Genomic DNA, 112,825 nt, shown 5'->3' with positions numbered 1-112,825 from the left:
CAGGCGTTGCTGGATGCCGACCAATAACGACATCGGGCGAACAGAATGAAGCTGCTTGGATTTATCACGTGTCAGTGGTTGGGTCTGCGCGACACCTTGAAGCCAATCAACACCTTTGCGCATCTGCATTGATCACACGGCTTGGCTGCGCTTGACGTGCGCGTTCAGGGCGATCGTGTCTGCGTCCGCTCGGCGGTGGGGGCGGTGTCGGCGACCGGCGAAGCGGGATGTGCGGGTACTTCAGCCGGGGCGGCCAGTGCCGACGGATGCGTCGGTGTGGCCAGCATGCGCGCTTTGCGCCAGCCGCCCCAGCGGTAATACGCCAGCGATAACAGCATCGAGCAGGTGGAGCTGATCGGAAAGCTCCACCACACCGCATCAGCCCCAAGATGCGGCACTAAGAAGTTGGCCAACGGCACGCGTACGCCCCATAGCGAAAACGCCAGGATCAACAGCGGCGGGATCACCGCGCCGGTGGAGCGCACCACGCCCGACACCACAAAGCTGACCCCGAACAACAGGAACGACCAGATCGCGATGTGGTTGAGGTGCCGTGCGATGTCCAACGTGGCGCTGCCTTCGGGCAGAAACAGGGCAAGGGTCCAGCGGTCGAACCCGATCAACAGCGCAATCAGCAGGCCGGTCATCAGGAAGTTGGCGGCGATGCCGGTGCGTGCCACGGCATCCACGCGCGACCACAGGCCGGCCCCCACGTTCTGGGCGGCCATCGACGAACAGGCGGCGCCGACGGCCATTGCCGGCATCTGCACGTAATTCCATAGCTGCAGCCCGGCACCGAACGCGGCCGCGGTGTCGGTGCCGAAGCCGTTGACCAGCGACAGCATTGCGATCATCGCCAGCGAGATCATCACCATCTGCAGGCCCATCGGCACGCCCTTGACGATGAGGGCGCGCAGGATGGCAGGGTCGATGCGGAACAGATACAGATCGCGCCGTCCGAGCCATAGCACGTGGCGTTTCTTGCGCAGATAGATCAGCAGGCCGGCCAGTGCGACCACCTGCGCGATCAGCGTGGCCCAGGCCGCACCGGCAATGCCCAGCGCAGGGAACGGGCCGATGCCAAATAGCAGCAACGGGTTGAATGCGATATCCAGCAGCACCGACAACAATAGAAAGCGAAACGGCGTGCGCGCATCGCCGGTGCCGCGCAATGCCGCCGACAGAAAGGCGAACAGATACAGCGTTGGCATCGCCAGGAAGATTACCCGCAGATACTCTTCGGCCAACGTCTGCGAGGCGGCGGGCGTGCCCATGGCGGTGAGCAGGTGCGGCGCCAGATACCAGCCGAACACGGCAATCACCGCCGACAGCCCGCCGAAGAAACTCGCGCTGGTGCCCATCACCTTGCGTGCCTGCGCGATGTCGCGCGCACCCATGGCCTGGCCGATCAGGATGGTGGAGGCCATGCCGATGCCGAACACCGAACCGATCAGGAAGAACATGATGCTGTTGGCGTTGGCCGCGGCAGTCAGCGCTTCTTCGCCAAGATAGCGGCCGATCCAGATCGCGTTGACCGAGCCGTTGAGCGACTGGGCGATATTGCCGGCCATGATCGGCAGGGCGAACAACAGCAGGTTCTTGCCGATCGGGCCTTCGGTCAGGACAGCGGATTTGGGCATAGCAGGTAGATCGTCGCGCAGAAGCTGCGCACACTAGCATTGCTGGGTGAGATCCGATGCAGTGCCATTTGGTTTGCGCTGCAGATTTCGGGTTGGGACACGCTCCACGTTCGATACCAGCGGTGACCGCCTTTGCAAGATGCTGCGCTCGCTGTTCGGGATACGCTGCAGAGCAGGGGCGTGTCCCTCATCCGGCGCTGCGCGCCACCTTCTCCCGCAGGCGGGAGAAGGGCCGGGGTTTGCGAGCGTTTGATGGATCGGCGTTGCACACGGACAACAGGTCCCTTCCCCCGCCTGCGGGGGGAGGTGCCCGCAGGGCGGATGGGGGGCGCGCCGACCATCGACCTGGCAATCGATCACCATCGCAGGGTTGATGGTCCAGCTTGAGTTCCCGAATGGCTGCCCAAACATTGCTTACCTGAGAGAACGAGACAGCAAGACGCATGAATCTGGAGCTGGAACAGGGCAAGACGGTCCGGCTGGATGTGTGGCTGTGGGCCGCGCGCTTTTTCAAGACGCGCAGCCTGGCCAAGACGGCGGTGGAGACCGGCAAGGTAGATGTGGCCGGTCAGCGGCCCAAGCCGTCGCGCACGCTGCGCAGCGGCGAGCAATTGCGCATCGACCGCGGGGGCGAAATCTTTGAGGTCACGGTGGCCGCACTCAGCGACGTGCGCGGCCCCGCGCCGGTTGCACAGGCGCTGTATGTGGAAGGCGACGCCTCACGCGAGGCGCGTGCGCAATGGCGGCTGCAGCGCGCTGCCGAGCGCACCGGTTACCGCGCACCGGAAGGAAAACCGGACAAGCGTGCCCGCCGGTTGATCAACGCGTTGGGCGATATCGATGCGTTGTAAAAAATCAGTGGGTGCGGAACGCATGGCGCTGCGTCTGCACTGCCGCAAAAAAACGCCCCGGATATCCGGGGCGTTTGCGTTACTGCTGCGGCTTGGAGCGGCTGACAACCGTAGCGAGCACTCGTCAGGTGGCTGTGGACAGCGCACTCGGAACCAGTATGGATTCGTCCGCGCCGGTTCCGAGCACCGACTGGGCTTGCCTCGCGGCGAGCACAGTCGGTGTGTTAGCTGCGCTCAGGCCAGATCGAACCGATCCAGCTGCATCACCTTGGTCCAGGCAGCGACGAAGTCGTGCACGAACTTCTCCTGTGCATCGGCGCTGGCGTAGACCTCGGCCACCGCACGCAGGATGGAGTTGGAGCCGAATACCAGATCCACGCGTGTGCCGGTCCATTTGTGTTCGCCGCTGCTGCGGTCGCGGCCTTCGTACAGCTCCTTCGCGTCCGAGGTCGCTTTCCATTCGGTACGCATGTCGAGCAGGTTGGCGAAGAAGTCGTTGCTCAGTACGCCGGGGCGGGCGGTGAACACACCATGCTTCGAGTCGCCTGCGTTGGCACCGAGCACGCGCAGGCCGCCGACCAGCACGGTCAACTCCGGTGCGGTCAGGGTCAACAACTGTGCCTTGTCGATCAGCATCGCTTCGGCAGGCACTGCGTAGCGGCGCTTGGCGAAGTTGCGGAAGCCATCGGCCACCGGCTCGAGGACGGCGAACGATTCGACATCGGTCTGTTCCTGCGATGCATCGGTGCGACCCGGCGCGAACGGCACGGTGACGCTATGGCCCGCGGCATGCGCTGCATGTTCCACCGCGGCGTTACCGGCAAGCACGATCAGGTCGGCCAGCGAAATCTTCTTGCCACCCGATTGCGCGGCATTGAAGTCGGCCTGGATGCGCTCCAGCGTGCCGAGCACCTTGGCCAGCTGTTCGGGTTGATTGGCCTGCCAGTCCTTTTGCGGTGCCAGGCGGATGCGTGCGCCGTTGGCGCCGCCGCGCTTGTCCGAGCCGCGGAAGGTGGATGCCGAGGCCCAGGCGGTGGTGACCAGCTGCGCCACGCTCAGGCCGGAAGCGAGGATGGTCTGCTTCAGCGCAGCAGCGTCCTGTGCATCGACCAGGGCGTGGTCGACCGCCGGCACCGGGTCCTGCCAGATCAGTTCTTCGGCCGGCACGTCCGGACCCAGGTAGCGGGCACGCGGACCCATGTCGCGGTGGGTGAGCTTGAACCAGGCGCGTGCAAACGCATCGGCGAACTGGTCCGGGTGTGCGTGGAAGCGGCGCGAGATGGCTTCGTACGCCGGATCGAAGCGCAGCGCCAGATCGGTGGTCAGCATGGTCGGGCGATGCTTCTTCGCCGCGTCGTGCGCATCGGGAATGATGGCGTCGGCGTTCTTGGCCACCCACTGGTGCGCGCCGGCCGGGCTCTTGCTCAGTTCCCACTCGAACTTGAACAGATGGTCGAAGTAGTCGTTGCTCCACTGCGCGGGCGTGGTGGTCCAGGTGACTTCCAGGCCGCTGGTGATGGTGTCGGCGCCCTTGCCGCTGCCGTAGCGGTTGTGCCAGCCCAGGCCCTGGCTTTCCAGCTCGCCGGCTTCGGGCTCTGCGCCCACGTTATCGGCCGGGCCGGCGCCATGGGTCTTGCCGAAGGTGTGCCCGCCGGCGATCAGCGCCACGGTCTCTTCGTCGTTCATCGCCATGCGCGCGAAGGTGTCGCGGATGTCCTTGGCGGCCAGCAACGGATCGGGATTGCCGTCCGGGCCTTCCGGGTTGACGTAGATCAGGCCCATCTGCACGGCGGCCAGCGGGTTTTCCAGATCGCGGGTGTGCTTGACCTGGCTGTCGTCGTCCTTGACCAGCACGCCGTGCGCTTCGTCTACGCCCGGCGAGCCGTGCGCATAGCGTTCGTCGCCCCCCAGCCACTTGGTTTCGCGGCCCCAGTACAGGTCCTGATCCGGCTCCCAGGTGTCTTCGCGGCCAGCGGCAAAGCCGAAGGTCTTGAAGCCCATCGATTCGAGCGCGACGTTGCCGGTGAGAATCATCAGGTCGGCCCAGGAGATGGCCTGGCCGTACTTCTGCTTGATCGGCCACAGCAGGCGGCGCGCCTTGTCCAGGCTGACGTTGTCCGGCCAGCTGTTGAGCGGTGCGAAGCGCTGTTGGCCGCGACCGCCGCCGCCCCGGCCGTCGCCGATGCGGTAGGTGCCGGCGCTATGCCAGGCCATGCGAATGAACAGCGGGCCGTAATGACCGAAGTCGGCCGGCCACCAGTCCTGCGAGTCGGTCATCAGCGCACGCAGCTCCTGCTTGAGCGCGGACAGGTCGATGCGCTTGAACGCTTCTGCGTAATTGAACGTCTCGCCCAACGGGTTGGACTTGCTCGAATGCTGGCTGAGCAGGTCAACGCGCAATTGCTGCGGCCACCAATCGCGATTGGTGGTTCCGGCGCCGACGACGGCGTGGTTGATCGGGCACTTTGCTTCGGTGGTCATGGCGTTTACCTATGTGCGTGAGCACTTGGGGAGCTGCATGCCGGTGCGCGGCACGTGCTGGTGGATTCGAAGTGGAGCAGTGCTTGGAGTGTGATCATCGATGACGAATCAGGACGGCTGCTGCTCCACGCATGCTGCCGGGTCTGCCGATGCTAGCGTCTGCCGGGCGTTGCAAATGCGCGCGAGCTGACGATAGACACACGAGACAGGAAGGTGTTTCAGGCGGACTCATCATGGCGGCGTTGGCACACGATAAAGAGCATCGATCATTTGGTGAATTCGAATTATTCAACCATATCGATAGCGTCACACTATGGATAGCACGGTGGTGCCCCATCAGCGCATCGCCTCGTGGTCAGCGTTTGCCGAACAGGCTGCCGCCCAACGTCATGACATCGCCCAGGCCCAACTGGCCATCGCCGTCCTGATCCAGCACGCTGGTCAGCAGGCCGCCAGCGCCGCTGTTGCTGCGGACCTGTTGATGTTCCTGCGCCAGGGCGGGGCCGAGCTGGGTGCTGGTGGCAGCATCGCCACCAAGAAACCGTTTGGCCAAGTAGGCCATCACGATGGGCGCGAGCAGCTGCAGCAGTTGGCCGGCCTTGCTGGGTTCGAGCCCGGTGGCCTGGCCCAGGCCGGCCGCCGCCTGCGGTGCCTTGTCGCCGAACAGATGGCTCACGATGCCGGCGCCGTTGGCTTGCGCTCCGCTGGCCGAGCCGCCCAGCAGCGCGCCGAACAGGCTGCCGATGTCCGGACTGGCGGCATGATCGCGCTGCAGGGCGCCCAGCAAGGCATCGGTGCCACCGGCTTGCTGGCTGTTGCGTCCCAGCGCGCCCATCAACAGCGGCAGCGCGGTCTGCACCGCCGATTGCGCCTGCTCTGGCGCGATGCCCAGGCGGCTGGCGAGTTGTTGCAACTGCGGGCCTTGCAACTGCGCGGCCAGCTGATCGGTCAACGAGGCAGAGGTGGTCATGCGACGGGTTCCCCGGTGGTCAAAGCGTTGCGGCAGGGTGCGCCTGTCGCGGCGTCAGGGCAATCCACCAGCGGACCGGCGCGCGCGAAGCGTGATGCAAGGCAGCTGCGTAGCGCTCACGCCACAGGCGGCGAGGCGAACGCATCCGATCATGCGGCGGAATTGTGGTGTTTGCATACCGTGGGTCGAAAGATAAAACCACCCAACTGCGCTCTAACCAATCCCAAATCCCAACTCCCCAATCCACGCCCTCACAGCAACGCTTTCAACCGATACAGCGCTTCCAGCGCCTGTTTGGGCGTGAGTTCGTCCGGGTCCAGCGCCTGCAGCGCTTCCTGCGCGGCGGAAGAGGGCGCGGTGAACAGCCCGAACTGTTGCGGGGCGTCCAGCGCGGCGGGCGCCATGTGTGCGCTGTGACTTTCGCCGCCGCGTTGTTCCAGCTCGGCCAGGCGACGCCGCGCCTGCGTCACCGCCGCCTTGGGCAAACCGGCCAGTGCGGCCACCTGCAGGCCGAAGCTGCGATTGGCCGGGCCGTCCTTGACGGCATGCATGAACACCAGACGCTCGCCGTGTTCCACCGCATCCAGATGCACATTCGCAATGCCGCTGGCGCCGCCGGCATGCGATTCGTCGGCCAGCGCGGTGAGCTCGAAGTAATGCGTGGCAAACAGGGTGTAGCAGCGATTGGTGTGCGCCAGATGGCGCGCCACCGCGTCGGCCAAGGCAAGGCCGTCGTAGGTGGACGTGCCCCGGCCGATCTCGTCCATCAACACCAGCGAGTGCGGCGTGGCGTGATGCAGGATGTAGCTGGTTTCGGCCATTTCCACCATGAAGGTGGATTGCCCGCGCGCCAGGTCGTCGCCAGCGCCGATACGGGTGAGGATGCGATCGATCGGCCCGATCACCGCGCGGCTGGCCGGCACGAAGCTGCCGATATGCGCCAGCAACACGATCAACGCGTTCTGTCGCATATAGGTCGATTTACCGCCCATGTTCGGGCCGGTGATGACCAGCATGCGGCGGTCGGTGTGCAGGTCCAGATCGTTGGGTTCGAACGGCTGGTCGCGCACCGCTTCCACTACCGGGTGGCGGCCGCGTTCGATGCGCAGGCACGGCGCGCTGTCCAGTTCGGGCTGCGCCCAGTCCAGCGCCTGCGCGCGCTCGGCGAAGGCGGCCAGCACATCCAGCTCGCTCAGTGCGTTGGCACAGCGCTTGAGGCCTTCCAGCTCACTGCCCAGTGCATCGAGCAGGCCTTCGTACAGCAGCTTTTCGCGCGACAGCGAGCGCTCGCGTGCCGACAGCACCTTGTCTTCGAAGTTCTTGAGTTCTTCGGTGATGTAGCGCTCGGCATTGGTCAGGGTCTGACGGCGGCTGTAGTGCAGCGGCGCCTTGTCGGCCTGTCCCTTACTGATCTCGATGTAATAGCCATGCACGCGGTTGTAGCCGACCTTGAGCGTGGCGATGCCGCTGCTGGCGCGTTCGCGTTGTTCCAGGTCGATCAAAAATTGATCGGCATTGGTAGATAGCCGTCGCAGCTCATCCAGATCGGCGTCGTAGCCGGTTGCGATGACGCCGCCATCGCTGAGCTTGAGCGGCGGTTGTTCGGCTACCGCGCCGATCAGCAGATGCGCGGTGGCGTCGTGCTCGCCCAGTTCGGCGAATAAGGTCTGCAGGCGCGGCGAATCCAGCGGCGCCAGGATGGTGCGTACCTTCGGCAGCAGGGCCAAGCCATCGCGCAGGGTGGAAAAATCGCGCGGGCGTGCCGAGCGCAATGCCACGCGCGTGAGGATGCGTTCCAGATCGCCAAGCGCGCGGAAGGCCTCGCGCACGTCGGCATCGGCGCCGGAATCGATCAGGCTGCCGACCGCGTGGTGACGTTGCATCAGCACATCGCGCAAGCGCAATGGGCGATGCAGCCAACGCCGCAGCAACCGCCCGCCCATCGGCGTGACCGTGCTATCGAGTACACCGAGCAAGGTATTGCGGGTATCGCCATCGACGCGCGTGTCCAGCTCCAGATGCCGGCGCGTGGCGGCGTTCATCGAGATCGCTTCGCTGGCCACTTCCATGGCGATAGAGGTCAGATGCGGCAGGCGCTGCTTCTGGGTTTCTTCCACATAGCCGAGCAGCGCGCCGGCGGCAGCGGTGGCGCACGGCTTGTCGTCGATGCCGAAGCCGGACAGGTCGTGCAGCTTGAAGAACGCCAGCAATTGACGACGCCCGCTGTCTGCATCGAACAACCACGGCGGCCGGCGACGTACGCCGATGCGCCCGCGCAAAAATTCCGGCCAGTTGTCTTCGTCGGGCACCAGCAGTTCGGCCGGCTCCAGCCGCGCGATCTCCGCTTCCAGCGCGTCGACGCTGTCTACTTCATTGACCAAAAAACGTCCGCCGGCCAGATCGGCCCAGGCCAGGCCATAGCCTTGCTTGCTGCGAGAGATCGCCATCAACAAGGTGTCGCGTCGCTCATCCAGCAGCGCCTCGTCGGTGACCGTGCCCGGCGTGACGATGCGCACCACCTTGCGCTCGACCAGACCCTTGGCCAGCGCGGGGTCGCCGATCTGCTCGCAGATCGCCACCGACTCGCCCAAGGCCACCAGCCGCGCCAGATAGCCTTCGTAGGCATGCACCGGCACGCCGGCCATCGGAATTGGCGCACCACCGGAGCTGCCGCGTTGGGTCAGGGTGATATCGAGCAGCCGCGCCGCCTTGCGCGCATCGTCGTAGAACAGTTCGTAGAAGTCGCCCATGCGGAAGAACAGCAGCAGGTCGGGGTAGTCCGACTTGGCGGCGAAGAATTGCTTCATCAGCGGGGTGTGCTCGGGAGCCCCGCTGCTGGGCTTGGATTTGTCTTTGGTGTCAGTGCTTTGCAAGAAACGTCTTCCGAAATCTGGGCCCGGTGGGGCAAGCGGTGGCGTGCAGGGCGTGCGGCGTGGGCCTGCCGGGTACTGCGTAAGGCCGCTGCGGTGGTCGGGGCGACCGGTGGAAGCCAAGTTTAAGCCGAGCGGGCTGGAACCGCGATCCAGGGTGCAGCGCTGGACGCTTGGGCAGACGTACAAGGGGAGCGCTGCCGATGGGGTCAGAACGGCTGGTTCGGTGCCCGGGTTCGGTGTGAGACATCTGCTGCCAATCGGGCCAGTGCAGCTTGCGATGATCGTGCAGAGTGTCGCGCCCGAGCGTAGCCGATTTTTTGTGCGGAGGTTGTCGTGTGAGCTGGCCATGTATCCGCGTCCAGGGTGTCGTCTCGGTGACAGCCCACGACTCTTTATCCCTAAGGCGGAAGCTGGGATGGATAATGGTTCCGCTTAAGTAACCATGTGTTGATTATGCTGGAATGAGATCTGCCTCGAGAAATTGATGTAAATCTCGAAGTTTCTGCAGGTGACCTCCGATGGTCTTTGGAAGATCTGCAGAGCATCACTTTGTGATTCATGTCTCGACGGATCGGCGTGCTCACCTGCAACTCTCGTGAAGAGTTGAGTTTTTCCATCGGTAGCGATCTACGGCGCCAGCGGAAAAACTCGCGATCGATTGCAAATGTCTTTGAAAAATCGTCGAGGTATTAATAAAAATCTCCTGCTATAAGTGCTAAGTTCCATCTCGTTGTGGATGAGAACGCTCGAGGTCCGTCGGCTCTTTGCCAGCATCGCTGGTTTAGGATGCCGCAAGGGTTAGCTGCGTCCGATAGCTGCAGTCGCTAAATAAGCTGTGCGCAAGCATGGTGCGCGTTGTCGCTGGCTAGAAAATATGCGTTGAAGACCTTTCATTTAATTGAAGGTTGAATTTCTATGGGCGGAATATGGGGGTGCGGTATGTTGAGTAAACTTCATCATGTAGGTTATCGCTGCCGGGATGCGGCAGAGACAGTGGGTTTCTATGTCGATACCCTGGGTTTGAAGTTTGCGGCGGCACTGATCGATCACGTTCCTTCCAGTGGTCTGAAGGCAACGAACAATAATGTCTTCTTTGAAATGGAAGACGGCAGCTATATCTGTTTCTTCGAGGTGCTTGGCAGTACGCTGCCGCTGGTGCCGGTCGAGGAAGACTGGGCGCAGCATCTGGCCCTTGAAGTACGCGACAGCGAGCGGGCCGACGTACTCTGCGCTCGCTTGCGTGCCAGCGGGGTCGAGGTGGAAGGGCCGGTGATCCATGACGTGGCCGGGGATGGACGGCATGCCGAACTGGCCAGGTCGTGGTATTTCCGCGACCCGAATGGGCATCGCCTGGAGCTGATCGTCAAGCCGGAGGTGGCGCAAACCGCCATCTGGGACGATCTGGAGAAGATGGCCTACGCCAATCTCGCCGCGTGGACGCAACTGAAAAGGGAGCATCTGCTTGGATGATGCTGGCCGGTTGAATGCAGAGCCCGCCCTGGCTTCGCAGCGCCGGAAAGGCACGCGGACGGTACCGGCGAACTACTGGGACTACATCAAGGTCGAGCAGCTGCTGGCCTTGCAGGGAGGACTTGACGATGACGAGGCAGCGGTCAGCAACGACGAGGCCTTGTTCATCAGCGTGCACCAGGTCCACGAGCTGTGGTTCAAGCTGGTGCTGCGCGAGTTGACCTTTACGCGTGACCTGCTCAATGCACCGGAAGTGGCGGGGCATCAGGTCGTTGCCGGGGTGCGTTCGCTCCGTCGTGCAATTACGGTATTCGAGCAGGCGAATCAGCATTTTCGATTAATGGAAACGATGACCGCGCGCGACTTTCTGGAGTTTCGCGAGCGGTTGACGCCCGCCAGCGGGTTTCAATCGGCGCAACTGCGCGAGATCGAGATCCTGCTAGGCCTTGAAGATGCACAACGCATTTCCATCGGCGCGGGTTCCTATCGCGATGCGCTCAAATTGCCGGATGGCAGTCCTTCGACTGCCGCGCAGCGCGTCGACGCGCGCGCCAAGGCCGGCCCGTCCCTCAAGCAGTGTCTGTATGCATGGTTGGCTCGGCTACCGATCGATGGCGGCACCAGGCCGGCAGCGAAGGAGCGCTTCGCGCGTCGCTACATCCAGGCGATGCGCGCCGACAGCGAGCGTCGCTGGCGTCTGGCCGCCGAGCGTGGCGGCAGTACAGAAGAGCTGCAACGGCTGCGTGCGCGGCACGCGGCGGAAGACGATAGCGCCCAGGCGTTCCTGCTGGCCGACGAGCATGCGCTGCTGGACGCGCCCGCCCACGACGCACACCGTGCGGTACGTGCGGCCTTGGTGTTTGTCGAAAGTCATCGTGAGTTGCCGCAGCTTGCGTGGCCGCGCGAACTGCTGGAAAGCGTGGTCGAGCTGGAACAGGCGATGTTGATCTGGCGGCAGCGGCATGCGCGCATGGTGGAGCGCTTCATTGGCCGTCGCGTTGGCACAGGCGGTTCCGCGGGTGTGGACTACCTGGATCAGACCGCGCTGCGCTACCGAATTTTTGCCGAACTGTGGACGGCGCGCTCGTTGTTGCTGCGCACCTCTAGCGTGCCTGTGCTCGACAACCCGGACGGGTATGGATTCGCGATGGAGGGCGGCCGATGAGGCCGGGGTTTGTCGTCGCCACCCGTTTGCCGTTTGCGTACGACCTGTCGCCCTGCCTGATCGATGCGGACGCAGGATGTGCGCCATGACCGATGCGTCGCAGGTGCTTGTGGTCGGCGGCAGCATCGCTGGCTTGATGAGCGCACTGGCGTTTGCCAGGCACGGCTACCAGGTGACCGTGCTTGAACGCGACGGGGTCGTCGGCGGGTCATCGCTCGCGCGCGATGCGCATTTGCCCACGCAGCGGTGGTGGCGCAAAGGCGTGCCGCACGCGCGTCACACGCATGCGCTGGCCGCGCTGGGGCGGCAGGTGTTGCGCGAACGCGCGCCGGATATCTGGCAGGCGTTGCTAGATGCCGGTGCGATCGAGATGCCGTTCGGCGCAACGCTTGCGCCAGGTGTCGCTGTGCCTCGCAACGACGATCCGGAGTTGTTCGGTCTGTCGACGCGCCGCTCGTTGATCGAGGACGTCGTTCGTGCGGTGGTGCTGGCAGAGCCGAACATCACGGTTCACGACGCAACCAGCGTTCACGGCCTGCTGGTTCGCACCGACGACAGTCCACTGGTGGAAGGGGTGTGCAGCTCGCGCGGTGAGCTGCGCGCGGCGCTGACCATCGATGCGCTGGGGCGCGGCTCGGCGTTCGGCAAATGGTTGCGACAGGCCGGTGTGCAGACGCCCGATACCTTGGTGGACAACTGCGGGCTCGCATATTTCACGCGGTGGTATCGCTGCCGGCAGCGGCCGAACGTGCAACTCACTGCGGGTTTTTCGGTGGGTGGCTATGCTGCGTCCAGTGGCTGCATCGTGTGTCCCGCCGATAACGGCTATGTCTCCATCACGCTGATGGCACCGCATGGCGATAGCGCATGGCATGCCATGGTTGAGCCAGCGGTGTTCACTGCAGCCGCATGCGCACACGCCGGCATCGCGCCCTGGCTCGACGCTGGCGTCTGCGAGCCGGTGTCGGATGTGCTGCGCTGGCCAGTGTGCGAAAACCGCTATCGGTCTGCGGTGGCGAGCGGCATGCCGACCGTTGCTGGGACCATCGCGGTCGGCGATGCGTTGTGCACCACCAATCCAACCTATACGCGCGGTATGTCCTTGGCGATGCGCTACGCATATGCCGTCGCTGATCTTGCCTATCGCGAAGGGCTGAATGACCCGCTGCAGTTTGCCATCGATGCCGACGCGCTCGCACAGTGCCTTGTGCGGCCCTGGCACGCCGATAGCGTGGCGCAAGACCGCACACGTAGCGCGCTGTGGGCCGGTGAACCGCCTGCATTGCAGCACCCGGATACGATCGGCTTGCAGCATATCGCTGCGGCCGCGCGCCATGATGCAGTGGTCTGGCACGCATTGGCGCGGCGCACGGGAATGCTTGAAGACCCATCTGCAATTTTCAATCGGCACGACGTCGTCACGCGGGTGCGCAGTCTTGCCGCGACACCTGCCGTGCCATCGTCGGCCGCACCTTCGCGAGAGACGCTGCTGCAGCTGATCGCTCAGCACCGCGTCACGGCCGAACCCACCCTTGTTTCCTGATCTGCCGTTGCCGAGAGGACGTGTCTGATGCAATCACCGTGGGAATCCGACGCACCGGCTGTGCGGATGAAGCAGCGTTTTGCGCTCGATCCAGGCGTCGCCTGTCTCAATCACGGCATGCTGGGGGCATGCCCCAACGCTGTACTGGAACGCCAGGCGGCGTTTCGTGCGCAGATCGAGCGGCTGCCGTCTGTGTTCATCCTGCGCGATTTACCGCGCTTACTGGATGCCTCGCGCGAGGCGCTGGCTGGGGTCATCGGCGCCGATCCAGTCGACCTGGTGTTGCTGCCCAACGTGACCACCGCATTGAGCGCGGTGCTGCGCTCGCGTTCTTTTGGGCCCGACGACGAGATTCTGACTACCAACCATGCGTATTTGTCTGCACGCAATCTGCTCGACTTTGTCTCCGGCAACACCGGGGCCACCGTCGTGGTTGCGCAGGTCGGCGTGCCGGTGTCGGACCCGCAGCATGTCGTGCAGGCCGTGCTGGAACGGGTCACGCCGCGCACGCGGCTTGCCGTGTTGGATCACGTCACCAGCCCGACCGGGATCGTATTTCCGATCGAAGCCTTGGTCGCTGCGCTGGCCGAACGTGGCATCGATACAGTGGTCGATGGTGCGCATGCACCAGGCATGTTGCCGTTGGACGTGCAGGCGATGGGAGCGGCGTATTACGCGGGCGATTGCCATAAATGGCTGTGCAGCCCGCGTGGTGCGGGATTTTTGCATGTGCGTCGCGATCGTCAGGCGGGCGTGCATCCGCCGGTGATCAGTCGCGGCTACGGCGACAGCAGCAGCGCTCGCCCGCGCCTGCATCTGGAATTCGATTGGCTGGGTACCTCCGACCCGACGCCGCTGCTGTGCATTCCCGAAGCGATCGTTTTCCTGCAGAACGTGCTGCCTGGCGGCCTGCCTGCAGTGTTCGCACATCACCATGCATCGGCGCTGCGTTGTGCGCAGTACCTGACGGCGCGATTGCCGCTGAAACGTCTGGCCACCGACGACCACCTGGGGAGCATGGTGGCGGTCGCGCTGCCGCCTCGCCTCTGTGCGGCATATCCCGATGCGGCTGCGCTGCAGGACTGGCTGTACGACACCCATGCCATCGATGTAGCAGTGAGTGCATGGCCAGACAGCGCGAGTTACGTGCTGCGCGTTTCCATGCAGGTCTATGCTGCGATGGAGGATGTGGTTCGACTGGGCGATGCGTTGCAAGGCGCCTTTGCTGCACTGGACGAACGAGATGCGTTGATGCAGGCCGTCACTGCGGGAGTTGCGCGATGAATGCACTCGGGATCGATCGTCAACATGTGCTGATTACCGGCGGTGCAGGAGGCATCGGCGTCGAACTGGTGCACGTTTTTGCGCAGGCCGGTTACAGGGTGAGCTTTACCTACCGCCCGGGGGAGGAGAGCCGGCAACGGGCGCAGGCGCTGCTCGATGAGGTAGGCGAGAACTACGTGCACGCATTAGCGCTGGATGTAGGCGACCGACAAAGCCACGCGCAGCTGATGGAAACGCTGTCTCTGCCGCTGGACATCGTGATCCACAACGCTGGCGTCGGCACCAAGACCGTCGAACGTGCGGCGGCCAGCTACAAGGAACAGGACGAGGTATTTTTCCGGGTCAATACGCTGGGGCCGCTGTGGCTCAGCGAGGACGTGATCCCGAGCATGCTGGCGCGCGGACACGGCAAGATCCTGTTCATGAGCTCGGTGGATGGCGGGATCACGCACTTTCCGCGCTTTCGCGCCGCCGATGGCATGAGCAAGGCGGCAGTGGCGTTTCTGGGGCGGCAACTTGCGGCCACCTACGCCTGCACAGGCATCGATGTCTTCACTGTCTGTCCTGGCGCCACCGACACGCCGATGTTTCAGGCCAGTACCTTGAATGCATTGTCGGACGAACAACGCCAGGCGCTTGAAGCATCGCTGCCCGGAGGGCGCTTGATCGCGCCGCGGGAGATTGCCGACCTGTGCTTTTACCTGTGCCGCGATGAGGCCCGCATTCTACGCGGCGCGGTGATCGATGCTTCGCTTGGGCTGGGCGTGTGCCCGGCCGTCATGGGATAAGGGAGCCTGACACATGCCTGTGCCGTCGAACAGTTTTTGGGAGCAATGGCTCACCGCGCATCGTGCCAAGCCCGATGCCTGCGTCACCTATTCGTTGTCGCCTTCGCCGCCATTGCAGCGCTATCTGGCGCACCTGGATCCTGCGCAGTCGCTGGACTGGACCGGCGAGGACTATCAAGGCTTGCCACTGCTGCGCGAACGGGTGCTGGCGCAGTATGGGTATGCCAGCACATGCGGGTTGCAGGATGTGCTGATCACCGCCGGCGCGCAGGAGGCGAACTACTTGGTGCTGACGCAATTGCTCGCTGCCGGCGATGAGTTCGTCATCGATGCACCGGGGTGGCAGCAACCGCTGGTGCTGGCACAGCAAATCGGTGCGGTGCCCAAGTTGGTGACGCGTTCGGAGGCCTCCGGCTGGGCACTGGATATCGACCAGCTCGAAGCGCTGGTCACGCCCAAGACCAAGCTCATCTTCCTGTGCAATCCCAACAATCCGACCGGACGCGTGGAGAACCTGGCTACGTTGCAGCGCATTGTGGCTGCGGCAGAGCGCGTGGGTGCCTACATCCTTTCCGACGAGGTCTATCGCGGCCTGGAGTGGGACAGGCAGGAGACGCCACGCATCGCGACCCTTTACGACCGCGGAGTGAGCACCGGCAGCGTGTCGAAGCTACTCGGCCTGCAGGGGCTGCGTACCGGCTGGCTGGTGACGCGCGACCAAGCCTTGCTCAATGCGGCGATGGTCCTGCGCGAAAACACCAGCGAGATCATGAACGTACTGGGGGAGCGCATTGCCGAGGTTGCGCTACGTCCGGAGCATTTCGACGCTGCGGTCGCGCATTCGCGTGCGATGGGGCGTATGCGGATCGATCTGCTGGACCGCTTTGTGGCCGAGCAGCCGGCACTGACATGGCAGCGGCCGCAGGCGGGGCTGCTTGGTCTGGCGCATCTCAACCTGCCGATCGATGCCGATACGTTCAGCAGCCGCCTGCTGGCGCCGCCGTACAAGACGTTTGTGATGTCCGGCGGTGCGTACGCCTGCCCGCAGCACCTGCGGTTGGGCGCCGGCGGTGTGTCGCCTGAGGAGCTGGAGCTGGGTCTTGCGCGGATGGCGCAGTTGCTGGCCGAGTGGAGCTGATCGCTGTCTCGTCGTCATTGATTGGAGGGCAATCGGGTGCAATGCAGAAGGCCGGTTGCTCACGCAGCCGGCCTTCGTATTGCGCCATCTCTTGCTAAAAACGCCGGCTTAGAACTCTTGCCAATCCGCGCCATTGTTCGACGCGCTGGCGACTACCGCTTGCCTGACCGGGCGCTTGATCGATGTCGCGGCAACGCGTGGCTTCGTTGCGGCAACACCGGCCGGCTTCTTGGGATGCAACACGGTCGGTGCAGCTGCGCGCACAACTGACGGGCGTTCGGCTTCGATCTTGAAGATCGACACCGCCTGCCTGAGCTGCACAGCCTGTTCTTCCATCGAGCGTGCGGCGGCCGTTGCCTCTTCCACCAGTGCGGCATTTTGCTGCGTGGTTTCGTCCATCTGGGTGACGGTGAGGTTGACCTGTTCGATACCGGCCGACTGCTCCTGCGAGGCGGCGGAAATTTCGCCCATGATGTCGGTGACGCGCTGCACGCTGGCCACGATCTCGGCCATCGTGGTGCCGGCGCTGTGCACCAGTGCCGAGCCTTCGGCCACGCGCTCGACCGAATCGTCGATCAGGCTCTTGATCTCCTTGGCCGCCGCGGTGGAGCGTTGGGCGAGGGTGCGCACTTCGCTGGCGACCACCGCAAAACCGCGACCTTGTTCGCCGGCGCGTGCGGCTTCGACCGCTGCGTTCAGCGCCAGGATGTTGGTCTGGAAGGAGATGCCGTCGATGACGCTGATGATGTCGGCAATCTTCTTGGACGAGGCTTCGATGCCGGTCATGGTGCCCACGACCTTGCTGACGATGTCGCCGCCCTGCGAGGCGACGCTAGCGGCACCGATGGCCAGCTGATTGGCCTGGCGTGCATGTTCGGCATTTTGCTTGACGGTGGAGGTGAGTTCTTCCATCGATGCGGCGGTTTCTTCCAGGTTGGCCGCCTGCTGCTCGGTGCGCTGCGACAGGTCCTGATTGCCGGCGGCAATTTCGCTGGCGGCCGAATTGATCGACACCGCCGAGTGCTGGATGCGCCCGACAATCTCGGCCAGCTGTGCGGCGGTGGCATTGGCGTCGTCGCGCATCTGTGCGAACACGCCCTTGAAGTCGCCGCTCATGCGGGCAGTGAGATCGCCCGCCGCGATGGACTGCAGCAGCGACGACAGCGACTGCAGATTGCCATCGGCAGTGGCCATCAGCTGGTTAAGGCTGTCGACCATGATGTGGAAGTCGTACTGGAAGCGGTCGGCATCGCCGCGTGCGCTGAAATCGCCGTTTGCCGCCGACTGCGCCAGCTGCTTGATTTCGACATTCATCGCCGACAGATTGGCCTTGACCTCGTTCATGGTCTGGGTGAGTACGGCTTTTTCGCCTGGCAGCGCGTCCATGCTCTCGCTCAGGTCGCCAATCGCATAGCGGCCCATGATGCGCGCAAGCGTGGTCTGCACCGCAAGATGCGAGGCGACCAGGGTATTGGTGTCCTGCGCCATGCGGCCGTAATCGCCGGGAAATGCGTTGGCATCGATGCGGAAGCTGATCTGCCCATCGTTGTGGCGCTTGGCCATGTCGCCCTGTGCGCTGAGCAAGGCTTGCAGCTGTACCTGCATGCCGCTCATGGCACGCAACAGGCGGCCGGTTTCGTCTTTTGCATCGGTCTGGACGTTGTTGTCCAGCTGACCGTTGGCGATGGCTTCGGCGGCCTTGGTGGCGCGTGCCAGCGGCTGGGTCAGGCTGCGGGTGATCAGCCAGGCGAGCAGGCTGCTGATCGCCACGACGGCGACTCCGCCGATCAGCAACAGCAGCTTGGCGCGGTTCATCGACTGCACCGCTTCTGCGTAGGCCTCTTGGCTTTGGACTTCCTGACGCGTCACCAGTTCACGAATCTTGTCTTGCCACGCCGTCGTGGCAGGACGTGCTTTCTCACTGAGCACTGCTTGCGCCTGGGTGTTGTCGTTCTTGGCAGCCAGCGCCATGACCTCATCGTTGAATTTGCCCGCTACAGCACGGCGCTCGTCCATCTCCGCGCGGATCTTGCGTCCGGCCTCCGAGCTGGAAAGCGTATCGAGCTTGGCACGCAGGTCGGTATACCGCTGCCGCTGACTCTTGATGGTTGCGACCGCTTCCTTGTTGAGTTCGTCGCTGGTCGTCATGGCGTAGGTGCCCAGCGCAATCAAGATCGACGAATTGGCATCGAGCATGCTGTTGCCGATCTCGATCTTGGCCATGCGGTCCAGCACGATGAAATCGAATTGTTTTCTGGCATTGGCCATGGAACTCAAGCCGATTGCCACAAGCAGACTCGACAGCAGGATCAGGATTCCAAACGCGGCGCCGAGACGGCGGCCGACGTTATGGCGTTGCAAATAAGCGGTCATGTGGATGGTCCTGATGTCCATGGGGAAGGCACCGATCGACCTGTGCGTGAAACGCATGTGATGAATCGGCAACTGGATAGCGACCAACCGGCACAGAACTGAAATCCTGCGGTCGAGCTCGTATTTAGCCGGTATTGCCGGGTTGTCGGGGAAAAACCGACTGACAATGCAACGGCTTTCTGTGCTGCGTTGTGCAGACCATTGCGCAGCGGGTGGCCGGCCAAGGGCAGTGCACATTGCCATCGGCGTGCACGCGATACGCTCGGGCTCTATCAACGCTCGCGGTACGCTTGGCATGGACACTCGTAACGAGGAATGGATGCGCGCAGTCACCGATGCGCTCAGCGATCTGCTGGCTGCACGTGTTGCGCAAGCCACGCTATTGGAAGCGATGCTGGTCTCGCATCCGGATCCGGTCACGCTTCGCAAAGCGTGGGACGAACTATCGTCGCAACGCATCGCCTACGTGGCGCAGCAAAAAGCGGTAGCCGACGATCCACGTCCGATGGACGGTTACACGCTTGCGCAGTTCCAGGCCTGGGATGAAAAGCTCAATCGGTATTTTCCACGCGATCCGGATGCCGGAAGCACTCAGGCTTGAGTACCTGGATGCAAGCGCAGCGCAATGACATGATGCTGTCGCTCGACCTGCTGGACATGACATGGCGGCACGGTGTCTGGTGCCGTTTGCTGCTTGCCATCACCGAGCAGCCAGTCTCGCCCCGTAGCCACGGGGCGAGTTGCTTCAGGCCACTGCTGCGCGTGGCGTGGCCGCTTTTGCAGTGATACGCAGGGTGGCCGACATCAGGCCAGGGGCGGTGGCCTGCAGCACAATGTCTCCCGTCTTTTGCGTTGTCTGCAGCAGCGCTGCGCACAAACCATTGAAGGCATTGCGTTGCGGCGCCTTGTCGTCTTCGTGGCTGCCGGGGTCGCCGTTGCCCACGCCGATCAGCTGCGCGGGGCCGCGCAGTGCGAAGTGCACTTGGTTGTCGGCATCGGGGACCAGGCGGCCTTGCGCATCGACGATCTCCACTTTCACCACCGCCACATCTTCGGCATCGGCGTGCAGCGCGTTGCGGTCGCAACTCAGGCGGATGGCGGCGGGCTTGCCAACGGTTTCACGGCGTTCGGTGAGCACCAGTTTGCCGCCGCGATAGCCGCGCGCTTCGATGACGCCGGGGGCGTATTTCACCCGCCATTCGACATGGCCGTAGGCCGGCACTTGCTTCAGGCCCTGGCTGACGCCGTTGACCAGCAGCTCCACCGCGTCGAGATTGCTATGGCACCAGACGGCGAGGTGGCCGTTGTCATCGGGCTGCAGCAGGCCGTCCCAGTTCCAGTGCGGGAACAGATGCAGCACTGGTTCGCGCGTCCACTGTGCGCGGTAGTACCAGTAGTTGTCCTTGGGGAACCCACAGCTGTCGAGCACGCCGAACTGCGAGGCGACATTCGGCCAGCGGTTGTAGGGCGTTGGTTCGCCGCGGTAGTCGAAGCCTGTCCAGATAAAACCGCCAGCGATGCACGGGCGTTGCGCGACGTAGCTCCACCACGCTTCTGCGGTGCTCGCCCACCAGGGGTGGTCCAGGTCGTAGGCGCGGGTATAGCCACGTGCGTCGTCGCGCTGATAGTTGCCGCGCACCGACACGGTGCTGCCGGTTTCGCTGCCGTAGATGGGGATATTGGGGTATTGCGCGTGGAAGCCGTCCATCTGGCTGGTGCGGTAATTGAAGCCGACCACGTCCACCACCTGTCCCACGCCGTCGCCGAAGCCTTTGTCCATGGCAAAGGTGGTGGGGCGGGTGGGGTCGAGCTGGCGCACGCGCTGCTGCATGCGTGCGACGATGCGCGCGCCGCGCTCGGTCACCTGCTGCGGTTCTTCATTGCCGAGCGACCACAGGATTACGCTGGGATGATTGCGTCCACGGCGGACCATGGTTTCCAGTTCGCCCATCGCTTCGGGGTCGGTGGACATGCGGCGGGTTTCTTCGATCACGAACATGCCCAGGCGGTCGCACAGGGCAAGCAGTTCGGGGGTGGCTGGATTGTGCGAGCTGCGATACGCGTTGCAGCCCATCGACTTGAGCTGGCGCAGGCGCCATTCGTGCAGGGCGTCGGGGATGGCGGTGCCGACGCCGGCATGGTCCTGATGGTTGTTGGTGCCGTGCAGCTTGAGGGGCGCGCCGTTCAACAGAAAACCGCGCTGCGCGTCGAACGCGATGCTGCGCACGCCGAAGGTGGTGGCCACCGCATCGGTGGCCTTGCCATCGCTGTGCACGCTGGTGGTGAGGGTGTAGAGCTGCGGGGTGTCGATCGACCACAACGCCGCCTGGCCCAACGGGAGGGTCTGTTCGAGCTGTTGCACCTGGCCCGGCGCCACCGTGATGGATGCACTCACCGCTTGCGCCACCACGCGTCCATCGGGTGCGGTGATGCGGGCCTGTACGCTGCATTGGCGCGAGGCGGTGCCGTCGTTGCGCACTTCGGCTGACACCTGCGCAGTGGCGCTGTCGCCCTGCACGGTGCTGCGCACGAACACGCCATCTTGCGGCAGATGCAGGGGGTCGGTCTTCTGCAGCCACAGATGCCGATAGATGCCGGCGCCTTCGTAAAACCAGCCTTCGCCCAACGTGGCATCCACGCGCACGGCGATGAGGTTGGGCTTGCCGTAGTCCAACACTTCGCTCAGGTCGACCTCGAAGCCGCAATAGCCGCTGGCATTGCGCCCAACGATGTGGCCATTGCAGAACACCACGCAATCGCGGAACACGCCGTCGAACACCAGGCAGATGCGCTTGCCCAGATCGCTTGCGGGAATCTGCAGCGTGCGCCGATACCAGCCCACGCTGTTTTCGGGAAAGCTCGTTCCCAACGCCTTGTAGCCGTGTGCCGCCGCCGGGTCTTCCTCGGTCATCGAAGCGGAGATCGGCTCCGGGCGAAAGGGCAGGGTCACGGCCCAGTCGTGCGGCAGATCCATCTGCTGCCAGCTGCTGTCGTCGAAGCTCAGTTGCGCAGCGGTGGCGGTGTCCTTTCCGGCCTTGGCGAAGGTGCGCTGGAAGGTGCCGAATTCGAAATCGCGCGACGGGTCGCTGGCATGGCCCAGATGAAAGCGCCAACCCAAGTCGAACAGCAGCCGCTCGCGTGGCGCCAGCGTTGCGTCACCTAATGGGCCAGCCGGTGGTGTGTTTTTGGCAGTCGCCGATGCGGCGCCGGCACTACCTGGCACCAGCGCGGCAGCCGCGCCGACCGGAAGTGCGGCGCTCACACCGCTTGCAAGCATGCCGCGCAGCAACTCGCGACGATTGATGCCGGTCATGGCTGTGTCCTCGTGCTGGCGCCTGCTGGGTGTGCCGATGCAGGTGTGTGCGCTGCGGGCGTGTACGAGGGCGGCGCGCCGGTGTATGGATGGTGCATGAAATCGATCGCCGGCAGCACGTCATTGCCATGCTTGAAATCGAAGAAGCTGGCGTTTTCCCACGACGAACCGGTACCCCAGCGCGTCTTGCAGCTGCTGCTGGTCCATGCCGGTTCCCAGTACACGACGCCGGCGCCGCCGGTGTCGATCACCAGCTGGGTGAGATCGATCATGTACTTGGACTGGCCTTGCGGCGTTGCCGGGTAGCCGGCAATCAGCGCGTCTTCGCCGAGCAGGTTATGCGAGGTGTCGCCGGACTCCAGCGTCCACGGGTAGGCGGTTTCCACCACCACCACGTCGGCATCAAAGCGTCCACGCAAGCGCTGGATGGTCTTGCCCAGCTGCGCCATCGACTGGGTGGACCACTTGCGGTAGTAGCTGATGCCGATCAGGTCGAAGTCGGTGACGCCGGCCTTGGTGGCGGCGGCGAACCACGGCTCCACATTTTCCGGCTGGGCGATATGCAGCATCACCCGCGGTTTGATCGTCGAACGCGCGCTCATGTCGCGCACTGCCTTGATGCCGGCGTTGAACAGCTTGGCGTTGCGCTGCCAGTCGATGGGGCGCTTCTTGTCCCAGGGCTGGCTGTCCATCAGGTCGGAATTGCTTTCGTTGCCCACCTGCACCAGCTCCGGCATCAGCCCGGCGCGATCGAGCGCGCTGAGCGTGTCGTAGGTGAAGCCGTAGAGCGTGCGGGCCAGTTCGTCGGTATCGGTGATGCTGGCCCAGGCCTTGGGAATCAGCTGTTTTTCGCCGTCGGCCCAATCGTCGGAATAGTGCAGGTCCAGCAGCACCTGCATGCCTTGTGCACGTGCGCGCGCAATGGTCTTTTTGACGTCGGTCAGGTCGCTGTACTTGGTCCAGCGCGCATCGTTCCACAGCCGCACGCGCACCAGGTTGGCACCATGTGCATGGAACAGTTCGAATGGATCGGTGACCACACCGTTCTCGCGGTATTGCACACCGCATTCCTCCATCTCGTTGACGTAGGACAGGTCCGCGCCGAGATACAACGTGGCGGGAGGCTGGGCGGCGTGTGCGGAAACGGACAATGCCAACGCCAGCAGCGTCGACGTCCAGAAGCGGCGTGTAGAGCGCATGTCATTCCTCGACAAATCAACCATGGAGCGGCCAACAGCATGCTGCATGTGGCCATCGTGCAGCGCAGGCGGTGTGCGGAATCTCAACCAGAGTCGCAGTGCGTTCCCGCGGATCGACGTCACTGGCCTGCTGCCCGGCGCAGCAGGCGCCAGATGCGTCTGTGGGGGCGATCGAACACGACGGTGCAGGCGGCAGGTACATGGTGGCCTGCACAGAACCGGCAGGTACAACGCGTACCTGTCGGTTCCTGCGTGCCGTGCATGCATTGCCGGCGACTGCGCGTCATGCGTCCGCGATGCTTAGAAGCGGTACGTCGCTTCCAGCTGGTAGCGACGGCCGAACAGCTGGTAGCCGCCATCGTCCTGATTGGCCAGACGGTTGGGCTTGTTATCGGTGTAGGCGCGCAGCGGCTCGTTGGTGAGATTGCCGGCCTGGAAGCGGAAGCCGAGCTGCTTGCTGTACTGCCAGTTCAAGCTCAGATCCACGGTGCCTTCGCTCTGCAGGCGTGCCAGACGCGCGGCATTCCAGCCGTACACCACCGTGTAGGGGCTGTGGTACTTGTAGCCCACGCGCGCTTCGAAGGTGCCATTGCTGTACCACAGGTCGAAGGTGCCGGTCTTGCGGGCCAGGCCGCTCAGCGGCAGCGGGTTGTTTTCCGGCGAGAATTCCTTGAGGTTGGAATCGACCAACGAATAGTTGGAATAGACGCCGAAGTTTTCCATATGCGGGATAAAGAAGAACGGCGTCTGGAAGGTGAGTTCCACACCATTGATGTAGCCGCCGCCGCCATTGAACGGCGCGCTGACCAGGTAATCCAGGCCGTTGATCACTTCGCGGTCGGTGCGGTAGCCGATGCTGGAATCCACTTCCTTGCGATACACCGCCAACGCCGCCAGCGCTTCCTTGTGGAAGTACCACTCGTACGACACGTCGACCTGGGTGGCCTTGAACGGGTCCAGCTGCGGATTGCCGCCGCTGCCGGTGAGCTGGCCGACGGTCACGGTGGGGTCGTCCAGGCGACGGCCGGTGCGCAGCTCGTCCAGCGGCGGGCGTGCGATGACCTTGGCCACTGCAAAGCGCAGGATGCGTTGATCGTCGATCAGGAAGTTCAGCGTCGCGCTGGGCAGCACGTCGGTGTACTCCTTGCTGTCGCTGCTGGCCTGCACGGTGCCGCCGACCGAATCGAAGCCGTCGCTGCTGGTCTTGGTATTGACCAGGCGCACGCCGACATTGCCGGTGACATCGGTACCGAACAGCTGGGAGCTGAAGACCGCCTTGGCGAAGGCTTCGCGCACGTCTTCCTTGACGTTCCAGTGGTCGAGCATCTGCTCATTGAGCGTGCTCGGATCGAAGCCGCCAAACCCGACGCGCGCGATCTCGCCCAGGTTGCCGCCGGTGAGCGTGGGCACATTCAAGTCCGGCATCGTGACCGGGTAGATCAAACCCTGATACGCCGAGATCGGCTGGTCGTAGCCGGACTGGTTGCTGATGAAATGCCGGTTCTGCTTTTCGCGGCGTGCGGCGCGCGCGCCGAATTCCAGCGAGGTGAACGGGCCCGCATCCACCGCACGGCTGGCATTGAGCGCCAACGCGGCGATCTTGTCGCGCAGTGCCTGCGGTTCGGTCTGCCCGGCGATGCCGTATTCGGGCGTGTCCGAGCTGGTGCTGATGGTGGGCGTGACGCTGCGGCGGAAGTCGAACGACACCGTGTCCGGATTGCTGCCGAAGCGCACCGCTTGCCAGGTGTTGTCGCGCTTGGCCTGCGAGAACGACAGGTCGCTGCCCAAGGTCCACACATCGCCGTTCCACTTGGCATTCAAACCACCGGCGGTGAGCGTCTTGACCTCGTTGTAGTGGCTGACCACATGGTCGACCTGCAGGTTGGAATTGGCCAACGTGCCGGCCACCACATCGCCATCGACGATGGTGTAGGACGAGCCCGGCGTGGTGTAAGGGTTGGTCGCGCCGGAGAAGGTGCTGAAGGCCAGGCCGTTGAACCAGTTCTGCAACTGGTCTTCGTCGATCTCGATGCGCGAATACAGGCCGTCGAACTTCAACTCGAAATTGCCCGAGCGCCACTGCACGGTGCCCATCGCGCCGGTGCGGGTCTGGTCGATCAGCTTGAGCTGGTCGGCCGCGCCGAACGGGGTGGGGTCCACGGTGCCATCGCCATCGACGTCGCGCGAGGTGGTGGCATCGGTATAGCCCCAGCTGCCGATCGACGAGCTGGCGTTCTTCTGTTTCTGATAGGTGGCGCCGAAGGCCACGGCCAGATTGTCGTTGAACTTGTGCACCCAGCTGGCGCCGAAGCGGCTGCCCCACGGGGTGTAGCCGTCCACGTCTTTGGCGTGGTCGTAGAACACCGGCCCGGCGGTGCCGACAAAGCCGGGGCCGGTGTAGTCCAGCGGGCTGATGGTGGAGATGTCCACGGTCGCCGCCAGGCCGCCGGCGACCAGGTCGGCCGACTGGGTCTTGTAGACCTTGACGGTGGAGACGATCTCGGTGGGGAATACTTCCCAGCGCACCGCGCGATTGGGCTCGGACGAGGCGATCTCGCGCCCGTTGACGGTGCCCATGGTCATGCGCGGGCCCAGGCCGCGCACGGTGGCCAGGCTCTCGTTGCCGCGGTCGCGGGTGCCGTTGACGCCGGGCAGGCGCACCAGCGCTTCGGCCACGGTGACGTTGGGCATCTGGCCCATGTTGTCTGCGGAAATCACTTCCATGACGTGATCGGACATCTGCTTGGCCTGCACGGCCTGATTCAGGCTGGCGCGCTGGCCGATCACGGTGATGTTGTCCAGCGTCACCGGGGCCTGCGCGTTGCTGGCGGTGCTGCTGGTGGCGTTGGCCGGCGGCGCGGCGGGCGCGCTGTCCTGTGCCTGCGCACTGAACGCGGTGGCCAGCACGCACGCGATGGTGGTGCAGAGGACGTCGCGGACCGGCGTGCGGCGCAGGCGCCGGCTTGCCGAATGACCGGTGTGGTGAACAGGCATCGGTTGATCCCTCCCAGGACTAAGTGACCGAATAAGGTGATGGCGGCTGCTGCGGCCCGCCGGCGCCGACCTGGGGCTGGCGCGATCGAGCGGACGTGGCGTGGTGCGGTGGTGCGGTGACGGTGAGTGCGTTGCTGTGGCGCTGTCGCGATCGGCGAGCGCGCGGGCGTCCCCCTGTCCTGCATGTGTCCGCTTCAGGGTAGAAGCGCGAGTCATTCCATTCCAATGAAGCATTTTGCGTGAGCTATCTCGGCTTGGAATGCTGCAGTGCAGCGCTAGCATTTGCTCCGTCACAGTCCGGCGTGAGTGCGTGGCGGGCGATCAAACGTTGCCCGGATGGCAATTGCGTGGTGTGGTCTCGCTAGCGCGTGCTGACCGGCAACCGGGGCAGTGCGGGGAATGCGCGCTGCACGCAGTCGCTGCGCTCGCAGGTCAGGCAGCCCGGCCCGATCGGCACCGCATCGTCCACCGCGCCCAGGTCCCAGCCGCGCGCATAGACCAGTTGGTCGGCATGACGCAGGTCGCAGCCCATCGCCAGCGCAAAGGTCTTGCGCGGGCGCCCGTAACCGGGGGCGCCGCTGCTGACCTGGCGGGCCAGCCAGAAATAGCGGCGGCCATCGGGCATGCGCGCGATCTGGGTCAGGATGCGGTCGGGCTGGTTGAACGCCTCGTACACGATCCACAGCGGGCAGGCGCCGCCCACGTGCGAAAAGTGGAAGTCGGTGGACGAATGGCGTTTGGACACATTGCCGGCGCGATCCACCCGCATGAAGAAGATCGGTAACCCGGCTGCGCCGCGTCGCTGCAAGGTGCTCAAACGATGGCAGACCGCCTCGAAGCCCACCCCGAAGCGGTCCGCCAGCCATTCGATGTCGTAGCGCGAGCGCTGCGCGCTGTGCAGGAAATCGCTGTACGGCATCACCAGCGCGCCGGCGAAATAGTTGGACAGCCCGATCCGCGACAGCGCGATGCGCTCGGCATCTTCGAACCCGGCATCGGCGATGCGCGCGTCCAGCAACGGTGCGCATTCCAGCAGGGCCAGGTGCGCGGCCATCTGGAACGCCTGCTGGCCGGGCCGCAGATGGGCGGGCAGCCACAGCACGCGCGCCTGCGCATCCACGCTGCGTTTGTCGCTATGCAGATCGGGCGCCTCCTGCACCAGCAGGCCGTGGCGATCGGCCAGGCGCTGGCGCAGCCGCAGCGGCAGGTTTTCCGGGGTCAGGCCGAGTTCGGCATACAACGCCTCGGCGCGCTCATCCAGTTCGGGCAGGTAGTTGTGGGCGCGGTTGAAGTAATCGCGCACCTGCTCGCCCGGCGACAGCGACGGCATCGCCGCATGCTCAATGCCGATCTGCATTTGCAGCGCGGCGTTGCGCTCCAGCAGATGCTGATGGGCGCGGTGCAGATCCAGCAATGCCTGCGCTACCTGCGGCAGGTTGCCGGTGAGCGCTCGCAACTCGGCCGGCGACAGCGTGTGGCCCAGGCTGCGCAGCGATTCGTCCAGCGGGTCGGCCAGGGCGGCCGGGTCGTCCAGATCCAGCAGGCCGTCCAGATCGCCCAAGGTGGCCATGAGCCGCTGCTGGATCGCCAGCGTGAGCGGGCGCTGGTTGCGCTCGATCTGGTTGAGATAGCTCGGCGATAACGCCAGCCGGCGCGCCAGCTCGGCCTGGGTCAGGCCGTGGCGCTGCCGCAGCCGCTGCAGGCGCAGGCCGAGCTGATGGCGGAGGACAGGCGGCGAGGACTGGGGCATTCGCAAGATTCGCAGAATTATGCGGCCAGCTTAGCGCGATTAAGCAAATGTGGGCTGGGAATGGCAGGTTGGGCTGCGAACAATGCGAAGCACTGGGCCAGCCGGCCCGATGTCTTCTGTGAGCGAGCCCTGTGATGAGCGAATCCGTCCCCCGCGTGTCCCTGTTGATCGATGGACAAATGCTGGTCTCCGCCAGCGATCAGTGGCAGGACGTGGTCAACCCGGCCGACCAATCGGTACTGGCCCAGGTGCCGTTCGCCACCACGGCCGAAGTCGACGCCGCAGTGGCTGCGGCCAGCCGCGCCTTCGTCAGCTGGCGCAAGACGCCCATCGGCACCCGCGCACGCGTCTTCCTCAAGTATCAGCAGCTGATCCGCGAGCACATGCCCGAGCTGGCCGCGCTGCTCAGCGCCGAGCAGGGCAAGACTCTGGCCGATGCCGAAGGCGATGTGTTCCGCGGGCTGGAAGTGGTGGAGCACGCCGCGGCGATCGGCAATCTGCAGTTGGGCGAGCTGGCCAACAACGTCGCCACCGGCGTGGACACCTACAGCCTGCTGCAACCGCTGGGCGTGTGCGCCGGCATCACCCCGTTCAACTTCCCGGCAATGATCCCGCTGTGGATGTTTCCGATGGCCATTGCCACCGGCAACACCTTCGTGCTCAAGCCGTCCGAACAGGACCCGATGGTCACCATGCGCCTTGTGGAACTTGCGCTGGAAGCGGGCATTCCCAAGGGCGTGCTCAACGTGGTGCACGGCGGCGAAGATGTGGTCAACGCACTGTGCGATCACCCGGACATCAAGGCGCTGTCGTTCGTCGGCTCCACCAAGGTGGGCACGCACGTCTATCGCCGCGCATCGCTGGCCGGCAAGCGTGTGCAATGCATGATGGGCGCCAAGAATCACGCCGTGGTGCTGCCGGACGCCAATCAGGAGCAGACCCTCAATGCGATGGTCGGTGCCGCATTCGGTGCGGCCGGCCAGCGCTGCATGGCGGCCTCCACGCTGGTGCTGGTGGGCGACGCGCAGCAGTGGATTCCCGCCCTGGTCGCCAAGGCCAAGACCTTGAAGCTGGGTGCGGGCAATGCGCAAGCTACCGACGTAGGTCCGCTTATTTCCTGTGCGGCGCGCGAGCGCGTGGAGAGCCTGATCGCCTCCGGCGTGGAGCAGGGCGCCACGCTGGAACTGGATGGTCGCAACCCCACCGTGCCGGGGTTCGAACAGGGCAACTTCGTCGGCCCGACGATCTTCTCCGGCGTCACGCCGGGCATGCGCATCTACGACGAAGAAATCTTCGGGCCGGTGCTGGTGATCCTGGGCGCAGACACGCTGGACGATGCGATCGCGCTGGTCAACGCCAATCCCAACGGTAACGGCACCGCGTTGTTCACCCAGTCCGGTGCTGCTGCGCGGCGTTTTCAGGAAGACATCGACGTGGGCCAGGTCGGCATCAACGTGCCGATTCCGGTGCCGGTGCCGCTGTTTTCGTTCACCGGCTCGCGCGCCTCCAAGCTCGGCGACCTGGGCCCGTACGGCAAGCAGGTGGTGATGTTCTACACCCAGACCAAGACCGTCACCGCGCGCTGGTTCGACGACCAGACGCTGGGCCATGGCGTCAACACCACCATCTCTCTCAAGTGACCCCAACGCCATGAATGCAGCTATCCAGCTACACCCCAACGCGGCCGATCTGAACGACGAGCAGGAAGCGTTCCGCGCCGCCGCGCGCGACTTCGCCGACAAGGAACTCGCGCCGTATGCCGCGCAATGGGATGCGGAGAGCCACTTTCCACGCGAGGCGATTGCCAAGGCCGCTGAACTGGGTTTCTGCGGCCTGTACACCGATGAAGGCGTCGGTGGCCTGGGCATGCGTCGGCTCGATGCGGCGGTGGTGTTCGAGGAACTGGCGACCGTCGATCCATCTACCTCGGCCTTCATCAGCATCCACAACATGGCGACATGGTTGATTGCCAGCTATGGCAACGACGGCGTGCGTGCGCAATGGGGCGAGGCGATGACCAGCGGCGCCAAGCTGGGCTCGTACTGCCTGACCGAGCCGGGTGCCGGCTCGGATGCGGCATCGTTGAAAACCCGCGCCCAGCGCGATGGCGACAGCTACGTGCTCAACGGCAGCAAGGCCTTTATTTCAGGCGCTGGCGCCACCGATGTGCTGGTGGTGATGGCACGCACCGGCGACGATGGCGCGCGCGGCATCAGCGCTTTTGCGGTGCCGGCCGACGCGCCCGGCATCAGCTACGGCCGCAAGGAAGAAAAGATGGGCTGGAACAGTCAGCCCACGCGCGGGGTGACATTCACCGATGTGCGCATCCCGGCCGGCAATCTGCTCGGCAAGGAAGGCGAAGGCTTCAAGATGGCGATGAAGGCGCTGGATGGCGGCCGCATCAATATCGCCGCCTGCTCGCTGGGTGCCGCGCAGGGTGCACTGGATGCCGCACGTCGCTACATGGGCGAGCGCCGCCAGTTCGGCAAAAAACTGGCAGATTTCCAGGCGTTGCAATTCAAGCTGGCCGACATGGCCACACAATTGGTGGCCGCGCGGCAGATGGTGCACACCGCCGCCCGCAAGCTCGATGCCGGCAGCCACGATGCCACCGTGTGGTGCGCCATGGCCAAGCGCTTCGCCACCGATGCGGGTTTTGCCATCTGCGACGACGCACTGCAGATCCACGGCGGTTATGGCTATATCCGCGAGTACCCGATCGAACGCCTGCTGCGCGATAGCCGCGTGCATCGCATCCTGGAAGGCACCAACGAAGTGATGCGCATGATCATTGCGCGGCATCTGCTCAACGGCGAGGAGGAACTGCGATGAGCGCATGGGAAGGGCGTGTGCATCCCGGCTTGCAGGTCGAGCGCGATGGGCATGTCGCCATCGTCACCTTGAGCAACCCGCCGGCCAACACCTGGACCGTGCAGAGCCTGGCCGCCTTGCGCGACCTGGTGCATGCATTGGATGCCGACCGCAGCGTGTATGCGCTGGTGATCACCGGCGAAGGCGAAAAGTTCTTCAGCGCCGGCGCCGATCTCAAGCAGTTTGCCGACGGTGACAAGGGCACTGCACGCGAGGCCGCGCGCCGCTTCGGCGAAGCGTTCGAGGCGTTGAGCGCCTTTCGTGGCGTGTCGATCGCCGCGATCAACGGCTATGCCATGGGCGGCGGTCTGGAATGCGCGCTGGCCTGCGACCTGCGCATTGCCGAGCAGCAGGCGCATCTGGCGCTCCCGGAAGCCAGCGTCGGGTTGTTGCCGTGCGCGGGCGGCACGCAGAACCTGCCGCGCCTGGTCGGCGAAGGCTGGGCCAAACGCATGATCCTGCTGGGCGAGCGTATCGATGCCGCCACCGCACACCGTATCGGTCTGGTCGAAGAGGTGGTCGGCAAGGGCGAGTCGCGCGCGCTGGCAATTGCGTGGGCGCAGCGTGCCGGCAAGCAGAGTCCGGTGAGCGTGGCCGCCTGCAAGCGGCTGGTGCAATCCACCCGCCATGGCACGCACGCCGCAGCCTTGGTTGCCGAGCGCGAAGCCTTCGTCGACCTGTTCGAGCAGGCCGACCAGGCCGAAGGGGTTGCCGCATTTTTGGAAAAGCGCGCGCCGCAGTGGAGCAACCACTGATGACGGACGTCAGCGCCACCGACGAGGCGCCGGTGCTGTTCGAGCAGCGCGATTGTGCCGACGGGCATCGCATCGGCATTGCAACCTTGAATGCGCCCAAGACGCTCAATGGCCTGTCGCTGCAGATGACCCGGCTGCTGGATGCGCAGTTAAGTGCATGGGCCGACGATGCGCAGATTGCCTGCGTGGTGCTGCGTGGTGCCGGCGATAAAGCCTTGTGCGCTGGCGGCGATCTGCATGGTCTGTACCAGAGCATGCGCGCGCATCGCGATGCGGTACCAGATGCGGCCCAGCGCCGTGCAAGGCCGCAAGACAATCCGCATGCCGCCGCATTTTTCGAAGAAGAATATCGGCTGGATTACTGCATCCATACCTATGCCAAGCCGCTGCTGTGCTGGGGCCATGGCATCGTGATGGGGGGCGGAATCGGCTTGATGTCCGGCGCCAGCCATCGCGTGGTCACCGAGCGTTCGCGCCTGGCGATGCCCGAGATCAGCGTCGGCTTGTTTCCCGATGTAGGCGGCAGCTGGCTGTTGCGGCGCGTGCCGCACGGCGCTGGTGTGTTTCTCGCCTTGACCGGGGCACCGCTCAATGCCAGCGATGCCATCTACGCCGGTCTGGCCGATGTGCGGTTGGAGCACGCGCAATACAGCGCCGTGCTGGATGCCTTGAGCGCGCACGCGTGGACCGGCGATGCCGGCAACGATCGTGAGCAACTCGGTGCGTTTTTGCATGGAATCGCGCAGCCGCTGGAACCGGGCCCGCTGCAGTTGCATGCGGCATTGATCGAGCAACTGGTGTCCGGCGACACGCTGGAGCAGGTGGTCGAGGCGATCGGGGCGCTGCAAAGCGAGGATGGGTGGCTACAGGCTGCGCGCACGACCCTGGCCGCCGGCGCGCCCGGCTCGGCACGGCTGGCATGGGAGCTGCAACGTCATCCCGGCAATGAGACGCTGGCCGATACCTTCCGCACCGAATATGTGGTGGCGCTGCACGCCGCCGCCCACGGCGATTTTGCCGAAGGCATCCGGGCATTGCTGATCGACAAGGACCGCCAGCCGCGGTGGCAGCCGGCATTGCTGAGCGAAGCGGATACGCAATGGGCGGCTGAATTTTTCAACGCACCATGGTCGGCAGCGCAGCATCCGCTGGCAGATCTTGGCGCGCACCAGGCATGACAGCCGCGTGCCCCGCAGGTCTGGCGCAACCATGCAACCACCGCGCAGATTTCGTGCGTAATGCTGCGTGCGTAACGCTGTTTGCGACGCTGCGCGGCATTGCGCGCTGAGCGCCTCTCGACCCTTTTGATACCTGCTCCACTCTGGAGATCGACACGATGAGCAAGATCGCTTTTATCGGCCTGGGCAACATGGGCGGCCCGATGGCCGCCAACCTGATCAAGGCCGGGCACCAGCTACGCGTTTTCGATCTGGTGCAGGGCGCACTGGATGCGGCATCGGCCGCTGGCGCCCACGCAGCAACCTCGGCGCACGACACCCTGGTTGATGCCGAGATCGTCATCTCGATGCTGCCGGCCAGCCGGCATGTCGAAGGGCTGTATCTGGGCGATGGCGGCATCCTGACGCAGATTCCCGACGGCGCGCTGGTGATCGACTGCAGCACCATCGCGCCGGTGTCCGCGCGCAAGGTGGCCGATGCCGCGCGCGCGCGCGGGCTGTCGATGCTGGACGCGCCGGTGTCCGGCGGCACCGCGGGTGCTGCTGCCGGCACGCTGACCTTTATCGTCGGTGGTGCTGCCGACGTGCTGGAGCGCGCCCGTCCGGTGCTGGAAGCCATAGGCAAGAACATTTTCCATGTCGGCGACAACGGCGCCGGCCAGGTCGCCAAACTGTGCAACAACATGGCGCTGGGCGTGATCATGGCCGCCACCGGCGAAGCGTTGGCGCTTGGCGTCGCGCAGGGGTTGGACCCGGCGGTGCTGTCGCAGATGATGGCGGTCAGCACCGGACGTAGCTGGGCCACCGAAGTCTGCAATCCCTGGCCCGGCGTACTGCCCAACGCACCGGCCTCGCGCGGCTACAGCGGCGGCTTCGGCAACGACCTGATGCTCAAGGACCTGGGCCTGGTGGCCGAATCTGCAGTGCAGGCCGGCGTGTCGATCCCGCTGGGCGAGCTGGCCCGCAACCTGTACGCGATGAACAGCACGGCCGGCAACGGCGCGCTGGATTTCTCCAGCGTGATCAAGCTGGTGGCCAAGGTTTGAGAGCCGCTAACAAAGCGTGTACGCCCACCTTCAAGGAGGCGTAGCCGGAGTGGCAGTTAGCATCCGTCTGGAGAGCTGATCGAACGAGGGGCATCGGCTGTAGAGCGGATGATCTGCGGCTTGGCTGCGAGGCCCTTGCCCGCCCACCATCACGGGACACGCCGCAAGTACGTCCGTGTAGGCGCTTACGCGGCATCCATGCCGCGTAAGGTCCCGCGACGCTGGGCGGGCAAGGGCCGGTCGGGAGGGTCGGTACGCATGATTGCAAGCAGGGCAAGCAGTGAACCCAGCGCGGCCGTCTGAAGAGGTGCGGTCTGGTCGGCTTCTTTCCATCTGAGCAACGTCACTACCAAGACGACATCACTCCACCCGCCAACGAAGGCAGTGGGGTCGGTACATTGCCGCCATTGCTGCGACGTTCGAGAGCGTTTGTTAGCCGCTCCGAGTCGCTACTCGGCCTGGACAATCAGGCGCCGCGCTCACGTGATGTGATCTCATCACGCCCAGGTGTAATAGTCTCCGCCATCGCACGCGCCTAAGGTGCGCGCATCGCACAAGGCCACTGCACCCCATGGGACACGATCACAACCACGCACCCAGCGAAATCCGCCATGAAACACCGTTGTGGTGGGCGCTTGGCCTCACTGCCACCTTTCTGGTGGCCGAAGTCATCGGCGCGTTCGTCTCCAACAGTTTGGCGCTGTTGTCGGATGCGGCGCACATGGCCACCGACACGCTCGGTCTGATGATCGCGCTGCTCGCGGTGCGTTTGAGCCGTCGCCCGGCGGACGCGCGCCGCACCTACGGCTATGTCCGTCTCGAAGCGTTGGGGGCATTGGTCAATGGCGCGCTGCTGTTCGGTGTGGGCGCCTACATCCTCTGGGAAGCCGCGCAACGCTTCCGCGCGCCGCAGGATATTTCCTCCAACGGCATGCTGCTGATCGCCGGTTTCGGTCTGGTGATCAACCTGATCGCGATGAAGCTGCTGCATGCCGGCAGCGGCGAAAGTCTCAACGTCAAGGGCGCCTATCTGGAAGTCTGGAGCGACATGCTCGGCTCGGTGGCGGTGATCATCGGCGCCTTGCTGATCCGTTGGACCGGCTGGCAATGGATCGACCCTGTACTGGCGGTGCTCATCGGCCTGTGGGTGCTGCCACGCACCTGGGTGCTGCTGCGCGAAGCGATCAACGTCCTGCTCGAAGGCGTCCCCAAAAGCATCGACCTGGCGCAGGTCCGTCAAGCCTTGACTAGCTACCCCGGCGTCGACGACGTCCACGACCTGCACGTCTGGGCCCTGGCTTCCAGCACGCCCGCACTCACCGCGCATGTCGTGGTCGGCGACACCACCGACCGCGATCGCCTGCGCGACGCCCTCGGCAACCTGCTGCACGACCGCTTCGACATCGCCCACGTCACCTTGCAGGTGGAAAGCGGCGATTGCGGTACCGAACCCTGCGGTACGCCGTCCATGCAGGTTGCTGCCGACGATGTACATGATCATGCACACGGGCATTGCGCGCACAAGCACTCGCACTAGAACCACTGACGAAGCGATCGCGCAGCTGCTAGGCAAAGAAAAACGCCACCTTGCGGTGGCGTTTTCGTTGTCGTTGTACCGCAGCGCTGCTTAGGCCACCGGCTCCCGCAACACCGGCGAATCCCAACCCGGGCGAGGGGCGAAGCGTTCGCCATAACGGGCGTGCAGTGCCTGCAGACGTTCGAGCAAGGCATCCGCACCGACGCTGCGGATATGCTGTATTGGGCCGCCGCGGAACGGGGCGAAGCCGGTACCGAAGATGACGCCGGCATCGAGCAGGTCCGCATCGGCCACCACGCCGTCGTGCAGGCAGGCCACCGCTTCGTTGAGCAGCGGCAGGATCAGGCGGTCTTCCAGGTCGGGCGGCACGGCATAGCCGCTGGCCACTTCGGGTTTGACCGCGCGGCCGTTCTCCCATGTGTACAGGCCCTGGCCGTCCTTCTTGCCGCGCTTGCCGGCGTCCACCGTGGCAAGCGCGGCAGGAATCGGCAGATGCAGGAACGGCGCCAACTCGGCACCGACACCGGCAGCGACGTCCAGCCCCACCGTGTCGATCAACTCGATCGGCCCCATCGGCATGCCGAACTTCACCGCAGTCTTGTCCAGCACCGGTCCCGGAATGCCCTCGGCATACGCGGTGGCCGCTTCGAGCAGATACGGAAACAGCACGCGGTTGACCAGGAATCCGGGCGTGCCGGCCACCGGCACTGGGAACTTGTCCAGCGCCTTGCAGAACGCCGCAAGGCGCGCCACGTTGGCCGGATCCAGGCCATCGTGCTGCACGATTTCCACCAGCGGCATCATCGCCACCGGGTTGAAATAGTGCAGGCCGGCAAATTGCGCGGGGCGCTGAATGTGACCACGCAGCTCGGTCAGCGGAATCGACGAGGTATTGGTGGTCAGCACTGCATCGGGCTTGAGTTGCGGCTCGATGGATTGATACAGGTCGCGCTTGGCCTTTGGATTTTCGATGATCGCCTCGATCACCAGATCCGCCTGCGCCACGCCCGCACCGGCCAGATCGCCACGCAGGCGCGCTGCCACCGCCGGCCGCTTGGCGTCGTCCTTCACCCGCTTGGTAAACAGCTCGCCGCCGCGCGTCAGCGCCGTATCGATAAAGCGCTGCTCACGGTCCTGCAGGGTGACCTCGAAGCCCTTGTAGGCGGCCCACGCGGCGATATCGCCGCCCATCACGCCGGCACCGATCACATGCACATGGCGAATCGGCGGCAACGCCGCCGCGCCTGCCTCCTTGCCGCCCAGCGCCTTCAAACGCTCGGTGAGGAAGAAGATGCGGATCAGGTTGCGCGCGGTTGGGGTGCTGGCGAGCTTGACCACCGCCTTGCGCTCGGCCGCAAGCCGCGCCTGGATGCCGCTGCCGCCCGCGCGCTCCCACACGTTGATCAAGGCATACGGCGCCGGGTAATGCTCCTTGCGCGCCTTGCGTGCGACCTGCTTGCGCATCTGCGGCGCGAGCAGCTTGCGTGCCGGCAACGTGTTGGTAGCCCACGCGGTCGCGCGTTGCTTGAACGGGCGCGTGGTGCCGTTCAAGGCCAGGGCGGCGGCAACATCGACCAGCACCGCAGGCGCGGCCACCTTGTCGATCAGCCCCATCGCCCGCGCGGCCTTGGCCGACACCGTGCGACCGGTCAGCATCAGATCCATCGCCGCCGGTGCGCCGATCAGGCGCGGCAAGCGGGCGCTGCCGCCCCAGCCGGGGAAGATGCCGAGCTTGGTTTCCGGCAGGCCGATGCGCGTACTGGCGTCGTCCGATGCCACCCGGTACCGGCACGCCAGCGCGATTTCGGTGCCGCCGCCCATGCAGAAGCCATGGATCGCCGCTACCGTGGGGCAGGGCAGTTCGGCCAGTTTCTGGAACACCTGCTGGCCGCGATGGATCGCATCGTTGACCGTGCCCTTGCGGTCGAAGTCCTGGAATTCCTTCAGGTCTGCGCCGGCAATGAAGCCGTTGGACTTGGCCGAGCGCAGTACCACGCCCTTGGGCGGGTCCAGCGCCAGCCGCTCGACCAGCGCGCCGAGTTCGAGCAGCACCTCCTGCGAAAACGCGTTGACCGGTGCGCCCTGGCGATCAAGGCTGAGGACGACCACGCCGTCCTCGTGCAGGTCGGCCTGCCAATGGCTGAATCGGAGCCCGTCGAAACCTGGAAGCATGCGTCTGGCCGTCCGGCGATATAAGGAAAGGCCGTTATCATCCAGAGGTTGTTTCCATCACGTCAAATACCCATACCAGTCGACAGGACGGCATGCGCTTCGCGGGAGGCGTCGCCAGCGGCGCATCCGGGCCGCTACCCTGATACGTGACGATCGTACCGATCGGTATGAACTTTCCTCTTCAACGGCGGTCTCATTGCCCGACTTCGGTGGGCTGACAGGAGTGCGGCCCAACATGGCCGAAGTCGATACACCTCAGGAGCTGGACCTGGAACTGGTCCGGCGTGTGCAGCGCGGCGAGAGCGCGGCGTTCGATGTGCTGGTGCGCAAATACCAGCATCGGATCGTCGCGTTGATCGGGCGCTACATCGCCGACTGGAGCGAATGTCAGGACGTGGCCCAGGATACGTTTGTGCGCGCGTACCGCGCGATCAACAGTTTCCGCGGCGACTCCCAGTTCTATACGTGGCTGCACCGCATTGCCGTCAACACTGCCAAGAACCATCTGGTTGCGCACAACCGCCGCCCGCCCACCGACGACATCGAGATCAGCGATGCCGAACAGTTCGACGGAGCGACCCGGTTGCGCGACAACGACACCCCGGAGCGCGAATTGATGCGACAGGAGCTGGAACAAACGGTGATGCGCGCGGTCCAAGCCCTGCCGGAAGAACTTCGGTCGGCCATCACCCTGCGCGAGGTGGAGGGGCTGAGTTATGAGGACATCGCGCGAAAGATGGATTGCCCGATCGGAACGGTGCGCTCGCGCATCTTCCGGGCGCGCGAGGCCATCGACATCGAGCTGCGGCCTCTGCTGGAGACCGAAAGCGCTACCCGTGAGCGACACCGTGTATGAGCGATAACCCTGCCATGTCCACCACCGACAAATTCGAACGTCACTACCGGCAGCAGTTGTCTGCGCTGGTCGACGGAGAGTTGAACGCCGACGAGTCGCGCTTCTTGCTGCGCCGTCTGGCGCACGATGAGGAGCTGGCCGGCTGCCACGAACGCTGGCAGCTGTGCGGCGACGTACTGCGCGGTGCGGCCAGTGCGCCGGCGCCGCTGGATTTTGCCGCGCGTGTGCGCAACGCCATTGCCGATGAGCCAGCGCCGCAAGCGCAGCCGGCGCCGCGCTCGGCCGCACGCTGGCGTTGGGGTGGAGGTGCGGCGATTGCTGCGTCGGTTGCCGCAATCGCCTTGTTCATGGCACGCGAGCGCTTGCCCGAGACGGCGCCGCCAGCCTCCGTTGTGCCGGTGTATGCCACCACGGCGCAAGTGCCTGCCATCGCACGGCCGCCAGTCGCGCCGAAGGCGCCAGCCATGCCGGATCCGGCCAACCCTGGCGACGGTGGCGCGCTTGTGGCGGCGGTGCCGGCTGCGGCGCTGGCGTCCACGCGTCGCGGTGCCGCTACCCGTAACCAACAGGTGGCGCGCAATGTCGCGACGCGTCAGCAACAGACCCCGGCCCGGATGGTGGCTTCCGCGACCCCGGCTGCTGCGGTGAGCCCGGCGGCAACCTCCAATCCATTTACCCATCCGGACACGACACTGCAGGCGCGCCCGTGGCCACGCGCCGCGTTGTCCGGCGCCGGCGATAGCCCGCTCAACGCCAGTTTCAGCCAGAGCCGCCAGGGTCCGGCGTTCTATCCGTTCGAGCCTGCGCCCCAGGCGACCGGCAACCCTGCGCAGAGCCGGCCGCTGCCGGTGCAGGTCCCGCAGAACTGATCCGGCCGCCGATCTTCATCCAGTCGGCGCGCTTCCTCCCGTTAACTTGCCGGGCCCGTGTCATCTCGCGGGTTCCGGCCCCTGTCGCCCTGCCATCGGAGGCAACTCGATGAATCACCGCATGCGTACCCAGATGTTTGGCCTGATCGCCATGACGTTGCCGCTGGCAGCCTGTGCTCAGCAAACCGCGCCAGCGCCGGCCGCCAAGGCCAGTGCGCCGATTGCCGCCAACCGCAGCACCACCCCGGCGCCGCAGTTGGTCGCCGGCCTGCCGGACTTCACCAATCTGGTCGAACAGGTCGGCCCAGGCGTGGTCAATATCGAAACCACCATCACCCGCAAGGATGCGATGGCGCGTTCGGCGCGTGGCGGGCGCGGTGGCCAGGGTGGCATGCCCGGTCAGGGCGGCATGCCGGACGACGAGCAGATGCCGGAGTTCTTCAAGCGCTTCTTCGGCCCGGATTTTCAGATGCCGGGCGGCCCGCGGCAGGGGCCGGGCCAGGGCGGTGGCGATGACGATGGCGGCATCGCCGGCAAGTCGATGGGCTCGGGCTTCATCATTTCCGCCGACGGCTATGTGCTGACCAATCACCACGTGGTCGATGGCGCCAGCGAAGTCACCGTCAAGCTCACCGACCGCCGCGAGTTCAAGGCCAAGGTGGTGGGCAGCGACGAACAGTTCGACGTGGCGCTGCTGAAGATCGAGGCCAAGGGGCTTCCGACCGTGCGCCTGGGCGACTCCAATACGCTCAAGCCAGGTCAGTGGGTGGTGGCGATCGGCTCGCCGTTCGGGCTGGATCACTCGGTTACCGCCGGCATCGTCAGCGCCACCGGCCGCAGCAATCCGTACGCGGATCAGCGCTACGTGCCCTTCATCCAGACCGACGTGGCGATCAACCAGGGCAACTCCGGTGGCCCGCTGCTCAACACCCGCGGCGAAGTGGTCGGCATCAATTCGCAGATCTTCTCCGCGTCTGGCGGCTACATGGGGATTAGTTTTGCGATCCCGATCGACCTGGCGTTTAGTGCGGCCGAACAGATCAAAGCCACCGGCCGGGTCAGTCGCGGCATGCTGGGCGTGCAGGTTGGCGCGATCGACTCGCTCAAGGCGCAAGGGCTGGGCCTGCCGGATAGCCGCGGCGCCCTGGTCAACGACATCCCCGCCGGCAGCCCGGCCGCAAAGGCCGGTGTCGAGGTGGGCGATGTCATCCGTGCGGTCAATGGCAAGCCGATCGAGGTGGCCAGCGATCTGCCGCCGATGATCGGCCTGATGCCGCCGGGCGCCAAGGTCAACCTGGACATCCTGCGCGACGGCAAGCCGCGTCAGGTGTCAGTCGTGCTGGCGCCATTGCAGGATGGCAGTGAGGACGCCGCGCCACGCACCGCAGCGGCCGACGTCAAGCCGGAGGCTCCGGCCAGTGTGGCCTTGCTCGGCCTGCAGGTGGCCGACCTGACCGCCGCCGAGCGCAGTCGGTTGGGCCTGGAAGCGGGTGAGGGCGTGCGGATTGCCGCGGTCACTGGAGCTGCTGCGCGCAGCACCCAGCCGCCGCTGTCGCCGGGGCTGATCATCGCCCGCGTCGGCCGTACCAAGGTGGGCAGCGTCGCCGAACTCAACCGCGCGCTGTCCAGCTACAAGAAGGGCGACGTGGTCATGCTGCTGGTCACCGACGGCAAGGCCACCAGCTATGTGGCGCTGAAGGCCGGCGGGTGATCGAGGCCGGGAATCGGGAATCGTAAGAGCGTGGCCTGCCTTGGCTTTCACGATTCCCTACTCCCGATTCCCAATTCCCCCGGCCCCAATGGGGCCGGCCGTGCGATAATGCTGCGTGACCCTGACGACGGCACCGCCGGCGCCCACCTCAATGTCCTCTGATTCAATGCGGTACATCCGCAACTTCTCCATCATTGCCCACGTCGACCACGGGAAATCCACCCTGGCCGACCGGATCATCCAGCTATGCGGCGGTCTTCAGGCGCGCGAGATGGAGGCCCAGGTTCTCGACTCCAACCCGATCGAACGCGAACGCGGCATCACGATCAAGGCACAGTCGGTGTCCTTGCCGTATACGGCCAAGGACGGGCAGGTCTACCAGCTGAACTTCATCGACACCCCCGGGCATGTCGACTTCTCCTATGAAGTCAGCCGCTCGCTGGCCGCCTGCGAAGGCGCGCTGCTGGTGGTCGATGCGGCGCAGGGCGTGGAAGCGCAATCGGTCGCCAACTGTTACACCGCGGTGGAGCAGGGGCTGGAAGTGGTGCCGGTGCTCAACAAGATCGACCTGCCCACCGCCGACATCGCCCGTGCCAAGGCCGAGATCGAAGCGGTGATCGGCATCGATGCCGAAGACGCGGTGGCGGTCAGCGCCAAGACCGGTCTCAACATCGACCTGGTGCTGGAGGCGATCGTGCATCGCATTCCGCCGCCCAAGCCGCGCGATACCGACAAGCTGCAGGCGCTGATCATCGATTCCTGGTTCGACAATTACCTGGGCGTGGTGTCGCTGGTGCGCGTGATGCAGGGCCAGATCAAGCCGGGCAGCAAGATTCTGGTGATGTCCACCGGGCGCACGCACCTGGTCGACAAGGTCGGCGTGTTCACCCCCAAGCGCAAGGAGCTGCCTTCGCTAGGCGCTGGCGAAGTGGGCTGGATCAATGCTTCGATCAAGGATGTGCATGGCGCGCCGGTCGGCGACACCTTGACCCTGGCTGCCGACCCCGCGCCGTATGCGTTGCCGGGATTTCAGGAAATGCAGCCGCGCGTGTTCGCCGGCCTGTTCCCGGTCGATGCCGAGGATTATCCGGATCTGCGCGAAGCCCTGGACAAGTTGCGTCTGAACGATGCCGCGCTGCGTTTCGAGCCGGAAAGCTCCGAGGCGATGGGCTTCGGCTTCCGTTGCGGATTTCTGGGCATGCTGCACATGGAAATCGTGCAGGAGCGCCTGGAGCGCGAATACAACCTGGACCTGATCAGCACCGCGCCGACGGTGGTGTACGAAGTCCTCAAGACCGACGGCTCCATCATCAACATGGACAACCCGGCCAAGCTGCCGCAGTTGAACCTGGTGGAGGAGATCCGCGAGCCGATCATTCGCGCCAACGTGCTGACGCCCGAGGAGTACATCGGCAACATCATCAAGTTGTGCGAAGAAAAGCGCGGCACCCAGATCAGCATCAATTATCTGGGCAGCCAGGTGCAGATCAGCTACGAACTGCCGATGGCAGAAGTGGTGCTGGACTTCTTCGACAAGCTCAAGTCGGTGAGCCGTGGCTACGCCTCGCTGGATTATCACTTCGTGCGTTTCGATGCCGGCCCGTTCGTGCGGGTGGACGTGCTGATCAACGGCGACAAGGTCGATGCGTTGTCGCTGATCGTGCACCGCAGCCATGCTGACCGGCGCGGCCGCGAGCTATGCGAAAAGATGAAGGAACTGATCCCGCGGCAGATGTTCGACGTGGCGATTCAAGCCGCCGTCGGCTCGCAGATCATCTCGCGTTCCACGGTCAAGGCGATGCGCAAGAACGTGTTGGCCAAGTGCTATGGTGGCGACGTTTCGCGCAAGAAAAAGCTGCTGGAAAAGCAGAAAGAAGGCAAGAAGCGCATGAAGCAGGTCGGCCGCGTGGAGATTCCGCAGGAGGCTTTCCTGGCCGTGCTGCAGATGGATAAGTAGCAGGGAATAGTGCATCGGGAATGGGGAATCGCAGAGGCTTGCGCGCTCTTGCCGTTCCGATTCCCCATTCTCGACTCCCGATTCCCTTTCCGAAGGAACATCAATGAAATGGTTTGAAATCATCCTGGTTATGCTGACGCTGGGCACCGGCTTCATCTGGCTGCTGGACAAGCTGTTGTTGGCCAAGCGCCGTGCCGCACGTGCCGGGCTGCTGGACAGCGAGCCGGCGATCATCGATTACTCGCGCGCGTTCTTCCCGGTGCTGGCGGTGGTGCTGATCCTGCGCAGCTTCGTTGCAGAGCCGTACAAGATTCCGTCCAGTTCGATGATGCCCAACCTGCTGATCGGCGATTTCATCCTGGTCAACAAGTTCGCCTACGGTTTCCGTCTGCCGATCACCAATACCAAGTTCATCCCGACCGGCGAGCCCAAGCGCGGCGACGTGGTGGTGTTCAAACCCCCGCATGCGCCGGATCAGAACTGGATCAAGCGCGTGGTCGGACTGCCGGGCGACAAGATCGGCTTCCACGGCGACACGCTGTATATCAACGACAAGCCGATGCGCTATACGGTCAAGGGCGAGTACATCGGCAAGGGTAAGGGCGCCGAGATGACCGGCACCACGCTGCTGGTCGAGGACCTGCCGGGCCGCACGCATACCGTGCTGGAGTGGGTGGACCGCAACATGCCGGCCGGCCAGGGCGACTGGACGGTGCCGGCAGACAGCTATTTCGTGATGGGGGACAATCGCGACAATAGTGAAGACAGCCGGTTCTGGACCCAGACGCACTTCTTGCCGGAAGCCAATCTGCGCGGCAAGGCGTTTTTGATCTGGCTCAATTGCGAAGGGTGGTTCTGCAAGGGGAGTTTCGATCCGTCGCGGATCGGGACTGGAATCCAGTAAATGCACGCACGGCGTGCCGGGGAAAGCACAATGAAGCGCAAGCAAAGCGGTATGACGTTGACGTCGTTCGTGGTGGTGCTGGCGGTGGTCGGATTCGGCCTGTATATCGGGATGAAGCTGTTTCCGATGTATCAGGAGTATTACTCCGTCCGTACTGCGATGAAGGGCCTGGCCAATGAGCCGGGCAGTGCCACCATGGACCCGTCCAAGTTGCAGGACCTGTTCTTTCGTCGTCTGTACATCAATTACTCGGAGAACGTCAAAAAAGAAGACGTCAAGTTCGAGCGTGTTGAAGGCGGCTGGCGGATGAAGGTCAACTACGAGGTCCGTCGTGAGCTGGTTGGCAATCTGGATGTTGTCGGCAAGTTCGACACGGAACAGGATTTGACGAAGCGCGGTGTCGAATAGAACCTTCCAACGTGGCGATCCGATCGGGCATGCATTCGCCGATCCGGCTCTGCTTGCCCAGGCGCTACGGCATCGCAGTGCCGGGACGCCGCATAACGAGCGACTGGAATTTCTCGGCGACGGCATCGTCAACCTGCTGATCGCCGAGGCGCTGTATCAGCGCTGGCCCAAGGCCGACGAAGGCGCATTGACGCGCGCGCGCGCCGAGCTGGTACGCGAAGGCGCACTCGCGGTGATCGGGCGCACGCTCAATCTTGGCGAGCGGCTGACGCTGGGCCCGGGCGAACTCAAGTCCGGCGGCCATCGGCGCGATTCGATCCTGGCCGATGCGGTCGAGGCGATCGTTGCGGCGATCTATCTGGACTGCGGATTCGAACGCTGCCGTGCGGTGGTGCTGCCGTGGTTCGAACCATCGCTTGCAGCATTGCCGGTGGGCAAGGCCGAAAAAGATCCCAAGACCCGGCTGCAGGAATGGCTGCAGGCACGGCAGCTGCCGCTGCCCAATTACGCTCTGATCAGCGAGAGCGGCGACGAGCATGCCAAGCAGTTCCACGTCGCCTGCATCCTGGAGCAGCCCATCGCCCGCGCCGAGGGCCAGGGCACGTCGCGCCGCCTTGCCGAGCAACAGGCGGCGGCTACCGTCATCGCACAACTGGATGTAAACACGTGAGCGAAACCACTCCCCACCGTAGCGGCAGCGTTGCCGTGATCGGCCGGCCCAATGTCGGCAAATCCACTCTGACCAATGCCCTGGTGGGCGCCAAGGTCAGCATCGTGTCCAATCGGCCGCAGACCACGCGGCATCGGTTGCTGGGCATTGCCACCTTCCCGGAAGGGCAGTTGGCGCTGGTCGACACGCCCGGACTACATCGCGAGCAGAAGCGCGCGATGAACCGGGTGATGAATCGCGCCGCGCGTGGGTCGCTCGAAGGTGTGGACGCCGCGGTGCTGGTGATCGAGGCCGGCCGTTGGGACGAAGAAGACACCCTGGCGTTCCGCGTGCTCAGCGACGCTGAGGTGCCGGTGGTGCTGGTGGTCAACAAGGTCGACCGGCTCAAGGACAAAACCGCATTGTTCCCGTTTTTGGCGCAGGTCAGCGAAGGGCGGACGTTTGCCGCCGTGCATCCGGTGTCCGCGCTCAAGCGCAAGGGGCTGGAAGCGCTGGTGAGCGATCTGCTCAAGCTGGTGCCCGAAGCCGAGGCGATGTATGGCGAGGACGAAATCACCGACCGTAGCCAGCGTTTTCTGGCCGGCGAGCTGGTGCGCGAGCAGCTGATGCGTCAATTGGGTGAAGAACTGCCGTATGCCACCACCGTGGAAATCGAGCGCTTTGCCGAAGACGGCGCGCTGCTGCGGATCGGTGCGGTGATCTGGGTCGAGCGCGAGGGCCAGAAGGCGATCGTGATCGGCAAGGGCGGCACCCGTCTGAAGGAAATCGGCGGCAAGGCGCGGCTGCAGATGGAGCGGCTGTTCGGTGCAAAAGTGTTCCTGGAAACCTGGGTGCGCGTGCGCGAAGGCTGGTCGGATGACGAAGCGGCGTTGAAGGCCTTCGGATACGAATGAAACCGGGGCCGGGGACCCGGGACCCGGGACCCGGAAAGCGCACGCTATGCGTAAGTGCGTCGCCAATGCTGAGGACATGTCGCCGGGCGATATCTCGGCATGCTCCGCCTCGTGTTGAGCGAGCGGCGCTCGCTCAACACGAGGCGGAGCTTTCAGCTCTGCGGAACAATGCCGGGATAAGCGTTGTGCAAATGGTGCGCGTGTCTGTGGACCGCGCATGCAGCTCGGGCAGCGCTGCTGCGCACCGTCGCCATTCCGGAGGCGCTGCCCTTGCTGTCTACGTGTCCCGGGTCCCGGGTCCCCAGTCCCGGCAACTGCTTCCATGCTGATCGAGCACGAACACGGCTTCGTCCTGCATGTGCGCGCCTGGCGCGAGACCAGCTTGCTGGTGGAAGTGCTGAGCGAGCAGCACGGGCGGGTCGGGCTGCTGGCGCGTGGGGTGCAGGGCCCGCGCAAGCAGGCCCTGCGGGCGGCGCTGCAGCCGCTGCAGTTGATCCAGTTCACGGCCGTGCAGCGTGGCGAACTTGCGCAACTGCGTCAGGCCGAAGCGCTGGACACCGCGCCGCGGTTGGTGGGCGAACGCATGCTGGCCGGTTTCTATATCAGCGAGCTGTTGCTGCGTCTGGCCCCACGCAATGATGCGGTCCCGGAGCTTTATGCGTGCTACGCGCAGGCACGTGCGCATCTGGCCTCGGAGTTGTCGCTGGCATGGGGGCTGCGCCGGTTCGAGCGTGATGTGCTGGACGGGCTGGGGTTTGCCTTCGATCTGCAACACGATAGCGACGGGCAACCGATCGACCCGGCGGCGCGCTATCGACTCGATCCGCAGGAGGGCGCCATGCGAGTACTGAGCGAACGTCTGGCCCAGGATCGGCGCGAAACCGTGACTGGTGCTGCGCTGTTGGCCCTGGGGGAAGACGCCATGCCGGCCACCGATGACATGCCCGGCCTGCGCCGCAGCATGCGCAGCGTACTGTTGCATCATCTGAACGGACGCGGCCTGAAATCCTGGGAAATGCTCGAAGATCTGGCGAGGCGGCGTTGATCGATACGCCGCCGCCCGAGCGCACTGCCGCGCGTCATTCAACCGGGAGACGTACTCCTCTCAACGCCTGACGCTCCTGACGCTGCCGACCGATCACGACACCCTCGACTCAGTGCAATAAGGCCGCCACCGCCGCATGAAACTGGGTCTGCGCCGTGTGCGATTGCGGGTCGCCACGCAGCAGGCGGACCGCGCCGGCCAGCCGCGCGGCGCCGACGAAACCGCAACTGGCCTGCAGCCGATGCAGATGGTTGCGCAGCGCCTGCTCATCGCTGATGTTCAGTGCCGAGGTGACTGCGTCGCGTGTGCCCGGCAGCTCTGCCAGGAACAGTTCGCGCAGTGCGTTGAGGTGATGCTGCTGGCCGTTGAGCGCGCTCAGCGCTGCCGCCTCGTCCCAATCGCTGGCGGCGATGTCGACCACGCCGACCGGCGCCACGCTGTAGCGGCCCCGCGCCAGGCCGCGACGTACCGCCTGCAGCAAGCGTTCGGTGGTCAGCGGCTTGACCAGCATTTCCAGAAAGCCATCGGACTGCAGGCCGCGCTGCACCGCCATGTCGCCATCGGCGGTATGCGCCAGCGCAGGCACGTCCGGATGCAGTAGGCGCAACGCGCGCAGCAGGCCGCTGCCGGTGCCATCGGGGAGATTGACGTCGATCAGCCACAGGTCGTGGCGACGTTCGCGCGCGCGGTCCAGCGCCGACGACAACGAATCTGCGCAATCCACCTGGGCCGGAAGGCTTTCCAGGGCAGCCTGCAGAAAGCCGCGGCTGATCGGGTCGTCTTCCACCAGCAAGAGTCGTGGATGGGGTTCCTGACGTGTCGCCATATTCATTGCTGCCTCCTTGTCAGCGGTTACGCATCCTGAACTTCGGCGCGCACGCGGAGTTTGCCTGTGTTTGCAGGGCACGACAATTGCTACGCCGCCCAGGGCGGCCTCGGTCGATCGCATCTGCGACAATACGCACCCTTTTTGCCCGCAGCTTGTCGTCACGTGGCCAGAACCAGAAACCGTTTCGACCGTACCCCCTTCCAGACCGCCATCACCGACCTGAGCCATGACGGCCGCGGAGTAGCGCGCCGCGACGGCGAGGGCGGCAAGGTCACCTTCATCAGCGGCGCCTTGCCCGGTGAACTGGTGCGTGCCGAGCCCACCGCGCGCAGCCGCCATTTCGATGAAGCCAAAACGGTCGACGTGCTGGAGGCCTCGCCGCAGCGGGTGACTCCGCGCTGCCCGCATTTTGGCGTATGCGCCGGGTGCGTGTTGCAGCATCTGGAGGAGTCGCAGCAGATCGTAGCCAAGCAACGCGTGCTGACGGACAACCTGGAGCGCATTGGCCATGTGAGCCCGCAGACGGTGCTGCCCGCGTTGGTGGGCGACTCCTGGGGCTATCGGCGCAAAGGCCGTTTCTCGGTGCGGCGGGTGGAGAAGAAGGACAAGACCCTGGTGGGGTTTCGCGAACTCGACCCGCGCTTTGTGGCCGACCTGTCGGTCTGCTACACGGTGATCCCGCAGATCGGCGAGAAGATTCCGCTGCTGGCCGCCCTGGTCGAAAGCCTGGACGGCAAGCGCGACATCCCGCAGATCGAGTTCATCGGCGGCGACGATGCGGTGGCGTTGACCATCCGCCACATGCAGCCGCTCAGCGAGCGCGATCGGCAGGCCTGGGTGGAGTTTGCGCAGGCGCATGGGTTTGCGATCTTCCTGCAGCCCGGCGGCGTGGACAGCGTGCATCCGTTGTGGCCGCAGGACGTTCCGCTGTCGTTCCGTCTGCCCCAGTGGGATGTGGAGCTGGCATTTCGGCCGCTGGACTTCATTCAGGTCAATGCCTCGCTCAACCAGAAGATGATTGCGCACGCGCTGGCGCTGCTCGATGCCAAACCCGATGACCGCGTGCTGGATCTGTTCTGCGGGTTGGGCAATTTCACTCTGCCGCTGGCAAGAACGGTGCGCGAGGTGGTCGGCGTGGAAGGCGATGCCGGGTTGGTGGCGCGCGCGAAGGAAAATGCGCAACGCAATGGCCTGGACAATGCGCAGTTTTATGCGGCCGATCTGACCCAGGATCAGCGCAATACGCCCTGGATGCGTCAGGGCTTCGACAAGCTGCTACTGGACCCGCCGCGTTCGGGCGCATTGGACGTGCTGCAGCAACTGCCGCTGAAGAAATTCGAGCGCATCGTGTATGTCAGTTGCCACCCGGGCTCGCTGGCGCGCGACGCCGGCTACCTGGTCAACGAACAGGGTTTTACGCTGGTGTCGGCCGGTGCGATGGATATGTTTCCGCACACCGCGCACGTGGAAAGCATTGCGGTGTTTGAACGGCGGTGAATAGTCATTAGGGAATCGGGAATGGTGAAGGCGGTTCGCCGTATGCTGTTGCGATTCCCGATTCCCGATTCCCGATTCCCGATTCCCGATTCCCATGCCAACAGAAATCGAACGCAAGTTTCTTGTCACCGGCGATGGCTGGCGTAGCGCTGCGCATGCCGTGATCCCGATGGCGCAGGGATACATCAACGATCAGGCGTCGTTGCGCAGCGGCGCGCAGAACGCGTCGGTGCGGGTGCGTCTTCAGGGTGAGAATGCATTTCTCAATCTGAAGTCGCGCGAGGTTGGGCATACCCGTCAGGAGTTCGAATACCCGATCCCCCTCGCCGATGCGCGCGCGTTGCTGGCGTTGTGCGTGGGCGGCTTGATCGACAAGCGTCGGCATCTGGTCGAGCACCAGGGGCATGTGTGGGAAGTGGACGAATTCCTGGGCGATAACGCAGGGTTGGTGGTGGCCGAGATCGAGCTTGGCAGTGCTGACGAGGCGTTCGCCAAGCCGGAATGGATCGGTGCGGAAGTCACCGACGACGTGCGCTATTACAACCTGGCACTGGCCTCCCATCCGTTCTCGCAATGGGTGGAGAGCCGGGAGTCGGGAGTGGGCATTCGGGATTCGTAAAAGCCAAGGGTGATGCGGCTGCATTGGGCGATGCCTTGCGCATCACCAATCACGATTCTCCAATCCCTGTCTCGGTATTGGGCTTATGCTTTGTCAATCCCGAATCCCCGCCAACGAATCCCAGCCTTATGCGCATCGACATCTGGTCCGACGTGGTCTGCCCCTGGTGCTGGATCGGCAAGCGCCGTTTTGAACAGGCGGTCGCTGCGCTTGGTGCGCAGCTGCCGGTATTGGACATCCATTACCACGCGTTCGAGCTCGACCCGGATGCCGGTGCCGAGCCGGTGCCGCTGCGCGATGCACTGGCGCGCAAGTTCGGCGGTGCCGCGCGCGTCGATCAAATGCTTGCGCAGACCCAGGACACCGCACGCGCGGAAGGCCTGCCGTTCGACTTCGGGCGCGGCCAGGTACAGGTCAGCACGTTGCGGGCGCATCGCTTGCTCTGGCTGGCTACGCACGAAGGCGATGTCGGTGCGGTGATGGAAGCCCTGTTTCATGCGCATTTTGCGCAAGGCCAGAACGTGGCTGCGACCGACACGCTGCTGCGTGCGGGTGAGGCCGGCGGGCTTGCAGCCTCGCGCGTGCAGGCGATGCTCGACTCCGACGAAGGCATTGTGGAGGTGCAGGCTCAGTTGGCACAGGCCAGCGCGCTGGGCATCCGTGCAGTGCCCAGCTTCGTGATCGACGGACGTAGTCTGATCCAGGGCGCGCAGCCGCCGGAGACGTTTGCGCAGGCGCTGCTGCAGTTGGCCGCCGAATCGGTGCCGATTGGCGGCGCCGATGCGTGCGGGCCCGATGGATGTGCGGTGTGAGAGATCGCCTGCGTCATGCCCGTGCCGGTGACTGATCCGTCGATGTCGCGCCACCCGCGCACGGTCGCGGTGCTTGGCGCCGGCTTGGCTGGGCTCTCCTGTGCCAAGGCGCTGCAGGCCGCCGGCGCGGTGGTGACGGTGTACGAGCAGGGCGATGCGGCTGGTGGACGCATGCGTGCCCGTGCAGGCAAAGGTTGGCAGTGCGATGTGGGCGCGCAGTATTTCACCGCGCGCGATCCGGACTTTGCGGCAGTGGTGAGCACATGGGTCGCCGCGGGCGTCGCGGCGCGCTGGCCAGCACGCATCGCAAGCTGGGATGGAACTGAGATGCGTGCGTCGCACACTGCGTTGGCGCGTTTTGTTGGAGTACCGGAGATGGCCGCTCCCGCTCGCGTGCTGGCGGCAGGGCTGGATGTTCGGTTGCATGCAGCGGTACGCAGCTTGCAACGCAGGGGCCAGGGCTGGGCGTTGGGCGTGCACGGCGTGCACGGCGCGCCCGCGCTGCATGTGGTCGATACGGTGTTGCTCGCACTTGCCGCACCGGATGCGGCGGCGTTGTTGGCAGGGGTCGCACCTGCGCTTGCGACCATCGCCGGCGATGCATGCATGCAGCCGGCCTGGGCGGTGGTGCTGCGGTTCGACGCGCGGATCGATCCCGGCTACGACGCGCTGTTCGTCAACGCCGGCCCCTTGCGCTGGGTAGCGCGCGACTCCAGTAAACCGGCACGGCAGGGCGCCGAGACCTGGCTGCTGCATGCCACCGCCGACTGGAGCCAGCTGCATTTCGATGCCGCGCCCGAGGACGTCATCGCCATGCTGCTGCCGGAACTGGCGGCGCTCGGCCTGCCGCTGCCGCAGGCCTGTGATGCCTATCGGTGGGAGGTGGCCAGCACCGATCCTCCGTTGCAGACCGGCTGCTTCTGGGATGCGCAGCTTGGCCTTGGCATGTGTGGCGACTGGTTGGCGGGCGGCAAGGTGGAGGGCGCGTGGCAAAGCGGAACCGCCTTGGCGCAGCGGGTGTGTGCCGACGATGTCACGCACCATACGGATGCATAAGCCGGTGGCGCATCCGTGGTGTTTGAGTATCAGTGCCGCGCAATGGCAGAGCGGGGTTTGCGTTGCAGACAACGCAGACGCACAGATGTCGTGTGCAGCGTTTCAAAATGCCTACCCGAGCGCCGCGCTGATGCAAGCGTGTCTTGCATGCATGCGCGAGCTCAGCACCAATGCATGACTCCGATACGCGCAGCAGCGCCTCGCAAACGCCCGCACATACGCTGCGCCTGATCCTGGGCGATCAGCTCAACCCGCAGCACAGCTGGTTTGCGACGCACGACCCCGGCGTGGTCTACGTGCTGATGGAAGTGCGCGAGGAAACCGATTACGTGCTGCATCACGCGCAGAAGATCCTGGCGATCTTTGCGGCAATGCGCGCGTTTGCCGCGCGCTTGCGGCAGCACGGGCACCGCGTGCGCTATGTCGCGATCGATGCCCCCAGTAATCGGCAATCCATCCCGGGCAATCTCGAGGCGTTGATGGCGCATTACCGCGCCGAGCATCTGCAGTACCAGGCGCCGGATGAGTGGCGGCTGGATGAGGCGCTGCGTCACTGGAGCGCGGGCTGCGCATTCGCTACGCACATGGTCGATAGCGAGCATTTTCTGACCGAGCGCGCTGAGGTGGCGGCGTGTTTCCGCGCCGGAAGTCAGTGGCGCATGGAGGTCTTCTATCGACGGATGCGCACGCGCCATCGCATCTTGCTCGATGCCTCCGGCCAACCGGAAGGTGGGCGTTGGAACTTCGATCACGACAATCGCGCGCCGTGGCCCGGCGATCCGCCAGCGCCGCAGGAGTGGCGCGCCGCGCACGACCATGGCGCGTTGTGGCGCAGCATCGAAGCTGCCGGCGTGCGCAGTTTCGGCGCGCCAAATGCGCAGGCGCTGCCATGGCCGCTGGACCGCGATGAAGCCTTGCAGCATCTGGATGCCTTCATCGCCACTGCGTTGCCGGATTTCGGCCGCTACGAAGATGCGATGAGCACGCGTAGCCCGCGGCTATTCCATTCGCTGCTGTCGTTCGCGCTCAACGTCAAGATGTTGCACCCGGCCGAAGTGATTGCGCGTGCCGAAACGGCGTGGCGGCAGGGACACGCACCGCTGGCCTCGGTGGAAGGCTTTATCCGGCAGATTCTGGGCTGGCGCGAATACGTGCGCGGCGTGTACTGGTCGCAGATGCCCGGCTATGCGCAGTCCAATCAGCTCGATCAGCATGCGCCGCTGCCGCAGTGGTTCTGGGACGGGCAGATCGGAATGCGGTGCCTGGCCGATGCCGTCGGCAATTCGCTGTCCAATGCGCATGCGCACCACATCCAGCGGCTGATGGTGATCGGCAATTTTGCGCTTTTGGCGGGGCTGGACCCGCAGGCGCTGCATCGCTGGTATCTGGGTGTCTACATCGATGCGTTCGAGTGGGTGGAGTTGCCCAACACGGTGGGCATGAGTCAGTTTGCCGACGGTGGCCTGCTCGGCAGCAAGCCGTATATCAGTGGTGCGGCCTATATCGATCGCATGAGCGATTACTGCAGCGGCTGCAGCTATCAGCGCAAGGCGCGTGTCGGTGCGCGGGCCTGCCCCTACAACGCGCTGTACTGGGATTTCCTCGCGCGGCAGCGCCCGCTGCTGGGCACGAACGAACGCCTGGCGATGCCGTATCGGCAGCTCGATGGCATGGCGCCTGAGGTGCTGGAGGGCATCCAGATCCAGGCCGCACATTGGCGGGCGAATCTGGACCGTCTTTGAGGCGGCGAAGACCGAAGTCGTCTGCTGGGCGGCCAGTGCGGTCGTGAACCTGCCGCATGCGTCCTGCTGCAGACCGCCGCGCGTCGTACGCCGCTGGCGAGCTGGGCAGCACAGCCGGGGTGTCTGCCCGGGGCCGCAGGCTGTTGCGTTTGCGGTGCGAATAACGGCACCGGCGCTGCCAGCGCCAGGGGCGCGAGCTCAAGGGCGATCACGTGGCTTGCGGTATCGGTGCGCGGGCGCCGCAACGCCTGGCCGCAAGGCGCTTGGGTCAGTGGACGTCACCCCCTGTCTGAATGCGCGATCTGACGCTGCAACGCGCATCTGCGACAATGCCGCGCTGCGCCCTCGTGGCGCCTGGCCCGGGAGTCCCCCAACATGCTTCTGATCGGCGTTGCCGGTACCGAACTCAGCGCACAGGAACGCGACTGGCTGCAGCACGATGCCGTTGCCGGCGTGGTGCTGTTCAAGCGCAACTTCGCCTCGCGCACCCAGGTGGCCGAGCTGTCGGCATCCATTCGTGCTGCCGCGCCGCGACCGGTGTTGCTGTGCGTGGATCAGGAAGGCGGGCGCGTGCAGCGGTTTCGTGACGGCTTCAGCGCGCTGGCGCCGTTGCAGAGCTTCGGTACGCAGTATCTGCAGGATCCGCAAGGCGCGCTCGCCGCAGCGCGCGCGCACGCGCAGCTGATGGCCACCGAAGTACGCGCCAGCGGCGTGGACCTGAGCTTTGCGCCGGTGGTGGACCTGGGGCGCGGCAACCGCGCCATCGGCGATCGCGCCTTCAGCGACGACCCGCAGATCGTGGCCACCTTCAGCCGCGCCTATGTGCAAGCGCTGCACGGTGCCGGCATGGCCGCCACGCTCAAACATTTTCCCGGCCACGGCACGGTGCTCGAAGACACCCATGTGGATCACGCCAGCGACCCGCGTTCGCTGGAGCAACTGCAGGCCGACGATCTGCTGCCATTCGTGGCCGGCATCGAGGCCGGCGCCGACGCGGTGATGATGGCGCACGTGGTCTACCCGCAGGTCGCGCCGGAACCGGCCGGTTATTCGCAGCGCTGGATCGAGCAGATCCTGCGCGGCCAGATGGGCTTCCGCGGCGTGGTGTTTTCCGACGACATCGGCATGGCGGCCTCGTTCAGCGCCGGCGGCGTGGCGGGCCGAGTGCATGCGCACCTGGATGCCGGCTGCGACGTGGTGCTGGTCTGCCATCCGGAACTGGTCGACGAATCGCTGCAGGCCGTGCAAGGCCGCAGCCTCAATACCGCAGCGCTGATCGGCCTGATCGGTCGCGGCGCGCTCGGTTGGGACGGCCTGCTTGCCGGCACCGATGCCTCGTTCAACACTCCTTCCGCTCCTTTCGGATCAATTGCCTGATGTCCACGCTCACCATTTCCCAGGCCCTGGCCCAAGCCGATCTGCTGGTCGACCGCCCAGCCATCGATGCCGCCGTCGGCACCATTGCCGATGCCATCGCGCGCGACTATGCCGGCGAAGTGCCGGTGTATCTCACCATCATGCACGGCGCGCTGCCGTTCTCCGGCCAGTTGGCGCTGGAGTTGGGCGCACGCGGGCAGGACCTGCAGTTCGATTATCTGCATGCCACCCGTTATCGCGGCGAAACCGTCGGCGGCGAGCTGGTCTGGAAGCACCGCCCGGCTACCGCGCTGTTCGGCCGCCGGGTGATCCTGGTCGACGATATCCTTGATGAGGGCTATACGCTGCAGGGCGTGCGCCAGTGGTGTCTGGAGCAGGGCGCCACCGATGTACGCGTGGCGGTGTTAACCGTCAAGCGGCACGACCGCTGCGTGCCGGGCGTTACCGCCGATTACGTGGGCGTGGAAGTGGCCGACCGCTATGTGTTCGGCTTCGGCATGGACGTCAACGAACAGCTGCGCGGTATTCCTGCCATCTATGCGATGAAGCAGTAAGACGCGCGCGGTGATCAGCAACGCGACCGCGTAGCCGCCAGGCGAACCCGGCCGCTGCGCAGGGTTGGTTTGCACGGGCGGTGGAGTGCGCTTCGCTTTGGCGCCCACCCCCGGCGACACGATCGCTCGCCATATGTTGCTGATCGCTTCTGAATCACTGGCCCGCCGCCGCGCGGGCACTCGTGCGCGTTTGCGCGCTTCCACGTCCGTTACGTTGCAGAGGTCGGTTGTGTCTTCCCATTCCATCGCATTGGCCGTCATTGGCGGCACTGGTGTCTACAAGCTCGCGCAGCTCGATGACGTGCAGACCCACGAGCTGGACACGCCCTACGGCGCGCCGTCGGGGCCGATCCGCGTCGGCATGCTGCTAGGTCATCGGGTGGCGTTCCTGGCCCGGCATGGCGAAGGTCATTCGCTGCCGCCGCACAAGGTCAATTACCGCGCAAATATCGCTGCGTTGCAGCAAATTGGCGCCTCGCGCGTGCTTGCGCTCAACACGGTCGGTGGCATCACCGAACAGTTCGGCCCGCGCGTGCTGGCATGCCCCGATCAGCTGATCGATTACACCTGGGGGCGCGTGTCCACCTTCTGCGAGGAGCCGGGCAGCGAGGTGCAGCATGTGGATTTCGGTCATCCGTATTCGCCGATGTTTCGCAGCAAGGTCATCGCTGCGGCCAAGGTGACCGGGGTCACGATGGTGGCCGGCGGGTGCTACGGCGCGACGCAAGGGCCGCGTTTGGAAACGATTGCAGAGATCGCCCGCATGCGTCGCGACGGCTGCGATCTGGTCGGCATGACCGGCATGCCCGAAGCCGGGCTTGCGCGCGAAAAAGGCCTGGAATATGCGTGTTTGGCGATCGTGGCGAACTGGGCGGCCGGTTGCGGCGACGCGCAGGAAATCACCATGGCCGAGGTGTTGGCCAACGTGGATGCCGCCTCGTCCGGGTTGCCCGAACTGATTGGCGAACTTGCACGCGGGTGATTGTCATTGGGGAATAAGCTTTGCATACTCGGCGCGTACGCACCGCCGTACACCACCCATTAATTATTGCAAAGGTCTCGCATCACCATGCCGAACGGTACCGTCAAGTGGTTCAACGACGCCAAGGGATTTGGCTTCATCTCACCGGAGGACGGCAGCGCCGATGTCTTCGCGCACTTCTCCGCGATCAACTCCAAGGGCTTCCGCAGCCTGCAGGAAGGCCAGCGCGTCAGTTATGACGTGACCCAGGGCCCCAAGGGTGCCCAGGCTTCGAACATCACGCCGGTCGAGTAATCTGACTCGATTGTGCGGTTGAAGAACCCCGCCACGGCGGGGTTTTTTTTGCACCGGTCCACGCAGGACGGTGTTCGCGAACCGGAGCAGGGACGATGCAACAAGCATTACGGATTGCGGTAGTGGGCTATGGAACGGCAGGGCAGGCGCTGGCGGTCTTGCTGGGCGCCGATGGTCATCGACTGGACGTCTTCGAGCGCGCCGCCAAGCCGGGGCCGGTCGGTGCCGGCTTCCTGCTGCAGCCCAGCGGCCTGCAGGTGTTGTGGAAGATGGGCCTGTTGTCGCAGGCCCTGATGCATGGCGCGCCGGTGCGCCGCCTGTACGGCGAAACGCCCTGCGGGCGCGCGGTGATGGACATGCAATACCGCGATCTGGATGCCCGCCTGATGGGTCTGGGCATGCAGCGCGGTGCGTTGTTCTCGCTGTTGTGCGATGCCTGGCCCGAGTACGCGCAGCTGCAGACCGATACCCAGATCACCGCCATCGATCACGAGGGTAGGCGCGTGCAGGACCAGCGCGGGCAATGGCATGGTCCGTACGATCTGATCATCGCCGCCGATGGCTCGGCTTCCACGCTCCGCGCGCAGGTGCAGGGCACCCGGCTGGATCGGGTGTATCCATGGGGCGCGCTGTGGTGTCTGTTGCCGCGCGAAGATTGGCCGTTTGTCGACGAACTGCGCCAGCGCTATATCGGTGCGCGCAAGATGATCGGGCTGCTGCCGGTAGGCACGCGGCCTGGCGACGACATCCCGCGCCTGAGTTTTTTCTGGAGCCTGCCGTGCAGCGATTTCGCCGCCTGGGAGCAGCGCGGCATCGGCGCGTGGCGCGATGAGGTGGCGCAGATGTGGCCGGACGCGCATCTGCGTCTGGACAGCGTGCAGGTGCACACCGCGCTGGCACGCGCCAGCTACCGCGATGCGGTGATGACGCGCTGGCATCGTGGCCGTTTCGTGCTGGCCGGCGACGCCGCTCATGCGATGAGCCCGCAGCTGGGCCAGGGCGTCAACATGGCATTGCTGGATGCATTGGCCATGCGCGATGCCTTGCGCGCGGGCGAAGATATCGATGACGCCTTGCAGCGCTATCAGCGCGAGCGCCAGGCGCATGTGGCGATCTATCACCGCTGGAGCCGCTGGCTCACGCCGCTGTTTCAATCCGAGCGCGATGTGTGGGCACGCGGGCGCGATCTGTTGCTGCAGCCGATGGGGCGCGTACCAGGCGGTCGTGGTCACATGCTGCGCGTACTCAGCGGCACCCAGCATGGCTGGTTCGGCAAGTTGGCGCTGGCGCCGGAGTTCGTGGACGCGTTGTCGCAACCATTACCGCAAGCGCTGCCACGGCCGCAGAGCGTCGCCAACAGCGGCTGAGCGGACGCAGGTGCTCGCCCCGCGTGGCGGGTAGTTGGAAGGGGCAGGTATCGTTGGATGCTTTGGTGTCGAGCGTATCGGCCACACCGCTCGACGATGGTTCGGGGTGGTGTATGTGGTGCCATCACGCGTCCTAGCAACGCTGACGTAGCGGGTGTACGCACGGTTGCCAGGAGCAGCTAAAAAGCCTGGCGAGCAGGCGTCGAGTGTAGACGTCGCACTCAGAACCGGAGTGCGCGAGTAGGAGTGCGCGAGGAATCCATGTTGCAGCGAACGCCGGCCGTGCCTGCCTGGCAGTGAGCGCAGTTCGTTTGTTGGCCGCTCACAGCAGCGCAGCGGCTAACGCACCGGCAAGGCCACCGCATCGCCCCCCACACAGGCCACCAGGCGCTCGCCTTCGAGCAGTGTCGGTACCACGCCAGCGGTGAAATGCGAGAACGCCGGCAGGATGGTGAGCCGTTCGCGCAACCAGAACGCCGGCCAGCGCCGCGACAAGCCCGGCAGGGCCGCCAACGGATGCAGATGCCCGCACAGCACGTGGCCGGTGGGATGCGACAACGGATCGTGGCGCAGCACGAACGGCCCGTCTTCGACCTGTTCGTCGGCCGCGTCGATCTGCAGATCCGCACCGGCCACGGCGCGGTCGTGGTTGCCGCGGATGGCAATCACGCGCAGCTCGGCATGCTGCTCGCGCCAAGCGCTCCAACGGCGATGCCAGGCCGCGCGCGGGGCAGGACCATGCAACAGGTCGCCGAGTATCCACAATGCCTCGACCTGGCGCTGCGCAAGCAGGGCATCCAGGCGCTCGAGATCGTGCGCGGTGCCGCCGGCGGGCAGGCCGATACCGGCGCGCCGGAATACATCGGCCTTGCCCAGATGCAGGTCGGCGATCAGCAAGGCGCGCTGCGCTGGTCGATACAAGGCACGTTCGCCGAGCAGTTCCACCGTTTCGCCGGCCAACTGCAGCTGCACGCTATCGCCCATGCTTGCGCTCCAGTTGCTCGGCGGCGCGCAACACACGCGCCTTCCAGTCCTCGGTACTCAATTGACCACGCATGCGTTCGGCCCACAGCGGGAACGACAACGGGGTGAGGCTGCGTGGCGTGCACAGGCGCAGGTCGCGGCGTGCGCAGTCCTCCAATGCATGCGCCAGGCGTGCCAGTTCGAGTTGGCCTTCAAAGACTTCGCGCTCGGCCTGGGCCAGCAACAGATGCTCCGGATCGAAGCGCTGCAACACGTCGTAAAGCAGTCCGCTGGAGGCCTGCAGCTGCCGCAGGCTGCGTGGTGCACGGCCGGGCAGGGACGGCGACAGCAACCCGGCCACGCGCGCGATCTCGCGAAACTGCCGGCGTGCCAACTCGCCCAGGTTGAGACTGTCGCGCAGATCGTCCAACAACCCGGCCGGCGACAGCAAGGCGCGTAGCACGTCGGCGTCGATCTCCACATCCTGCGCGGGCGAGAGCACAAAGCCGTAGTCGTTGGCGGCGAAGCTGAAGGTATTGCGCTGACGTCGGCCCCAGCGTGCGGCAAGCAGCGCGGCCAGCCCTTCGTTGACCTGCCGTCCGGCGAATGGATACACGAACACGTGCCGGCCATCGCGCGCCTTGATGCTTTCTACCAGCAGGTGATCCGGGCCGGGCAGCGCCGAGAGCGATGCCTGCAAGTGCAGCAGCGGGGCCAGCGCCTGCATTTCAGGCGCATCGCCGGGCGCGGCGAACAGCGCTTCCACTTCGCGGCCCAATGCCGACGACAACGGCATGCGCCCGCCCATCCATTTGGGCACCACACCGCTGCCGCCCTTGGCCACACGCACGTAGGCGGTCATGTCTTCCAGACGCACCAGTTCCAGCAAACGTCCGGCAAATTGAAAGCGATCGCCGCGGCGCAGGCGGCCGACGAATTGTTCTTCCACCGCACCGAGTCGGCCGCCACGCAGGAACTGCACGCGCACGCTGCCATCGCTGGTGATCGTGCCGATGGATAAACGATGCCGCAGCGCGACGCGGCGGTCGGTGACGCGATACACGCCGTTCTCGTCGCGCACCACTTTGTGGAAATCCGGGTAATGCGCCAATGCGCTGCCGCCCTGCACGATGAAGTCGAGCACTGCGTTCCAGGTGGGTATGTCCAGCGCAGCGAAGGCATCGGTGCCGCGCACTTGCTCGAACAATGCAGCGGCATCGAAGCCGCCGCCCAGGGCGAGGGTGACGCAGTGCTGGGCCAGCACATCCAGCGACAAACGCGGTGGCGGCCGCGCTTCGATATGGCCGTGGTTGATGGCGCGACGTGCCGCGGCGTATTCGACCAGTTCCAAGGCGTGCGAGGGCACGCACACCACATGCCCGGATTCGCCGGGACGGTGACGCGCGCGGCCGGCGCGTTGCAGCAGGCGCGCGATGCCCTTGGGACTGCCGACTTGCAGCACTTGATCCACCGCCGGGAAATCCACGCCCAGATCCAGACTGGAAGTGGCGACCACGCAACGCAGGCTGCCGTCGCGTAGCCCCTGTTCGGCGGCGGCGCGCAGACTGGGGTCCAGCGAGCCATGATGCAGCGCAAGCGTGGCGAGATCGTCCGGCCATACCGCACTCAACGCTTGGTGCCACAACTCGGCCTGTGCGCGCGTATTGGTGAAGACCAGGCTGGTGCGCTGCTGCATGACTTTTTGCAGCACGCGCGCCAACTGCGCCAGACCCAGATGGCCGGCCCACGGAAAGCGTTCGCCGCTGTCGGGTAACAGCGTCTCCAGCGTCATGGCGCGCGGTTTGACCCCCGACACCAGCGCCGCATCGGGGCGATGCGGCAGCAGCACATCGCGTGCCTGCGCCAGATTGCCCAGCGTGGCCGACAGGCCCCAGATGCGCAGCGCAGGCGCCCAGCCGCGCAGGCGCGCCAGACACAGCTGCAGCAGCACACCACGCTTGTTGCCGAGCAGTTCGTGCCACTCGTCGACGATCACGCAGCGCAGCGCGGACAGCTGCGCTGCGGTGTCCGGATACGACAGCAACAAGGCCAGCGATTCGGGGGTGGTGACCAAGACATCTAGCTTGCCGCTGCGTGCCAGCCGCTTGTCGCGCGCGCTGGCATCGCCGGTGCGCAAACCCACCTGCCACTCCAGTCCCAGCGCCTCCACCGGTTCGCGTAGTGCGCGTGCGGTGTCGGCGGCCAGCGCACGCAGGGGCGTGATCCACAGCACCTGCAAGCTGCGTTGCTGCTGTCGGCGTGCGGCAGCGGCAGGCTTGGCCGATGTGACCGGCAGGGTGCGGCTACGCGCGGCCAGGGCGTCCAGTAATGGGCCACCGAATGCTGCCAGCGTCTTGCCGCTCCCGGTCGGCGTATGCAGCAAGCCGGATTCGCCCGCGAGATAGCGCTTCCACACATCGCGTTGAAACGGCAACGGCGCCCAGCCGCGCTGCGCGAACCAGTCGCGCCACTGCTGCAATGGCGTGCCGCGTGCCTGCTGCGCCGCCGTCACCGCGCCAATGCCTGCAGACTGCTCAGGTGATCGGCCTCGGCAAACGGCTTGTCGTGCCGCCAGCGCAGGATGCGCGGAAACCGCACCGCAATGCCGGATTTGTGCCGCGCGCTGCGGTTGACCGCTTCAAAGCCCAGCTCGAACACATGCTGCGGGCTGACCGCGCGCACCGGACCGAAACGCTCGGTGGTGTTGGCGCGAATCCAGCGGTCCAGCTGCAGGATCTCGGCATCGTCCAGGCCCGAATACGCCTTGGCGATCGGCACCAGTTGCCCCTCGTGCCACAGCCCGAAGGTGTAGTCGGTATACAGCGTGCTGCGGCGGCCATGGCCGGCCTGCGCATACAGCAGCACTGCATCGATAGTGAGCGGGTCGATCTTCCATTTCCACCAGTCGCCACGTCGGCGGCCGGCCTGATACACCGAGTTGGCGCGCTTGAGCATCAGCCCTTCCACGCCGCGTTCGCGTGCTTGTACGCGCAGCTGTGCGGCGGCGTGCCAATCGCCGGCTTGCACCCGTGGTGAGGCGACGATGCGCGGATCGTCGAGCGCGGTGAGCACGCCCTCCAGCAGCGCACGCCGCGCGTGCAACGGGCGCTCGCGCAGATCCACGCCGTCCAGTTCGAGCAAGTCGTAGGCCACCACGCGCGCAGGCGCGGCCGCCAATGTCTTGGCGCCGGGCTTGAGCCGCTGGATGCGCGTCTGCAAGGCGGTGAACGGCATCGGTAACGGCTGCTCCGGTTGCCAGGCCAGCAGCTCGCCGTCGATGACCGTGCCGTCGGGCAACTGCATTGCGGCGTGTTCGATTTCCGGGAAACGGCCATCCAGGCGTTCTTCGCCGCGCGACCACAGCGCCGCGTCGCCGGCGCGCCGGATCAGCTGCAGGCGGATGCCGTCCCATTTCCATTCCAGCAGCCAGTCGTCAATGGCGCCCAGTGTGTCGACCTCGGCGTCGAGCGGCGAGGCGAGAAAGAACGGATAGGGCTGCTGACGATCGCCCGGCAGTTCTTCGCTGGTCAGCAAATCGGCAAGATAGGTCGGGTGCGGTCGCCAATTACCGAGCATGCGCTGGGCGATGCGTGCGATGTCCACGCCCGATAGTTCGGCCAGCGCTTGTTGCACTAGCCGCTGCGAAACGCCCACGCGCAATGCGCCGGTCAACAGTTTGTTGAACACCAGCCGCTCATCGAAGGCCAGGCTGCGCCAGGCCTGCACGATGCATGCCTTGCGCAGCGCAACGTCTTGGTTGGCGACCGGCAGCAAGCGCTGTTCGATCCATTCCGCCAGCGGCAGATCCGGTGCTTCGATGATCGGGTCGTCGAGCAACAACGCCAGCGTTTCGGCCAGATCGCCGACATGGTCGTAGCTGTCGGCGACCAACCAATCGGCAATGCCGGCGGTGTCGGTGATCCACTCGCGCAGCTCGCCGCTGCTGGCGATGCGCATGCGTGCGCCGGCGACCTTGCCGCCGGCCAGCAGATACAGCGCCCAGGCCGCGTCCAGCGCTGGCGCTTGGCGAAAATAAGCCACCAGCGCAGCGCGCTTGTCGAGCGTGCCGGTACTACGGTCGAGGGTGCGGTACAACGCGGCAAAACGCTTCACGGCCGCGCCTGTGGCGTTGTATCGGAAGTTGCAGCGCATAGCTCCAGCGCACGGCGAGTACATGCGCCTGACATGCGCACGCGGCGCTGCAGGCGGAGTGGGCCGATTGACGCGGCCGGCGCGCTGCGATGCACGCGACAGACCAATGCGTGTCGGCCAAACGCCAGTGCGCCACTCAAGCGCAGACGCGCATGCGCGCGTGCATTACTGCAGACGGCGAGCGGGTTCATTCTTCGGCTCCAAAATCGGTGCGGAAGGCTTCCGCCGCAACGCCGCGCTCGCGCAGGTGCTGGATCAACGCATCGGTATTGCCGTGGGTGGCGATCACCCGGCGCGCACCGGTGTCTTCGATGGTGCGCAGCAGATCCGGCCAGTCCGCATGATCGGACACCACAAAGCCGCGGTCGTAATTGCGCCGACGCCGATTGCCGCGAATGCGCATCCAGCCCGAGGCGAATCCCTGTTGCGCATGCCGGAAGCGGCGAATCCAGGGGCTACCCGCCGCCGACGGCGGCGCCAGCACCAGTTGGCCGGCATAGTCGGCGCCGCGCGCATGCTCGCTGACCGGTTGGGTGTCAAGCATCGCGATGCCAGCTTGGCGATACACCTCCACCCCGGCCGCAATCGCACCGTGCAACAGCGCGGGCTGCGTGTCCCAGGCGCGCAATTCGGCCAGCACCCGCTGCGCCTTGCCCAAGGCGTAGCAATACAGAATAGCGGCCTCGCCGCGCTCGGCGCATTCGCGCCGCCAGGCGACGATATCGGCCGCCACATCGGATGTCTCCGGCCAGCGATACACCGGCAGCCCAAAGGTCGCTTCGGTGATGAAGGTGTCGCACGGCACCACTTCGAACGGCGTGCAGGTGGGGTCGTGCTGGCGCTTGTAATCGCCGGATGCCACCCAGACCTCGCCATCCACTTCGATACGCACCTGCGCCGAGCCCAGCACATGTCCGGCCGGATGCAGCGACACGCGCGCGTGTCCCAACGTAAATGCTTCGCCATTGGCATGCGTGTGATAGACCTGCTCGCCGAGCCGCCATTGCAGGATCGGCAGACTGTCGCGCGTGCAGTGGTATTCGCCCATGCCGCCACGCGCGTGATCGCCGTGGCCATGCGTGATCACCGCACGCGGCACCGGTCGCCAGGGGTCGATATGAAAGTCGCCCTGCGGGCAATACAGCCCCTCGGGGCCAAGCACCACCAGATCGCCGCGTGTGTTCGTGTCGTTGCCGTTGCGCATGCCCGCAACTCTGGCCAAGCCGGTGTGCAGATCCTGAGAATGGGAATGGCGCGCATCGTTGCGACCATGCGGCTGCGGCGGGTGTTCGGAATCGACATCCATCGCGCGTACGCTCCGGTTCTGAGTGCGCCGCCTACACTCGCCTGACGATTGCTCGCTAGGTGTTGTTAGCCGCTGCAAGCTTTGGAGTGCGATGCCGATCGTCGGCCTGCGTCGGCGCGCAATGGCGAAGCGATACGCGGTTTTACCAGGGACGCTGTTGTGCTCAGCGTCACTGGCGTTGCGAAAACTGCGCTGCCGCTGCGCCAGTCTGATTCCACAGCGGCGATGCCGCACCCAGCGCGCTAATGCCGTGTTCGCCGCCCCGATCCGCGCACCGCGCTTGCTTCCACAGCCAGCGTAAATCCGCGTTCTTCGCCAGCGTGCATCGCGCCCACATCGACCACGTGGCGGCGAATCTCCTCGCCCTTGCCGTTACGCACCACCACCACCACGGTGTATTCCCACGGATCGCCGTCGGCGGGATGACGGATGGTGCCGTCGACCTTCAACGGCACGATGGGCGCCGGCTGCGCGTGTTGCGCAGCCGCCGAGTCGAAGCGCAGATGGTGCTTGCAGGCAGGGCAGATAATGGCGCTTTCCAGGATCGTCGCCTTGCAATGCGGACAGCTGCGCGTGGCTCCGGGCGTGCCCGGGCGGGGTGCACTCATGTGGCGTCGTTATCGCCGCCAACAGTCGCCTTGCTGGCGCTTGCCGGCTTGCCGGTGTCCTCGCCCCAGCCGAAGTCGGCCTGGCCGCGCATACGGGCGCCCGAGGCCACGGTGAGGCTGCCGGCCTTGACGTCTCCCACCAGCACGCCGGAGGTCTGCAGTTCCACCTGTGCCGCCGATTCGATATTGCCTTCCAGCTCGCCGGCGATGATGACCTTGTTGGCACGCACGCCGCCATTGAGCTTGGCGCCGCGTTCGATGGTCAGATCGCCCTTGACGTTGACGTCGCCCTTGAAGCGGCCGGCCAGGCGCACGTGGCCGGCACCTTCGATCTTGCCTTCGATGCTGATGTCGGCGGCGATCAGCGATTCCTTGGCCTCGCTCTGGCGCTGCGGCGGCGCGGCGGTGGGGACGACGCTGGGCGTGGCGGTGGCCGCCGGTACCGGCGGGGCAGGGCTGGCGTCGGCATTGAACAGCCGCCCATCGGCGGCAGGAGCATCCGGCGCTGCGGGAACGCCGTCTTTCTTGTTGGGACCTTGATCGCGCCACATCGACATCGGATTGCCTCGCTTCGGGGGTCAAGGCCGACTATCGCTGCGTCAATCGATCTTTTGTGTGACGAATTGCACAATCCTGGATCGACAACGTGCCTGCTCAAGCCCCGACGTCGGTCCCGAGCGGTGCGTCACCGCCATGACGCTCGACCCGGTTACGCCCGCGATGCTTGGCTGCGTACAGCGCTGCGTCGGCTTTCTGGATCAGGCTCGCGCCAAGCTCGCCATCGGCCGGAAAGCTGGCCACGCCGATCGAGGCGGTGACGCGCGGCAATGCGCGCTGGCCATCGCTGACCGCCAGCGCCGCGATATGGCCGCGGATCTCCTCGGCCACGCGCACGGCTTCCTCGCCATCGGCCTCGGGCAGGATCACGGTGAATTCTTCGCCGCCATAGCGGCAAGCCACGTCCTCGGCGCGCAACCGGGTCAACAACAGGTCGCCGACCGCCGCCAGCAGCAGGTCGCCACCGGCATGGCCCTGGCTATCGTTGAACTGCTTGAAGTGGTCCACGTCCAGCATCAGCACCGACAACGGCAGGCCGCGCCGCGCGCAACGCGCCAGCTCGTGACTCAGCGATTCTTCCAGATAGCGGCGGTTGTACAGTCCGGTCAGCGCATCGCGGATCGACTGGCGGCGTAGCGACTCGCGCAGGCGCAGATTGCTCAACGCCAACGACAATTGCTCTGCCGCTGCCTCGGCGATTTCCAGGCGCGGCATCGGACCCGGACCAGGCGAGGACAGAAACAGAAAGCCCAGCTGTGTGCCCTGCGCCGACATCGGCAGGCACGCGGTGGTGATCGGTGCCTGGGTGTCCGGCGTATCGATATGCGCGCACGGCGCATCCCGCGCGAGGTCTTCGATGATGTGCGGCTGGCCGCGGCGCAATGCCCAGCATTCTTCCGGCAACAGATGCGGTGCGCTTTGTACCAGCGGCTCGCCCCAGTGGCTGATCGCCTCGGCGCGATCCTGCGAGGCGCGCAGCAGGTACACGCTGCCGGCAATGCCCGGCAGCAGGCTGGCCAGGGTACGGCTGGTCACCACCAACGCTTCTTCGGCGCTGATGCAGCTTTGCAGCAGGCCGGTGTAGCGGCTGAGCAGAGTGAGATCGGCGGCACTGCGCTGCAATGCACCGACGCTATCGCCCAGCTCGCGATTGGCATTTGCGGCAAGGCGTTCGGCCTGTGCGCGATGCCGCAGTTCGCGCATCAGCAGCGCATAGACACCGCCGACTACCAGCAGCCCGAACGGGATGCCGGCCAGTGCCAGCGTCAGCAACAAGGTGGCGCTTTGCCGGCTACTTTCGGCGCGCAGCGCCAGCAGTTCCTGCTCGCGTTGCACCATCGTCAGCGCCTGCTCGCGGATGGCGCTGGTGGTGCGGAACGCGCTTTGCCGGATGCCGGCGCGTGCCGGTTCCAGGCCGCCCTGTGCATAGACATCCAGCGTGTGCTGGATTTGCCGCAGCCGCGTCTCCACCAGGGTTTGCAGTTGATCCAGCTGCTGCTCTTGCGCAGGATTGTCGACAATCAACCTGCGCAGATTGCTCAATAAGATCGGCAGGCGTTCCACACTGGTCTGGTAATCCAGTAAGTAGGCCTCGTTGCCGGTGAGCAGGAAGCCACGTTGCGCCGACTCGGCATCCAGCAAGCGTGCCTGGATCTCGTCGACTCGCCCAATCACTTCATGCGTATGCGAAACCAGCGCCGCATCGGCCAGCGAGCGGCGCGCGCCGACAAAGATGCCGATGCCGATGGCGATAAAGATCAGCGCAGAGAAGACCAGCGCCAACTGATTGCGGCGCCGCGATGTAAAGGAGGTGGGCATGCCGAATGCTAGCGTGCCGGGCTCGACAAAACGAGATCAATCTCCACGCAAGACGTGTGCGCCAGCACGAAATTGTCTGCGCGTGGACGCAGCACATGCATGGTTCAGAGCGGCTGACGTGCATTGCAAGCTGCAGCTGACTGGCCGGCCCTCTAGCACCCAAAGCGCATAGGGCAACGCCACTCTTGCGATGGGCTGCGCTCACCTGCCGGCGAGCGCAGCGGGTTTTTCGTCGTTCTTAGTGCTGCGGATGCTCGGCATCGTGCTTGTCGGCATTCTGCTCAGCTTTGTTGGCCATCTCGCGGGTCTTGTCGGCGGTAGCATCGGCAGCGTTGGCGGTCGCGCGACTGGCGTCGGCTGCCATCTCGCGTGCGGCTACGCGTGCATCGGCGGTGGCGGCCTTGGCCTGTACTGCGGCGCGGTCGGCGGCCTGCTCGGTGGCAGCGGCAGCGTGCTTGGCGGCGGACGCGGCATCGCGACGGGCCTGCTCGGCATCAGGGCCTTGACAGGCGGCGAGGGTGAGGGCGGCGATAGCGCTCAACGACAGCATGCGGATCGTCTTCATTAGTGGTCCTGTTCCTGTTCCGGTGTTGGAGAGCGGAGCTTATGCAGGAGCCGATGCACTCTGCGTCAAGGTGCGGCCTGCTACCTGCGTGGGGCAGGCTTGCCTGGGACAAGCCACGCGTCTGAATCGCACCGGCGCGGCGCATCCATCTTTGTGCGCAAACGGCGCGTCAAATCACAGGCAAAGAAAAAGCCGCTGGAAACCAGCGGCTTTTTCCGAACTCGCTTGGAGCTAAGAAGTGATTACTTCTTGGCTTCTTCGGCGGTGTCCTTAGCAGCTTCGGCGGTGTTTTCAGCCGTCTTGGCAGCGTCAGCAGCCTGGTCGGCAGCAGCGTCGGTCGCGGCGCCGGAAGCAGCCTGGGCAGCGTCAGCAGCGGTGTCGGCCGAAGCAGCGGCGGTGTTGGCAGCGGCCTGAGCGGCGTCAGCCGACTGCGAGCCCGAGGCAGCAGCCTGGTCAGCAGCGGTCTGAGCGTCGGTTGCAGCTTCGTTAGCCGAAGCAGCAGCGTCCTGAGCCTGTTCCGGCTTCGAGCAAGCGGTCAGGGCCAGGCCCAGAGCCATTGCGATCAGCAGCTTGTTGATGGTCATTGTTTCAATCCTCGTCGATTAGATTAGGCAACGCGCTATTGCGCGCCCCCGACATGATGACGGCCCGAAGACTAGTGTCAAGCGCATGCGCATTCAGCTTTGCAAATTCGCTGTTAATGGCAATCAAATCAATTCGATAGCGATGGCTGTCGCTTCACCGCCGCCGATGCATAGCGTCGCGATTCCGCGCTTGCCGCCGCGCGTGCGCAACGCATTCACCAATGTCACTACCAAGCGCGCACCGGATGCGCCGATCGGATGACCCAGTGCGCAGGCACCGCCATGCACGTTGACCTTCTCGTGCGCAATTCCCAGTTCCTTGATCGGTGTCATCGCCACAACAGCGAAGGCTTCGTTGATTTCGAACAGGTCCACCTCGTCCAATTGCCAGCCGATTTTGCCGACCAACGCCTGGATCGCCGACACCGGTGCGGTGGTGAACCATTCCGGTGCCTGCGAATGGGTGACGTGGCCGACGATGCGCGCCAGCGGCGTCACGCCACGGCGCTGCGCATCGTCGGCGCTCATCAGCACCGTGATTGCCGCACCGTCGGAAATACTCGACGAGCTGGCTGCGGTGACAGTGCCATCTTTCTTGAAGGCCGGCTTCAGGGTCGGGATCTTTGCGATGTCGGATTTGCCCGGCTGCTCATCGCTGTCGACAACAATCTCGCCCTTGCGCGTGGCCACGGTCACCGGAACGATTTCATCGGCAAAGGCGCCGCTGCGCTGCGCAGCCTGCGCGCGCTCGACCGAGGCGATGGCGAAGGCATCCTGATCGGCACGGCTGAAGCCGAACTTTTCTGCGGTGGCTTCGCCGAACACGCCCATCGCTTGGCCATCGTAGGGATTGGTCAAGCCATCCCACGCCATGTGGTCCACCGCTTGAAAATTGCCATAGCGATTGCCGGTGCGCGAATTGGGCAACAGGTGCGGGGCATTGCTCATCGACTCCATGCCGCCGGCCACCACGATGCTGGCCGAACCGGCCTTGATCAGGTCGTGTCCGAACATGATCGCCTTCATGCCCGAGCCGCACACCTTGTTGATGGTGGTGGCGCCGGTGGATGTCGGGATACCTGCAGCGATGGCCGCCTGGCGCGCCGGCGCCTGGCCAAGATTGGCCGGCAACACGCAACCGACGATGACCTCGGACACGTCGGCCGGTGCGATTCCCGATTGCGCCAGCGCGCCTTGGATGGCGGCGGCGGCAAGCGTCGGTGCCGGCACCCCGTTGAATTGACCGAGAAACGAGCCGATGGCAGTGCGTTTGGCAGCAACGATGACGATGTCGGACATGAGCGGATACCGTTTAAAGTGAAACGATTATCTGCCTCATGGCCGATTCGCGCCAGCAAGCTGACGTGCGGCTGCAGACCCGAAGCGATGCCGTATATGATGAGAACCAGGGCCCGGGATGGGGCCCAATCCATGGAATGGGTTCGGGGAGAACACGAATGAAGAAGAAAGACGTCGCCAGGACTGTCCTGGCCTCGGCGTTGGCTGTGGCGTTGACTGCATGTGGCGGCGGTGGTGGCGGAGGCGGTATTCGTCCGACCACGCCGACGGCACCGCCACCGACCTCGCCGCCGCCGCCGCCGCCCACCTCACCGCCGCCGCCTCCACCGCCGGTCACTGCACCGACACCGGAACCGGCAATCGACGCGCATCTGGCGTTGACCAATGCACGTGCCGCGCAGGCGCTGGGTTTCACCGGCGCGGGCTATCGCATCGGTGTCATCGATAGCGGCATCAATACCAATCATCCGGCCCTGCAGGGGCGGGTGAGCGACAGCTTCCTTTATGTCGACCCGCGCACCAACAACGTTGCCGTGGGCGATGTGCTCGGGCATGGCACGGTTGTCGCCGAGCTGGCGGCCGGGCGTGCGGTGGGGCAATGGCCGGGCGGTATTGCGCCCGGTGCGGGCCTGGTGTCTGCGCGCATCATCAGCGACCGCGCGCCGGTGGACGATGGCACTGGCCAAGGCAATGAAGTCGACGGGCCGCTTGGTCTGGGCCCAGTGCATGCCGATCTGATCGGCGCCGGTGTGCGCATCATGAATAACTCATGGGGCGGCCTGTATTGGAACGACCCGACGGTCACCAATCAGATCGCGCAGGAATATCGCGCCTTTGTCATCGGTAACGATGGCCTGGTGGTGTTCGCTTCGGGCAATGAGTCGCGGGCGCAGCCGTCCGACACGGCGGCGCTTCCCAGCCAGGTGGGTCCGAACGGCACGCTTCCGGCGGCAGACCTGGAGCGCGGCTGGCTAGTGGTCGGCGCGCTGGACACCGCCAACCCCACCCAACTGGCGTCGTATTCCAACGCGTGCGGCGTGGCGATGCGGTATTGCCTGGTGGCACCGGGCACGTCGCTATTTATCGACCCCGATGCAACCGCCAGCAACATCACCTATTTCTATGGCAGCGGCACCTCCTTCGCCGCGCCGCTGGTCTCGGGCGCGGCGGCATTGGTGTGGCAGGCATTTCCGTATTTCAACAACGATCTGGTCCGACAGACGTTGTTGGGAACGGCCACCGATCTGGGCGCGGCCGGCGTCGATCCGACATTCGGTTACGGCCTGCTCAACGTGGGCAAGGCGGTACTGGGGCCGGCGCGGTTTGACTGGGGCACGGTGGATGTCACGGTCAATACCTTACGGTCGACCTGGGCCAACGACATCAGCGGTAGCGGTGGATTGACCAAACGTGGCACAGGTACGTTGGTGTTGGGCAGCGACGCCAATACCTTCACGGGTGACACGCAGGTGCTGGGCGGTACCTTGCAGACGGCCAGTCTGCAAAGCGCGCGGGTGGGGATCGCCAACGGGGCGAGCCTGGTCGGAGCTGGCAGGGTCGGCGGCCGCGTCGACAATGCCGGCACGTTGCAGGTCGGCAGCGCGTTGCTCTCAGTCAACGGCAACTACACCCAGGCCAGCAACGGCCGTTTGTCGTTGAATGTAGGCGACCGTGTGAATGTCGCCGGCACCGCGACCATTGCAGGCGACCTGCAATTGCTTGGCCGGCGCAATTACGTCGTCGACAACACGATCTATCCGGTGCTGCAGGCGACCAATGGCTTGCAGGGAACCTTCGCCACGCTCAGTAGCGGGCCGGCGGTGACCTTCCTCAACGCCACTCTGAGCTACGACACCAACACCGCGTTCGTGTCGCTGCAGCGCATGGATGTCACGGCCGTCGCCGCATCGCTGGGCGCAATCGGCACGGCATCGATGGAGTCGGCAATTCGCGTCGAACAGGCGTTTCAGAAGGTCGATGCGCAGCAGCTGCAGGGCAACGGTGGCATCAGCGGCGACTTCATTCGTGCCGCGGCGGCGTTGCAGCAATCACCCGATGCCAAAACCGCAGCGGATTCGCTGCGCAGTCTGTCTGGACGTGCGCATGCGGCCTCTGCGGCGATGACCTTCGACACCATCGATCTGGACCGGCGCGCGTTGGCGGCGCATTTCGATGGTCTGTCGCAACAGCCGCGCCTGCTGGGCACCTGGCAGCGTGCACTGGGCGGGCCGGGCGAGGGTGGGGTGACCACCGCAGGATTCGCTACCTCCGGCTGGATGATGGGCAACGATCTGCGTTTGGCGTCTGGTGCGGTCACAGGCTTTGCTTTCGGCGAAACACGTTCCAACAGCCTTGGCGATCTGGATGGCGCACGCGGCCGCGATCGGCAGGTGCAGGCGCAGTTGTACTGGGGCACCACGCTGGGATCGGCGTATACGCTGGGCCAGCTGGGCTTCGGTAACGTCAACCGGCAGATCGAGCGCACCCTGCAATTGGGCGAAGACCGCAGCAGTGCCTTCAGCGATTACAGCGGCAGCTATCTCAGCGGCAACCTGGAAACCGGGTATCGCTGGGGCCATGCAGCTGCGTCGCTGACGCCGTACATGGGCCTGGATTACGTGCGTCTGCGTAGCGAAGGGTTCCGCGAAAGCGGTGGCGATGGTTTCGGTCTGCGTGCCGATGCAAGCACGTCCTCGCGTACGCAACTGCTGGCCGGCATGCGTTCGGCCTATCGCTGGCGCGGCCTGCAGTTGGGCGGTTATGCCGAATGGCAGCAGGCGTTGAGCAGCCAGGGGTTGATGCTGGATGCCAGCTTCATCGGTGTGGAGGCATGGGCGCCGCTGCGCGGCATGCAGCCGGCGCGCTCGGGCGGTGTGTTCGGCATTGCGGCCTCGGCGCCGTTGGGCCAGCAGAGCCAGTTGCGTTTCGGCTACGACCAACGCGTGGGCGAGCGCGGCGACGACCGCGCGGTGAGCCTGAAGTACAGCGCCGATTTCTGATCGGTGTGCATGACGCCCGGGTGCAATGCCCGGGCGTCATGCGTGCGTCGGCGATTGCGTCAACGCATGTGTCGTCATCGCACAGGTCGTCGAACACGGCCCGCGCGTTGGCGTGCTTATTCGCCGCGCAATTTATGCAAAAAACGCGGTGCGGTGCGGCCCAGCGGCAGTTTGAGTTTGCTGATGGCCTCGATGCGCGTTTCGGCAATCTGGTCGGCTGCCTGCTGCGGCGACACGTTCAACTGCGTGGACAGGTCAAAGACCTTTTCCAGATTGTGATAGATGCTGCGGATCAGGCGCATGGCGCGTTCGCGGTTGTAGCCGTCGATCTCCAGCGACACATTCATCACCCCGCCGGCATTCACCACGTAATCGGGCGCATACAGAATGCCGCGCTTGTGCAGTTCTTCGCCGATGGCGGCGCTGGCGAGCTGGTTGTTGGCGGTGCCGCAGATGATCTTGGCCTTGAGCTGCGGCAGCGTGTTCTCGTTGATCGCACCTTCCAGCGCGCACGGTGCGAACACGTCGGCCGGCACCTGATGGATTTCGTCCGGGCGCACGGCTTCGGCGCCGTACTCGGCCACCGCGCGATCCACCAGCGCCTGATTCAGATCGGCCACATAGAGCTTTGCGCCGCGTTCCTTGAGCAACTTCACCAGTTCCATGCCGATGTGGCCTAGGCCCTGGATCGCGATACTCGCCTTGCCCACTTCTTCGTGACCGAGCTTGCGATTGAGCGAGGCCATCAGCGCCTGCAAGGCACCGTAGGCGGTGAAGGGCGCCGGGTCGCCGGAGCCGCGATGCACCTGATGCACGCCGGTGACGTACTCGCTTTCCAGGTAGATCTGTTCCATGTCGTTGACGTCGGTGCCGACATCTTCGGAGGTGATGTAGCGCCCGCCCAGGGTGTCGACAAAACGGCCGAATGCGCGAAACAGCACCTCGCTCTTGTCGGTTTTGGGGTCGCCGATGATCACCGCCTTGCCGCCGCCGACATTCAGCCCGGCCAGCGCGTTCTTGTAGGTCATGGTGCGGCTGAGTCGCAGCGCATCGGCGAGCGCCGCCTCGCTGTTGGGGTAGGGGCGCATGCGCACGCCGCCCAACGCTGGCCCGAGCCGGGTGCTATGCAGGGCGATGATGGCCTTGAGGCCGGCGTCGCGGTTGTGGCAAAAGATCACCTGCTCGTGACCGGTGGTATCGAGGGTTTCGAAAAGCATCGAAGGCTCCGCGGGGCTGCGTGATGTGCCTCCCCTGGCCCCGGGCCTGGACCCGTGCAATGGGGAAACAAAAAAGCGACGTCTGCAGACCCTGTCCGATCACGTCGCGCTGCAACATTTTAAACCACGTCGGCAGGGCGCAGTGTATGAATCTGTTCACCAATCCCGATAGCGTTGCTGTCGGAACCACAGCGTCGCCAGCCACTTGGTCCCGGCGGCCACCGGCAAGCCGGCATGCAGCGAATCAGGATCGGGTCGGCCGTCGGCGTGCAGGTTGTCGAAACACACCAGCGACCCCGCGCCGGGCTGCACGCTGACGCCAGCGACCGGGAAGTCGGTTTCGCCACCTGCTTCGACCGCATTGAGATAGACGCAGACGGTGCGCTGCCGATTGCCGGCAGCGGGACGATCTGCAGCGATCCTGCTTGCCGGCAGGTAGTCGCGATGCGCGCGGTAGTGCTCCCCTGGCGCATAACACAGCACCGATAACGGCTCGGCGTGCCTCAGTGGCAGCCGTGCGCAGGCGGCCAGCCGCGCCTGCGCGGCGCGGGCGGCGAAATCTTCCAGAATCGGGTCAAGCGTGGCGCCGCGGCTGGTACGGATCGGCGTGCGCTGGCTGCTTGCATCGTCCGGATCGACCACCTGGGACGCACGCAGGTGCGGGCGTGCCAGCAGGATCAATAGCCGGCACTCGTCGGCGGACAGCACCGCGGAGTGCCTTTCGATCGTTGGACACTGGTGGAGCCGCGTCGGCGCGCTGCGTGGGGTGAAGTGGATGTGCTCGCGCGCGCTGTCATCGACCGCATCGGGGGGCGCCACCTGCACGTCGGGCAGGGCCGAGACACCCAGTGGCTGCAGTTGCTGGAGCAGTTGTTTTGCTGCGTCTGGCTGAGCGGTAACGCCTTCGCCGCGCAGCAGGCGCTCGGCGAGCAGCACCGCGGCTGGTATGTCGCCGGCCGATGCAGCCTGCTCCAGCAGGTGCACGCATTGCTGTTGCTGCTGCGGATGATCGATTCGACCGGATTGAATGGCTAGCGCACGCAGCGCCGGCGGGTAGTGTGCCGCCGCAGCCGCGTGCAACCGCGCATGCGCTTGCGTTCCCAGTTGCAGAGCGTCCTCGCCGACAGCCAGCGTCGCCAGCAGGTAAGACGCTGCAGCCACGCCGTTGCGCTCGGCGTGTTGCCAGTACGCGATGGCCTGAGCGACATCCACTGGACCGCCGATGCCGTAGGCCAGCATGCGGCCGGCTTCGATCTGGGCGGTGGCATCGCCTGCGGCGGCGCCACGGGCATACCAGGTCAGGGCCTGTTCGGTCTCACCGGCGCGAACCAGCGCCTGCGCCAACGCATTGATGGCCGCGGGCTGTCGGCCTTGTGCGGCGAGGGTGAGCTGCGCGAGCGACGAGGCGTGCATGGCTGCATCCTAATCCGTGAGCCGGCGCAACGCGATCAGCTGTCTGCTGCGAGTGCCAGCTGGGTCAGATACAGGCGCAGGTCGAATTCGAGCTGGTAATAGTCCGGGGTCATGTGGTTGCACAGGTGATAGAAGGCCTTGTTGTGATCGGCTTCTTTCAGGTGCGCCAGCTCGTGGGCGACGATCATCTGCAGGAAGGGCTCCGGCGCATCGCGAAACACCGAGGCAATCCGGATTTCGCGACTGGCTTTGAGCCGGCCGCCGTGCACGCGCGAGATGGCCGTGTGCGTGCCCAGCGCATGCTTCACCACCTGCAGGTGGTTGTCGTAAATCGCCTTGTGCAAGGTGGGCGAGGAGCGCATGTAGCGCTCCTTCATCGCCTTGACGTAATCGTACAGATGGCGATCGGTGCGAATGCTGTGCCGCTCCGGATAGCGCCCCGCCAGGACCGCGGCGAGCTTGTCCTGTGCGATCAGCTCGCGCACCTGATCCAGGACGGCGGGCGGGTAACCGGTGAGATAGCGAAGAGTGTCCATGGCGATCGACTGCTGCAAGAGCTGCATGATCGCCGATGCTGGCGAATCTGTCTTAACCGTGAGGAGCAGGCGCGCTGCAGAGCGTTCGGATGGTTCCCGACGATTGCGGTCAATGACATCAGTTTCATGCAGGGAAGCGCGATCAGCTCCCCTGCTGCGTGGTCGCTATCGACTCGATCAGTGTTGAAAACAGCATTGATCGCGAGTTGCCTGGTGACGTCGACGAAGCGTCAACGTGCAGTGTCTTTGCAGGAAACCCGTGCGCTGTTAGCGCTGAACGCCGTCTGCGTGTGGCGGTATGTGTCAGCTGTATTCACGAACGCGGCACATGCGGATGGGTAGCGTGCAGCGCATGTTTTGCGGCGATGTGTCGCAAGCACACGATCGAACAACGGCGCCATGCCGGTTTAGGAGACAACAACATGATCAAGTGGGCCATTATTTTCGCCATCATCGGATTGATTGCCGGTGCGCTCGGCTTCGGCGGGATGGCAGGCGCTGCGATGGGAATTGCCAAGTTCCTGTTCTGGGCCGGCATCATCATCGCCATCGTGCTGTTCGTGCTGGGCATGACGATCGCCAAGAAGGTGACCTGACGTCCAGCGTGCAGCCGGATAGCGTCTTGCTGCGAGCTGCACGTCTGCAAGCAAAAGAGCGGCCACTGGCCGCTCTTTTTTGATCAGCGCGTTGTACAGCGCGATAGTTGAAGGCGATCTCGACCGCAACTATCCGACAAACTTGAGTTAGACGCCGGTATCGTCAGCAGTCATATGCAGCGCGATATTGAGCTGGTCGACGGTCACGATCCAGTCGGCATCGTCGAGACGTTCTTCACGCAGCAGCTGCGCTTGTGCGGGCGTCCAGAACGGCGCTTCTTCCAGCCGAACATCGCCCGGCAATGGCGAATGGTCGGCGATGAAGTTGCGAATACTGGCCTCATCGGAGGCCAAGCCAAGCTGGGCGAACAGTTCGGAGAACGGGTGGACAGGTTGTTCCATGGCGGATCCTTCGTGGGTGCGGATGACGGGTGCGGATGACTGAATGTTAGAGCACTCAGTTTGAGGGCACCGTGCACGGCCGGCTTGGATTTGCCTGCGCCAATGACCATCTATCTAGCCTGACCGGATAAGGGTGAGGCGATCATGGCGACTGGATGGGCGGGTGATGGGGCAGTGCAGGACCAGATCGATGCCACCGTCGAAGACGCGATCAAGCGTGCGCGCAGTCAGCTGCACCAGGGGCCAAGTCTGACCCAGTGCGAAGCCTGCGATGCGCCGATTCCCGAAGCGCGACGCAAGGCCGTGCCTGGCGTGCATTTGTGTGTGAACTGTCAGCAGGCGCATGACCTGGAGCAGGGCGCGCAAAGCGGCTTCAACCGTCGCGGCAGCAAGGACAGCCAGTTGCGCTGAGTGCCTTGGCGCACTCGCATGCTGCCGACGCCTCGGCTGACCCTTACACGAGTGTGGACGAGAGCGAGTGCTCTGTCAGACGGGCAGACGTTCCAGCAATTTGCGGCTGCCGATCACAGCATCAGCACTCTGTGCGCCCGTTACCGGCTCAGTGCGCATGAAATCCGCTGCTCTCGCGCCACCGGCGCGTGGTGCGCTGGAAAAACAGGCTGTTGGGGACCTGCAGCACGCTGCCCGCATGGTCGCCGGTTTCTTCCAATGTCGTGTAGATCACGTTGATATCGATCACCCGTCCCTTCAGGCCGGGCTTGTCGCCACCTTCGAGCAGCTCGATGTGATCGTGCAGGCGGAACGGGCGTGTGGTGATGATCAGGAAGGTGCAGAAGATATTGGATAGCACGCTCCATGCGGCGAAAAACGCCACCGCGCCGACCGCGGCAAAACCGGTGAACGCCGTCCACAGCGTTTCGCCAGAGAGACCGGCAACGTGCAAGACCATCAGCAACGCGCTGGTCGAAATGATGAAACTGCCAACGCGGCGAATACCGATCATCATCTCGGCGGGCACGTTGTAGCGCGTGCATACGCGTCGCAGCAATTGCCGCAATAACAGGCGTAGCAAGCCCGCCAAGGCAAGTATCAGAACGACTTTGATCGTTGGCACTGCGACTGCCAGCCACTCCGGGTTCCAGTGAGGCAGCAGGCTGCGGATCATGGCGGGTAAGGGGTCGGACACGGACATCGGATCGTGCAGAAGCGGAGTGAATATCCATTGTAACGGCGCAACCCGGACGCGACAGGTGCAGGGGATGAACGTCTGCGCGTCGGAATGCTCGGCTGGTTGCGCGTGCTACCTCTACAACGCGCACCCGGGAGGCCTTTTCTGGCGACGGTGACGCGTGTGCACGCAGGCGCATCGACGGTGTCGTTGTGTCGCGACTCCTATCACCGGCATGGTGTAGACGACGCAGCAAGTCGCAGATCTTGCGCTATCAACGTCCCACAACATGCAGTGAGCACTCCTCAGGTCAGTGCCGATCACGCGCGTCATGCGTCACCAAGACCGCTAACCGCTTCAACGTCTGCGCAATCGCGTGGACAGGGACCCACTGATCCGGCCTGATGGCAGCGATGCAGGACCCCTGCGTCGAACGATTCTGCAATAAGCACGCATCGATCCGGCTAGGCGTCAGCCTGAGCTGCACTGCGTCCAGTCGCTGCGCTTGGGGGCAGTGAGGCGTGCACAAGGCCAGGGCCAGTCCGAGCAGCTGTGGCATGACGATCTCCAACGTAAACCAGGCGCTACACCGCGGTGGCGCCGGCGGGCGGCGCCACCGCGGCGCAGGAGTGCGCCATTGCAGACTTGGATGCGGCCGGCCGAAAGGTTTAGAGCCGCGAATATGCGTACTGCGCTTACCGGCAGGCGGCCGTGGCTGGGATTGGCAGGGACTACCCGTACGCCCGGTTCTGAGTGCGTTACCTGCGCGCCACCTGACGACTGCTCGCCACGCTTTGTCTGCCGCTCTCGCAGTGGTGATCGGCTACTGCGCTGAGTATTAGCGAACACTGCAGCGATTGCAGTGGTGGGACGGCTGTTTTCCCCGGATCCAGACGTGGGGCACCGCCAGCACACCAGCCAGGGCTCGCGCCGTTCTGCGGGTTTTAAAAAAAGTTGGCGCGGGTTTAAACCATTGCGCTGCCCGGCGCATCCAACTGGCTATGCTCGACACCTCCGTGCCCATCGATGCCCTGCCTTGTGCCACTCCTGCCGACCGCGACGACGCGGCGTTGGCGCGTGCGGCAGCGGCTGGTGAGCGTGCAGCGTATGAGGCGATCTATCGGCGCCACTCGCCGCGGCTGTATGCGCTGGTCTGGCGCTTGTGTGGCGGCAATGCCGCGCGCGCCGATGACGTATTGCAGGACACCTTCATCGCCGCGTGGAAGGCATTGCCGCAGTTTCGCTTCCAGAGCGCGTTGGGCACCTGGTTGCATCGGCTTGCCGTCAATACCGCGTTGATGGAGCTGCGCGCACGGGCGGGGTTTGGCGATCATGCCAGTGACGACACCGATGCGATGCTGGCGGCAGTTCCCGACGCAGCGGGTTGTCACTCGATCCGGATGGATCTGGAGCGTGCCCTGGAAACGCTGCCGCCGCGCGCCAGGGCGGTGCTGGTGCTGCACGACATCGAGGGCTGGAAACACCAGGAAATTGCCGAGCAGCTGCAGATGGCAGTCGGCAGTTCGAAGGCACAACTGCATCGCGCGCGCGGCCTGCTGCGCGCCCGGCTTGGAGAACACGCATGACCCCCGACCACCCCGATCGCATCGACGCCGAGTCCATGGCCGAAGACGCTGCGCTGCGCGCGCGCTTGCAGGCATTGCCGCAGCAGCGTCAGCCGCCCGCGCAGGTATGGGAGCGCATCGCACCGGCATTGCTGCCGCACGCCACGGAGGTGGCACGTCGGCCGGGTCGTCGTCGCTGGGCGATGCCGGTGCTTGGCGTCGCGTTGGCGGCGGCCGTGGCCTGGGTCGCGGTGGTGCCTGGTCTCAGGCAACACACATCGCCGCTGCCTCCTGCGCAGCCGGCGCTCGTCGCGCAGGCGCAGGCGCTGGCCGGGCAATACCAGCAAGCCATTGCCGAGGTTCCGCTGCAGCAGGTGCCGGTCGATTTGCGCCCTGAGCTGGACGAGCTGGATCAAAGCACACAGGCCATCCATGCGGCCATCGCGCAGAGTCCGCGGTCCGCTTTTTTGTTATCGCAACTGCAGCGCACCTATGCCAAGCGGCTGCAACTGACCCGTCTTGCCTCTCAGGGCCAGACCCCCTTTCTAAGTTGAGGACCATGCTCATGCGCTACGCATCTGTTTCCCTGTTGTTGTTGGCTGCGGTGTGCGCCGCACCGGCGGTGGCGCAAACTGCGGTCAACCAGAGTCATCCGTTGGCACGCGGCGGACGTGTGGAGCTGGAAAACATTGCCGGGCAGATCCGCGTGCGTGGTTGGGACCGCGACGAGGTTGCGCTGACCGGGACCTTGGGCGAGGACCAGCGGCTAAAGGTCGATGCGAGTTCGAACCGGCTGCAGTTGGAAGTGATCTATCCGCGCACCAGTCGCAGCGGCAAGGGCGCGCAGCTGGAGTTGCGCGTACCGCGGGCCGCCATGCTGCAGGTGGATGCGGTCAGCGCCTCGGTGGACGTAGATCAGGTCGATCTTGCACGGCTGCAGCTCAAATCCGTCAGTGGCGATGTGGTGGCCCGCGGCCGCGCCAAGGAGGCGCAGCTGGAGACGGTTAGTGGGACGTTGCGCAGCACGGTGAGCAGCGGGCGGGTGACGCTGGGCACGGTCAGCGGGCAGATCGATGCGCAAGCCGGTGCCAGCGGCATCGTGTCGGCCGAGTCCGTCTCCGGCGATATCCGGATCGGTGCGGGGCAGGTCTCGCAGTTGCGTTCGCAGAGCGTGTCCGGCTCGACCGCAGTGACGGTGACCGGGTTGGCCCCGGGTGGCAGTATTTCTGCAGAGAGCGTCAGCGGGACGATCACGCTGGGTGTGCCGCGCAACGTGTCGGCGGCGCTGAATGTGGAGGTCTTCAGTGGCGACATCCGCTCGATGGCCGGGCAGGTCGAACGGCCGGAATACGGCCCCGGCAAGAGCCTGCGTGCGGCGCTGGGCGGCGGCAATGGCGATATCAAACTGGAGTCGCACTCGGGTTCGGTGCGTATCGACTACAGCAACTGATGCCGAAAACAGACGTGCCACCTTGCGGTGGCACGTCGGTAACACTTCAAAGCAACCCTTGGCGGCAACTGTCGCGAGCGCGCGCTGCGATGCGGGCGCAAGTGATAGCGTGCTCGCTGCTTACGCGATCTTGTCGCCGTCGTTGCGGGCGGGGCCGAAGTTGGTGGTGAGCACTTCGATCCGGCCGCCGGTCTTGCGGAACGCGGCGATGTCGGCAGCGATGCGCTCACGACTGAGCGGCTGCGACTTGCCTTCGCTGCGAGCGATGCTGGGCTGGGATTTCTGCTTGGTCGCGGGACGTGCCATGTGGCCTCCTGTAGCGGGGAAGTGCAATGACACCGCGTGCGGCCAGGGTGGTGCGCGCGAAAGCCGAAAGCGGTGTCGAGAAGTGCGATGGCGTTCGGTGCGCAATCGCGATGGCACGACGGGCGTGCCTTGCTGACACGACGGCGGGGCGTCAGGCAGCAACCAAGCATTATAGGCGCTGAGCGCCGATTTGTGTTAACCGTCCGACGGGCGGGCGCCCTGTGCCGCCGCCCATGCCAGGCCCTGCACCACGCCGAACGAGGGGTCGCCATGCACCATGCGCGATTCCGGGAAGGCCGCCGCCACGGTGTCGCGGATATAGCCGGCGCGCGACATGCCGCCCGTCAGGAACAAGGTGGCCGGTGGCGCGGCCAGGTCGGCCCGTACCTGCGCAAGCAAACCTTCCAGTTCGCGCAGATAGCTGGAAGCGGACGCCACCAGTGCGCTGGCCTGCACATCCACGCCCAGCCCGCGCTCAATGAAGTCCAGCGATGCCTGATGCTGGTCGAGCTCGCTGAGCGCGATCTTGCAGGCTTCCACGCCGCGATACAGGCGCGCGGTATTGCCGGTGTCCTGCAATGCCTGCAGGCGCTTGTCGAACGGGGCAGGCACGTCCTGGTATTTGTGCAGGCGGAATTCGCGTTGACGGGTCATGTCCTGCACCATCGCCGCTTCCACATAGTGGTGCGCCGGCACGCGGGTGATGCCGCGGCCGAACAGCGGCATGTAGGCGGCGAGACTTAGCGCCAGATCGATATCGGTACCGCCGCGCGGAATGCCCCAGGCGCGGTGCACCTGCGGCGGGGCACTGCCGCCGACGCTGGCATGCGCGATGTCGGTGGTGCCGCCGCCGATGTCCACCACCACCGTGTCGTGCCGGGTGTCGTGGCTGACGTGATAGTGCATCGCGGCCGCTGCGGGTTCTTCGAGAAACTCAACGCTGTCGAAACCGGCGCCGATGGCGGCGGTCTGCAAAATCTCCAGCGCTTGTGCATTGCCGGCTTCGCCGATCGAACTGCGAAATTGCACCGGGCGGCCGAGTACGGCGTTGCGGATGTTGAGATCGAACTGGCGCGAGGCGGTGAGACGGATATGTTCCAGCACGTGCGTGGCGATGCCGGTGATGGTCTGGCGCGCGCGCGGGTGCAGGTTGTAGCCCAGCATCGACTTGGGGCTCTGCACCAGATTGCCTTCGCCTTCGAGGAAGTAGGCATCCAGCGCCTCGTCGCCGTACACCGCGTTTTGCAGCAGTGCTGCGGAACTGCGCGGCTCGCGCACCTGCTCTTCCATCCATTGCCGGCGCACGATGCGCAGCGCCTCGCGGCGCAGGCTGTCCTGATTGGGGGTACGGCCGGCGGCAACGGCATCGCGGCGGGCGGAGTCGATCAGGCGCTCCATCTCGTATTCCAGCGCGGGCGTGAGGCTGAAATTCTCCGGATCGCGCATGGTGTCTGGGAAATACACCGTGGTGCGGAACTGCAAGGCCTCGCCAAAACGCACCGGTTCGACCTTCCCATCGACGATCGCCGCGGCGGCGGAGTTGCTGGTACCGAAGTCGATGCCGAGTTTCATGCACAGTGCCTGAGAGCGGGCCGCGCACTGTACTACGGCTGCCGCATCCGCCGTCCAGACCGGCGCGCAGGCGTTGCGCCCAGGCCCAGGCGCCGCCTACCAAGTGGCACGCGGCGCAGGGCATCAGGCCGCGATGTCGTCGACGTGGCCCTGGTTCAGTTCGTCGGTGGTGGCTTCGCGTACCTCCACCACTTCCACCGCGAAGTGCAGGGTCTGACCGGCCAGCGGGTGATTGCCGTCCACGGTCACCTGCTCCGGGCCGACGTCGGTCACGGTCACCAGCACCGGACCCTGTTGCGTGCGGGCTTCGAACTGCACCCCGGGCACGACGTCGACATCGGTGGGGAAGGCATCGCGCGGCACATGTTGGATCAGCTGATCGTGACGTGGGCCATAGCCTTGCTCGGGCGCCACGTCGGCGGTGAGCGTGTCGCCGACGCGCCTGCCATCCAGTGCCTGCTCCAGGCCGGGAACGATGTTGCCGGCACCGTGCAGATAGCTCAGCGGGGTGTCCGGCGTGGAGCGGTCCAGTACCTGGCCGCTGTCGTCGGAAAGAGTGTAGTGAATGGTCGCAACGCGACCCTGGCTGATTTCCATTGGAAACCTCCATGACGGGTAATCGAGGGGAGCGCATCGGCTGATTCACGATGCCAAGAGATGTTGCCCGCACACCGTAGGCAATCAACGCCGGTGATGCAACCGTGGCTGCAGCTGCGGTTGGGGCGAGGATCAGCTTGGTGCAGAGCGTGGCATGGCCATGCTGCGACGCAGTGCCTTGCCCCGCGGGCACATGTGATGTGCGTGCAGTTCGGCTCGCTATCTTGTCCGCGCCGATACATTGGCGGCCCACGTGCTGGTTCGAGGTGCTGCGCCACTATCACTAAAAACGCCGCACGTTGCGCACCGATCGCGTGCGCGTCAGGCGCCTGTGCGCGTGCTCAATCGGTCTGCTCTCCACGTTCGATCTGTGCGCGGCGCGCGCGCCAGGTTTCCGGTGTCTGCGGTTTGATGAACAACGCGGTGAGCTCGGGATGCTGGCGCTTGGCTGCTGCTTCGATACGCCCGACGCAGGCTTCGATCTGCGGCGTGGTGCGGCTGTCTTCGAACTCGGCGCTGAGCGCTGCAACTACCTGGTTCGGGCCCATCTGCATGGTGAGCACACCGTTGGCGGCGCGCACATCCGGGTCGCTGGCGGCAATGCGCAGCAGCGACTCGGTGACATGCGCATGCGCGGGCTCGCCGATCAGCAAGCCCTTGGTTTCGCGCGCCAGCAGGAACGCGGTGAAAGCGAGCACACCGGCAATGCCGATCGATGCGATGCCGTCGAGCTCGGGCATGTCGAACAACTGCGCGCCGGCCAGGCCAAGCAGTGCCATGAACAGGCCGATCAACGCGGCGCTGTCTTCCAGCAAGACGGTGAAGGTGCTGGGGTCCTTGCTCTGGCGAAACGCCTCGAAATAGCCCATGCGGCCCTTTTTGGCGCGGAATTCGCGTAGTGCCACCACCCAGGAAATGCCTTCGAACACGATCGAGACACCGAGCACGCAATAGGCGACAAGATGGCTCTTGGCCGGCTCGGGATGACGCAGATGCACGATGCCTTCGTACAGCGAGACGCCCGCGCCCATCGCAAAGACCAACAAGGCGACGATGAAACTCCAGAAGTACAGTTCGCGTCCGTAGCCGAACGGGTGCGTGGGCGTGGGCGCTTGCGCAGCACGACGCAAGCCGTATAGCAGCAACACCTCGTTGACGGTGTCCACCAGCGAATGCACCCCTTCGCTGAGCATGGCCGAGCTGCCGGAAATGCCTGCCGCAATGAATTTTGCCACTGCGATGGCCAGGTTGCCCGCCAGTGCGACGTAAACCACCAGGTGCGAGCCCTTGGGTTTTGCAGGGCTGCTCGGGCCCGCATCGCTGGGGCCAGCGTCGGCGTCACCAGGGGGTGTGGCGCGCGGTGTGGGGGACTCTGGCTGGTTGGACACGTGCGACCTGCGGGGTATTCGATAAGCACGGCACTATCGCGCCGCGGCCGTGCCGGGTGCGTGATCGCAGCGCCGGGGAGCTACAATCCACGCCCGTTTCGATCAAGGACTCGCATGTCTAGCGTTCCCGCCTGCCCGCAATGCGGCCAGGACAACACCTATGCCGACGGCGCGTTGTCGGTTTGCGCGGAGTGCGGTTTCCAATGGAGTGCGGGCGACGCCGCCGCGAGCGCGACGGTCGTGCGCGACAGCAATGGCAACGTGCTGCAGGCCGGCGACACGGTGACGGTGATCAAGGATCTCAAGGTCAAGGGCGCGTCGATTCCGCTCAAGCAAGGCACGGTGATCCGCAATATCCGCCTGGTCGAAGACGATGCCGAGCATATCGAAGGCAACTCGGAAAAGATCAAGGGACTGGTGCTGAAGACCTGCTTTTTGCGCAAGGCGTGAGCGTCACCCGCTGGTAAATCGCTCGCGCAGGAATGCGCTTGTGCGCGATGCGGGCAGCTGCACTGCATCGCGCGCGCTCCCGCGGTGCAATGCAGCGCCTGTCTTGCAGGCGCGATCAATCGCGCGGATAGACCGCGGCCACCATGCAGCTCTGGCGCATCTGCGCAAACTGCCCGCCGCGCGTGGTGCTCAGGTCGCCTTGCTGGCCCGTCCCGACGCCTGCGCCGGCAAGGCCGATTTCGTCGAGGACATCGACCTTGTCGCCGGGATTGCCGCAGATCGCATTCAAGCCCATGCCGGACACGAAGCGGATGGGGGGTGCGCTGCTGAGTTCGCGGCAGCTATCCATCAACTCGACGCGATAATGGCGATGCGTGCCGGGATGGCGTGGCGACACTTCCACCACCAGGCCCTGCGCGTCTTCCGACCATGCGCGCAGCATGCTGGGATTGAAGCAGTAGCTGGACGCGCCGGCGAAGTTGCGACGACGCGCCTCGCGCACGCTGACGCCTTCCAGCGTGGGCACACCGTCGCGGTCGCGCTGCCGGGCAATACCGGCGTAGTCGCGCGCGCTGAGCGTGGTGACCTGGCTGATGGCGCACCGTTGCTGCCCGACGCTGACAAACGCCTGTGCGCCATTGCAGACCCAACCGTGCGGCGCGAGCAGATGGGCATCTGCCTGCGCGGCGAGCTGTGGGCAGTCCTGCGCCAACTGCAGGCGGAACAGGCGTCCGTCGTGTTGTGCGACCGCGAGCGTGCGCGCATCGGCCTGATGCAATTCCGTCACCTGGCGCGCATCCAGGCAGTCCGCGCTTGGCGGCGCAGGACGCGTTGTTTGTGCCGATGCATCGGCCATGGTCCATGCGACAACATTGATGCCGAACAAAACCGCAGCGAGCAGGCGCATCACCCACATCCTTGGCAATGAGGTAGCCGCATCATGTGCCAGCAGCGCTGTGCTGACAATCGTGCTGCCCGCAGCGACAGATCAGCCCGTTACCACGCGGCGTTACGCAGCACGCAGCACGCAAACAGCACTGCCGTTGCCGCCTGGGCAGGCAGCGCGCCGATAGCGCTCATGGCGTTTCAGGCGGATCCGAATTCAGTACCTGCAGCTTGGCGCCGGTGGTCTCGGGCAGGATGCGCTGGTCGGTGGCGACCAACACCACGCCAGGGGTCAGCAGCGGCAGCAGCCCGGCCAGAAATGCGGGCGGCACCTGCAGGCGCGCGATGGTGGCGGCGTCCAGCGCCTGCCCTGCGGCGGTGGTACTGCCGGGAATGCCGATCCGCATCCAGTTGGGCATGCGCTGACCGGGCAACCCGGGTAGGTCGCCCGGCAAAAAGCCCTGGCCGACGATGAACGCCTGCGTGCCCAGCGGCGCGGCGCCGGGCTGTGCATGCAAGGCAACCTGCGCGCGGCCGATTTCCACACCGTTGCGGTAGACCACCAGTTGCTGGTCGGTGCTGCTGATCAGCATGGAGATCGGGCCGGTCGGTGCCAGGTCCGGCTGCCAGGCAAATGCCTGGCCGTTGGGCAGCGGCAGCAGGGCGCGCTCGGCGCCGGTGGTGGGATCGATCGGGCTGAGCGCGCGCGGATGCACCACATCGTCTGCACTGATGCCGGCCTGCGCGACCACCACCACCATGCCCATGTTGGAATTGTCGAACAGCAATCGCGCAAATTCTGACGGCAGATGCACGCAACCGTGCGATTCCGGATAGCCGGGCAGGCCGCCGGCGTGCAGGGCGACGCCGTCCCAGGTGAGCCGCTGCTGATACGGCATGGGGGCGGCGTTGTAGATGTTGGAGCGGTGGTCCTTGTCCTTCTGCAGGATGGTGAACACACCGGTCGGCGTTTCGTGCCCGGGCTTACCGGAACTGATGGTGGACACGCCGATCAGGATGCCATTGCGATACGCATAGGCGCGTTGTTCGGTCAGGCTGACGATCACCGCCATCGGCCCCCAGCCTTTGCTGACGCCACCCCAGATCCATTCGCCTGGTTTGAGCTGCGTGGGCAAGGTATCGGCAGGGCTGGACTGGTGCGCGCCCCAGAACGGCACGGCGAGCGCTGGCCCGCCGATCAGCAGCGTGCAGCACAGAGCAAACGAGAGAAAGCGGCGCATGGGTCGTCCAGCAACAAGGGCTGCCTGGATGCTAGCGGCATGCGATGTGCGCGTCATGTGGCGATGCTGCGGTGTCGGCGCGCAATGCGAACCTTGGCTGCACACGCAGGACGTCCAGTTGGCTGGTCTGCGGTGGTCGTGCCGCACTGCATCGCGCACTGCGCGCGCGCGATGCATTCGCTGCCCGATCACCGCCGCGTCGTTGCAGCGGTGATCGGGCGAGCCGTGGTCGGACTCAATCCGCCAGTGCGGGGTAGTCCGTATAGCCCTTGGCGCCACCACCGTACAGCGTGGTCTGGTCGACTTCCGTCAGCGGCGCGTTCTCGCGCAGGCGACGCACCAGATCCGGGTTGGCGATGAACGGGCGGCCATAAGCGATCGCATCGGCGTAGCCGCTGCTGATGGCCTGTTCGGACATGCCGCGGTTGTAGCCGTTATTGGCGATCCAGGCACCATCGAACTTGGCACGCAACGCGGCGTAGTCGAAGGCGATGTTGTCGCGCGGGCCGCCGGTGGCGCCTTCGATCACATGCACGAAGGCCAGCCCACCGATCAGGTTGAGCCGCTCCACCGCACGTTCGAACAAGGGCTGCGGATCGGAGTCGTGCGCGCCGTACACCGGAGTCACCGGCGACAAGCGCACGCCGGTGCGCTCGGCGCCGATTTCGTCGGCGATGGCCTGCACCACTTCGCTCAGCAGGCGCGTACGGTTTTCGATGTCGCCGCCGTAAGCGTCGGTGCGCTTGTTGGAGCCATCGCGCAGGAACTGATCGAGCAGATAGCCGTTGGCGGCATGCACTTCCACACCATCGAACCCGGCATCGATCGCATTGCGTGCGGCGATACGGTAGTCCTCGATCAATGCGGGGATTTCATCCAGCGCAAGTTCGCGTGGTTCGGACACATCTTCGAAGCCGTTCTTGGTGTAGGTCTTGCCTTCGGCGCGAATGGCGCTGGGCGCAACCGGTACTTCGCCCGGAGGCAGCACGCTGGTATGCGAGACGCGGCCGACATGCCACAGCTGCAGCACGATCTTGCCGCCACGGCGGTGCACTTCATCGGTGACTGCGCGCCAGCCTTCGACCTGCGCCTGGGTATGGATGCCGGGGGTGTCGAGATACCCCTGGCCGAGCGGACTGATCTGCGTGCCTTCGGCCACGATCAGGCCGGCGGTGGCGCGCTGGCCGTAATACTCGGCGGCGAGCGGCGAGGGCACCTGGCCGGCGCCGGCGCGGTTGCGCGTCAGCGGCGCCATGATCACGCGGTTGGCAAGATCCAATGCGCCCAGGCGCACCGGGGAAAACAACGGAGATTCAGTGGATTTGGACATCAGCAACCAGTTCGAGTTGAAGCGCGCCAAGCGCGGCACCACGCCGATCGCGGTGCCCCACAGCGATGGTGGCGGACCCAAGCAGATTCGAGCGACGTCAATAGGACACTGCGTCCCCGCATCGCGCCAAACCGGTCGAACTGTGATGTGCTGCGGATTGGCGCTGAACCGTCATCGGCCGCCGCCTTTCGTTGGTTGCTGCATTGCACAATAATAAGCCGCCCCGTCATTCTGGAGTCGGGCATGTCCGATATCGATCCCTCAACGCCGCGCGTGCCACGGCGCGATTACGTGCTGATCCTGCTTGCGCTGGCGATGGGCGGTTTTGCGATCGGCATCAGCGAGTTTTCCACGATGGGCCTGATGACGCAGATCGCGCAGGGCCTGCAGATCAGCGAGCCGCAGGTGGGTCATGTCATCAGCGCTTATGCGCTGGGTGTGGTGGTCGGCGCGCCGTTGCTGGCGATTCTGGGCGCGCGCTGGCCGCGCCGCACCTTGTTGCTGCTGCTGATGGTGTTCTACGCGCTGGGCAACATTGCCAGTGCGTTGGCGCCGAGCTACCACACGATGTTGCTGTGTCGCTTCATCGCTGGCCTGCCGCACGGCGCGTATTTCGGCGTTGCCTCTCTGGTTGCCGCTTCGATCAGCCCGCCCAATCAACGCGCCACCGCGGTGGGGCGCGTGCTGCTGGGCTTGAGCGTTGCCTTGCTGGTGGGCAACCCGCTGGCGACCTGGCTGGGGCAGATCGTGAGCTGGCGCTGGGCGTATGCGTCGGTATCGGTGATCGCGTTGGGCACGGTCGCGGCGGTGGCCGTATTGTTGCCGCCTGCGCCGGACGAGCCGCGTCAGCAACCACTGCGCGAGCTGCGTGCGTTCAATCAGCCGCAGGTGTGGCTGGCGTTGGCGATCGGCGCGGTGGGGTTCTCCGGGATGTTCTGCGTTTTCAGCTATCTGGCACCAACGTTGACCGCGGTTACCGGCGTTGCGCCTGCGCGCATTCCGCTGGCGATGGCCGCATTCGGCGTCGGCGGCGTGCTTGGCAGCATCCTGGGCGGGTGGTTGTTCGACCGCATGCAGTTCCGCGCGGTGCCGGTGCTGTTGGTGTGGTCGATCGTGGTGATGCTGACCTTCCCGTTGGCCGCGCACTCGGGGCTGTGGGTGTTCGTGTCCATCGTGGCGGTTGGCACGATGGGCGCCCTGGCACCAGCGTTGCAGACCCGCCTGATGGATGTGGCCGCTGAAGCGCAGACCTTGGCCGCAGCGTCCAACCATGCCGCCTTCAACACCGCAAATGCCTTGGGGCCCTGGTTGGGCGGCATGGCGATCACCGCGGGCTGGGGCTGGACCTCTACCGGGTATGTGGGTGCAGCGACTGCACTGGGCGGGTTGCTGGTCTACGCGCTGGCGGTATGGCAGGAGCAACGCCAGCGCACGTTGGTGACCAACTGCTGAGTGGTTGACCCATGCAGTTGCGCTTGATGACGGGCGTGCGCTGCGCTGCTTGAGGCGCGTGCGGATGTTGCTTGTACCCCTTGCATCTTTGATGCATGCAACGCGCGCTCGTCGACCGCATGATCGGCTGATCAACGCGACGCTGCGCTTGCGTTCGCTGTGTGCATGGAGGTGGGCACAGCATGCACGCAGCGCATCCACGAGCACCTCACAGCGGTGCGTCGAGACTGCCCGCAGTGCAACCGGACCGAACAGTGCCATGACCGAATTCACTCCACCGCCGTGGAAGCGTCCCAATCCCAAGCGAAAAGCTGCCTCTACACCGTTGACCGAGGCACAGAAGGCCGCCGCGAAGCAGCGTGCAGAAGAGGCCGGGCGGCCGTATCCCAATCTGATCGACAACATGTGGGCGAGTCGGCAGCCGAAAGGGTCTTGATGCGTCGTTGCCAACGATGAATCGCAATTCATCGGCCGCACGATGGCGTGAGGACGATGCCCGTATCGCTCACATGCCGGTTATGGTCGCGCCGCCAGGATGCAATCGTACACAAGGTCACGGCGGCGCAATCAACGCATCGATTGCGCTACTCCCCGAAAGCCAGCGCATTGCATTCCTGCAGCGCCGGTGAATCCAACAAGGAGCGACACATGAGCATTCAGAGCAAGACCGAGCATAGCCTCAACGACCTCATCGCCATTTCCCGCGACGGCAAGGACTTCTACGACGAGGCCGCTGCCAAGGTTGGCGATGCAGAGCTGGCGACGTTGTTCCGCCGCATTGCCGGGGTCAAGACCGACATCGTGAGCAGCCTGAGCAGCGTGGTCGTATCGGCTGGCGGTACGCCGGAAAAGCACGGCACCATGGTGGGCAGCATGCAGCAGTTCTACGGCAAGGTGCGCGCAACGCTTGGCGACACCAAGTACGGCTACGTGGCCGAGCTGGAAGAATCCGAAGATCGCCTGCTGAAGGCCTTCGATGAAACCATCGCCGATGCCGATACGCCGGCCGCGGCACGCGACGCCGCACTGCGCCTGCTGCCGGAAGTGCGCGCATGTCACGACGTGATGCGCAACCGCAAGCATGCAATGAAGAACGCCGCATAACACGGCAGCAAGAACGAGGTGCATCGGCATTGATGCAGCTCTCGGAGTAAATCGATACAGGCGGGAAACGGGTAGCGCAAGCTGCCCGTTTCTTTTTGTGCGTGCGGCATGCCGCCAGCGATCTGCTGATCACGTCGCCAGATCGACAGTGCCGTTCCACGCTGATGACGTGTTCCACGTCGGCGCAGGATTGCGTGGCGTATTCGCACACGCATCGGGTCTGCTAGTATCCGCCGCCCTTCTTCAGCCAGGCCCGCGCAGGCGGTCGTGGAATCACTCCATGAAGCAGCAGTTTCTATACCTGTCATCGGCCGAAGCGCAGTTGTCGCTGGGCCTGGGGGAAGAGAAGACCACCGAGCGGCTGTTCTTTGCGGTGATGGCCGATGCGGCCACCGCCGCGTGCGCAGCTGGCATCGCCGCTGGGTTGCTGCAGAGCGGGCAGGTGGATGGCAAACCGCTTGGGCGCGAGCGGCTGCATGTGACCTTGCATCATCTGGGCGATTACGCCGGCGGGCTGCCGCCCTCGTTGGTGAGCCGTGCCAGCCAGGCCGCCGAGCGGGTGGCGATGGAGGCCTTTGAGGTCGAGTTCGATCGCGTCGGCACCTTCGGTGGGCGGCGCTCGCAACTGCCGTGCGTGCTGCGTGGCGAAGAACGCGTGCGCGGGCTGTATGCGTTGCAGGGGGCGCTTGGCCGTCAGCTGGCGCATGTGGGCATCGCCGGCGATGCGCAGTACACGCCGCATATGACGCTGCTGTATTGCAACCAGGCCTTGCCGCAACGCCGCTGCGACGCGCTTGCCTGGACGGTGCGCGACTTCGCGTTGGTGCGCAGCTTTCTTGGCCAGTCGCGTTATCAGATCGAAGGCCGTTGGCCGCTGCGTTGAGCCGCAACGGTGTGTGCAGACGCGCGCGCACGCGGTAGCCTGCGTGCATGGATGCCACCACACCTCTGCCGTTGCATGCCGACCATCTGGCCGCGTTGGAGCAGGCTTATGCCACGCCGCCGCGCGCCTACCATCACTTCGGCCACGTGCGCGCGCTACTGCAGCACTACGCCGAGGTGGCTGCGGGGCCGGGTTGGCGGCAGCCGGCGGAGGTCTGGCTGGCGGTGCTGTTTCACGATGCGATCTATCAGCCCGGGCGCAGCGACAACGAAGCCGAATCTGCGCAGTGGGCGATGGACTGCATCCCGCGCTGGTGGCCGCAGGCCGCGGTGGATCTGCAACGCGTGCAGGCGCTGATCCTGCTCACCGCGCGTCATGGGCAACTGCAACCGCAGGATGTGGACGAGGAAGCGGCGCTGTTCCTGGATTGCGACATGGCGATTCTGGCCGCGCCCGCCGCCGTCTTCGACGCTTACGACCGTGCGATTGCCGAGGAGTACCGGGGCCATGTGCCAGCGTTGCTGTTCCGGCTCAATCGCCGCCGCTTCCTGGCCGGGCTGCTGAAGCGCCCGCGCATTTTTCTGAGCGACTATTTCCACGCGCGCGTCGATGCGGCAGCGCGGGACAACCTGCGTCGCCGGTTGGGTCGCTGAGCCGGCGCTTCCGCGGCGCGCCGCTTCAATTAGGAGCAGCAGATGCGCACGCTACAATGGCCGCATGCACGACAGCACCGCATCCGCCGCCGATCCCCGCCCGCAACCGCCGCAGGCACCGGCGCCCAACGAATGTTGCGAAAGCGGCTGCCCGTTGTGCGTGCACGATCTGTACGCCGAAGAACTGACGCGTTATCGCCAGGCGCTGGCCGCCTGGGAAGCCCGTCAGACGGAACAGGCGCGATGAGCGAAGCGTCGCGCTTCGCGGCGAGTGCCGGAACGATTATCTTTGGACCACTTTTCCCGATGGTGCGACATGCGACGACTTGAACGATGGAGCGCGCTCTGCGGCGCGGCGGTGTTGACGCTGTCGGGAGTGGCCGCCGCGCAGGCTCCGGAACCGGTTAGCCACGGGCGTTTCGAACAGATCCCGGTGTTGATGCCCAAGGGCGAGCCGCAGCGCGTGGTGATCTGGCTGGCGGGCGCAGGCAATGCCGGCACGCGTCAGGCCCAGGCGCAAGCCCTGCGCGACGATGGCGCGATGGTGGCGGTGGTGGACACCGCGCATCTGTACGCTGTCCTGCGCAAGGTTGGCGGCACGTGCGCGTTTTCGGTGGGCGATGTGGAGAACTTCTCGCGCTATCTGCAGGCCTTCTATCACATCCCCACCTACCGGCTGCCGTTGCTGGTGGGCGATGGCGAAGGTGCGGCGCTGGCCTACGCCATCGGCGCGCAGGCCAGGCCGCATGTGCTGGCCGGGGTGCTGACCGATGGCCTGTGCCCGGCCACCGTGTCCGATCAGGCGATCTGCCAGCCGGGTGTGGCTCCGGGTAGCAATCGCCTGGTTCCGGTGACGCTGCAGATTCCGTGGGTGCTGGCCGGCAGTCAGGACAAGCGCTGTCCTGCGGCAGCCGAAGATGCCTTCCTCAAACAGATTCCGCAGGCCCGCACCTTCAAGCGGTCCGCGCAGGGCGACATCCTGCCGGGCCTGCGCGCCGCCGTCCGTTCGCTGGGCGAGCAGAAGGGCGTGGCCTTGCCGCCTCCGCCAGGCGGCCTGACCGACCTGCCCGTGGTCGAGTTGCCGGCCAAGCCGGACGGCGACAGCGACGACGACACCTTCGTGATCTTCGTGTCCGGCGATGGCGGTTGGGCCGGGCTGGACGAGGAAGTGGCCGCCGCGCTCGCCGCGCAGGGCATTCCGGTGGTCGGGCTGGACTCGCTGCGCTACTTCTGGACCGAGCGCACGCCGCAAGGCTTCGCCAACGACTTGGACCGCATTGCGCGCGTCTATGCGCAGCGCTGGCAGCGCAAGCGCGTGGTGCTGATCGGCTTCTCGCAAGGTGCCGATGTGTTGCCGGCGGCGATCAACAAATTGCCGGCGGAGACCAGGCAGAACATCCGCATGACCGCGTTGTTGTCGGTGGGCAAGCTGGCCGATTACGAATTCCATGTCAGCAACTGGTTGGGCTCGGACGACGAAGGCCTGCCGATCGCGCCGGAAGTACAGCGTCTTCCGGCCGGAACCACGGTGTGCATCTACGGCAAGGACGACGACGATGCGTTGTGCCCGAGCCTGCCTGCGCAGACCGCCAAGCGCGTGGCGCTGCCGGGCGATCACCACTTCAAGGGCGACTACGCCACCCTGGCCAAGGTGATCATGGAGCAGATGCACGGCTTGTCGAAACCCTGAAAGTGCAGGGCATCGCAACGATGCCCCTGCCACCGGTCGCTGCGGCTCACCTGCCGAACGTAAGAGCGCCCGACAAAACGACCGCGCCCATCGCAAGGCGGGCGCGGCCGGTGTTCGGTGCCGCGATGCGCTACTCGGCGCGCGGGATGTGAGTGCGCCCACCTGACGACGGCTGGCGATGTTCTGTCGGCTGCTCCAAGCCATCCAGGCACATCGTGTGATCTGCACGCCCACCTGCGCCGAAGAGGGCGCAGGTGTGTCAGCGGCGTTACTCCTGCCGGCCGGGGTCTACCGAGATCAGCCGGGTTACGTCCAGCAGCGCGGCCGGCAGATGCATGCCGCCCGGCGCGACCAGATAGCGCGGGCGCCAGGTCGGGGCGAACTTCGACTTGAACCGGCGCAGCCCGCTGAATCCGTAGAAGCGCTCGCCATGGCGTGCGACCAGGCTGGCAAAGCGGTTCCAGCGGCCCGCCAGGCGGTGTTCGGCCAGTCCCGACAACGGCGCCATGCCCAGCGAGAACCGCGTATAGCCATTGGCCTGGCCCCACAGGAACAGCTCGATGAACAGGAAATCCATCGTGCCCTTGGGTGCCTCGGCGCTATGCCGCATCAGGTCCACCGACAGCTCGCCGCCGGCCGGTGCCCGCCACACATTGGCGAAGGCCACGATCTGCCCGTCGGTCTCGGCCACCGCCACCGGGAAACGGCGCAGATAGTCCGCATCGAAGCTGCCGAGCGAAAACCCTTTTTCTTCGCCGGATTTTTCTTCCAGCCACTGCTCGGACACCTCGGCCAGGCGCGGCAAGACCGCGTCCACCTGCTCGGGTTGCAGCATGCGGAAGGTCAGGCCGCCACGCTTGCCGCGGTTCCAGGCCTGGCGCAGATCGGCGCGGTCGCGGCCTTCCAGAGTGAAGCCTTCCAGCGGCACGATCGCTTCTTCGCCCAGCTTGACCAGGGTCAGGCCCATGTCCAGATAGGTCTGCCAGTATTTTTCGCCGACCTGGTAGAACACCGGGCGCAGGCCCATGTGGTCGGCCTCCTCCCGGAAGCGCCAGATCAGCGCGCGCGCCACCTCCGGCGGCCCCACCGGGTCGCCCATCGAAATCAACGAGCCACCGTAGCGCTGCATCATCACAAAGCCGCGGCCCTGCGCATCGAACAGAAACGCCTTGTCGCCGGTCAACGCCAGGCAGGCCTGGGTGTCGGTGCTGATCTCCAGAATCGGTGCCAGCGTCTGCAGGGTTTGCGTATCGGCGGCCGGCATCGGGCGGCGCCCGCCGCGCAGCAGCCGCGCCATGCCGAACATGACCACACCCACGCACAGGATCAACGCGGCGCGCAACGCACGCGGCGCATTGGCCGAGGTGGCGAATTGCCACCATAGGTCGTTGCTGTATTCCACATGGCTGTAGACGAAGAACAGCAGCCAGAAGGTGGCCACCAGCACCAGGCCCAGATTGCTCAGCCAGCGCCATGACCAGGCTTCGTCCAGCAACGCGCCCTGGCGGTAGAACTCGCGCCGCGCGGCCCACAGCGCCACCGCTGCCAGCGCCGCCGACAACGACACCGAGATATGGCTGCCGCGCAGCAGCGACAGCGGCGGCAACAGCACGCACACGCCCAGCGCCAGCATCCAGGCCGCATGGCTGCGGCGCTGCAGGCCCTGGCCGATCAACAGCAGCAGCATGCCGCCCAGGCTGACCAGCAGATGCGAAGTTTCGATCAGTGGCAGCGGCGCCACTTCCTGGCGCGCCCGCGGCGTCGGCAGGGTGCCGTCGATCATCAGGCCCGCGCCCACCGCGAAGACCGCCAGGGCCAGGATCTGCGGCAGCCACGGGCGCAGCGTCTTCCACACCGTGCGTGCGGTGCTGGCGCTGGCGCGCACCGGCGCCCCCAGCCCGGAGGCGGCCGCCATGGCCACCGAAATCAGCAACGGCACGATGTAGTAGGTGACCCGATACGCCAGCGCCGCGGCCAGCACGGCGGCGGGCGTCACGTGCGGCAGCAGCTTGAGCAGGCTCCACTCGAACACGCCCAGCCCGGCCGGCACGGTGGAGATCAGGCCGGCCACCACCGCCACCAGCCAGATGCCGATAAAACCGAAGTAGCCGGTGCCCGGGTCCGGCGGCAGCAGTACGTAGAACGCCGCCGCGGCCAGGCCCAGCTCGACCACGCTGAGGGCGGTGACGCCGAGCACGGTGGTGCGGTCGGGCAGCCAGAAGCGGTGGCTGCGGATGCCGAACTCGCGGCCCTGTTTGCCCACCAGCACCAGCATCGCCAGATAGCCGGCCAGCAGGGCGATGCCAGCGATGCGGATGCTTTCGGCGGTGATCGGCAGGGCACGCGCGGCCGCTTCCGGTTCCAGCATCAGGGCCAGCCCGAGCAGTACCCAGGCGCCGAAGATGAAGCCCAGCGTGCTCATCAGCACCACCTGGCCGATCTCGGCCAGGGTCAGCCCGACGCTGCCGTAGCCGCGCAAGCGCACCGCGCCGCCGGTCAGCGCGGCAAAACCCAGCGTCTGGCCCACCGCATGTGCCATGAAGGCGGTGATGCCCACCCGCGCCGGATGCAGCCGCTTGCCGGTGCGCTTGAGCCCGACCCAGTCGAAGCCCACCAGGCAGGCGTAGCTGCTCAACCCGAGCAGCAAGGTCAGTGCGATCTGCCCGGCACCCAACGCCCGGAACGCCTGGCGGATCTGGCGGTACCCATGGTCGGTGAACTGCGCCGACAGCGCGTGCAGCGCCATGGCCAGGATCGCCAGGCTGATGATGACCGGCAGGGCGCGACGCCAACCGCTGGCAGACGCTTCGGAAGACACGGGGGTATCCGTCATGAGGGCAACGGGATCTGCTTGAGGGAAAGAGGGTGCATGCACGGAATGTGCCGCGCGCGCGGAGGGTCTGGATTGGCCGGTCGATTGAAGTGCGTGCAGCGTGATCGCGTCAATGCAGAAATGGAGTGAACGCTAAGGTTCGGCCATACCGCTAGTTGTCCGCTCATGGCGGCCGCGCGCATCATAGGGCAAAGCCACGCGTACGTGCCGTCGGGAAGCCAGATGGATCAGATGACAGTTGCGAGAGAGACAGGCTGTTGACGGGCAATGCAGGCGATCACCGCGATGCTGCGCAAACCCGGCCGCCATGTCCACCACGCTGGAGCGGTTACGCCGGTGCGATCTCCGCAGGGACGGGCATGGCCTTCGTCGCTCTGGTGGTGTCGCTGCAATGGCTGCGCGGCGATCTGGACTGGATCGATGCACAACTGAGTGCCTACCTGCACGGCGCTTACGGCTTGCTGCTGCGCACCGCCTATTGCCTGCTGGCCGCAGCCATGGCGTTGCTGGCGCTGGGCCTGTATGCGGCGCTGGCGCCGATAGCGTGCAGTCGCACGGTGGTGGGCTTGTTCTGCATGGCGGCAATAGGCCTGAGCGCTGTGGCGATCGGCGACAGCTGGATGCCGGTGTTCGCACCCGACGCGGCGGAGATGGTGCATCTGTTGTCGGCGGATACCGCATTTCTATGCGTCATTGCAGCGATATTGCTGCAATCCTGGTATTTCCGCGGTGATCGTTGGTGGCGACAGCACTTCGTACCGGCGTTCGGTCTGGGCTTGGCGGCATTTGCGCTGTTGTTGTTCCACGTCAGCGTGACCAGCGTGCCGCTGGGTATCAGCCAGAAGAGTGCCATCGGGGCGATCGTGTCCGTGATGGTTGGGCTGTGGTTGGCGTGCGACGTACGTGCGCAGGCTGCATGTTTGCCGCATTCGCGTGACAATGGCCGGGCCAATCAACCGTAGGAAGTCTGAAATGCAGCGATTCGATGCGGGTCCGCGGATGTCCGAGATGACCGTTCATGGTGGCGTGTGCTACCTGGCCGGCCAGATTGCCGATGACACCAGCGAAGACATCACCGGGCAGACCCGCCAGGTGCTGGCGGAGATCGACAAGCTGCTGGCGCAGGCAGCCAGCGACAAGACCAAGATCCTGCGCGCCGAAATCTACCTGGCCGACATCGCCGACTTCGACGGCATGAACGTCGCCTGGGACGAATGGGTGCCGCACTGCTTCACCCCAGCGCGCGCCACGGTCGAAGCCAAACTGGCGCGGCCGGAATGGAAGGTGGAGATCGTGATTACCGCAGCGGCGGGCTGATCGCGCGTCGCGTGCGCCGACCGAGACGGCTGCGTATCCGCCAGGGTGCGCGGCGGCGTCTTTGATCGGTTTGTCATCCCCGCGCACTGCGCGCTTGTCAGCGCAGTGCATGGATGACGAGTGATTGCATGGGCTCAGCCGCGTCGTGCCTGGCACGCTTCGCTCATCGAGGTTGAAGCATGTGCACGTTATCTCGACTGCAAAGCGCCCGGCCGACGCGCGATAGATGCGTCCGATCCATCGCGCCTGCTCTACATCGCCAGCTACCGTGATGGTCCGCGTGATGTCGCCTACGCGGATACATGGCAGGTGCGCCTGCTGGTCAGTCATCGCCGTGCAGGCGTTTGACCCAGCGTTGCGCTCAGCGTTTGACGAAGCGGTAGTGCGCCACCCCCCATTCGCGGCCATGGTCGTAGCCGAACAGCTCTGCGCAGGCCAGCCAGAACATGCGCCAACGCTGCCACCAGCGCTGCGCGTCGTCGCCGTAGGTCTGCTTCAGCAGCGGCATGATCTGCGCGCGGTGGCGGTCCTGGTTTTCCAGCCAGGCATTGGCGGTCTTTTCGTAATGCTCGCCCGACAAGACCCAGCGTTGTTCGATCACCACGTCCTGCTGGAAATGCAGCAGGGTATCGGCCGCCGGCATCAGCCCGCCGGTGAAGAAATGCCGCCCCATCCAGTTGTCTTCGCCGGCCACCTCGAACGGATAGGCCAGATCGCGGTGACAGAAGATATGCACGAACAATTTGCCGCCGGGCGCCAGCCAGCTGCCCACACGCGCAAGCAGATCGCGGTAGTTGCGCATGTGCTCGAACATTTCCACCGACACCACCCGGTCGAAATTGCCCGGCGGCAGCGCCAACGCGTTGACGTCGGCGGTGATGACCTGCACGTTGTCCAGGCCGCGGAGGCGGCACTGCTCCAGGATGTGCGCGTGTTGCGGGCGCGAATTGGACACTGCGGTGATGGTGGCGTTGGGGTAGCGCTCGGCCATCCACAAGGTCAGCGAGCCCCAGCCGCAGCCGAGCTCCAGGATGCGTTGACCATCGGCCAGCTCGGCGCGTTGCCCGTATAGCGCCAGCATGCGTTCTTCGGCCGCGTCCAGGTCCGGTGTGCTCGCGTCCCAGTAGCAGCTGCTGTACTTCAGCCGCTTGCCCAGGCACAGGGTGAAGAACTGCGGCGGCAATTCGTAATGCTGGCGATTGGCGGCATCGGTTTCGATCGCGATCGCGCTGGCGCGCAGGCTGTCGATGAAAGCGCGCTGCCGCTCGCCGTTGGCATCGGCATCGCCGCCGCGCTCATCGCGCAGACGCTGCGCGCACAGACGCCGGATGCCATGACGCAACGCGGCGTCGGGCAGCACCCCGGATTCGGCCAGACGGGTGGCGAAGGCTTCTTCGGGCAGCGAGGAGGGCGGGGCGGTGACGGTGGACATGCAACTCTCCAGGCAACTCAGGACGAAGGGGGAAGCGGGAAAAACGCACTGGTGGTGCGCTGGTACTGCGCGTAATCCTCACCACGCGAGCGCAGGGCCTGCTGCTCGGTGTAGGGAATACCGGTGAAGCGATACAGAAACACGAACATCACCACCGGCCCGAGCGCGCACAGCGCCACCGGCCAGGGCCCGGCGCCGGCCGCCAGGGCCAGATAAGCGAACCAATGCACGAACTCGAAGAAATAATTGGGATGACGCGAATACCGCCACAGCCCGGTGCGACAGGTCTTGCCGCGATTGGCCGGGTCGGCCTTGTGTGCAGACAACTGCCGGTCGGCCACGGCCTCGCCGCCGACCGCGATCAACCACACCACGACCGCCAAGGTGCTCCACACGCTCCACGCCGGGTTCGGGTTGCTGGCCGCAGCGAGGAACGGCACCGCAAACAGCACCACCACCACCGCCTGGGCCAGGAAGAAGCCGAGGAACTTGCGCTGGTCGCCGTTCCAATGCTCACGCAGCGCGCGATAACGGCCGTCTTCATGCGGGTCGCCGAACACGCGCACGCCCAGATGCCAGGCCAGACGCGCGCCCCACGCACCGCCAAGCACCGCCACCAATACGCGCGGCAGCAGCGCACCGTCGGACATCCACGCGCAATATGGCGCAGCCACCGCCAGGCAGGCGGCCCACAACACGTCGACCGGGCCGGCATTGCCGCTGCGGCGCTGCCAGAGCCAGCCCAGCACCATCACCCCACTTGCGACTACGCCCACATGCAGCAGCGGCCACACAGTCATTGCAGTTCTCCGGTCAGGTCATGCGGCAATGGTCGCGATAAACGCCGTGCATACAGCGACAACACGCCGCAGGCCACGCCCCAGCCGATGCCGACGGCGAGCACCGTATGCAGCAGCGGCGGGAACAGTTCCACCGCATGCCAGCTGCGTTGCGCCAGCCAGTACGAAAACGGCCCGAAGATGGCGCCCAGCAACACCGCCAGCCAGGTGCGTTGCATCACGCTGCGCAGCGAATGATTGAGCGTGAGCGCAAAGCCGACCCACAGCGCCAGAATCCACGCCGGTGCCAGTGCGCTGCCGGGCCACGGCGCGGCGTAACGCACCCAGCCTCCGGCCGCCAGCGTGGTGTCCAGCAGCAAGCCCAGCGCCAATGCGGCGATCAGTAACGGCACATCGCCTACCGCGCGTCGCGAAGGCCACAGTTGGTACAGCGCAAATAACGCCAGCGCCAGCAGCGTTGGCCACACGCGCCCGTGCGCGGCGGCGGCCACCGCCACCACCCAGAGCACCTGCAGGCCGAGATAGTTACCGAGCTGCTTCATGCCTCACGCAAGACCGGGTACGAACTGCGGTGGGCGCGCGCCGGGCTTGCTCAGCCACAGGTGCACGTCGCCGATCGAACGCTCCAGAAAGCCGGCTTCGCAATACGCCAGATAAAACTCCCACATGCGGATGAAGCGTTCGTCGTAGCCCAGTGCGCGCACCTGCGGTAACTGGGTCATGAAACGCTGCCGCCAGGCGCGCAGCGTCAATGCGTAGCTGGGGCCGATATCTTCCAGATGGAACAGGCGCAGATCGCTGGCCCGCGCCACCGCGCCGGTCATCGCCGCAACCGACGGAATGAAGCTGCCGGGGAAGATATGCCGCTTGATGAAATCCACCGAATGCAGCGCCTGCTTGTAACGGTGATCCTCGATGGTGATGGCCTGGATCAGCGCCTCGCCATCGTCGGCAAGCAGGCTGCCGACCTTGGCGAAGTAGGTGTCCAAATACTGGTGGCCGATCGCCTCGATCATCTCGATCGACACCACGCGATCGAAGCGGCCCTGCAGGTCGCGGTAGTCGCTCAACAACACGGTGACCCGGTCGCTCAAACCGGCATCGGCGATGCGCTGTGTCGCCAGATCGAACTGCTCGCGCGAGATGGTGGTGGTGGTGACCCGGCAGCCGTGTTCGCGCGCCGCATGCAGGGCAAAACCGCCCCAGCCGGTGCCGATTTCGACCACGTGGTGCTGCGGGCCCAGGCGCAACTTCTGACAGATGCGTTCGAGCTTGCGCGTGGCCGCACGTTCCAGCGCCGCCTCGCCCTGCGCTTCTTCGCCATCGACGAAGATCGCCGACGAGTACATCAGGTTCTGATCCAGAAACAGCTCGAACAGCGGGTTGCCCAGGTCGTAATGCGCGGCGATGTTGCGCCGGCTGCCGCTGCGGGTATTGCGCGCGAACGCATGCAGGCTACGCATCGCCCAGCCACCCAGGCGCGCGGTGCCGGTTTCCATTGCGTCCAGCCGGTCGCGATTGCGCAGCAGCAGGCGCATCAGCCCGACCAGATCGTCGCACTGCCACTGCCCATCCATGTACGACTCGCCCGCACCGACGCTGCCGTTGAGTGCGGCCTGCCGATAAAAATCCGGGTCGATGACGCGCAACTGCATCTGCAGCGCGTGCGCACCGCTGGCAGTGCCCAGCGTGGTCACCGCGTCGCCTTCGTGCAGTTGCAGCTGGCCGTCGCGCAGGTCGCCGAGCGTCGCCAGCAGGCGCTTGCGCAGCAGGCGGTCCGTCCATGAAGCCGCGCGTGGCGCAGCAGTATCGGGCAGGGACGTGGCGTTCATCGGGGGTCTCGCACAGGCGGATGGGGGTGGTCGTGGACAGGGTTGCCGCGCAGCCACAGGCGCAAGGCCTGCCAGTGGATGGCGAGCACCACCTGCACGGTCATCAAGGGATAGGCGAGCAAGGTGCGCGCCAATGCGCGCGCGGTCAGCGGCTGACGTTGCAGGACCAGCGTGGCATCGAAGCGGCGCGTGCCGCTGTTGTCGATCGCGCACTCAGCGGCGTCGTCGTTGGCATCCAGCACGTCCATATGCACGCGCAGCTGCGCATCCGGCACGCTGAAGCGCCAGTCGTAGCGGTGCTGCATGCCCATGAACGGCGACACGTGGAAGCGTTTGTCGAACCGCCATGCATGCACGTCGCGATGCGTGCGTGCCTGTGCGACCGGCAGCACGTAGGTGTGCCGTTGCTGCCAGGGCGTGTTGGTGATTTCCGCCACGATCCAGCGCAAACCGTCGTGCCGATCGAAGCAGTAATAAAAGCTCACCGGATTGAACACATGGCCGAAGTAGCGCAGATGCGTCAGCAGCCGGATGGCGCCGTCCGGGCGCTCGCCGGTCTGCGCCTGCACGCAATCGCGCACTGCCTGATCCAGTGGAACAGTGGGGTCGCCCAGGTAATCGCTGCGACGGAACTGCGCCAGATTGGCGCGACCTACCGACCACAGCCAGCGATGGGCGAACACCTGATCCAGTTCGGACAGGTCCAGGTACATCAAAAACAGGCGGTAACGGAAATCCAGCGGTTTGGGCGCGAAGCGGCGATGCCGCACCCATCCGGTGTAGATCGCGCTGCGCAAGCCGCCGGCCACGCTGCCGGTGCCGCTGTCCTCACCGGGAGGTAGCGGCACGGCGTCGGTGCTGGCTTCGCGCAGCAATTGCATCACCAGGTCACTCCCAGGCCATGGGCCACGTCCACACCGCTGCGCAGGCCGTCTTCGTGGAAGCCGAAGCCCCATGCGGCACCGGCAAACCAGGTGTGGTGGCGGCCCTGGATCTCTGCCTTGCGCTCCTGCGCCGCCAGTGCGGCGGCGTTCTGTAACGGGTGGCGATAGCGCATGCGCCGCAGCACCTTGGCCGGGTCGATGTCGTGGTCGCGGTTGAGACTGACGATGAAGGGCTGCGGCGCCTCGATCGACTGCAGCGCGTTCATCCAGTAACTCACCGTGCAGGGCGCCTGCGGGTCGGCCGGCACATGCGCATTCCACGCCGCCCAGGCGCGCTTGTCGCGCGGCAACACGCCGGCATCGTTATGCAGCACGGTGTCGTTGTCCTGGTAGGTGATTCCGCCCAGGATCTGCCGTTCGGACGCGGTGGCATCGCTGAGCAAGGCCAGTGCATCGTCGGCATGGCAAGCCAGTACCACCTCGTCGAAATATTCTTCGCCGCGCAGCGAGCGGAGCATGATGCCGTCAGGCGTGCGACGGATCGCATGCACCGGCGTGGACAGTCGCTCCAGCACCTGCCAACGCCGCCGCAACGCACGCACGTAGCTATTGGAGCCGCCACGCACCACCTGCCACTGCGGCCGGCCGCTGATCTGCAGCATGTGGTGGTTGGCCATGAAGCCGATCAGTTGGCCCATCGGAAATTCAAGGATGGTCTGCGACGGCGAGGACCACAGCGCCGACGCCATCGGCACCAGGTGCTGGTCGCGAAACGCGGCCGAATAGTGATGCCGTTGCAGATACGCGCCCAGCGTGCTGAAGCGTTCGTCGCTGTGCAGCACCGCTGGCGCCTGCCGATAAAAACGCCGCAGGTCCGCCAGCATGCGCCAGAAGCGCGGGCTGAGCAGATTGCGCCGCTGGCAAAACAATCCATCCAGGCTACCAGCGTTGTACTCCAGCCCGCTGGCTGCATCGTGCACCGAAAAACTCATCGTGGTCGGCTGCGATGCCACGTCCAGCTCGGCGAACATGCGGGTCAGCAGCGGGTAGTGCTGCGGGTTGAACACGATGAAGCCGCTGTCCACCGCATAGCGCTGGCCGTCCAGCTGGATGTCGTGCGTGTGGGTGTGGCCGCCGAGATAATCGGACGCCTCGAACAAGGTGACTTCGTAGCGACGCGACAACAGCCACGCTGCACCCAGGCCGGCGATTCCGCTGCCGACCACGGCAATCCTGCCTTCGCTCATCGCACCACCCGTTGCGCGCGGCGCGTGAGCATTGCCGGCATCGGCTTGAGGTCCCACACCAGCCCCACCCACGACATCGCCTTGAGGCCGTACCAGGTCACGTCGTACTCCCACCAGCGCATGCCTTGCCGCGCCGACCCGGGGAAGAAGTGATGGTTGTTGTGCCAGCCTTCGCCAAAGGTGATCAGCGCCAACAGCCAGTTGTTGCGGCTGTCGTCGCGCGTCTCGAATCGCCGGCTACCGAAGCGGTGCGCCAGCGAATTGATGGTGAAGGTGGCATGGAACAGCGCCACGGTGGACAGCACGAATCCCCATACCAGCAGCTGCGGGCCGTTGGTGTGCAACGCGGGCGCGGCATCGGCCAGCCAGTCGCCAAGCAGATACAGGCCAAGCGCGAGCAGTACCGGCATCACGATGTCGAAGCGGTCGATAAAACGCAGCTCGCCGAAACGGCGCAGGTCCGGGATCGCTTCCCAATCGGTGCGGAAGTTACGCGGGGTCAGGAACCAACCGGTGTGGCTCCACCAGAACCCGTGCTGGGCCGGCGAATGCGGGTCGCGGCCGGTGTCGGTGTGCCGATGGTGGTTGCGGTGATGCGCCGCCCACCACAGCGGACCGCGCTGCACGCAGGTCGCACCGATGGCGGCAAACACGAACTGCAACACGCGCGAGGTCTTGAATGCGCGATGGGAAAAATAGCGGTGATAGAAGCCGGTGAGCGCGAACATGCGCAGCGCGTACAACGCCAATGCCATGCCCACCGCAAACCACGACACGCCCACCCAGAACACCGCCAGGCAGGCCACATGCAGCGCGATGAAGGGCAAGGCACGCAGCCAGTCGATGCGATCGGCGCGTGCCTCGTCCAATGGCTCGTCGGTTTGCGAATCCACCCAGCGACGCAGGCTGCCGATGCGCGATGCAACCCAGCCGCGACGCTTGGGCGAGGGCTGAGGCGTTGCGACGTGGGGGTCGAGTCCAGTGCTCGGCACGCGTGGTTCTCCGTAGGTTATCGAAACCCTGTACGCAAGCTGCCGGCAAACAGATGCACCAGCCCGCTTGATCGTCGCACGCACGGACGGGATTGACGCGTTTGCGCAACCCGATGACGCACGCGCGCGCACCGATGTGTGCGCTCAGTATCACTGACGCAGATGAGGCGGCTTGTGAAGTTGCCTGCCTGAGCGCCGCAGGCGAGCATGCGGGAGCAGCGCCACGCAGGCGTGCTCATCCCGGACGGACGGCACGCATTGGCAGTGAGCAGTGAGCAGAGGTGGCCCTGTCAGGCCACTGCTGCGTCGCGTCTCGCAGCCGCGCAGCAGTTGCTCATGCGCCCGATCAGGGCGCCATTGCCAGCGTGCTGATGCCGCCCTTGGCAACCACCGTGCCGGTGGCCACGCCACCCGGTGCACCGCCGGGCGGTTCCAGCGTCACTGCCAGGATCGCCTCGTTGCTGAGCATGGGCATCAGCTGGTCGGGAATCTGCGCACGACGCGCACGCTGATCGTCGAAGGTACCCATCGAATGCGCCTTGCCGTCCGGCGTGATCAGCCACAGCTCGGGCACCTTGTCGGCCGTGGCGGTGCGATCCAGCGGCGTCACCGTGATGGTGTGCTTGTCTGCATCCATCAGCGCCACATAGCCCGGACGCCCGTCTTCGGTGGCCAGCGTGGAGGTCATTGCAATGCCGGTGGCCGGCGGTGTGGTGGTCGCAGGTGGGGCGACCGGGGTCTGTACGACCGGCGTATCGCCAACAGGCGGTACCGGTGCCGGCGGCGTGCGCAGGTTCAACAACGCGAGCACGCACACTGCAGCGGTCGCCAGGCCGCCGGCGCTGGCCCACCGCCATACGCGCACGTTGTTCCACAAGGGCGCGGCCGGTCTGCTGGTGGTGGCTGCCGGCGCGGCCGACGTCACTGCACGCAGCGGCATGTCAAAGCCCAGCGCCTGCCGCACCTGCGCCCACACCTGGTCAGGCGGGGTCACGGCAGCGATCTCTTCCAGCAGCGGGGCCAGAAGATCCTGCCACTGCAGCACCGCCTGGGCGAACTGGGCGTCGGTGGCGATGCGTTGTTCTGCTGCCAGGCGTTCTTCTGCGCTCAGCAGGCCGAGCACGTACTCGCCGGCCAACACGTCGCGCGGCGGTTCCTGGTCGATGGGAAAGGGCGTGCTCATCGTTCCAGACATGCCTTGAGTTTGGCCAGGCCGCGGCGGATCCAGCTTTTGACCGTGCCGATCGGGGTGTCGGTGCGCGCGGCGAGCTCTTCGTAGGTGATGCCTTCGAAGAACGCGGTGCGAATCAGTTCGCTGCGCGGCGGTTCGAGTTCGGCCAGGCAGTGGTCGATGCGGCGGCGCGTGCTGGCGCGCTCGGTGCGCTCCAGCGGCGACGCATCGCCATCGCGCAGTTCGCCGGCATCGTCCAGCGCCACGTTGCGGCGCTGCGGCGCATTGGCGCGCAGATGATCGATCGCCTTGTTGCGCGCGATCATCGCCAGCCAGGTCAGCCCGCGCGCGCGCGTAGGATCGAACTGCCCGGCCTTGTGCCAGATCAGCGTGAACACGTCCTGCAGCACCTCTTCGGCCTCGGCACGTTGCGGGATCATGCGCAGGCAGACCCCAAACAGCTTGGGCGAGGTCTGCCGGTACAGCGCTTCGAAGGCATGCCGGTCGCCGCCCGCAGTTGCGGTCAGCAGGCGTCCGGTTTCATCGTCGTCGTGGCCAGGAATGGCACTCATGCGGTCGGGCGTTGAGTAAGGTGGGAGCGATGCTACCGGACTGTGCAGGCGCTGTCTGTCACTTGCGCAACCACAGCAGCACGGCGGCGAGCAGCAACAGGATCTCGACACCGGCAAGCGCGACGGTTGGCGCCGAAACCGGCCACAAGCGCGACAGCGCAACGTTGCGGAACAGCACGATGGGCACGTAGAACGCCAGTGCGACCAGCAAGCCGGTGCGCGGTTGATTGATCCAGGCGAAATAACCGAACAGGAACGCCATGCCCAACTGCAGGCCGCCATAGATGACCAGATACTCCGATTGCCCGGCCGGCGAGAGCTGGGTATAGCCAACCGCGTTTGCGGTCTTGGCCGGCGACAGCGTGCACCAGATCGCCAGCACGACGTAGAGCACTGCGTTGAGCCAGAGATAAGCCTTTGCCATGGACGTGTTCCTGTAGGGGGAGTGGGTGCCCGGGCCGTTGTACGCAACGGCGCGTGGTCGAACGTGAAGATGGTGCCGGCCTGGCTCATGACGGGCTGCAGCTCCGGATCAGCGGCTGCTCGCGCGCCTGGCGCAGGTCGTCTGCAGTGGTTGCGCGCGCAGCGCTGTCCGGGAACACGATGCGTACGCGCGGGTAGCGCCCCTGCGCGTCGCGCAGATTGCCCACACCGAGGAACTCGAGCAGGCGTTTGTTGGCGATGGAATAACGCACTTCCAGCGAGGGCACCGCCGCGCCATACCAGGCGTCGAGCGAAATGCGGAAGCGGCGCTGGCCGGCGCTGTCGTCGATGCGTTCGACCCGGAACGCCAACTGCCGTTGCAGGCTGGGCAGCACGAAGTCCACACGTTGCGACTTGCTGGCAAGCGCATCCCAGTGGCGGCGCAGATAGGCATCGAAACCGGCATCGATGACGCGCTCGTCTTCGCCGGCCGGTAACGCCATGCTGCGTTCGGGTTTGCCGGGCTGTTGCTGGAACATCTCGCGCACGCCATTGCGCGTGCGCACGCCTTCGCGGTAGCCGTCGCGCCCATCGATCAGGCTGAAATCGGGCGAAGTGCCGCCGCCATCGACCTGCTTACGTGCGAACGCTTGTCCGTTCGGGCAGCGGTAAAGCACCAGCCGCCCGCCGTCGTCGAGCAGCCAGTGCGACTCGCGGTAGCGCAGCGCGCCCTTGTCGGCATCGAACACATCGCCGTCCACCCGCGTGACCGCCACCGCGTTGAGCGGCGCGCTGCCCAGCACCAGCAGCAACAATGGCGGAATCGGCCGGCAGCGGAGTGCCAGCGCAGCAACGACAGCAGCAAATGGACGCATCGGCCGATTCCTCGATGGGAGTACCTATGCATACGGGCACAGCCGCAGCATGGATGCGCCGGCGGCATCGGGACTTTCCTGACTGAATGCAGGACCCGGTCGTCGTGGCCGGTGGCGTTGGCGTTGCCGTGATCCCGGGCGGTTGCGCGTGGGGAGGCGCCGCTGGTCATGCCGGCAGGCCGAATCACCGTTGCGACCTGCATCGAGGTGCCCGGCAAGCCCCTCCACGTTTGTCATCGGTCGAGCGCCAGCGCGGCAATCGCAACACCATGTGTGGCCGATGCAATGTCCAGTGCCGGTCGTGCCAGACGGGTAGCGCAGCGGCGTGCGCACGCGGCGCCTAGCCGACGGCGCGCAACTCGATGCAATCCACCGGGCAGGCCGGCAGGCACAGCTCGCAGCCGGTGCACAGCGGCGCGATCACCGTGTGCATGTGCTTGGCCCCGCCGACGATCGCATCCACCGGACAGGCCTGGATGCACTTGGTGCAGCCGATGCAATCGGCCTCCACGATCCAGGCCACCTGCGGTGGTTTGTGCGCGCCGCGGCTGCGATCGAACGGGCGTGCCGGTACCTCCAGCACCTGCGCCAGCGCGCGGGCGCCGGCATCGCCGCCGGGCGGGCAATGGTCGACGTCGGCCAGCCCGTCGGCCATGGCCTGCGCGTAGGGGCGGCAGCCGTCGTAGCCGCATTGACCGCACTGGGTCTGTGGCAGCAGGCGGTCGAGACGTTCGACCAGGGAGGGGGCGGAGGCAGGCATACGATCAGTGCAGCAGATTGCCGCGATACCAGCGCTGTTGCGCCAGTGCCAGCATCGGCGTGTCTTCGCGGCTGTCGCAGTAGGCATGCACGCATGCGTACTGCGACAGGTCGTAGCGCGCGCGAATCTGCGCGGCCTTGTGCGGGCCGCAATCGCCGTCGGCATAGCGCCCGCTCAGGCGGCCGTCGCTGTGCTCCAGCCGGTTGCAGATCAGCGACAGCCCATGCTGCGTGCACCACGGCTGCAGATACAGATCCACCGATGCCGACACCAGCACCACCTCGTGCCCTTGCGCCTGGTGCCAGTCGATGCGCTGCATCATGGCTGCACGCAGCACGCCCGGCAGTGCGGTGCGCGCGTAGTCCACGCCGTGTGCGGCCATCTCATCCAGCGTGCGGCCGCTGAACACAATGCGGGTCACACGTGCACGCAACGCCGCAGCGGACACCAGGCCCAGCCGATAGCCCAGCACCCACGGGCCGACCTGCCACTTTGCCGACGCCAACTGCGCGGGCGTGGCCACCTTGCGCAGGAAGCGTGCGTAGGTGTCGCAGGTGGTGATGGTGTGGTCGAAGTCGAACAGGGCCAGGTGCATAGGGGCTGGGATTGGGGAGTTGGGATTCGGGATGGGTTGAGGGCGTGGTGACGGGTTGTTCTCCTCCTCTCCCGCATGCGGGGGAGGTGCTACGCCAGCGTTGATCTAACTCCCTTCTCGCGCATGCGGGAACGGGGCTGCTCCATCGCTGATCTAACTCCTTCTCTCGCGCGCGGGAAAGGGGCTGCGATATCGCTGATCTAACGCCTTCTCCCGCTTGCGGGAGAAGGTGCCCCGCAGGGGCGGATGAGGGGACGCGCCAAGCACTCGTGTCAGGTCTCTCTCAACAATCAGCTCTGGCTTCTACTAATCCCGAATTGCCAATCCCGACTCCCCAACCCCGCTTCACCGCACAGGCATGCCCGGCTGGGCGCCGCTATCGGCATCCAGCAGCGCCAGCGCGCCGCCGTCGAAGCCGGCCGACAGGATCATGCCTTCGCTGATGCCGAAACGCATCTTGCGCGGGGCCAGGTTGGCGATGAACACCACGCTGCGGCCGACCAGTGTTTCCGGTTCGCCGTAGCTGCCGCGAATGCCCGAAAAGATCTGTCGCTTGCCAAGTTCGCCGGCATCCAGCTCGAAGCGCAGCAGCTTGTCCGAGCCTTCCACGAACTCGCACACCAGCACCTTGCCGATGCGCAGATCGAGCTTGGCGAAATCATCGATGCCAATAAGCCCCGGATTCGAGACGGAGGCGGGGGGATTGGCCGGCGCAACGGCTTTTGCATCGATTTTGGCCGCCGTTGCAGCGGGGGCGTTGGCAGTAGCCGGTGCCGCAGCTGCGGCCATGGTGTCTTTTGAAGCGTCGGTCATGGCGTCGATCTGTTTGGGGTCGATACGGGTGAACAGGGCGGTGTAGGGCTGGATCGTGTGCGCCGTGAGCGGGCGCTGCACATCGTCCCAACTGGTCATGGGCGCCGACAAAAAAGCCTCGGCTTCGGCGCAGGTGCGCGGCAGGATCGGCTTGAGTGCGGCGACCAGGATGCGGAACAGGTTCAAGCCCTGGGTGCAGACCGATTGCAGCTGCGCATCGGCGCCGTCCTGCTTGGCGATCACCCACGGCTTGGTGTCGTCGATGTACTTGTTGGCCTCGTCGGCCAGCGCCATGGTCTGGCGGATCGCGCTGGCTGCATCGTTGCGCTCATACGCCTCGCGGATCGGCGCCAACGCGGCGACGAAGCGGTCGTACTGCGCAGCATCGGGCAGCGCGTCGGCCAGCTTGCCGTCGAAGCGCTTGCCGATGAAGCCGGCGCAGCGACTGGCCAGGTTGACGAACTTGCCGACGAGATCGGCATTCACCCGTGCGATGAAATCGCCCAGGTTGAGGTCCAGATCGTCCACGCCGCCCGAGGACTTGGCGGCGAAGTAGTAGCGCAGCGCCTCCGGCTCCAGGCCGACATCCAGGAAGGTCCTCGCCATCACGAAGGTACCGCGCGACTTGGACATCTTGGCGCCGTCCACGGTCAGATAGCCGTTGACATGCAGGCGCGTGGGCGCGCGGTGGCCGGTGCCATGCAGCACCGCCGGCCAGAACAGGCCGTGGAAATTGACGATGTCCTTGCCGATGAAGTGATGCAGCTCGGTCTGCGTGCCGGCGACCAGATGCGCGTCGAAGTCTTCGCCCATCTGCGCGCACAGCGTCTTGAAGCTGCACAGGTAGCCGATCGGCGCATCCAGCCACACGTAGAAATACTTACCCGGCTGGCCGGGAATCTGGAAGCCGAAATACGGCGCATCGCGCGAGATGTCCCACGCGCGCAGGCCGCCTTCGGTATCCAGCCATTCCTTGAGCTTGGCCTTGACGCCCGGCAACGCCACATCGCCGGCCAGCCACTCACGCAGGAAGCCATCGAAATGGCCCACCTCGAAGAAGAAGTGCTCCGAATCGCGCAGCTCCGGCGTGGCGCCGGAGATCACCGATTTGGGCTCCTTCAGCTCGGTTGGCGCGTAGGTGGCACCGCACACTTCGCAGTTGTCGCCGTACTGGTCGGCGCTGCCGCAGTTGGGGCAGATCCCCTTGATGTAGCGGTCCGGCAGGAACATGCCCTTGGCCGGGTCGTAGAACTGCGCCACCGAGCGCCGGCTGATATGGCCGGCTGCTTCCAGCTTGTTGTAGAACGCTTCGGTGAGCTCGCGATTGACCGGCGAATTGGTCGAATCGTAATGATCGAAGGTCACCCCGAACGCGGCGAAATCGCGCTCATGGCTGGCCTGGATGTTGGCGATGAAGGCTTCCGGGGTGACGCCGGCCTTCTCGGCCGCGAGCATGATCGGCGTGCCGTGGGTGTCGTCGGCGCAGACGAACCAGGTCTTGTCGCCGCGCAACCGGCGCGCGCGCACCCAGATATCGGCCTGGATGTAACCGACCAGGTGGCCAAGATGCAGCGGACCGTTGGCATACGGCAGAGCGGTAGTGACAAGTGCGGTGCTGGTCATGGCAGGCGTGATGCGGGGGACACGCGATTATCGCACTAGTCGGGAAAGGGACGGGAATGGGGAATTGGGAATGGGGAATCGGTTGAAGCAGGCTAGGTTTGTCGCGATGTTG

At 65.3% G+C, this 112,825-nt stretch carries 98 protein-coding genes and 1 other RNA gene; 50 read left to right on the top strand and 49 right to left on the bottom strand.

All coding sequences use genetic code 11. The annotated features are described in order from the left end of the window. Positions 1 to 164 precede the first annotated feature (164 nt). A complete protein-coding gene (locus tag XdyCFBP7245_RS01760) occupies positions 165 to 1,640 on the bottom strand; it encodes an MATE family efflux transporter (RefSeq protein WP_104614104.1) in 1,476 nt (491 codons plus the stop codon). 443 nt (positions 1,641 to 2,083) lie between these two features. Here XdyCFBP7245_RS01760 and XdyCFBP7245_RS01755 point away from each other — a divergent pair, with 443 nt between their 5' ends. Next, on the top strand, positions 2,084 to 2,491 hold the full coding sequence (locus XdyCFBP7245_RS01755; RefSeq protein ID WP_104614103.1) for an RNA-binding S4 domain-containing protein: 408 nt from the start codon (positions 2,084 to 2,086) through the stop codon (positions 2,489 to 2,491). Positions 2,492 to 2,725: 234 nt separating this feature from the next. Here the strand turns inward: XdyCFBP7245_RS01755 and katG are convergent, their stop codons facing one another. From katG to mutS, 3 genes are all read right to left on the bottom strand, one after another. Beyond that, positions 2,726 to 4,972 (bottom strand): catalase/peroxidase HPI, encoded by a 2,247-nt coding sequence (katG, locus tag XdyCFBP7245_RS01750; protein ID WP_104614102.1) that lies wholly within the window; start codon positions 4,970 to 4,972, stop codon positions 2,726 to 2,728. Positions 4,973 to 5,327: 355 nt separating this feature from the next. Next, positions 5,328 to 5,942 (bottom strand): DUF937 domain-containing protein, encoded by a 615-nt coding sequence (locus tag XdyCFBP7245_RS01745; RefSeq protein WP_104614101.1) that lies wholly within the window; start codon positions 5,940 to 5,942, stop codon positions 5,328 to 5,330. Between the two features lie 251 nt (positions 5,943 to 6,193). Beyond that, on the bottom strand, positions 6,194 to 8,815 hold the full coding sequence (gene mutS, locus XdyCFBP7245_RS01740) for a DNA mismatch repair protein MutS (RefSeq protein ID WP_104614100.1): 2,622 nt from the start codon (positions 8,813 to 8,815) through the stop codon (positions 6,194 to 6,196). A gap of 939 nt (positions 8,816 to 9,754) precedes the next feature. Here mutS and XdyCFBP7245_RS01735 point away from each other — a divergent pair. From XdyCFBP7245_RS01735 to XdyCFBP7245_RS01710, 6 genes are read left to right on the top strand one after another with little or no spacing between them, the layout of a single operon-like run. Beyond that, the gene (locus tag XdyCFBP7245_RS01735) at positions 9,755 to 10,285 is read left to right on the top strand and encodes a VOC family protein (protein WP_104614241.1); all 531 of its coding nucleotides are present in this window, start codon (positions 9,755 to 9,757) and stop codon (positions 10,283 to 10,285) included. Continuing rightward, positions 10,278 to 11,450 (top strand): tryptophan 2,3-dioxygenase family protein, encoded by a 1,173-nt coding sequence (locus XdyCFBP7245_RS01730; RefSeq protein WP_244907742.1) that lies wholly within the window; start codon positions 10,278 to 10,280, stop codon positions 11,448 to 11,450. The genes XdyCFBP7245_RS01735 and XdyCFBP7245_RS01730 overlap by 8 nt, the downstream gene beginning before the upstream one ends. Continuing rightward, the gene (locus XdyCFBP7245_RS01725) at positions 11,422 to 12,993 is read left to right on the top strand and encodes an FAD-dependent oxidoreductase (protein ID WP_244907750.1); all 1,572 of its coding nucleotides are present in this window, start codon (positions 11,422 to 11,424) and stop codon (positions 12,991 to 12,993) included. Before XdyCFBP7245_RS01730 ends, XdyCFBP7245_RS01725 begins: the two co-directional genes overlap by 29 nt. 27 nt (positions 12,994 to 13,020) lie before the next feature. After that, positions 13,021 to 14,277 (top strand): aminotransferase class V-fold PLP-dependent enzyme, encoded by a 1,257-nt coding sequence (locus tag XdyCFBP7245_RS01720; RefSeq protein WP_104614098.1) that lies wholly within the window; start codon positions 13,021 to 13,023, stop codon positions 14,275 to 14,277. Further along, positions 14,274 to 15,065 (top strand): SDR family oxidoreductase, encoded by a 792-nt coding sequence (locus XdyCFBP7245_RS01715; RefSeq protein WP_104614097.1) that lies wholly within the window; start codon positions 14,274 to 14,276, stop codon positions 15,063 to 15,065. The genes XdyCFBP7245_RS01720 and XdyCFBP7245_RS01715 overlap by 4 nt, the downstream gene beginning before the upstream one ends. 13 nt (positions 15,066 to 15,078) lie before the next feature. Continuing rightward, positions 15,079 to 16,203 (top strand): aminotransferase class I/II-fold pyridoxal phosphate-dependent enzyme, encoded by a 1,125-nt coding sequence (locus XdyCFBP7245_RS01710; protein WP_104614096.1) that lies wholly within the window; start codon positions 15,079 to 15,081, stop codon positions 16,201 to 16,203. 108 nt (positions 16,204 to 16,311) lie between these two features. Here the strand turns inward: XdyCFBP7245_RS01710 and XdyCFBP7245_RS01705 are convergent, their stop codons facing one another. Continuing rightward, a complete protein-coding gene (locus XdyCFBP7245_RS01705; RefSeq protein ID WP_104614095.1) occupies positions 16,312 to 18,576 on the bottom strand; it encodes a methyl-accepting chemotaxis protein in 2,265 nt (754 codons plus the stop codon). 295 nt (positions 18,577 to 18,871) lie between these two features. Here XdyCFBP7245_RS01705 and XdyCFBP7245_RS01700 point away from each other — a divergent pair, with 295 nt between their 5' ends. After that, entirely contained in the window at positions 18,872 to 19,177 is a 306-nt protein-coding gene (locus XdyCFBP7245_RS01700; protein ID WP_104614094.1) for a hypothetical protein, read from the top strand. A 144-nt stretch (positions 19,178 to 19,321) separates the two neighbouring features. On the opposite strand, the gene galA is transcribed toward XdyCFBP7245_RS01700, so the two are convergent. The 4 genes from galA to XdyCFBP7245_RS01680 all read right to left on the bottom strand — a co-directional run bounded on the left by galA (position 19,322) and on the right by XdyCFBP7245_RS01680 (position 27,832). Beyond that, complete coding sequence (gene galA / locus XdyCFBP7245_RS01695; RefSeq protein WP_104614093.1) at positions 19,322 to 21,889, bottom strand: beta-galactosidase GalA; 2,568 nt, start codon at positions 21,887 to 21,889, stop codon at positions 19,322 to 19,324. Then, on the bottom strand, positions 21,886 to 23,088 hold the full coding sequence (locus XdyCFBP7245_RS01690; RefSeq protein ID WP_104614092.1) for a glycoside hydrolase family 53 protein: 1,203 nt from the start codon (positions 23,086 to 23,088) through the stop codon (positions 21,886 to 21,888). Before XdyCFBP7245_RS01690 ends, galA begins: the two co-directional genes overlap by 4 nt. Positions 23,089 to 23,388: 300 nt before the next feature. After that, a complete protein-coding gene (locus tag XdyCFBP7245_RS01685) occupies positions 23,389 to 26,082 on the bottom strand; it encodes a TonB-dependent receptor (RefSeq protein WP_104614091.1) in 2,694 nt (897 codons plus the stop codon). Positions 26,083 to 26,443: 361 nt separating this feature from the next. After that, entirely contained in the window at positions 26,444 to 27,832 is a 1,389-nt protein-coding gene (locus tag XdyCFBP7245_RS01680; protein ID WP_104614090.1) for a helix-turn-helix domain-containing protein, read from the bottom strand. 134 nt (positions 27,833 to 27,966) lie between these two features. Between XdyCFBP7245_RS01680 and XdyCFBP7245_RS01675 the strand changes: the two genes are divergently transcribed. From XdyCFBP7245_RS01675 to XdyCFBP7245_RS01650, 6 genes are all read left to right on the top strand, one after another. Continuing rightward, a complete protein-coding gene (locus XdyCFBP7245_RS01675; RefSeq protein WP_104614089.1) occupies positions 27,967 to 29,472 on the top strand; it encodes a CoA-acylating methylmalonate-semialdehyde dehydrogenase in 1,506 nt (501 codons plus the stop codon). A 10-nt stretch (positions 29,473 to 29,482) separates the two neighbouring features. Continuing rightward, positions 29,483 to 30,664 carry an acyl-CoA dehydrogenase family protein gene (locus tag XdyCFBP7245_RS01670; RefSeq protein WP_104614088.1) on the top strand — a complete coding sequence of 394 codons (1,182 nt, stop codon included), beginning with the start codon at positions 29,483 to 29,485 and terminating at the stop codon, positions 30,662 to 30,664. Further along, positions 30,661 to 31,458 carry an enoyl-CoA hydratase gene (locus tag XdyCFBP7245_RS01665; RefSeq protein WP_104614087.1) on the top strand — a complete coding sequence of 266 codons (798 nt, stop codon included), beginning with the start codon at positions 30,661 to 30,663 and terminating at the stop codon, positions 31,456 to 31,458. Before XdyCFBP7245_RS01670 ends, XdyCFBP7245_RS01665 begins: the two co-directional genes overlap by 4 nt. Further along, the gene (locus XdyCFBP7245_RS01660; protein ID WP_211287621.1) at positions 31,443 to 32,636 is read left to right on the top strand and encodes an enoyl-CoA hydratase/isomerase family protein; all 1,194 of its coding nucleotides are present in this window, start codon (positions 31,443 to 31,445) and stop codon (positions 32,634 to 32,636) included. Before XdyCFBP7245_RS01665 ends, XdyCFBP7245_RS01660 begins: the two co-directional genes overlap by 16 nt. 143 nt (positions 32,637 to 32,779) lie before the next feature. Beyond that, positions 32,780 to 33,682 carry a 3-hydroxyisobutyrate dehydrogenase gene (gene mmsB, locus XdyCFBP7245_RS01655; RefSeq protein ID WP_211287629.1) on the top strand — a complete coding sequence of 301 codons (903 nt, stop codon included), beginning with the start codon at positions 32,780 to 32,782 and terminating at the stop codon, positions 33,680 to 33,682. Between the two features lie 571 nt (positions 33,683 to 34,253). Beyond that, complete coding sequence (locus tag XdyCFBP7245_RS01650; protein ID WP_104614084.1) at positions 34,254 to 35,219, top strand: cation diffusion facilitator family transporter; 966 nt, start codon at positions 34,254 to 34,256, stop codon at positions 35,217 to 35,219. Positions 35,220 to 35,309: 90 nt separating this feature from the next. On the opposite strand, the gene XdyCFBP7245_RS01645 is transcribed toward XdyCFBP7245_RS01650, so the two are convergent. Next, the gene (locus tag XdyCFBP7245_RS01645; RefSeq protein WP_104614083.1) at positions 35,310 to 37,391 is read right to left on the bottom strand and encodes a 3-hydroxyacyl-CoA dehydrogenase NAD-binding domain-containing protein; all 2,082 of its coding nucleotides are present in this window, start codon (positions 37,389 to 37,391) and stop codon (positions 35,310 to 35,312) included. 235 nt (positions 37,392 to 37,626) lie between these two features. On the opposite strand from XdyCFBP7245_RS01645, the gene rpoE reads away from it, so the two are divergent. The 9 genes from rpoE (at position 37,627) to recO (ending at position 46,704) form a co-directional block, all read left to right on the top strand. Then, positions 37,627 to 38,247, top strand: a complete 621-nt coding sequence (gene rpoE, locus XdyCFBP7245_RS01640; RefSeq protein WP_005991949.1) for an RNA polymerase sigma factor RpoE — start codon at positions 37,627 to 37,629, stop codon at positions 38,245 to 38,247. Continuing rightward, positions 38,244 to 39,116 (top strand): sigma-E factor negative regulatory protein, encoded by an 873-nt coding sequence (locus XdyCFBP7245_RS01635; RefSeq protein ID WP_104614082.1) that lies wholly within the window; start codon positions 38,244 to 38,246, stop codon positions 39,114 to 39,116. The genes rpoE and XdyCFBP7245_RS01635 overlap by 4 nt, the downstream gene beginning before the upstream one ends. Before the next feature lie 109 nt (positions 39,117 to 39,225). After that, the gene (locus XdyCFBP7245_RS01630) at positions 39,226 to 40,827 is read left to right on the top strand and encodes a DegQ family serine endoprotease (protein WP_104614081.1); all 1,602 of its coding nucleotides are present in this window, start codon (positions 39,226 to 39,228) and stop codon (positions 40,825 to 40,827) included. Between the two features lie 166 nt (positions 40,828 to 40,993). Beyond that, on the top strand, positions 40,994 to 42,784 hold the full coding sequence (gene lepA / locus XdyCFBP7245_RS01625) for a translation elongation factor 4 (protein WP_161963871.1): 1,791 nt from the start codon (positions 40,994 to 40,996) through the stop codon (positions 42,782 to 42,784). Between the two features lie 103 nt (positions 42,785 to 42,887). Then, positions 42,888 to 43,688 (top strand): signal peptidase I, encoded by an 801-nt coding sequence (gene lepB, locus XdyCFBP7245_RS01620; protein ID WP_104614079.1) that lies wholly within the window; start codon positions 42,888 to 42,890, stop codon positions 43,686 to 43,688. Next, positions 43,689 to 44,096 carry a DUF4845 domain-containing protein gene (locus XdyCFBP7245_RS01615; protein ID WP_104614078.1) on the top strand — a complete coding sequence of 136 codons (408 nt, stop codon included), beginning with the start codon at positions 43,689 to 43,691 and terminating at the stop codon, positions 44,094 to 44,096. Beyond that, the gene (gene rnc / locus XdyCFBP7245_RS01610; RefSeq protein WP_104614077.1) at positions 44,086 to 44,766 is read left to right on the top strand and encodes a ribonuclease III; all 681 of its coding nucleotides are present in this window, start codon (positions 44,086 to 44,088) and stop codon (positions 44,764 to 44,766) included. The genes XdyCFBP7245_RS01615 and rnc overlap by 11 nt, the downstream gene beginning before the upstream one ends. Continuing rightward, a complete protein-coding gene (gene era / locus XdyCFBP7245_RS01605; RefSeq protein ID WP_104614076.1) occupies positions 44,763 to 45,659 on the top strand; it encodes a GTPase Era in 897 nt (298 codons plus the stop codon). Before rnc ends, era begins: the two co-directional genes overlap by 4 nt. A gap of 322 nt (positions 45,660 to 45,981) precedes the next feature. After that, complete coding sequence (recO, locus tag XdyCFBP7245_RS01600) at positions 45,982 to 46,704, top strand: DNA repair protein RecO (RefSeq protein WP_104614075.1); 723 nt, start codon at positions 45,982 to 45,984, stop codon at positions 46,702 to 46,704. A 109-nt stretch (positions 46,705 to 46,813) separates the two neighbouring features. Here recO and XdyCFBP7245_RS01595 read toward each other — a convergent pair whose 3' ends face one another. Next, positions 46,814 to 47,536 carry a response regulator gene (locus XdyCFBP7245_RS01595; protein ID WP_104614074.1) on the bottom strand — a complete coding sequence of 241 codons (723 nt, stop codon included), beginning with the start codon at positions 47,534 to 47,536 and terminating at the stop codon, positions 46,814 to 46,816. A gap of 159 nt (positions 47,537 to 47,695) precedes the next feature. Between XdyCFBP7245_RS01595 and rlmD the strand changes: the two genes are divergently transcribed. The 10 genes from rlmD to XdyCFBP7245_RS01545 all read left to right on the top strand — a co-directional run bounded on the left by rlmD (position 47,696) and on the right by XdyCFBP7245_RS01545 (position 57,833). Further along, positions 47,696 to 49,030: a 23S rRNA (uracil(1939)-C(5))-methyltransferase RlmD gene (gene rlmD / locus XdyCFBP7245_RS01590; protein ID WP_104614073.1), complete on the top strand. Its 1,335-nt coding sequence runs from the start codon at positions 47,696 to 47,698 to the stop codon at positions 49,028 to 49,030. A 94-nt stretch (positions 49,031 to 49,124) separates the two neighbouring features. After that, on the top strand, positions 49,125 to 49,649 hold the full coding sequence (locus tag XdyCFBP7245_RS01585) for a CYTH domain-containing protein (RefSeq protein WP_104614072.1): 525 nt from the start codon (positions 49,125 to 49,127) through the stop codon (positions 49,647 to 49,649). A 128-nt stretch (positions 49,650 to 49,777) separates the two neighbouring features. Further along, on the top strand, positions 49,778 to 50,461 hold the full coding sequence (locus XdyCFBP7245_RS01580; protein WP_104614071.1) for a DsbA family oxidoreductase: 684 nt from the start codon (positions 49,778 to 49,780) through the stop codon (positions 50,459 to 50,461). A gap of 42 nt (positions 50,462 to 50,503) precedes the next feature. Then, positions 50,504 to 51,517: an NAD(P)/FAD-dependent oxidoreductase gene (locus XdyCFBP7245_RS01575; protein WP_104614239.1), complete on the top strand. Its 1,014-nt coding sequence runs from the start codon at positions 50,504 to 50,506 to the stop codon at positions 51,515 to 51,517. A gap of 170 nt (positions 51,518 to 51,687) precedes the next feature. Next, positions 51,688 to 53,259 (top strand): cryptochrome/photolyase family protein, encoded by a 1,572-nt coding sequence (locus XdyCFBP7245_RS01570; protein WP_104614070.1) that lies wholly within the window; start codon positions 51,688 to 51,690, stop codon positions 53,257 to 53,259. Positions 53,260 to 53,634: 375 nt separating this feature from the next. After that, positions 53,635 to 54,636 carry a beta-N-acetylhexosaminidase gene (gene nagZ, locus XdyCFBP7245_RS01565; RefSeq protein WP_104614069.1) on the top strand — a complete coding sequence of 334 codons (1,002 nt, stop codon included), beginning with the start codon at positions 53,635 to 53,637 and terminating at the stop codon, positions 54,634 to 54,636. Continuing rightward, entirely contained in the window at positions 54,636 to 55,190 is a 555-nt protein-coding gene (locus XdyCFBP7245_RS01560; protein ID WP_055845328.1) for a hypoxanthine-guanine phosphoribosyltransferase, read from the top strand. Before nagZ ends, XdyCFBP7245_RS01560 begins: the two co-directional genes overlap by 1 nt. Before the next feature lie 229 nt (positions 55,191 to 55,419). Next, on the top strand, positions 55,420 to 56,172 hold the full coding sequence (locus tag XdyCFBP7245_RS01555; protein WP_104614238.1) for an S-methyl-5'-thioinosine phosphorylase: 753 nt from the start codon (positions 55,420 to 55,422) through the stop codon (positions 56,170 to 56,172). An 87-nt stretch (positions 56,173 to 56,259) separates the two neighbouring features. Next, positions 56,260 to 56,466, top strand: a complete 207-nt coding sequence (gene cspE / locus XdyCFBP7245_RS01550) for a transcription antiterminator/RNA stability regulator CspE (RefSeq protein WP_003488188.1) — start codon at positions 56,260 to 56,262, stop codon at positions 56,464 to 56,466. A gap of 95 nt (positions 56,467 to 56,561) precedes the next feature. Next, positions 56,562 to 57,833: an FAD-dependent oxidoreductase gene (locus XdyCFBP7245_RS01545; RefSeq protein WP_104614068.1), complete on the top strand. Its 1,272-nt coding sequence runs from the start codon at positions 56,562 to 56,564 to the stop codon at positions 57,831 to 57,833. A 339-nt stretch (positions 57,834 to 58,172) separates the two neighbouring features. Here XdyCFBP7245_RS01545 and pdeM read toward each other — a convergent pair whose 3' ends face one another. The 5 genes from pdeM to XdyCFBP7245_RS01520 are packed head-to-tail and all read right to left on the bottom strand — an operon-like array spanning position 58,173 to position 64,152. Next, on the bottom strand, positions 58,173 to 58,817 hold the full coding sequence (gene pdeM / locus XdyCFBP7245_RS01540) for a ligase-associated DNA damage response endonuclease PdeM (RefSeq protein WP_104614067.1): 645 nt from the start codon (positions 58,815 to 58,817) through the stop codon (positions 58,173 to 58,175). Then, the gene (locus XdyCFBP7245_RS01535; RefSeq protein ID WP_104614066.1) at positions 58,807 to 61,308 is read right to left on the bottom strand and encodes a ligase-associated DNA damage response DEXH box helicase; all 2,502 of its coding nucleotides are present in this window, start codon (positions 61,306 to 61,308) and stop codon (positions 58,807 to 58,809) included. The genes pdeM and XdyCFBP7245_RS01535 overlap by 11 nt, the downstream gene beginning before the upstream one ends. Then, complete coding sequence (locus XdyCFBP7245_RS01530; protein WP_104614065.1) at positions 61,305 to 62,909, bottom strand: ATP-dependent DNA ligase; 1,605 nt, start codon at positions 62,907 to 62,909, stop codon at positions 61,305 to 61,307. Before XdyCFBP7245_RS01530 ends, XdyCFBP7245_RS01535 begins: the two co-directional genes overlap by 4 nt. Next, positions 62,906 to 63,139 carry a hypothetical protein gene (locus tag XdyCFBP7245_RS24115; RefSeq protein ID WP_104614064.1) on the bottom strand — a complete coding sequence of 78 codons (234 nt, stop codon included), beginning with the start codon at positions 63,137 to 63,139 and terminating at the stop codon, positions 62,906 to 62,908. Before XdyCFBP7245_RS24115 ends, XdyCFBP7245_RS01530 begins: the two co-directional genes overlap by 4 nt. Beyond that, positions 63,136 to 64,152 carry a ligase-associated DNA damage response exonuclease gene (locus XdyCFBP7245_RS01520; RefSeq protein ID WP_104614237.1) on the bottom strand — a complete coding sequence of 339 codons (1,017 nt, stop codon included), beginning with the start codon at positions 64,150 to 64,152 and terminating at the stop codon, positions 63,136 to 63,138. Before XdyCFBP7245_RS01520 ends, XdyCFBP7245_RS24115 begins: the two co-directional genes overlap by 4 nt. Positions 64,153 to 64,248: 96 nt before the next feature. Here XdyCFBP7245_RS01520 and XdyCFBP7245_RS01515 point away from each other — a divergent pair. Beyond that, positions 64,249 to 64,325: non-coding RNA, sX9 sRNA (locus XdyCFBP7245_RS01515), on the top strand. 171 nt (positions 64,326 to 64,496) lie between these two features. Here XdyCFBP7245_RS01515 and XdyCFBP7245_RS01510 read toward each other — a convergent pair. The 6 genes from XdyCFBP7245_RS01510 to XdyCFBP7245_RS01485 form a co-directional block, all read right to left on the bottom strand. After that, positions 64,497 to 64,862 carry a hypothetical protein gene (locus XdyCFBP7245_RS01510; protein WP_104614063.1) on the bottom strand — a complete coding sequence of 122 codons (366 nt, stop codon included), beginning with the start codon at positions 64,860 to 64,862 and terminating at the stop codon, positions 64,497 to 64,499. After that, on the bottom strand, positions 64,859 to 65,419 hold the full coding sequence (locus XdyCFBP7245_RS01505) for a bactofilin family protein (RefSeq protein WP_104614062.1): 561 nt from the start codon (positions 65,417 to 65,419) through the stop codon (positions 64,859 to 64,861). Before XdyCFBP7245_RS01505 ends, XdyCFBP7245_RS01510 begins: the two co-directional genes overlap by 4 nt. A 97-nt stretch (positions 65,420 to 65,516) precedes the next feature. Further along, complete coding sequence (locus XdyCFBP7245_RS01500; protein ID WP_104614061.1) at positions 65,517 to 67,238, bottom strand: diguanylate cyclase; 1,722 nt, start codon at positions 67,236 to 67,238, stop codon at positions 65,517 to 65,519. Between the two features lie 238 nt (positions 67,239 to 67,476). After that, complete coding sequence (locus XdyCFBP7245_RS01495) at positions 67,477 to 67,803, bottom strand: XAC1346 family secretion chaperone (RefSeq protein WP_104614060.1); 327 nt, start codon at positions 67,801 to 67,803, stop codon at positions 67,477 to 67,479. Positions 67,804 to 68,045: 242 nt separating this feature from the next. Further along, on the bottom strand, positions 68,046 to 68,387 hold the full coding sequence (locus XdyCFBP7245_RS01490) for a hypothetical protein (RefSeq protein ID WP_104614059.1): 342 nt from the start codon (positions 68,385 to 68,387) through the stop codon (positions 68,046 to 68,048). 123 nt (positions 68,388 to 68,510) lie between these two features. Further along, complete coding sequence (locus tag XdyCFBP7245_RS01485) at positions 68,511 to 69,686, bottom strand: thiolase family protein (RefSeq protein ID WP_104614058.1); 1,176 nt, start codon at positions 69,684 to 69,686, stop codon at positions 68,511 to 68,513. 158 nt (positions 69,687 to 69,844) lie between these two features. On the opposite strand from XdyCFBP7245_RS01485, the gene XdyCFBP7245_RS01480 reads away from it, so the two are divergent. Then, the gene (locus XdyCFBP7245_RS01480; protein WP_104614057.1) at positions 69,845 to 72,685 is read left to right on the top strand and encodes an autotransporter serine protease; all 2,841 of its coding nucleotides are present in this window, start codon (positions 69,845 to 69,847) and stop codon (positions 72,683 to 72,685) included. Positions 72,686 to 72,801: 116 nt separating this feature from the next. On the opposite strand, the gene XdyCFBP7245_RS01475 is transcribed toward XdyCFBP7245_RS01480, so the two are convergent. The 3 genes from XdyCFBP7245_RS01475 to XdyCFBP7245_RS01465 all read right to left on the bottom strand — a co-directional run bounded on the left by XdyCFBP7245_RS01475 (position 72,802) and on the right by XdyCFBP7245_RS01465 (position 75,878). After that, positions 72,802 to 73,902, bottom strand: coding sequence for a Glu/Leu/Phe/Val dehydrogenase dimerization domain-containing protein (locus tag XdyCFBP7245_RS01475; protein ID WP_104614056.1), 1,101 nt, complete (start codon positions 73,900 to 73,902; stop codon positions 72,802 to 72,804). A gap of 156 nt (positions 73,903 to 74,058) precedes the next feature. Next, entirely contained in the window at positions 74,059 to 75,315 is a 1,257-nt protein-coding gene (locus tag XdyCFBP7245_RS01470) for a 2OG-Fe(II) oxygenase (protein ID WP_104614055.1), read from the bottom strand. 35 nt (positions 75,316 to 75,350) lie between these two features. Next, positions 75,351 to 75,878 (bottom strand): YgjP-like metallopeptidase domain-containing protein, encoded by a 528-nt coding sequence (locus tag XdyCFBP7245_RS01465; protein WP_104614054.1) that lies wholly within the window; start codon positions 75,876 to 75,878, stop codon positions 75,351 to 75,353. 395 nt (positions 75,879 to 76,273) lie between these two features. On the opposite strand from XdyCFBP7245_RS01465, the gene XdyCFBP7245_RS01460 reads away from it, so the two are divergent. Further along, a complete protein-coding gene (locus tag XdyCFBP7245_RS01460) occupies positions 76,274 to 76,447 on the top strand; it encodes a DUF1328 domain-containing protein (RefSeq protein ID WP_003489471.1) in 174 nt (57 codons plus the stop codon). Between the two features lie 147 nt (positions 76,448 to 76,594). Here XdyCFBP7245_RS01460 and XdyCFBP7245_RS01455 read toward each other — a convergent pair whose 3' ends face one another. After that, positions 76,595 to 76,849: a DUF2789 domain-containing protein gene (locus XdyCFBP7245_RS01455; RefSeq protein ID WP_104614053.1), complete on the bottom strand. Its 255-nt coding sequence runs from the start codon at positions 76,847 to 76,849 to the stop codon at positions 76,595 to 76,597. A gap of 144 nt (positions 76,850 to 76,993) precedes the next feature. On the opposite strand from XdyCFBP7245_RS01455, the gene XdyCFBP7245_RS01450 reads away from it, so the two are divergent. Beyond that, positions 76,994 to 77,260, top strand: a complete 267-nt coding sequence (locus XdyCFBP7245_RS01450) for a DksA/TraR family C4-type zinc finger protein (protein ID WP_104614052.1) — start codon at positions 76,994 to 76,996, stop codon at positions 77,258 to 77,260. A 148-nt stretch (positions 77,261 to 77,408) separates the two neighbouring features. Here the strand turns inward: XdyCFBP7245_RS01450 and XdyCFBP7245_RS01445 are convergent, their stop codons facing one another. Continuing rightward, on the bottom strand, positions 77,409 to 78,002 hold the full coding sequence (locus XdyCFBP7245_RS01445; RefSeq protein WP_104614051.1) for a mechanosensitive ion channel domain-containing protein: 594 nt from the start codon (positions 78,000 to 78,002) through the stop codon (positions 77,409 to 77,411). Positions 78,003 to 78,979: 977 nt separating this feature from the next. Between XdyCFBP7245_RS01445 and XdyCFBP7245_RS01435 the strand changes: the two genes are divergently transcribed. The 3 genes from XdyCFBP7245_RS01435 to XdyCFBP7245_RS01425 are packed head-to-tail and all read left to right on the top strand — an operon-like array spanning position 78,980 to position 80,993. Then, complete coding sequence (locus tag XdyCFBP7245_RS01435; protein ID WP_104614049.1) at positions 78,980 to 79,564, top strand: RNA polymerase sigma factor; 585 nt, start codon at positions 78,980 to 78,982, stop codon at positions 79,562 to 79,564. Next, entirely contained in the window at positions 79,561 to 80,097 is a 537-nt protein-coding gene (locus XdyCFBP7245_RS01430; protein ID WP_104614048.1) for a hypothetical protein, read from the top strand. The genes XdyCFBP7245_RS01435 and XdyCFBP7245_RS01430 overlap by 4 nt, the downstream gene beginning before the upstream one ends. A gap of 11 nt (positions 80,098 to 80,108) precedes the next feature. Then, positions 80,109 to 80,993, top strand: coding sequence for a DUF4097 family beta strand repeat-containing protein (locus XdyCFBP7245_RS01425; protein ID WP_104614047.1), 885 nt, complete (start codon positions 80,109 to 80,111; stop codon positions 80,991 to 80,993). Between the two features lie 120 nt (positions 80,994 to 81,113). Here the strand turns inward: XdyCFBP7245_RS01425 and XdyCFBP7245_RS01420 are convergent, their stop codons facing one another. The 4 genes from XdyCFBP7245_RS01420 to XdyCFBP7245_RS01405 form a co-directional block, all read right to left on the bottom strand. Beyond that, positions 81,114 to 81,299, bottom strand: coding sequence for a hypothetical protein (locus XdyCFBP7245_RS01420; RefSeq protein ID WP_010366034.1), 186 nt, complete (start codon positions 81,297 to 81,299; stop codon positions 81,114 to 81,116). Between the two features lie 195 nt (positions 81,300 to 81,494). Beyond that, positions 81,495 to 82,871, bottom strand: coding sequence for an Hsp70 family protein (locus tag XdyCFBP7245_RS01415; RefSeq protein ID WP_104614046.1), 1,377 nt, complete (start codon positions 82,869 to 82,871; stop codon positions 81,495 to 81,497). 123 nt (positions 82,872 to 82,994) lie between these two features. Further along, entirely contained in the window at positions 82,995 to 83,468 is a 474-nt protein-coding gene (locus XdyCFBP7245_RS01410; protein WP_104614045.1) for an FKBP-type peptidyl-prolyl cis-trans isomerase, read from the bottom strand. Between the two features lie 341 nt (positions 83,469 to 83,809). Continuing rightward, positions 83,810 to 84,856: a cation diffusion facilitator family transporter gene (locus tag XdyCFBP7245_RS01405; RefSeq protein WP_104614044.1), complete on the bottom strand. Its 1,047-nt coding sequence runs from the start codon at positions 84,854 to 84,856 to the stop codon at positions 83,810 to 83,812. Between the two features lie 114 nt (positions 84,857 to 84,970). Here XdyCFBP7245_RS01405 and XdyCFBP7245_RS01400 point away from each other — a divergent pair, with 114 nt between their 5' ends. Beyond that, entirely contained in the window at positions 84,971 to 85,306 is a 336-nt protein-coding gene (locus XdyCFBP7245_RS01400) for a zinc ribbon domain-containing protein YjdM (protein WP_104614043.1), read from the top strand. Positions 85,307 to 85,421: 115 nt separating this feature from the next. Here the strand turns inward: XdyCFBP7245_RS01400 and XdyCFBP7245_RS01395 are convergent, their stop codons facing one another. The 3 genes from XdyCFBP7245_RS01395 to XdyCFBP7245_RS01385 all read right to left on the bottom strand — a co-directional run bounded on the left by XdyCFBP7245_RS01395 (position 85,422) and on the right by XdyCFBP7245_RS01385 (position 88,762). Beyond that, the gene (locus tag XdyCFBP7245_RS01395) at positions 85,422 to 86,222 is read right to left on the bottom strand and encodes a hypothetical protein (RefSeq protein ID WP_104614042.1); all 801 of its coding nucleotides are present in this window, start codon (positions 86,220 to 86,222) and stop codon (positions 85,422 to 85,424) included. A 160-nt stretch (positions 86,223 to 86,382) separates the two neighbouring features. Continuing rightward, entirely contained in the window at positions 86,383 to 87,432 is a 1,050-nt protein-coding gene (locus tag XdyCFBP7245_RS01390) for a L,D-transpeptidase (RefSeq protein WP_104614041.1), read from the bottom strand. 235 nt (positions 87,433 to 87,667) lie between these two features. Beyond that, positions 87,668 to 88,762 carry an alkene reductase gene (locus tag XdyCFBP7245_RS01385; RefSeq protein WP_211287628.1) on the bottom strand — a complete coding sequence of 365 codons (1,095 nt, stop codon included), beginning with the start codon at positions 88,760 to 88,762 and terminating at the stop codon, positions 87,668 to 87,670. Between the two features lie 243 nt (positions 88,763 to 89,005). On the opposite strand from XdyCFBP7245_RS01385, the gene XdyCFBP7245_RS01380 reads away from it, so the two are divergent. From XdyCFBP7245_RS01380 to XdyCFBP7245_RS01350, 7 genes are all read left to right on the top strand, one after another. Next, positions 89,006 to 90,214: an MFS transporter gene (locus tag XdyCFBP7245_RS01380; RefSeq protein ID WP_104614039.1), complete on the top strand. Its 1,209-nt coding sequence runs from the start codon at positions 89,006 to 89,008 to the stop codon at positions 90,212 to 90,214. A gap of 259 nt (positions 90,215 to 90,473) precedes the next feature. Then, positions 90,474 to 90,650, top strand: a complete 177-nt coding sequence (locus tag XdyCFBP7245_RS01375; RefSeq protein WP_104614038.1) for a hypothetical protein — start codon at positions 90,474 to 90,476, stop codon at positions 90,648 to 90,650. A 212-nt stretch (positions 90,651 to 90,862) separates the two neighbouring features. Further along, positions 90,863 to 91,318: a PA2169 family four-helix-bundle protein gene (locus XdyCFBP7245_RS01370; protein ID WP_104614037.1), complete on the top strand. Its 456-nt coding sequence runs from the start codon at positions 90,863 to 90,865 to the stop codon at positions 91,316 to 91,318. Between the two features lie 280 nt (positions 91,319 to 91,598). Next, the gene (locus XdyCFBP7245_RS01365) at positions 91,599 to 92,201 is read left to right on the top strand and encodes a 2'-5' RNA ligase family protein (RefSeq protein ID WP_104614036.1); all 603 of its coding nucleotides are present in this window, start codon (positions 91,599 to 91,601) and stop codon (positions 92,199 to 92,201) included. A 47-nt stretch (positions 92,202 to 92,248) separates the two neighbouring features. Further along, positions 92,249 to 92,854, top strand: coding sequence for an HD domain-containing protein (locus XdyCFBP7245_RS01360; RefSeq protein ID WP_104614035.1), 606 nt, complete (start codon positions 92,249 to 92,251; stop codon positions 92,852 to 92,854). A 64-nt stretch (positions 92,855 to 92,918) separates the two neighbouring features. Beyond that, positions 92,919 to 93,101 (top strand): oxidoreductase-like domain-containing protein, encoded by a 183-nt coding sequence (locus XdyCFBP7245_RS01355; RefSeq protein WP_104614034.1) that lies wholly within the window; start codon positions 92,919 to 92,921, stop codon positions 93,099 to 93,101. A 69-nt stretch (positions 93,102 to 93,170) separates the two neighbouring features. Beyond that, entirely contained in the window at positions 93,171 to 94,544 is a 1,374-nt protein-coding gene (locus XdyCFBP7245_RS01350) for a virulence factor (RefSeq protein WP_104614033.1), read from the top strand. Positions 94,545 to 94,812: 268 nt separating this feature from the next. Here XdyCFBP7245_RS01350 and mprF read toward each other — a convergent pair whose 3' ends face one another. Further along, a complete protein-coding gene (gene mprF / locus XdyCFBP7245_RS01345) occupies positions 94,813 to 97,377 on the bottom strand; it encodes a bifunctional lysylphosphatidylglycerol flippase/synthetase MprF (protein ID WP_104614032.1) in 2,565 nt (854 codons plus the stop codon). Positions 97,378 to 97,736: 359 nt separating this feature from the next. Between mprF and XdyCFBP7245_RS01340 the strand changes: the two genes are divergently transcribed. Both XdyCFBP7245_RS01340 and XdyCFBP7245_RS01335 read left to right on the top strand, forming a co-directional pair. Further along, positions 97,737 to 98,339: a DUF998 domain-containing protein gene (locus XdyCFBP7245_RS01340; RefSeq protein ID WP_146091634.1), complete on the top strand. Its 603-nt coding sequence runs from the start codon at positions 97,737 to 97,739 to the stop codon at positions 98,337 to 98,339. 10 nt (positions 98,340 to 98,349) lie between these two features. Then, on the top strand, positions 98,350 to 98,694 hold the full coding sequence (locus XdyCFBP7245_RS01335; RefSeq protein WP_104614031.1) for a RidA family protein: 345 nt from the start codon (positions 98,350 to 98,352) through the stop codon (positions 98,692 to 98,694). Between the two features lie 361 nt (positions 98,695 to 99,055). Here the strand turns inward: XdyCFBP7245_RS01335 and XdyCFBP7245_RS01325 are convergent, their stop codons facing one another. The 14 genes from XdyCFBP7245_RS01325 to metG all read right to left on the bottom strand — a co-directional run bounded on the left by XdyCFBP7245_RS01325 (position 99,056) and on the right by metG (position 112,713). After that, complete coding sequence (locus XdyCFBP7245_RS01325) at positions 99,056 to 100,126, bottom strand: SAM-dependent methyltransferase (protein ID WP_104614029.1); 1,071 nt, start codon at positions 100,124 to 100,126, stop codon at positions 99,056 to 99,058. Between the two features lie 17 nt (positions 100,127 to 100,143). Continuing rightward, positions 100,144 to 100,926, bottom strand: coding sequence for a DUF1295 domain-containing protein (locus tag XdyCFBP7245_RS01320; RefSeq protein WP_104614028.1), 783 nt, complete (start codon positions 100,924 to 100,926; stop codon positions 100,144 to 100,146). Continuing rightward, the gene (locus XdyCFBP7245_RS01315) at positions 100,923 to 101,468 is read right to left on the bottom strand and encodes a DUF2878 domain-containing protein (protein WP_104614027.1); all 546 of its coding nucleotides are present in this window, start codon (positions 101,466 to 101,468) and stop codon (positions 100,923 to 100,925) included. The genes XdyCFBP7245_RS01320 and XdyCFBP7245_RS01315 overlap by 4 nt, the downstream gene beginning before the upstream one ends. Positions 101,469 to 101,471: 3 nt before the next feature. Continuing rightward, a complete protein-coding gene (locus XdyCFBP7245_RS01310; RefSeq protein WP_104614026.1) occupies positions 101,472 to 102,758 on the bottom strand; it encodes an SAM-dependent methyltransferase in 1,287 nt (428 codons plus the stop codon). After that, positions 102,755 to 103,639 (bottom strand): DUF1365 domain-containing protein, encoded by an 885-nt coding sequence (locus tag XdyCFBP7245_RS01305; protein WP_170068438.1) that lies wholly within the window; start codon positions 103,637 to 103,639, stop codon positions 102,755 to 102,757. Before XdyCFBP7245_RS01305 ends, XdyCFBP7245_RS01310 begins: the two co-directional genes overlap by 4 nt. Further along, positions 103,639 to 104,889 (bottom strand): NAD(P)/FAD-dependent oxidoreductase, encoded by a 1,251-nt coding sequence (locus XdyCFBP7245_RS01300; protein WP_104614025.1) that lies wholly within the window; start codon positions 104,887 to 104,889, stop codon positions 103,639 to 103,641. Before XdyCFBP7245_RS01300 ends, XdyCFBP7245_RS01305 begins: the two co-directional genes overlap by 1 nt. Further along, complete coding sequence (locus XdyCFBP7245_RS01295; protein WP_104614024.1) at positions 104,886 to 105,881, bottom strand: acyl-CoA desaturase; 996 nt, start codon at positions 105,879 to 105,881, stop codon at positions 104,886 to 104,888. The genes XdyCFBP7245_RS01300 and XdyCFBP7245_RS01295 overlap by 4 nt, the downstream gene beginning before the upstream one ends. A gap of 346 nt (positions 105,882 to 106,227) precedes the next feature. Next, positions 106,228 to 107,064 carry an anti-sigma factor gene (locus tag XdyCFBP7245_RS01290; protein ID WP_170068436.1) on the bottom strand — a complete coding sequence of 279 codons (837 nt, stop codon included), beginning with the start codon at positions 107,062 to 107,064 and terminating at the stop codon, positions 106,228 to 106,230. Continuing rightward, entirely contained in the window at positions 107,061 to 107,624 is a 564-nt protein-coding gene (locus tag XdyCFBP7245_RS01285; protein WP_104614022.1) for a sigma-70 family RNA polymerase sigma factor, read from the bottom strand. The genes XdyCFBP7245_RS01290 and XdyCFBP7245_RS01285 overlap by 4 nt, the downstream gene beginning before the upstream one ends. A gap of 58 nt (positions 107,625 to 107,682) precedes the next feature. After that, a complete protein-coding gene (locus XdyCFBP7245_RS01280; RefSeq protein ID WP_104614021.1) occupies positions 107,683 to 108,048 on the bottom strand; it encodes a DUF4345 domain-containing protein in 366 nt (121 codons plus the stop codon). An 85-nt stretch (positions 108,049 to 108,133) separates the two neighbouring features. Then, the gene (locus XdyCFBP7245_RS01275; RefSeq protein ID WP_104614020.1) at positions 108,134 to 108,922 is read right to left on the bottom strand and encodes a hypothetical protein; all 789 of its coding nucleotides are present in this window, start codon (positions 108,920 to 108,922) and stop codon (positions 108,134 to 108,136) included. Positions 108,923 to 109,262: 340 nt separating this feature from the next. After that, positions 109,263 to 109,682 carry an Rnf electron transport complex subunit RnfB gene (rnfB, locus tag XdyCFBP7245_RS01265; RefSeq protein ID WP_104614018.1) on the bottom strand — a complete coding sequence of 140 codons (420 nt, stop codon included), beginning with the start codon at positions 109,680 to 109,682 and terminating at the stop codon, positions 109,263 to 109,265. A gap of 4 nt (positions 109,683 to 109,686) precedes the next feature. Then, positions 109,687 to 110,277 (bottom strand): HAD family hydrolase, encoded by a 591-nt coding sequence (locus XdyCFBP7245_RS01260; RefSeq protein ID WP_104614017.1) that lies wholly within the window; start codon positions 110,275 to 110,277, stop codon positions 109,687 to 109,689. Positions 110,278 to 110,622: 345 nt separating this feature from the next. Beyond that, complete coding sequence (gene metG / locus XdyCFBP7245_RS01255) at positions 110,623 to 112,713, bottom strand: methionine--tRNA ligase (protein WP_104614016.1); 2,091 nt, start codon at positions 112,711 to 112,713, stop codon at positions 110,623 to 110,625. Positions 112,714 to 112,825: the final 112 nt, after the last annotated feature.

This window comes from Xanthomonas dyei, assembly GCF_002939865.1.
Classification (GTDB): Bacteria; Pseudomonadota; Gammaproteobacteria; order Xanthomonadales; family Xanthomonadaceae; genus Xanthomonas; species Xanthomonas dyei.
The sequence above is the reverse complement of the archived record's forward strand: the minus strand, read 5'-3'. Positions and strand labels throughout refer to the sequence as shown.

Excerpts from the sequence above, each read along its gene's own strand:
- XdyCFBP7245_RS01760 (WP_104614104.1), bottom strand. The coding sequence starts at position 1,640 with ATGCCCAAATCCGCTGTCCTGACCGAAGGCCCGATCGGCAAGAACCTG.
- XdyCFBP7245_RS01755 (WP_104614103.1), top strand. The coding sequence starts at position 2,084 with ATGAATCTGGAGCTGGAACAGGGCAAGACGGTCCGGCTGGATGTGTGG.
- katG (WP_104614102.1), bottom strand. The coding sequence starts at position 4,972 with ATGACCACCGAAGCAAAGTGCCCGATCAACCACGCCGTCGTCGGCGCC.
- XdyCFBP7245_RS01745 (WP_104614101.1), bottom strand. The coding sequence starts at position 5,942 with ATGACCACCTCTGCCTCGTTGACCGATCAGCTGGCCGCGCAGTTGCAA.
- XdyCFBP7245_RS01735 (WP_104614241.1), top strand. The coding sequence starts at position 9,755 with ATGTTGAGTAAACTTCATCATGTAGGTTATCGCTGCCGGGATGCGGCA.
- XdyCFBP7245_RS01725 (WP_244907750.1), top strand. The coding sequence starts at position 11,422 with ATGGATTCGCGATGGAGGGCGGCCGATGAGGCCGGGGTTTGTCGTCGC.
- XdyCFBP7245_RS01720 (WP_104614098.1), top strand. The coding sequence starts at position 13,021 with ATGCAATCACCGTGGGAATCCGACGCACCGGCTGTGCGGATGAAGCAG.
- XdyCFBP7245_RS01715 (WP_104614097.1), top strand. The coding sequence starts at position 14,274 with ATGAATGCACTCGGGATCGATCGTCAACATGTGCTGATTACCGGCGGT.
- XdyCFBP7245_RS01710 (WP_104614096.1), top strand. The coding sequence starts at position 15,079 with ATGCCTGTGCCGTCGAACAGTTTTTGGGAGCAATGGCTCACCGCGCAT.
- XdyCFBP7245_RS01705 (WP_104614095.1), bottom strand. The coding sequence starts at position 18,576 with ATGACCGCTTATTTGCAACGCCATAACGTCGGCCGCCGTCTCGGCGCC.
- XdyCFBP7245_RS01700 (WP_104614094.1), top strand. The coding sequence starts at position 18,872 with ATGGACACTCGTAACGAGGAATGGATGCGCGCAGTCACCGATGCGCTC.
- galA (WP_104614093.1), bottom strand. The coding sequence starts at position 21,889 with ATGACCGGCATCAATCGTCGCGAGTTGCTGCGCGGCATGCTTGCAAGC.
- XdyCFBP7245_RS01690 (WP_104614092.1), bottom strand. The coding sequence starts at position 23,088 with ATGCGCTCTACACGCCGCTTCTGGACGTCGACGCTGCTGGCGTTGGCA.
- XdyCFBP7245_RS01685 (WP_104614091.1), bottom strand. The coding sequence starts at position 26,082 with ATGCCTGTTCACCACACCGGTCATTCGGCAAGCCGGCGCCTGCGCCGC.
- XdyCFBP7245_RS01680 (WP_104614090.1), bottom strand. The coding sequence starts at position 27,832 with ATGCCCCAGTCCTCGCCGCCTGTCCTCCGCCATCAGCTCGGCCTGCGC.
- XdyCFBP7245_RS01675 (WP_104614089.1), top strand. The coding sequence starts at position 27,967 with ATGAGCGAATCCGTCCCCCGCGTGTCCCTGTTGATCGATGGACAAATG.
- XdyCFBP7245_RS01670 (WP_104614088.1), top strand. The coding sequence starts at position 29,483 with ATGAATGCAGCTATCCAGCTACACCCCAACGCGGCCGATCTGAACGAC.
- XdyCFBP7245_RS01665 (WP_104614087.1), top strand. The coding sequence starts at position 30,661 with ATGAGCGCATGGGAAGGGCGTGTGCATCCCGGCTTGCAGGTCGAGCGC.
- XdyCFBP7245_RS01650 (WP_104614084.1), top strand. The coding sequence starts at position 34,254 with ATGGGACACGATCACAACCACGCACCCAGCGAAATCCGCCATGAAACA.
- XdyCFBP7245_RS01645 (WP_104614083.1), bottom strand. The coding sequence starts at position 37,391 with ATGCTTCCAGGTTTCGACGGGCTCCGATTCAGCCATTGGCAGGCCGAC.
- rpoE (WP_005991949.1), top strand. The coding sequence starts at position 37,627 with ATGGCCGAAGTCGATACACCTCAGGAGCTGGACCTGGAACTGGTCCGG.
- XdyCFBP7245_RS01635 (WP_104614082.1), top strand. The coding sequence starts at position 38,244 with ATGAGCGATAACCCTGCCATGTCCACCACCGACAAATTCGAACGTCAC.
- XdyCFBP7245_RS01630 (WP_104614081.1), top strand. The coding sequence starts at position 39,226 with ATGAATCACCGCATGCGTACCCAGATGTTTGGCCTGATCGCCATGACG.
- lepA (WP_161963871.1), top strand. The coding sequence starts at position 40,994 with ATGCGGTACATCCGCAACTTCTCCATCATTGCCCACGTCGACCACGGG.
- lepB (WP_104614079.1), top strand. The coding sequence starts at position 42,888 with ATGAAATGGTTTGAAATCATCCTGGTTATGCTGACGCTGGGCACCGGC.
- XdyCFBP7245_RS01615 (WP_104614078.1), top strand. The coding sequence starts at position 43,689 with ATGCACGCACGGCGTGCCGGGGAAAGCACAATGAAGCGCAAGCAAAGC.
- recO (WP_104614075.1), top strand. The coding sequence starts at position 45,982 with ATGCTGATCGAGCACGAACACGGCTTCGTCCTGCATGTGCGCGCCTGG.
- XdyCFBP7245_RS01595 (WP_104614074.1), bottom strand. The coding sequence starts at position 47,536 with ATGAATATGGCGACACGTCAGGAACCCCATCCACGACTCTTGCTGGTG.
- XdyCFBP7245_RS01585 (WP_104614072.1), top strand. The coding sequence starts at position 49,125 with ATGCCAACAGAAATCGAACGCAAGTTTCTTGTCACCGGCGATGGCTGG.
- XdyCFBP7245_RS01580 (WP_104614071.1), top strand. The coding sequence starts at position 49,778 with ATGCGCATCGACATCTGGTCCGACGTGGTCTGCCCCTGGTGCTGGATC.
- XdyCFBP7245_RS01575 (WP_104614239.1), top strand. The coding sequence starts at position 50,504 with ATGTCGCGCCACCCGCGCACGGTCGCGGTGCTTGGCGCCGGCTTGGCT.
- XdyCFBP7245_RS01570 (WP_104614070.1), top strand. The coding sequence starts at position 51,688 with ATGCATGACTCCGATACGCGCAGCAGCGCCTCGCAAACGCCCGCACAT.
- nagZ (WP_104614069.1), top strand. The coding sequence starts at position 53,635 with ATGCTTCTGATCGGCGTTGCCGGTACCGAACTCAGCGCACAGGAACGC.
- XdyCFBP7245_RS01560 (WP_055845328.1), top strand. The coding sequence starts at position 54,636 with ATGTCCACGCTCACCATTTCCCAGGCCCTGGCCCAAGCCGATCTGCTG.
- cspE (WP_003488188.1), top strand. The coding sequence starts at position 56,260 with ATGCCGAACGGTACCGTCAAGTGGTTCAACGACGCCAAGGGATTTGGC.
- XdyCFBP7245_RS01545 (WP_104614068.1), top strand. The coding sequence starts at position 56,562 with ATGCAACAAGCATTACGGATTGCGGTAGTGGGCTATGGAACGGCAGGG.
- pdeM (WP_104614067.1), bottom strand. The coding sequence starts at position 58,817 with ATGGGCGATAGCGTGCAGCTGCAGTTGGCCGGCGAAACGGTGGAACTG.
- XdyCFBP7245_RS24115 (WP_104614064.1), bottom strand. The coding sequence starts at position 63,139 with ATGAACCCGCTCGCCGTCTGCAGTAATGCACGCGCGCATGCGCGTCTG.
- XdyCFBP7245_RS01520 (WP_104614237.1), bottom strand. The coding sequence starts at position 64,152 with ATGCGCAACGGCAACGACACGAACACACGCGGCGATCTGGTGGTGCTT.
- XdyCFBP7245_RS01510 (WP_104614063.1), bottom strand. The coding sequence starts at position 64,862 with ATGAGTGCACCCCGCCCGGGCACGCCCGGAGCCACGCGCAGCTGTCCG.
- XdyCFBP7245_RS01505 (WP_104614062.1), bottom strand. The coding sequence starts at position 65,419 with ATGTCGATGTGGCGCGATCAAGGTCCCAACAAGAAAGACGGCGTTCCC.
- XdyCFBP7245_RS01500 (WP_104614061.1), bottom strand. The coding sequence starts at position 67,238 with ATGCCCACCTCCTTTACATCGCGGCGCCGCAATCAGTTGGCGCTGGTC.
- XdyCFBP7245_RS01495 (WP_104614060.1), bottom strand. The coding sequence starts at position 67,803 with ATGAAGACGATCCGCATGCTGTCGTTGAGCGCTATCGCCGCCCTCACC.
- XdyCFBP7245_RS01490 (WP_104614059.1), bottom strand. The coding sequence starts at position 68,387 with ATGACCATCAACAAGCTGCTGATCGCAATGGCTCTGGGCCTGGCCCTG.
- XdyCFBP7245_RS01485 (WP_104614058.1), bottom strand. The coding sequence starts at position 69,686 with ATGTCCGACATCGTCATCGTTGCTGCCAAACGCACTGCCATCGGCTCG.
- XdyCFBP7245_RS01480 (WP_104614057.1), top strand. The coding sequence starts at position 69,845 with ATGAAGAAGAAAGACGTCGCCAGGACTGTCCTGGCCTCGGCGTTGGCT.
- XdyCFBP7245_RS01475 (WP_104614056.1), bottom strand. The coding sequence starts at position 73,902 with ATGCTTTTCGAAACCCTCGATACCACCGGTCACGAGCAGGTGATCTTT.
- XdyCFBP7245_RS01470 (WP_104614055.1), bottom strand. The coding sequence starts at position 75,315 with ATGCACGCCTCGTCGCTCGCGCAGCTCACCCTCGCCGCACAAGGCCGA.
- XdyCFBP7245_RS01465 (WP_104614054.1), bottom strand. The coding sequence starts at position 75,878 with ATGCAGCTCTTGCAGCAGTCGATCGCCATGGACACTCTTCGCTATCTC.
- XdyCFBP7245_RS01460 (WP_003489471.1), top strand. The coding sequence starts at position 76,274 with ATGATCAAGTGGGCCATTATTTTCGCCATCATCGGATTGATTGCCGGT.
- XdyCFBP7245_RS01455 (WP_104614053.1), bottom strand. The coding sequence starts at position 76,849 with ATGGAACAACCTGTCCACCCGTTCTCCGAACTGTTCGCCCAGCTTGGC.
- XdyCFBP7245_RS01450 (WP_104614052.1), top strand. The coding sequence starts at position 76,994 with ATGGCGACTGGATGGGCGGGTGATGGGGCAGTGCAGGACCAGATCGAT.
- XdyCFBP7245_RS01445 (WP_104614051.1), bottom strand. The coding sequence starts at position 78,002 with ATGTCCGTGTCCGACCCCTTACCCGCCATGATCCGCAGCCTGCTGCCT.
- XdyCFBP7245_RS01435 (WP_104614049.1), top strand. The coding sequence starts at position 78,980 with ATGCTCGACACCTCCGTGCCCATCGATGCCCTGCCTTGTGCCACTCCT.
- XdyCFBP7245_RS01430 (WP_104614048.1), top strand. The coding sequence starts at position 79,561 with ATGACCCCCGACCACCCCGATCGCATCGACGCCGAGTCCATGGCCGAA.
- XdyCFBP7245_RS01425 (WP_104614047.1), top strand. The coding sequence starts at position 80,109 with ATGCGCTACGCATCTGTTTCCCTGTTGTTGTTGGCTGCGGTGTGCGCC.
- XdyCFBP7245_RS01420 (WP_010366034.1), bottom strand. The coding sequence starts at position 81,299 with ATGGCACGTCCCGCGACCAAGCAGAAATCCCAGCCCAGCATCGCTCGC.
- XdyCFBP7245_RS01415 (WP_104614046.1), bottom strand. The coding sequence starts at position 82,871 with ATGAAACTCGGCATCGACTTCGGTACCAGCAACTCCGCCGCCGCGGCG.
- XdyCFBP7245_RS01410 (WP_104614045.1), bottom strand. The coding sequence starts at position 83,468 with ATGGAAATCAGCCAGGGTCGCGTTGCGACCATTCACTACACTCTTTCC.
- XdyCFBP7245_RS01400 (WP_104614043.1), top strand. The coding sequence starts at position 84,971 with ATGTCTAGCGTTCCCGCCTGCCCGCAATGCGGCCAGGACAACACCTAT.
- XdyCFBP7245_RS01395 (WP_104614042.1), bottom strand. The coding sequence starts at position 86,222 with ATGTGGGTGATGCGCCTGCTCGCTGCGGTTTTGTTCGGCATCAATGTT.
- XdyCFBP7245_RS01390 (WP_104614041.1), bottom strand. The coding sequence starts at position 87,432 with ATGCGCCGCTTTCTCTCGTTTGCTCTGTGCTGCACGCTGCTGATCGGC.
- XdyCFBP7245_RS01385 (WP_211287628.1), bottom strand. The coding sequence starts at position 88,762 with ATGTCCAAATCCACTGAATCTCCGTTGTTTTCCCCGGTGCGCCTGGGC.
- XdyCFBP7245_RS01380 (WP_104614039.1), top strand. The coding sequence starts at position 89,006 with ATGTCCGATATCGATCCCTCAACGCCGCGCGTGCCACGGCGCGATTAC.
- XdyCFBP7245_RS01375 (WP_104614038.1), top strand. The coding sequence starts at position 90,474 with ATGACCGAATTCACTCCACCGCCGTGGAAGCGTCCCAATCCCAAGCGA.
- XdyCFBP7245_RS01370 (WP_104614037.1), top strand. The coding sequence starts at position 90,863 with ATGAGCATTCAGAGCAAGACCGAGCATAGCCTCAACGACCTCATCGCC.
- XdyCFBP7245_RS01365 (WP_104614036.1), top strand. The coding sequence starts at position 91,599 with ATGAAGCAGCAGTTTCTATACCTGTCATCGGCCGAAGCGCAGTTGTCG.
- XdyCFBP7245_RS01360 (WP_104614035.1), top strand. The coding sequence starts at position 92,249 with ATGGATGCCACCACACCTCTGCCGTTGCATGCCGACCATCTGGCCGCG.
- XdyCFBP7245_RS01355 (WP_104614034.1), top strand. The coding sequence starts at position 92,919 with ATGCACGACAGCACCGCATCCGCCGCCGATCCCCGCCCGCAACCGCCG.
- XdyCFBP7245_RS01350 (WP_104614033.1), top strand. The coding sequence starts at position 93,171 with ATGCGACGACTTGAACGATGGAGCGCGCTCTGCGGCGCGGCGGTGTTG.
- mprF (WP_104614032.1), bottom strand. The coding sequence starts at position 97,377 with ATGACGGATACCCCCGTGTCTTCCGAAGCGTCTGCCAGCGGTTGGCGT.
- XdyCFBP7245_RS01340 (WP_146091634.1), top strand. The coding sequence starts at position 97,737 with ATGGCCTTCGTCGCTCTGGTGGTGTCGCTGCAATGGCTGCGCGGCGAT.
- XdyCFBP7245_RS01335 (WP_104614031.1), top strand. The coding sequence starts at position 98,350 with ATGCAGCGATTCGATGCGGGTCCGCGGATGTCCGAGATGACCGTTCAT.
- XdyCFBP7245_RS01325 (WP_104614029.1), bottom strand. The coding sequence starts at position 100,126 with ATGTCCACCGTCACCGCCCCGCCCTCCTCGCTGCCCGAAGAAGCCTTC.
- XdyCFBP7245_RS01320 (WP_104614028.1), bottom strand. The coding sequence starts at position 100,926 with ATGACTGTGTGGCCGCTGCTGCATGTGGGCGTAGTCGCAAGTGGGGTG.
- XdyCFBP7245_RS01315 (WP_104614027.1), bottom strand. The coding sequence starts at position 101,468 with ATGAAGCAGCTCGGTAACTATCTCGGCCTGCAGGTGCTCTGGGTGGTG.
- XdyCFBP7245_RS01310 (WP_104614026.1), bottom strand. The coding sequence starts at position 102,758 with ATGAACGCCACGTCCCTGCCCGATACTGCTGCGCCACGCGCGGCTTCA.
- XdyCFBP7245_RS01305 (WP_170068438.1), bottom strand. The coding sequence starts at position 103,639 with ATGCAATTGCTGCGCGAAGCCAGCACCGACGCCGTGCCGCTACCTCCC.
- XdyCFBP7245_RS01300 (WP_104614025.1), bottom strand. The coding sequence starts at position 104,889 with ATGAGCGAAGGCAGGATTGCCGTGGTCGGCAGCGGAATCGCCGGCCTG.
- XdyCFBP7245_RS01290 (WP_170068436.1), bottom strand. The coding sequence starts at position 107,064 with ATGAGCACGCCCTTTCCCATCGACCAGGAACCGCCGCGCGACGTGTTG.
- XdyCFBP7245_RS01285 (WP_104614022.1), bottom strand. The coding sequence starts at position 107,624 with ATGAGTGCCATTCCTGGCCACGACGACGATGAAACCGGACGCCTGCTG.
- XdyCFBP7245_RS01280 (WP_104614021.1), bottom strand. The coding sequence starts at position 108,048 with ATGGCAAAGGCTTATCTCTGGCTCAACGCAGTGCTCTACGTCGTGCTG.
- XdyCFBP7245_RS01275 (WP_104614020.1), bottom strand. The coding sequence starts at position 108,922 with ATGCGTCCATTTGCTGCTGTCGTTGCTGCGCTGGCACTCCGCTGCCGG.
- rnfB (WP_104614018.1), bottom strand. The coding sequence starts at position 109,682 with ATGCCTGCCTCCGCCCCCTCCCTGGTCGAACGTCTCGACCGCCTGCTG.
- XdyCFBP7245_RS01260 (WP_104614017.1), bottom strand. The coding sequence starts at position 110,277 with ATGCACCTGGCCCTGTTCGACTTCGACCACACCATCACCACCTGCGAC.
- metG (WP_104614016.1), bottom strand. The coding sequence starts at position 112,713 with ATGACCAGCACCGCACTTGTCACTACCGCTCTGCCGTATGCCAACGGT.